This is a genomic window from Dehalococcoidia bacterium (assembly GCA_025060295.1).
GTDB lineage: Bacteria > Chloroflexota > Dehalococcoidia > Lucifugimonadales > HRBIN23 > HRBIN23.
This window is the reverse complement of sequence record JANXCH010000011.1, coordinates 1-114,907: the sequence shown is the minus strand read 5'-3', so window position 1 is coordinate 114,907 and position 114,907 is coordinate 1. Positions and strand designations below refer to the sequence as shown.

General features: G+C 63.7%; 107 protein-coding genes, 3 tRNA genes, 1 rRNA gene and 4 pseudogenes (1 of these 115 cut by a window edge). 53 read left to right on the top strand and 62 right to left on the bottom strand.

Going from position 1 to position 114,907, the window contains the following annotated elements:
• The 4 genes from NZ951_05645 to NZ951_05630 form a co-directional block, all read right to left on the bottom strand.
• Positions 1–871, bottom strand: a 23S ribosomal RNA gene (locus NZ951_05645) (it extends 2,084 nt beyond the left edge of the window).
• Positions 872–1,151: 280 nt separating this feature from the next.
• Positions 1,152–2,834 carry a DUF5671 domain-containing protein gene (locus tag NZ951_05640; protein MCS7207399.1) on the bottom strand — a complete coding sequence of 561 codons (1,683 nt, stop codon included), beginning with the start codon at positions 2,832–2,834 and terminating at the stop codon, positions 1,152–1,154.
• Between the two features lie 10 nt (positions 2,835–2,844).
• Complete coding sequence (locus NZ951_05635) at positions 2,845–3,321, bottom strand: hypothetical protein (protein MCS7207398.1); 477 nt, start codon at positions 3,319–3,321, stop codon at positions 2,845–2,847.
• A 15-nt stretch (positions 3,322–3,336) separates the two neighbouring features.
• A complete protein-coding gene (locus NZ951_05630; protein ID MCS7207397.1) occupies positions 3,337–4,239 on the bottom strand; it encodes an LLM class F420-dependent oxidoreductase in 903 nt (300 codons plus the stop codon).
• Positions 4,240–4,643: 404 nt separating this feature from the next.
• On the opposite strand from NZ951_05630, the gene cimA reads away from it, so the two are divergent.
• The 4 genes and pseudogenes from cimA (at position 4,644) to mutL (ending at position 10,410) form a co-directional block, all read left to right on the top strand.
• Entirely contained in the window at positions 4,644–6,236 is a 1,593-nt protein-coding gene (gene cimA / locus NZ951_05625; GenBank protein ID MCS7207396.1) for a citramalate synthase, read from the top strand.
• A 60-nt stretch (positions 6,237–6,296) separates the two neighbouring features.
• Positions 6,297–8,951: a DNA mismatch repair protein MutS gene (mutS, locus tag NZ951_05620; GenBank protein MCS7207395.1), complete on the top strand. Its 2,655-nt coding sequence runs from the start codon at positions 6,297–6,299 to the stop codon at positions 8,949–8,951.
• A 35-nt stretch (positions 8,952–8,986) separates the two neighbouring features.
• Positions 8,987–9,436: a hypothetical protein gene (locus NZ951_05615; GenBank protein MCS7207394.1), complete on the top strand. Its 450-nt coding sequence runs from the start codon at positions 8,987–8,989 to the stop codon at positions 9,434–9,436.
• A 65-nt stretch (positions 9,437–9,501) separates the two neighbouring features.
• Positions 9,502–10,410 (top strand): annotated as a pseudogene (gene mutL / locus NZ951_05610) (DNA mismatch repair endonuclease MutL).
• Between the two features lie 76 nt (positions 10,411–10,486).
• On the opposite strand, the pseudogene NZ951_05605 reads toward mutL, so the two are convergent.
• Positions 10,487–10,594 (bottom strand): annotated as a pseudogene (locus NZ951_05605) (energy transducer TonB).
• Here NZ951_05605 and NZ951_05600 point away from each other — a divergent pair.
• Positions 10,561–11,172, top strand: a complete 612-nt coding sequence (locus NZ951_05600) for a hypothetical protein (protein MCS7207393.1) — start codon at positions 10,561–10,563, stop codon at positions 11,170–11,172. The pseudogene NZ951_05605 and the gene NZ951_05600 overlap by 34 nt on opposite strands.
• Positions 11,173–11,177: 5 nt before the next feature.
• On the opposite strand, the gene NZ951_05595 is transcribed toward NZ951_05600, so the two are convergent.
• The 6 genes from NZ951_05595 to NZ951_05570 are packed head-to-tail and all read right to left on the bottom strand — an operon-like array spanning position 11,178 to position 18,197.
• Entirely contained in the window at positions 11,178–11,966 is a 789-nt protein-coding gene (locus NZ951_05595) for an SDR family oxidoreductase (GenBank protein MCS7207392.1), read from the bottom strand.
• 52 nt (positions 11,967–12,018) lie between these two features.
• On the bottom strand, positions 12,019–13,167 hold the full coding sequence (gene dgoD / locus NZ951_05590) for a galactonate dehydratase (GenBank protein MCS7207391.1): 1,149 nt from the start codon (positions 13,165–13,167) through the stop codon (positions 12,019–12,021).
• A gap of 52 nt (positions 13,168–13,219) precedes the next feature.
• Positions 13,220–14,512 carry an MFS transporter gene (locus NZ951_05585; GenBank protein ID MCS7207390.1) on the bottom strand — a complete coding sequence of 431 codons (1,293 nt, stop codon included), beginning with the start codon at positions 14,510–14,512 and terminating at the stop codon, positions 13,220–13,222.
• A 21-nt stretch (positions 14,513–14,533) separates the two neighbouring features.
• Entirely contained in the window at positions 14,534–15,430 is an 897-nt protein-coding gene (locus NZ951_05580) for an ABC transporter permease (GenBank protein MCS7207389.1), read from the bottom strand.
• 9 nt (positions 15,431–15,439) lie between these two features.
• On the bottom strand, positions 15,440–16,378 hold the full coding sequence (locus tag NZ951_05575) for an ABC transporter permease (protein ID MCS7207388.1): 939 nt from the start codon (positions 16,376–16,378) through the stop codon (positions 15,440–15,442).
• A gap of 7 nt (positions 16,379–16,385) precedes the next feature.
• The gene (locus NZ951_05570) at positions 16,386–18,197 is read right to left on the bottom strand and encodes an ABC transporter substrate-binding protein (protein ID MCS7207387.1); all 1,812 of its coding nucleotides are present in this window, start codon (positions 18,195–18,197) and stop codon (positions 16,386–16,388) included.
• Between the two features lie 224 nt (positions 18,198–18,421).
• Here NZ951_05570 and NZ951_05565 point away from each other — a divergent pair, with 224 nt between their 5' ends.
• From NZ951_05565 to NZ951_05510, 12 genes and pseudogenes are all read left to right on the top strand, one after another.
• On the top strand, positions 18,422–19,411 hold the full coding sequence (locus NZ951_05565) for an ABC transporter ATP-binding protein (protein MCS7207386.1): 990 nt from the start codon (positions 18,422–18,424) through the stop codon (positions 19,409–19,411).
• On the top strand, positions 19,408–20,400 hold the full coding sequence (locus NZ951_05560; protein ID MCS7207385.1) for a dipeptide ABC transporter ATP-binding protein: 993 nt from the start codon (positions 19,408–19,410) through the stop codon (positions 20,398–20,400). The genes NZ951_05565 and NZ951_05560 overlap by 4 nt, the downstream gene beginning before the upstream one ends.
• 105 nt (positions 20,401–20,505) lie before the next feature.
• The gene (locus tag NZ951_05555) at positions 20,506–21,675 is read left to right on the top strand and encodes a mandelate racemase/muconate lactonizing enzyme family protein (protein ID MCS7207384.1); all 1,170 of its coding nucleotides are present in this window, start codon (positions 20,506–20,508) and stop codon (positions 21,673–21,675) included.
• Between the two features lie 235 nt (positions 21,676–21,910).
• Positions 21,911–22,009: pseudogene (locus NZ951_05550) on the top strand (LLM class F420-dependent oxidoreductase).
• 146 nt (positions 22,010–22,155) lie between these two features.
• Positions 22,156–22,380, top strand: a complete 225-nt coding sequence (locus tag NZ951_05545; protein ID MCS7207383.1) for a hypothetical protein — start codon at positions 22,156–22,158, stop codon at positions 22,378–22,380.
• Positions 22,381–22,561: 181 nt separating this feature from the next.
• Positions 22,562–24,178, top strand: a complete 1,617-nt coding sequence (gene ilvD, locus NZ951_05540) for a dihydroxy-acid dehydratase (protein ID MCS7207382.1) — start codon at positions 22,562–22,564, stop codon at positions 24,176–24,178.
• 50 nt (positions 24,179–24,228) lie between these two features.
• A complete protein-coding gene (locus NZ951_05535; protein ID MCS7207381.1) occupies positions 24,229–25,371 on the top strand; it encodes a mandelate racemase/muconate lactonizing enzyme family protein in 1,143 nt (380 codons plus the stop codon).
• A 19-nt stretch (positions 25,372–25,390) separates the two neighbouring features.
• Entirely contained in the window at positions 25,391–26,245 is an 855-nt protein-coding gene (locus NZ951_05530) for an aldolase/citrate lyase family protein (GenBank protein ID MCS7207380.1), read from the top strand.
• An 86-nt stretch (positions 26,246–26,331) separates the two neighbouring features.
• Positions 26,332–27,432, top strand: coding sequence for an inositol-3-phosphate synthase (locus tag NZ951_05525; GenBank protein ID MCS7207379.1), 1,101 nt, complete (start codon positions 26,332–26,334; stop codon positions 27,430–27,432).
• Between the two features lie 19 nt (positions 27,433–27,451).
• Positions 27,452–28,597 (top strand): glycosyltransferase family 4 protein, encoded by a 1,146-nt coding sequence (locus NZ951_05520; protein MCS7207378.1) that lies wholly within the window; start codon positions 27,452–27,454, stop codon positions 28,595–28,597.
• Positions 28,594–29,217, top strand: coding sequence for a CDP-alcohol phosphatidyltransferase family protein (locus NZ951_05515; GenBank protein ID MCS7207377.1), 624 nt, complete (start codon positions 28,594–28,596; stop codon positions 29,215–29,217). Before NZ951_05520 ends, NZ951_05515 begins: the two co-directional genes overlap by 4 nt.
• Positions 29,214–29,879 (top strand): alpha/beta fold hydrolase, encoded by a 666-nt coding sequence (locus NZ951_05510; protein MCS7207376.1) that lies wholly within the window; start codon positions 29,214–29,216, stop codon positions 29,877–29,879. The genes NZ951_05515 and NZ951_05510 overlap by 4 nt, the downstream gene beginning before the upstream one ends.
• A gap of 3 nt (positions 29,880–29,882) precedes the next feature.
• Here the strand turns inward: NZ951_05510 and NZ951_05505 are convergent, their stop codons facing one another.
• The 5 genes from NZ951_05505 to NZ951_05485 form a co-directional block, all read right to left on the bottom strand.
• Positions 29,883–30,173: a hypothetical protein gene (locus NZ951_05505; GenBank protein ID MCS7207375.1), complete on the bottom strand. Its 291-nt coding sequence runs from the start codon at positions 30,171–30,173 to the stop codon at positions 29,883–29,885.
• A 1-nt stretch (position 30,174) separates the two neighbouring features.
• Positions 30,175–30,735: a Uma2 family endonuclease gene (locus NZ951_05500; protein ID MCS7207374.1), complete on the bottom strand. Its 561-nt coding sequence runs from the start codon at positions 30,733–30,735 to the stop codon at positions 30,175–30,177.
• Positions 30,736–30,743: 8 nt separating this feature from the next.
• Positions 30,744–32,129: an RtcB family protein gene (locus NZ951_05495; protein ID MCS7207373.1), complete on the bottom strand. Its 1,386-nt coding sequence runs from the start codon at positions 32,127–32,129 to the stop codon at positions 30,744–30,746.
• 129 nt (positions 32,130–32,258) lie between these two features.
• Complete coding sequence (locus NZ951_05490; protein MCS7207372.1) at positions 32,259–33,521, bottom strand: insulinase family protein; 1,263 nt, start codon at positions 33,519–33,521, stop codon at positions 32,259–32,261.
• Between the two features lie 76 nt (positions 33,522–33,597).
• The gene (locus tag NZ951_05485; protein MCS7207371.1) at positions 33,598–34,743 is read right to left on the bottom strand and encodes a glycerate kinase; all 1,146 of its coding nucleotides are present in this window, start codon (positions 34,741–34,743) and stop codon (positions 33,598–33,600) included.
• A gap of 258 nt (positions 34,744–35,001) precedes the next feature.
• On the opposite strand from NZ951_05485, the gene NZ951_05480 reads away from it, so the two are divergent.
• The 8 genes from NZ951_05480 to rho all read left to right on the top strand — a co-directional run bounded on the left by NZ951_05480 (position 35,002) and on the right by rho (position 43,182).
• On the top strand, positions 35,002–35,808 hold the full coding sequence (locus NZ951_05480) for an electron transfer flavoprotein subunit beta/FixA family protein (GenBank protein MCS7207370.1): 807 nt from the start codon (positions 35,002–35,004) through the stop codon (positions 35,806–35,808).
• A gap of 12 nt (positions 35,809–35,820) precedes the next feature.
• Positions 35,821–36,804 (top strand): electron transfer flavoprotein subunit alpha/FixB family protein, encoded by a 984-nt coding sequence (locus tag NZ951_05475; protein ID MCS7207369.1) that lies wholly within the window; start codon positions 35,821–35,823, stop codon positions 36,802–36,804.
• A gap of 45 nt (positions 36,805–36,849) precedes the next feature.
• Complete coding sequence (locus tag NZ951_05470; protein ID MCS7207368.1) at positions 36,850–37,281, top strand: hypothetical protein; 432 nt, start codon at positions 36,850–36,852, stop codon at positions 37,279–37,281.
• A gap of 20 nt (positions 37,282–37,301) precedes the next feature.
• Entirely contained in the window at positions 37,302–37,808 is a 507-nt protein-coding gene (locus NZ951_05465; protein ID MCS7207367.1) for a CopD family protein, read from the top strand.
• Between the two features lie 169 nt (positions 37,809–37,977).
• Positions 37,978–39,372, top strand: a complete 1,395-nt coding sequence (dnaA, locus tag NZ951_05460) for a chromosomal replication initiator protein DnaA (GenBank protein MCS7207366.1) — start codon at positions 37,978–37,980, stop codon at positions 39,370–39,372.
• Positions 39,373–39,558: 186 nt separating this feature from the next.
• The gene (locus NZ951_05455) at positions 39,559–41,199 is read left to right on the top strand and encodes a CTP synthase (GenBank protein MCS7207365.1); all 1,641 of its coding nucleotides are present in this window, start codon (positions 39,559–39,561) and stop codon (positions 41,197–41,199) included.
• 18 nt (positions 41,200–41,217) lie between these two features.
• Positions 41,218–41,889, top strand: coding sequence for a fructose-6-phosphate aldolase (gene fsa / locus NZ951_05450; GenBank protein MCS7207364.1), 672 nt, complete (start codon positions 41,218–41,220; stop codon positions 41,887–41,889).
• A 30-nt stretch (positions 41,890–41,919) separates the two neighbouring features.
• On the top strand, positions 41,920–43,182 hold the full coding sequence (gene rho / locus NZ951_05445) for a transcription termination factor Rho (GenBank protein MCS7207363.1): 1,263 nt from the start codon (positions 41,920–41,922) through the stop codon (positions 43,180–43,182).
• Positions 43,183–43,187: 5 nt separating this feature from the next.
• On the opposite strand, the gene NZ951_05440 is transcribed toward rho, so the two are convergent.
• The 9 genes from NZ951_05440 to sufC form a co-directional block, all read right to left on the bottom strand.
• On the bottom strand, positions 43,188–44,309 hold the full coding sequence (locus NZ951_05440; GenBank protein MCS7207362.1) for a hypothetical protein: 1,122 nt from the start codon (positions 44,307–44,309) through the stop codon (positions 43,188–43,190).
• Between the two features lie 57 nt (positions 44,310–44,366).
• A complete protein-coding gene (locus tag NZ951_05435) occupies positions 44,367–44,963 on the bottom strand; it encodes a hypothetical protein (protein ID MCS7207361.1) in 597 nt (198 codons plus the stop codon).
• 135 nt (positions 44,964–45,098) lie between these two features.
• On the bottom strand, positions 45,099–46,982 hold the full coding sequence (locus tag NZ951_05430) for an immune inhibitor A (GenBank protein ID MCS7207360.1): 1,884 nt from the start codon (positions 46,980–46,982) through the stop codon (positions 45,099–45,101).
• Positions 46,983–47,070: 88 nt separating this feature from the next.
• Positions 47,071–47,547 carry an SUF system NifU family Fe-S cluster assembly protein gene (locus tag NZ951_05425; GenBank protein ID MCS7207359.1) on the bottom strand — a complete coding sequence of 159 codons (477 nt, stop codon included), beginning with the start codon at positions 47,545–47,547 and terminating at the stop codon, positions 47,071–47,073.
• A 6-nt stretch (positions 47,548–47,553) separates the two neighbouring features.
• Positions 47,554–48,795 carry a cysteine desulfurase gene (locus tag NZ951_05420; GenBank protein MCS7207358.1) on the bottom strand — a complete coding sequence of 414 codons (1,242 nt, stop codon included), beginning with the start codon at positions 48,793–48,795 and terminating at the stop codon, positions 47,554–47,556.
• Between the two features lie 12 nt (positions 48,796–48,807).
• Positions 48,808–49,125 carry a non-heme iron oxygenase ferredoxin subunit gene (locus tag NZ951_05415; protein ID MCS7207357.1) on the bottom strand — a complete coding sequence of 106 codons (318 nt, stop codon included), beginning with the start codon at positions 49,123–49,125 and terminating at the stop codon, positions 48,808–48,810.
• Positions 49,126–49,128: 3 nt separating this feature from the next.
• Positions 49,129–50,475 carry a Fe-S cluster assembly protein SufD gene (sufD, locus tag NZ951_05410; GenBank protein MCS7207356.1) on the bottom strand — a complete coding sequence of 449 codons (1,347 nt, stop codon included), beginning with the start codon at positions 50,473–50,475 and terminating at the stop codon, positions 49,129–49,131.
• A 23-nt stretch (positions 50,476–50,498) separates the two neighbouring features.
• Positions 50,499–51,902 (bottom strand): Fe-S cluster assembly protein SufB, encoded by a 1,404-nt coding sequence (gene sufB / locus NZ951_05405; GenBank protein ID MCS7207355.1) that lies wholly within the window; start codon positions 51,900–51,902, stop codon positions 50,499–50,501.
• Positions 51,903–51,915: 13 nt separating this feature from the next.
• On the bottom strand, positions 51,916–52,677 hold the full coding sequence (sufC, locus tag NZ951_05400; protein MCS7207354.1) for a Fe-S cluster assembly ATPase SufC: 762 nt from the start codon (positions 52,675–52,677) through the stop codon (positions 51,916–51,918).
• Between the two features lie 165 nt (positions 52,678–52,842).
• Here sufC and NZ951_05395 point away from each other — a divergent pair, with 165 nt between their 5' ends.
• Positions 52,843–54,171 carry an amidohydrolase gene (locus tag NZ951_05395; GenBank protein MCS7207353.1) on the top strand — a complete coding sequence of 443 codons (1,329 nt, stop codon included), beginning with the start codon at positions 52,843–52,845 and terminating at the stop codon, positions 54,169–54,171.
• A gap of 9 nt (positions 54,172–54,180) precedes the next feature.
• A complete protein-coding gene (locus tag NZ951_05390) occupies positions 54,181–55,530 on the top strand; it encodes an amidohydrolase (GenBank protein ID MCS7207352.1) in 1,350 nt (449 codons plus the stop codon).
• A gap of 3 nt (positions 55,531–55,533) precedes the next feature.
• Here the strand turns inward: NZ951_05390 and NZ951_05385 are convergent, their stop codons facing one another.
• The gene (locus tag NZ951_05385) at positions 55,534–56,952 is read right to left on the bottom strand and encodes an amidase (protein MCS7207351.1); all 1,419 of its coding nucleotides are present in this window, start codon (positions 56,950–56,952) and stop codon (positions 55,534–55,536) included.
• A gap of 147 nt (positions 56,953–57,099) precedes the next feature.
• Between NZ951_05385 and NZ951_05380 the strand changes: the two genes are divergently transcribed.
• The 4 genes from NZ951_05380 to fabL are packed head-to-tail and all read left to right on the top strand — an operon-like array spanning position 57,100 to position 60,482.
• A complete protein-coding gene (locus NZ951_05380; GenBank protein MCS7207350.1) occupies positions 57,100–57,957 on the top strand; it encodes an enoyl-CoA hydratase-related protein in 858 nt (285 codons plus the stop codon).
• Positions 57,957–58,955: a phosphate acyltransferase PlsX gene (gene plsX, locus NZ951_05375; GenBank protein MCS7207349.1), complete on the top strand. Its 999-nt coding sequence runs from the start codon at positions 57,957–57,959 to the stop codon at positions 58,953–58,955. The genes NZ951_05380 and plsX overlap by 1 nt, the downstream gene beginning before the upstream one ends.
• Positions 58,956–58,959: 4 nt before the next feature.
• The gene (gene fabG, locus NZ951_05370) at positions 58,960–59,712 is read left to right on the top strand and encodes a 3-oxoacyl-[acyl-carrier-protein] reductase (GenBank protein MCS7207348.1); all 753 of its coding nucleotides are present in this window, start codon (positions 58,960–58,962) and stop codon (positions 59,710–59,712) included.
• 26 nt (positions 59,713–59,738) lie between these two features.
• Positions 59,739–60,482, top strand: a complete 744-nt coding sequence (gene fabL / locus NZ951_05365) for an enoyl-[acyl-carrier-protein] reductase FabL (GenBank protein ID MCS7207347.1) — start codon at positions 59,739–59,741, stop codon at positions 60,480–60,482.
• Here the strand turns inward: fabL and NZ951_05360 are convergent.
• Complete coding sequence (locus tag NZ951_05360; protein MCS7207346.1) at positions 60,479–61,114, bottom strand: hypothetical protein; 636 nt, start codon at positions 61,112–61,114, stop codon at positions 60,479–60,481. The two genes, fabL and NZ951_05360, sit on opposite strands and share 4 nt — an antisense overlap.
• 147 nt (positions 61,115–61,261) lie before the next feature.
• Here NZ951_05360 and glmU point away from each other — a divergent pair.
• From glmU to tpx, 4 genes and pseudogenes are all read left to right on the top strand, one after another.
• Positions 61,262–62,518 (top strand): annotated as a pseudogene (gene glmU / locus NZ951_05355) (bifunctional UDP-N-acetylglucosamine diphosphorylase/glucosamine-1-phosphate N-acetyltransferase GlmU).
• Positions 62,485–62,667, top strand: coding sequence for a hypothetical protein (locus NZ951_05350; GenBank protein MCS7207345.1), 183 nt, complete (start codon positions 62,485–62,487; stop codon positions 62,665–62,667). Before glmU ends, NZ951_05350 begins: the two are co-directional and overlap by 34 nt.
• Positions 62,668–62,689: 22 nt before the next feature.
• Positions 62,690–63,850 carry a DUF362 domain-containing protein gene (locus tag NZ951_05345; GenBank protein ID MCS7207344.1) on the top strand — a complete coding sequence of 387 codons (1,161 nt, stop codon included), beginning with the start codon at positions 62,690–62,692 and terminating at the stop codon, positions 63,848–63,850.
• A gap of 121 nt (positions 63,851–63,971) precedes the next feature.
• Entirely contained in the window at positions 63,972–64,496 is a 525-nt protein-coding gene (gene tpx / locus NZ951_05340; GenBank protein ID MCS7207343.1) for a thiol peroxidase, read from the top strand.
• Positions 64,497–64,593: 97 nt separating this feature from the next.
• Here tpx and NZ951_05335 read toward each other — a convergent pair whose 3' ends face one another.
• Positions 64,594–64,908: a hypothetical protein gene (locus NZ951_05335; protein ID MCS7207342.1), complete on the bottom strand. Its 315-nt coding sequence runs from the start codon at positions 64,906–64,908 to the stop codon at positions 64,594–64,596.
• Positions 64,909–64,918: 10 nt separating this feature from the next.
• Positions 64,919–65,695, bottom strand: a complete 777-nt coding sequence (locus NZ951_05330) for an enoyl-ACP reductase (GenBank protein ID MCS7207341.1) — start codon at positions 65,693–65,695, stop codon at positions 64,919–64,921.
• Between the two features lie 84 nt (positions 65,696–65,779).
• On the opposite strand from NZ951_05330, the gene NZ951_05325 reads away from it, so the two are divergent.
• Both NZ951_05325 and NZ951_05320 read left to right on the top strand, forming a co-directional pair.
• Positions 65,780–66,913, top strand: a complete 1,134-nt coding sequence (locus NZ951_05325) for a pyridoxal-phosphate dependent enzyme (protein ID MCS7207340.1) — start codon at positions 65,780–65,782, stop codon at positions 66,911–66,913.
• Positions 66,914–66,915: 2 nt separating this feature from the next.
• On the top strand, positions 66,916–67,374 hold the full coding sequence (locus NZ951_05320) for a pyridoxamine 5'-phosphate oxidase family protein (protein MCS7207339.1): 459 nt from the start codon (positions 66,916–66,918) through the stop codon (positions 67,372–67,374).
• Here the strand turns inward: NZ951_05320 and NZ951_05315 are convergent.
• Positions 67,371–67,640: a hypothetical protein gene (locus tag NZ951_05315; GenBank protein MCS7207338.1), complete on the bottom strand. Its 270-nt coding sequence runs from the start codon at positions 67,638–67,640 to the stop codon at positions 67,371–67,373. The two genes, NZ951_05320 and NZ951_05315, sit on opposite strands and share 4 nt — an antisense overlap.
• A 245-nt stretch (positions 67,641–67,885) precedes the next feature.
• On the opposite strand from NZ951_05315, the gene NZ951_05310 reads away from it, so the two are divergent.
• The 16 genes from NZ951_05310 (at position 67,886) to dnaJ (ending at position 80,301) form a co-directional block, all read left to right on the top strand.
• The gene (locus NZ951_05310; GenBank protein ID MCS7207337.1) at positions 67,886–68,305 is read left to right on the top strand and encodes an S-adenosylmethionine decarboxylase; all 420 of its coding nucleotides are present in this window, start codon (positions 67,886–67,888) and stop codon (positions 68,303–68,305) included.
• A 12-nt stretch (positions 68,306–68,317) separates the two neighbouring features.
• A complete protein-coding gene (speB, locus tag NZ951_05305) occupies positions 68,318–69,217 on the top strand; it encodes an agmatinase (GenBank protein ID MCS7207336.1) in 900 nt (299 codons plus the stop codon).
• 10 nt (positions 69,218–69,227) lie between these two features.
• Positions 69,228–70,364, top strand: a complete 1,137-nt coding sequence (locus NZ951_05300; protein MCS7207335.1) for a site-2 protease family protein — start codon at positions 69,228–69,230, stop codon at positions 70,362–70,364.
• Between the two features lie 68 nt (positions 70,365–70,432).
• Positions 70,433–71,626: a cysteine desulfurase NifS gene (nifS, locus tag NZ951_05295; protein MCS7207334.1), complete on the top strand. Its 1,194-nt coding sequence runs from the start codon at positions 70,433–70,435 to the stop codon at positions 71,624–71,626.
• A 5-nt stretch (positions 71,627–71,631) separates the two neighbouring features.
• On the top strand, positions 71,632–72,186 hold the full coding sequence (locus NZ951_05290) for a hypothetical protein (protein MCS7207333.1): 555 nt from the start codon (positions 71,632–71,634) through the stop codon (positions 72,184–72,186).
• Positions 72,187–72,251: 65 nt separating this feature from the next.
• Complete coding sequence (locus NZ951_05285) at positions 72,252–72,812, top strand: Uma2 family endonuclease (protein MCS7207332.1); 561 nt, start codon at positions 72,252–72,254, stop codon at positions 72,810–72,812.
• A gap of 41 nt (positions 72,813–72,853) precedes the next feature.
• Positions 72,854–73,795 (top strand): ABC transporter ATP-binding protein, encoded by a 942-nt coding sequence (locus tag NZ951_05280; protein ID MCS7207331.1) that lies wholly within the window; start codon positions 72,854–72,856, stop codon positions 73,793–73,795.
• A 3-nt stretch (positions 73,796–73,798) separates the two neighbouring features.
• A complete protein-coding gene (locus NZ951_05275; protein MCS7207330.1) occupies positions 73,799–74,512 on the top strand; it encodes an ABC transporter permease in 714 nt (237 codons plus the stop codon).
• 1 nt (position 74,513) lies between these two features.
• Positions 74,514–76,181 carry a GldG family protein gene (locus NZ951_05270; protein MCS7207329.1) on the top strand — a complete coding sequence of 556 codons (1,668 nt, stop codon included), beginning with the start codon at positions 74,514–74,516 and terminating at the stop codon, positions 76,179–76,181.
• Between the two features lie 6 nt (positions 76,182–76,187).
• Positions 76,188–77,153 (top strand): DUF4340 domain-containing protein, encoded by a 966-nt coding sequence (locus NZ951_05265; protein ID MCS7207328.1) that lies wholly within the window; start codon positions 76,188–76,190, stop codon positions 77,151–77,153.
• 96 nt (positions 77,154–77,249) lie between these two features.
• Positions 77,250–77,325, top strand: a tRNA-Ala gene (locus NZ951_05260).
• Positions 77,326–77,327: 2 nt separating this feature from the next.
• Positions 77,328–77,400, top strand: a tRNA-Arg gene (locus NZ951_05255).
• Between the two features lie 16 nt (positions 77,401–77,416).
• Positions 77,417–77,493, top strand: a tRNA-Trp gene (locus NZ951_05250).
• 88 nt (positions 77,494–77,581) lie between these two features.
• On the top strand, positions 77,582–78,619 hold the full coding sequence (gene hrcA, locus NZ951_05245; protein MCS7207327.1) for a heat-inducible transcriptional repressor HrcA: 1,038 nt from the start codon (positions 77,582–77,584) through the stop codon (positions 78,617–78,619).
• A 29-nt stretch (positions 78,620–78,648) separates the two neighbouring features.
• Positions 78,649–79,188 carry a nucleotide exchange factor GrpE gene (locus tag NZ951_05240; GenBank protein MCS7207326.1) on the top strand — a complete coding sequence of 180 codons (540 nt, stop codon included), beginning with the start codon at positions 78,649–78,651 and terminating at the stop codon, positions 79,186–79,188.
• A 42-nt stretch (positions 79,189–79,230) separates the two neighbouring features.
• Positions 79,231–80,301 (top strand): molecular chaperone DnaJ, encoded by a 1,071-nt coding sequence (gene dnaJ / locus NZ951_05235; GenBank protein MCS7207325.1) that lies wholly within the window; start codon positions 79,231–79,233, stop codon positions 80,299–80,301.
• A 12-nt stretch (positions 80,302–80,313) separates the two neighbouring features.
• Here dnaJ and NZ951_05230 read toward each other — a convergent pair whose 3' ends face one another.
• From NZ951_05230 to NZ951_05075, 32 genes are all read right to left on the bottom strand, one after another.
• Positions 80,314–80,874, bottom strand: coding sequence for a Uma2 family endonuclease (locus NZ951_05230; GenBank protein MCS7207324.1), 561 nt, complete (start codon positions 80,872–80,874; stop codon positions 80,314–80,316).
• Between the two features lie 19 nt (positions 80,875–80,893).
• Positions 80,894–81,454, bottom strand: coding sequence for a Uma2 family endonuclease (locus NZ951_05225; protein ID MCS7207323.1), 561 nt, complete (start codon positions 81,452–81,454; stop codon positions 80,894–80,896).
• A gap of 19 nt (positions 81,455–81,473) precedes the next feature.
• On the bottom strand, positions 81,474–82,397 hold the full coding sequence (locus NZ951_05220; protein MCS7207322.1) for an NAD-dependent epimerase/dehydratase family protein: 924 nt from the start codon (positions 82,395–82,397) through the stop codon (positions 81,474–81,476).
• Positions 82,398–82,404: 7 nt separating this feature from the next.
• Entirely contained in the window at positions 82,405–83,394 is a 990-nt protein-coding gene (locus NZ951_05215) for an NAD-dependent epimerase/dehydratase family protein (protein MCS7207321.1), read from the bottom strand.
• Positions 83,395–83,575: 181 nt separating this feature from the next.
• Positions 83,576–85,195, bottom strand: a complete 1,620-nt coding sequence (locus NZ951_05210; protein ID MCS7207320.1) for a polysaccharide biosynthesis tyrosine autokinase — start codon at positions 85,193–85,195, stop codon at positions 83,576–83,578.
• Positions 85,196–85,287: 92 nt separating this feature from the next.
• Positions 85,288–86,742, bottom strand: a complete 1,455-nt coding sequence (locus tag NZ951_05205) for a polysaccharide biosynthesis protein (GenBank protein ID MCS7207319.1) — start codon at positions 86,740–86,742, stop codon at positions 85,288–85,290.
• A complete protein-coding gene (locus NZ951_05200; protein MCS7207318.1) occupies positions 86,739–87,806 on the bottom strand; it encodes a glycosyltransferase family 2 protein in 1,068 nt (355 codons plus the stop codon). Before NZ951_05200 ends, NZ951_05205 begins: the two co-directional genes overlap by 4 nt.
• A gap of 41 nt (positions 87,807–87,847) precedes the next feature.
• The gene (locus tag NZ951_05195; protein ID MCS7207317.1) at positions 87,848–88,654 is read right to left on the bottom strand and encodes a class I SAM-dependent methyltransferase; all 807 of its coding nucleotides are present in this window, start codon (positions 88,652–88,654) and stop codon (positions 87,848–87,850) included.
• Positions 88,617–89,735 (bottom strand): DegT/DnrJ/EryC1/StrS family aminotransferase, encoded by a 1,119-nt coding sequence (locus NZ951_05190; protein ID MCS7207316.1) that lies wholly within the window; start codon positions 89,733–89,735, stop codon positions 88,617–88,619. The genes NZ951_05195 and NZ951_05190 overlap by 38 nt, the downstream gene beginning before the upstream one ends.
• A gap of 10 nt (positions 89,736–89,745) precedes the next feature.
• Positions 89,746–90,732 carry an alpha-ketoacid dehydrogenase subunit beta gene (locus NZ951_05185; protein MCS7207315.1) on the bottom strand — a complete coding sequence of 329 codons (987 nt, stop codon included), beginning with the start codon at positions 90,730–90,732 and terminating at the stop codon, positions 89,746–89,748.
• 1 nt (position 90,733) lies between these two features.
• Positions 90,734–91,723 carry a thiamine pyrophosphate-dependent dehydrogenase E1 component subunit alpha gene (locus NZ951_05180; protein MCS7207314.1) on the bottom strand — a complete coding sequence of 330 codons (990 nt, stop codon included), beginning with the start codon at positions 91,721–91,723 and terminating at the stop codon, positions 90,734–90,736.
• 2 nt (positions 91,724–91,725) lie between these two features.
• Positions 91,726–92,340, bottom strand: coding sequence for a sugar transferase (locus NZ951_05175; GenBank protein ID MCS7207313.1), 615 nt, complete (start codon positions 92,338–92,340; stop codon positions 91,726–91,728).
• Complete coding sequence (locus NZ951_05170; GenBank protein ID MCS7207312.1) at positions 92,333–93,655, bottom strand: hypothetical protein; 1,323 nt, start codon at positions 93,653–93,655, stop codon at positions 92,333–92,335. The genes NZ951_05175 and NZ951_05170 overlap by 8 nt, the downstream gene beginning before the upstream one ends.
• Positions 93,656–95,376: 1,721 nt before the next feature.
• Complete coding sequence (locus NZ951_05165; GenBank protein ID MCS7207311.1) at positions 95,377–96,642, bottom strand: glycosyltransferase family 4 protein; 1,266 nt, start codon at positions 96,640–96,642, stop codon at positions 95,377–95,379.
• A 13-nt stretch (positions 96,643–96,655) separates the two neighbouring features.
• Positions 96,656–97,678: an FkbM family methyltransferase gene (locus tag NZ951_05160; protein ID MCS7207310.1), complete on the bottom strand. Its 1,023-nt coding sequence runs from the start codon at positions 97,676–97,678 to the stop codon at positions 96,656–96,658.
• Positions 97,656–98,792, bottom strand: coding sequence for a glycosyltransferase family 4 protein (locus tag NZ951_05155; GenBank protein MCS7207309.1), 1,137 nt, complete (start codon positions 98,790–98,792; stop codon positions 97,656–97,658). Before NZ951_05155 ends, NZ951_05160 begins: the two co-directional genes overlap by 23 nt.
• Positions 98,789–99,793 (bottom strand): glycosyltransferase, encoded by a 1,005-nt coding sequence (locus NZ951_05150; GenBank protein MCS7207308.1) that lies wholly within the window; start codon positions 99,791–99,793, stop codon positions 98,789–98,791. The genes NZ951_05155 and NZ951_05150 overlap by 4 nt, the downstream gene beginning before the upstream one ends.
• Before the next feature lie 33 nt (positions 99,794–99,826).
• Positions 99,827–100,075 carry a hypothetical protein gene (locus NZ951_05145; protein MCS7207307.1) on the bottom strand — a complete coding sequence of 83 codons (249 nt, stop codon included), beginning with the start codon at positions 100,073–100,075 and terminating at the stop codon, positions 99,827–99,829.
• Positions 100,076–100,132: 57 nt separating this feature from the next.
• Entirely contained in the window at positions 100,133–101,005 is an 873-nt protein-coding gene (locus NZ951_05140; protein ID MCS7207306.1) for a glycosyltransferase, read from the bottom strand.
• A gap of 422 nt (positions 101,006–101,427) precedes the next feature.
• On the bottom strand, positions 101,428–102,339 hold the full coding sequence (locus tag NZ951_05135) for a hypothetical protein (GenBank protein MCS7207305.1): 912 nt from the start codon (positions 102,337–102,339) through the stop codon (positions 101,428–101,430).
• Positions 102,340–102,522: 183 nt separating this feature from the next.
• Positions 102,523–104,070, bottom strand: coding sequence for a flippase (locus NZ951_05130; GenBank protein ID MCS7207304.1), 1,548 nt, complete (start codon positions 104,068–104,070; stop codon positions 102,523–102,525).
• Positions 104,067–104,885 (bottom strand): class I SAM-dependent methyltransferase, encoded by an 819-nt coding sequence (locus tag NZ951_05125; protein MCS7207303.1) that lies wholly within the window; start codon positions 104,883–104,885, stop codon positions 104,067–104,069. Before NZ951_05125 ends, NZ951_05130 begins: the two co-directional genes overlap by 4 nt.
• A gap of 7 nt (positions 104,886–104,892) precedes the next feature.
• Entirely contained in the window at positions 104,893–106,257 is a 1,365-nt protein-coding gene (locus tag NZ951_05120; protein ID MCS7207302.1) for a nucleotide sugar dehydrogenase, read from the bottom strand.
• Positions 106,258–106,281: 24 nt separating this feature from the next.
• Positions 106,282–107,370 carry a glycosyltransferase gene (locus NZ951_05115; GenBank protein MCS7207301.1) on the bottom strand — a complete coding sequence of 363 codons (1,089 nt, stop codon included), beginning with the start codon at positions 107,368–107,370 and terminating at the stop codon, positions 106,282–106,284.
• On the bottom strand, positions 107,367–108,353 hold the full coding sequence (locus NZ951_05110; protein ID MCS7207300.1) for a glycosyltransferase: 987 nt from the start codon (positions 108,351–108,353) through the stop codon (positions 107,367–107,369). Before NZ951_05110 ends, NZ951_05115 begins: the two co-directional genes overlap by 4 nt.
• Positions 108,346–109,350: an NAD-dependent epimerase/dehydratase family protein gene (locus tag NZ951_05105; protein ID MCS7207299.1), complete on the bottom strand. Its 1,005-nt coding sequence runs from the start codon at positions 109,348–109,350 to the stop codon at positions 108,346–108,348. Before NZ951_05105 ends, NZ951_05110 begins: the two co-directional genes overlap by 8 nt.
• Before the next feature lie 99 nt (positions 109,351–109,449).
• Positions 109,450–110,805: a UDP-glucose/GDP-mannose dehydrogenase family protein gene (locus tag NZ951_05100; GenBank protein ID MCS7207298.1), complete on the bottom strand. Its 1,356-nt coding sequence runs from the start codon at positions 110,803–110,805 to the stop codon at positions 109,450–109,452.
• 23 nt (positions 110,806–110,828) lie between these two features.
• On the bottom strand, positions 110,829–111,653 hold the full coding sequence (locus tag NZ951_05095; protein ID MCS7207297.1) for an FkbM family methyltransferase: 825 nt from the start codon (positions 111,651–111,653) through the stop codon (positions 110,829–110,831).
• A 24-nt stretch (positions 111,654–111,677) separates the two neighbouring features.
• Positions 111,678–112,247 (bottom strand): HAD family hydrolase, encoded by a 570-nt coding sequence (locus tag NZ951_05090; GenBank protein MCS7207296.1) that lies wholly within the window; start codon positions 112,245–112,247, stop codon positions 111,678–111,680.
• On the bottom strand, positions 112,234–112,824 hold the full coding sequence (locus NZ951_05085) for an SIS domain-containing protein (GenBank protein MCS7207295.1): 591 nt from the start codon (positions 112,822–112,824) through the stop codon (positions 112,234–112,236). The genes NZ951_05090 and NZ951_05085 overlap by 14 nt, the downstream gene beginning before the upstream one ends.
• 8 nt (positions 112,825–112,832) lie before the next feature.
• Entirely contained in the window at positions 112,833–113,822 is a 990-nt protein-coding gene (locus NZ951_05080; protein ID MCS7207294.1) for a GHMP kinase, read from the bottom strand.
• On the bottom strand, positions 113,819–114,907 hold a 1,089-nt coding region (locus NZ951_05075; GenBank protein MCS7207293.1), incomplete at its 5' end, for an NAD-dependent epimerase/dehydratase family protein. The genes NZ951_05075 and NZ951_05080, both read right to left, overlap by 4 nt.

The following is a 114,907-nucleotide window of genomic DNA, read 5'->3' as shown; positions in this document are numbered from 1 at the left end:
GTTGGCATATCACCTCTACCCACGGCTCATCCCAGGCATTTGCCCGTGCCACGGGTTCGGGCCTCCACCCCGGGTTAGCGGGGCTTCACCCTGGCCATGGGTAGCTCACCTGGCTTCGTGTCTCTTCCCTGGGACTGGTCGCCCTGTTCGGACTCGGTTTCCCTGCGGCTCCAGGTCTCCAGACCCTTAGCCTCGCCCCAGAGAAGAACTCCCCGGATCATTCTTCAACAGGCACGCCGTCAGGGGCCGTGCGGCCCCCTCCGACTGTCTGTAGGCCCACGGTTTCAGGTCTCTTTCACTCCCCGCCAGGGGTGCTTTTCACCTTTCCCTCACGGTACTGGTCCACTATCGGTCGCCAAGGGTAGTTAGCCTTGGAGGGTGGTCCCCCCAGATTCCCACAGGGTTCCTCGTGCCCCGTGGTACTCAGGCAGGTGCCCAGAGCCCTCCCCCTTTCGCCTACGGGGCTTTCACCCTCTGTGGCGTCCCGTTCCAGGGACTTCGGCTAGAGGGAGGGTTGGTAACTCTGTGGGGAGCCTGGGGCCTCCCCTGGCACCGCCTCCAACCCCCAGAGGGCATAGGCCCCCAGGCCACTGAGCCCTCTGGGTTTAGGCTCACCCCCGTTCGCTCGCCACTACTAGGGGGCTCGCGATTGCTTTCTCTTCCTCGGGGTACTGAGATGTTTCACTTCCCCCGCTTGCCCTCCCCGGTCGCCCGGGGATGACGGGAACTCGGCGTCCCCGTCGGGTTGCCCCATTCGGGTATCCCCGGCTTAGCCCGCTCGACGGCTCACCGAGGCTTTTCGCAGTCTTGCCACGCCCTTCATCGGCCCTTGGCGCCTAGGCATCCACCGTGGGCCCGTAGCACCTTTCCCCACTGCAGGGCCCAGACTCCACGCCTGTGCCCTGTGGTGATGCTTGGCGCTCCTCTTCCCTTGTTAAGGTGCTCTGATGCAGAGGCGGCGGCCACACACCGCGTGGGCCGCCGCCCCTGGTGGTGTGGCCTGCCTTTTGGGTTTCAGGTCCTCTGCATCCGTTGGTGACTCTCCTGGAGTGCCCCCTCGGGGACTCCAGCCACTCATGACTATAGGCGCATCCCCCCGGGGTTGTCAAGGGGGGTACGGGGGTGTTTTGGGGGAAAGAGGGGTGTTCTCCCTAGGGGCGTGGGTAGATGCGGATGGTGCCGCCCAGGGCCAGTACCAGCACCCGCGGGGCAGGGGTGGTGCGGATGCGCTCCACCAGGGCGTCCAGCGCCTCCGGGGTTAGGGTGGGGGGTTCCTCCCCCTCCGTCTCCACAACCCAAAGCACCTCCAGGCGGGTGCCCAGGGCTTGTTCCAGGGCGGTGTGCAGGGGACGCCCCTTTTCCCCCACCACCAGGGTTATCGTCTTGCGTACCAGGGGCCTTTGGGCTTCTGCCCGCTGGTCCTCCCGCAAGACCTGCCAATGGTAGGCCAGCAGGGGCAGGGTGGTGAGGAGTATCCCCAGGGGCCAGCGCCCTGCCTCTAGGAACCCCCACGCGACCCGTCCCGCGAGGATATCCCGTAGGAGGAGGGAAAGGAAGGCGACAGCGTTGGTCAACGCCAGAACCGCCAAAACCCCCAGCACCCCATACAGGAAGATGCGCCGCGCCAGGGCCGAGCGCTCGGGAGCTCCTGCGGTGTGGGCGCGGCGGTGCAGGCGTGTCCACTGGGAGGCCCACAACGGCCCCCCCACGGCCAGAAGGGCCAGGGCCACGGCCAGCAGGCCCCGCCCAGGGTCCGGCCCCACCAGGGGGGCGGGCCCGCCCAGCGTCGCCAGCCCCAACAGCAGGCTCCACAGGGCGACCATCCCGCCCATCAAGGTCGCTAGCCCCAGGGCTGATAGGCCATAGCCCAAGACCCGCCGGGCGCTTTCGCCTTGCCCCGCCTGTTCCAATTCCCTCTGCATCACACCCCCGTGGTACGCCAGCAGGGCCAGGGCAATCCCCAGAGCCGGAAGGACACGGGGTATACTGCGGAAGTGCTCTATGGTGCCTGCGGGGGATGCCCCCAGCACCCACGCCAGCACCAGGGAGAGGACAAAGGCAGTAACGCCTACCGCCGGGACTGCACCCCCCAGCAACGCCCAAAGGGAGAGATAGACCCGCCGCAGGAGGGATGGGGTATCGTGCTTGGCCATCCCCAGCCCGTGGAAGGCCCACCACGCTCCCCCCGCCAGGACCAGCGCCACGGCGCGGTGCATCCCCGCGTCCCACAAGGGGCCGGGGCGGGCCAGGTAGGGCATGGCCAATAGGGCATCGTAGGCGCGGGTGAGGAGCGCTGCCAAAGCGAAGATGCTCCCGCCCACCAGAGCCCCCAAGCCGTAGGAACTGGTGAGGTAGATGTACCAGCGGCGGATGGTGCGTGCGCCGGCGGAGGGTTGCCCTTCGGCCCGCTCCACGCCCCAGTGGTAGAACCACACCGCACCCCAGACGAGATAGGCGGGGAGCAGAAGCACTGCATCACCATCGCCCCTGAAAGCCCGCACCAGCACGGTAACGGTCTGGCTGAACAGGATGGCCGCTGCCAGACCCAAGGCCCCGTAGAGGGCCAGTTTGCGCACCACCGCTCCCGCCTCGTCGGGGGTGCGGCGGACGGAGCGCTGGATGATGCCCCAATGCACCGCCCACAGGGGCACGCTCACCACCAGCATGGCCAGGGCGACACTGGCCTGCTCCCGGGTGGCACGGCCCGGCGCCACCAGGATATCGCCGAGGGCCAGTTGCAGGAGCATCCCCAGCAGGGAGGTGGCACCGCTGGCAGATACCATCAGGGCGATGAAGGCGACGCTATAGAAGTAGAGGCGACGGGCGTTGCTCACAAGTCCCTCACTAGGGGCATTGCCCCTCGGGCCACAGGGGCCAGGGAAAGACGGCGAACTTCCAACTGCCGTCCGCCTGGCGCTTCAGACGGAACTGGTGCTCGCTGGTCCAGTCCTGGGGCGTCAGTTGAAAGGGGCGGGGGGGCGCCGGTTGGGAGAAAACCACCCGCACCACCACTGTCCCTTCGTCCCTGTAGTCCACTCCCCGTAGGAGCACGGCCGACTGCTCCAAGGTATAGCGGGCAAAGGCCACCTGGCTTTGCCACGCATCCAGGGTGCATCGAGCCTGCAGGTCAGGGGCGAGGTAGGTATAGGCCTCGGCCCACTGCTCCTGGGCCAGGGCCTGCAGGTAGCGCTGGGTAACCCCTTCGGGAGTGGTAGGGGGATACAGAGGAGGCTCCCGCCGTGTGAGGAGAACTGCTAGGACGGCGATACCCACCAGGAGGCCTCCGCCTATCCCCAAGGCGATGAGCACCCCGCGCGCCACGCCCGGCTCCTGCCTCTAGCGGAAGTGGGGCATCACTTCGCGGGCGAAGCGTTCTATGGTGCGCAGGATGGTGTCCACCGTCTCGTGGGCCACAGCGGGGACGCTATAGAAGGTATCCAGCATAAAGCCGTCCACGCCCGCTTTCTGAAACTCCTCAATCCCCCGGCGGATGGAGTCGGGGGGGCCGATGAGGGGGAACTGGGGGCTGGGGGTGTCGGTGAACTTGAGGGGGTGGCGCACCACGATGGGGAAGTGGTCCAAGCGCCGCCCCCTCTGCTCGGCCAGGCGCTGGAGGATAGGGCGGGCGGCGAGAATGTCTTGGGGGGAGGGGCGGGTGGGATGCCAGCCATCGCCCAACTCTATGGCGCGGCGCAGGGCACGCCGGCTGTTGCCGCCGATCCAGATAGGGGGGTGGGGCTTCTGGACGGGCTTGGGCTCGGCGCGGGTGTTGCTGAAGCGCCAGAACTTGCCCTCAAAGTGGGGCTCGTCCTGCGTCCACAACACCTTGTAGATGCGCAGGGTCTCGTCGCTGATCTCCCCCCGCTGGTCAAAGGGGATGCCCAGAAACTCAAACTCCTCTTTGCACCACCCCGCTGCCGCCCCCACGATGAGCCGACCGCCGGAGAGCACATCCACCGTGGCCAGCGCCCGCGCCATGAAGATGGGATTGCGATGGGCCAGGATGACCACGCTGGTGCCGAGGCGAATGCGCTGGGTGATGGCCGCCAGATAGCCCAGCACGGGCACCATCTCCAGCATCTCGGCCCCGAAGCGCTGGTGGTACTGCTTGGGCAGCAGGATGTGGTCGGTTACCCAAAGGCTGTGGTAGCCCAAGGCCTCCGCCTCGCGGGCGACCCTCTGCAGGGCCTCCACCGAGGCCACTTGCCGAAAGTGGGGTGCTGCCAATCCGAAGAACATGCCCGCCTCCTGGCACGGGTGTGGGGATGCCCTTCCCCCACTATGGGGGGTGTGGGGCAGGTTGTCAACTGCGGGGGGTTGACACAAGGGTGCAGAGGAAGTACTCTGGAGAACAAAGGCGACGACGGAGCCACATCTCGCCCTGCGGGTGTGCCCAGCGAGTCCCGTGTGGTGGAAGGGGATGCGCACCGGGGGCGTGGATATCCCTCCCGAGCCGCCGCCCGAACAGGCTTTCGGCCCCAGTAGGCGCGGACGGAGCGCCCACCGTTACCCGGGCGGGGGTGTGATAGCACCCCGGTGAGGTGCCCCTGGCAACCCCAGGGGAAGAAGGGTGGTACCGCGGGAAAGAACGCCCGTCCCTTCGGGGACGGGCTTTGTGTTTTGTGTGCAGGTAAGGAGGTGCTATGTATCAGGTCGCCCTGTACGATACGACATTACGAGACGGCGCCCAGCAGGAGGGCATCGCCCTGTCGGTGGAGGATAAATTGCGCATCACCCAGCGCCTGGATGCCTTCGGCATCCCGTACATTGAGGGGGGGTGGCCCGGCTCCAACCCCAAAGACGCCGAGTACTTTGCACGGGTGCGCCACCTGCCCTTGAAGCAGGCCACGGTGGTGGCCTTCGGCTCCACCCGTAAGGCCCACACACCTGTGGAGCAGGACGCCAACATCCGCGCCTTGCTGGAAGCCCAAACCGCCGTGGTTACTCTGGTGGGCAAGACGTGGGATTTGCATGTAACCCGTGTGCTGGAGACCTCCCTGGAGGAGAACCTGGCGATGATTCGGGACTCCATTGTCTACCTGCGGAGCAAGGGGCGGCGGGTCTTTTTTGATGCCGAGCACTTCTTTGACGGGTGGAAGGCCAATCGGCAGTATGCCCTGCGGTGCATCCAGGTGGCGGCCGAGGCGGGGGCGGCCTGCGTGGTGCTGTGCGACACCAACGGGGGGAGCCTTCCCCATGAGGTCGCCTCCGTTGTGCAGGCGGTGCGGCGGGAGGTGCCCGTGCCCCTGGGCATCCACACCCACAACGACGGGGAACTGGCGGTGGCGAATGCCCTGGCGGCGGTGCAGGCGGGGGTGGTGCAGGTGCAGGGCACCATCAATGGCTATGGGGAGCGGTGCGGCAACGCCAACCTGGTCTCCCTCATTCCAGCTTTGCACCTGAAGTTAGGCATACCGGTGGTGCCCGATGAATCCCTTCCCCAGTTGACGGCGTTAGCCCGCTGGGTGAGCGAGGTGGTGAACCGCCCCCTTGCCCCCACTCAGCCCTATGTGGGCAGTAGCGCCTTTGTGCACAAAGGGGGCCTGCACGCCTCGGGGGTGATGAAGGTAGAGGAGAGTTATCAGCACATTCCGCCCGAGGCGGTGGGCAACACCAAGCGCATCATCGTCTCCGAGTTGGCGGGGCGGGGGAATGTGCTCTACAAGATGCGGGAGGTGGGCCTGCCCGCCGAGGAGGCCCTGGCGCGCCGCATCTTGGAGGTGGTGAAGGAGCGGGAGGCGCGGGGTTTCCAATACGAGGAGGCGGAGGCGTCCTTTGAACTGCTGGTGCGCAGGGAACAGCCCGGCTATCGCCCCCCCTTTGAGTTGGTGGACTTTCTGGTGGTGGTGGAGAAGCGCCGGCGCACCCCCGAGAACGGGGGCGACCTGCTGGCCGAGGCGACGGTGAAGGTGCGGGTGAACGGGCAGGTGCTCCATACAGCCGCCGAGGGCAACGGCCCCGTCAACGCCCTGGACAACGCCGTCCGCAAGGCGTTGCAAACCTTCTACCCCCAATTGGAGGGGGTGCGGTTGGTGGACTACAAGGTGCGGGTGGTGGATCAGGGGTCGGGCACAGGGGCGTCGGTGCGGGTGCTGATGGAGTCCACCGACGGCCAGCGCACCTGGCGCACGGTGGGGGCATCCACCAATATCATTGAGGCGTCCTGGCTGGCCCTGCAGGACAGCCTGGAGTGGTGGATAGTGCACCGGGGCCTTACGCCCATCCCGCACAAGTAAACGGGTTCTGGGTGTCGGGAGCCCACACCCCCGCTATAATGGGCACAGGTGAGGGAAGCGGTGGGCACCCCGGAGAAGGCCGTCCCCATCTGGCGTCAGTATCAGCGCATCAAGCGCGCCTACCCCGATTGCATCGTCCTCTTTCGCCTGGGGGACTTCTACGAGACCTTCGGGGAGGACGCCTATACCACCTCCCGCGAACTGGAAATAACCCTCACCGCCCGCGAGATGGGGAAGGGGCATCGGGTGCCTATGGCGGGCATCCCCTACCATGCTTTGGAGGGTTACCTGGCCCGCCTCATCAAAAAGGGCTTCAAGGTCGCCATCTGTGAGCAACTGGGCGACCCCGCCACAGCCAAGGGCCTGGTGGAGCGGGAGGTGGTGCGGGTGGTAACCCCCGGGACGGTGCTGGAGCCCGCCCTGCTGGACCAGAAGGCGAATAACTACCTGTGCGCCCTGGTGCTGGAGGGGGACGCGGCCGGTCTGGCCTATGCGGACATTAGCACGGGGGAGTTTGCCGTAACCCAGTGCCCCTGGCCCCAGGCGTTGCTGGAACTGGAGCGTCTGGCGCCGGCCGAACTCCTTCTGCCCGAGGGTGCCCCGCCCCCGCCTGGGGGCAACGCCACCACGCCCCTGCCCGCCCCCGCCTTTGACCTGGAGGAGGCCACCGAGCGCCTGAAGGCCCACCTGGGGGTGCACACCCTGGAGGCCTTCGGATGTGCCCACCTCCCCCTGGCTATACGGGCGGCGGGGGCGGTGCTGTTTCACCTGGCCCGTGCCCAGAAGGGCTTCTTGGGCCTTATCACCTCCCTGCGCACCTATACCACCGAGCGCTATATGCCTCTGGATGCCCGCACCCGCCGCCACCTGGAGGTGTTCCAGGGGGGGCGCACAGGCACGGGGCCGTCTCTCCTGGGGGTGTTGGACTATACCCGCACGCCTATGGGGGGAAGGCTCCTGCGCAAGTGGCTGGCCCAGCCCCTGTTAGATATCCAGGAACTGGAGGAGCGCTTGGATCGGGTGGCATGGCTGGTGCAGCACCCCCTGGAGCGGGAGGGCCTGCGGGGGGTGCTGAAGGAGGTAGCGGACATAGAACGTCTGCTCAATCGGGTGCGGGCGGGGATGGCCACCCCTCGGGAGGTGGTGGCTCTACGCCGGGGGCTGGAGGCCCTCCCCCGCCTGGTGGAGGTGTTGCAGAAGGCTCCTCCCTTCGCCTCCCTGTGCGCCCGCATCCACCTCTGCCCCGAGGCGGTAGACCTCATCGCCCGCGCTGTTGAGGAGGAGGCATCCACCCCCGTGGGCGAGGGAGGCGTCATCAAGGAGGGCTTTTCCAAGGATCTGGACGAGGTGCGCTATGCCGCCCGCAACGCCCGGGAGGTGCTGGCGGGCCTGGAGCAGAAGGAGCGGGAACGCACGGGCATCGCCTCCTTGAAGGTGGGGTTCAACAAGGTGTTCGGCTACTACATTGAGGTGAGCAAGCCCAACCTGGCCAAAGTCCCGCCCCATTACATTCGCCGCCAGACGCTGACTGATGCGGAGCGCTTCATCACCCCCGAGCTGAAGGAGTATGAGGCGCTGATTCTCAACGCCCAGGAGCGTATCGCCGAGCTGGAGTCCTTCCTGTTTCGGCAGGTGTGTCGGCAGGTGGGGGAGATGGCCCCCCGCATCCTGGAGACGGCCCAGGCGGTGGCCGAGGTGGATGTGCTGGCGTCCTTTGCCGAGGCGGCCCAGCGGCATGGGTATGTGCGCCCCATCCTGGATGAAGCGCCCGTGATTCACATCAAAGGGGGACGGCACCCGGTGGTGGAGCAGGTGTTGCCCCCGGGGGCCTTCGTTCCCAACGACACCCTCCTGGACACGCGCCAAAACCAGATTCTGCTCCTGACCGGCCCCAACATGAGCGGGAAGTCCACCTACATTCGCCAGGTGGCATTGATGGTGCTGATGGCCCAGGTGGGGAGTTTCGTGCCCGCCCAGGAGGCGCGCATCGGGCTGGTGGACCGCCTCTTTACCCGCATTGGCCTGCAGGATGATTTGGCCGAAGGGCAATCCACCTTTATGGTGGAGATGGTGGAAACGGCCCACATCCTGCATCACGCCACGGCTCGCTCCCTGGTGCTCCTGGACGAGGTGGGGCGGGGCACCAGCACCTATGACGGCCTGGCCATCGCCCAGGCGGTGTTGGAGTATCTGCACAACCATCCCCGTTTGGGGTGTCGCACCCTGTTCGCCACCCACTACCACGAACTCACAGCCCTGGAGGGGGTTTTGCCCCGCTTGCGCAACTATACAGTGCAGGTGCAGGAGGAGGGGGGGAAGGTGGTGTTCCTGCACCGCATCGTGCCGGGCAAGGCCGACCGCAGTTATGGGGTGCATGTGGCCCAGTTGGCGGGGATGCCCCGAGGGGTGGTGCAGAGGGCTTGGGAGGTGCTCCGCAGCTTGGAGGAGAAGCGGTCTGCCCTTGCCACCCCCACGTTGGAGCGCCCCGCGCGCCGGGACGGCACCGCCCAGCAACTTTCCCTGTTCGCCGGGGTTGGGGACTCCCTGCTCCAGGAGGTGTTGGCGCTGGACCTGCACAACATCACCCCCTTAGAGGCGTTGACCTTTCTGTATCACCTGCAGAGCAAGGCGCGCGCCCTGTTCCCCGCGGCGCCACCGGCGGGACGCCCTCCCCCCCTGGGGACGCCGGGAAGGAAAGGTTGGGAGAGGGGGTAGCCCTAGCACAGACCCTGCAGGACACCTTTGGGAGGATGCCGATGCGCTCCCTCAACCTCTTTTTTGATATGGACTACACCATCCTGGCCATGGATGGCACCTTGCGCCCTTTGGTGAAGGAGGTGTTCCAACGGCTGCGGGAGGACGGGCATACCCTCCACATCTGGTCGGGGATGGGGGTGCGATGGGGGGAGGTGCGCAGTGTGGGGCTGGCCTCCTATGTGGTAGGGGTGTATGAGAAGCCGTTGCAGAACTATCGGGCTGCGGTGGAGCGTCTTGTGGCTCAGGGGGTCATTCCACGCATGCCCGATGTGGTGGTGGACGATTACCCGGAAATCGTGTCGGCGTTGGGGGGGATTGTGGTGCGCCCGTACTTTTGGCCCAAGCCCGACGACCGGGAGATGGAGCGGGTCTACCGCATTATCCGCGACATCGCCCTCTACGGGCACAGTAGCGACGACGCCTATCGCCGCCCCACCGTGTAGGAGCATCTGTGCCTATCCGTGTTCTAGACCCCGAGGTGGCTGCCCGCATTGCAGCGGGGGAGGTGGTGGAACGTCCCGCCTCGGTGGTGAAGGAGTTGGTGGAGAATGCTCTGGACGCGGGGGCGACGCAGGTGGTGGTGGAGGTGGTGGGTGGGGGGATGGAGCGCATCCGCGTCTCCGACGATGGGGTGGGCATCCCCCAGGCCGATGTGCCCCTGCTCTTTCAGCGCCACGCCACCAGTAAACTGGCGTCGGCGAAGGATCTGGAGGCCATCGCTACCCTGGGCTTTCGGGGGGAGGCGCTGTATAGTATCGCCCAAGTCTCCTGGGTGAGTCTGTTGACGCGCCATCGGGACGAGGAGCAGGGGACGCTGGTGGAGGTGCGGGAGGGGGCGGTGCTCCGTCGGGAGCCCGCCGGGGCCCGCGTGGGGACGACCCTAACGGTGCGGGGTCTGTTCCGCAACGTGCCGGCGCGGCGCAAGTTTTTGCGTTCCCCGTCGGCTGAAGCGGCCCGCTGTCAGCAGGTGGTGTGTGCCTATGTGCTGGCCTTTCCCCAGGTGCGCTTCACTCTGCAGGTGGACGGGCGCACGGTGCTCACGGCGCCGGGGAATGGCAACCTGCGGGACGCCGTGGGGGCTGTCTATGGCTCCCAGGTGGCCCAGGCGTTGGTGGAGGTTCAGGGGGAGGCCCCCGAGCGGGGGTGGAAGATATGGGGTCTGGTGAGCCCGCCGGATCTGCACCGCTCCCATCGGGGGAACATCAGCATCATTGTGAATCGTCGCCCCGTGCAGGCGCGCGCCCTGGCCTTCGCCGTGGAGGAGGCCTATACGGGCCTTCTGCCCCAGGAGAGGCATCCCCTGGCCGTGGTGCACCTGACCCTTCCCTCCGAGCAGGTGGATGCCAATGTCCACCCCAGTAAGGCTGAGGTGCGCATCGCTGCCGAGGGGGAAGTGGCGGGGCTACTCCAACGAACTGTGCGGGAGGCGGTGGTGGCTCGTAGTGCTGTCCCCCAGGTTGCGGTCCCCTTACTGCGGCCCGAGGTTGGCCCTGCCCCGCCTCTGGGTGGGCGGGGGGGAGGGGGCACGGTGCGGGGGCGCGGGGAGGCGCCTGCGCCCACAGCGGGGGTGGCGTCGCCCCCTGCGCCGGCGTTGCGGGTGGCTTTGCCCGCGTTGCGCCCCCTGGGGCAGATGGGGGCGTGCTACATCGTGGCCGAGGGGGCCGAGGGGCTGTACCTGATAGACCAGCACGCCGCTCATGAGCGGGTGCTCTTTGAACGGGTGTGGGAGCGTCTGCGCCGCCGCGAGCCGTGGACGCAGGGCCTTTTAGAGCCCGTGGTGGTGGAGCTTTCGCCTCCCCAAGCCCAGGCCCTGGCCGACGGGCAGGACGCCATCGCCCAGGCGGGCTGGCAGGTGGAGCCTTTCGGTGAGCGGGCGGTGCTGGTGCGGGGGATGCCCGCGCCTTTGGTGGGCAAACCCCCCCGCCCGGCTTTCTTGGACTTTCTGGATGCCCTGCTGGGGGACGACCTCCCCCAGGGGATGGGGATGGAGGCGCGGGTGGCGGCTGTGGTGGCCTGCCACAGCGCCGTCACGGCGGGGATGCTCCTCTCGCCCCAGGAGATGGCCTCCCTGTTGGAGGACCTGGGGCGGGCAGAGGATCCCTACACCTGCCCTCACGGGCGACCCACCCTGGTGCTCCTGTCCCGGGCGTATGTGGAGAAGGAGTTCCGCCGCCGGTAGGGGTGTTAGACGACGGGGCTGGTGCCCCCGTCTATGTTGATGGCCACGCCTGTGATGTAACTGGCGCGCTCGGACGCCAGGAAGACAATGACATCGGCAGCTTCCTCGGTCTCGCCCACACGTCCCAGAGGCACGCTCTTGCCCATCTCGGCGTAAAACTGCTCTAGCGTCAGGGTGGGGTTTTGCTCTTTGGCCTTCTGATAGCGCCGTTCGTGCTGAGCGCTTTTGACGAGGCCGATGCAGACGGTGTTGACCAATATGTTGTAGGGGGCGAACTCTTTGGAGAGGGCCTTGGTGAGGGCGATGCCGGCGGCGCGGCTGACGGAGGTGGGGACGGAGCGGGCGACGGGGGCGCGCCCACCGATGTTGGTGACATTGATAATCCGCCCCCACCGCTGGGCCTTCATGGTGGGCAGGACGGCACGGGTGAAGCGGATGGCTGGCCACACCTTCAAAGCGAAGTCGGCCTCCCACCCTTCATCGGAGACGGATTCAAAGGGGTGGGCGGCGGAGGTGCCGGCGTTGTTGATGAGAATGTCTATCCTTCCCCAGTGGGCTAGCACCGTATCCACGACCCGCTGCACATCCTCTGGGCGCGTTACATCAGCGGGGATGGCCAAAACTTCGCCCCCCTGGGCGCGGATGGCCTGGGCGGCCTGCTCCAAGGGGCCGGGGCGTCGGGCGCAGATGGCCACCTTGGCCCCCTCCTGCGCCAGGCGCAGGGCGGTTGCTTTCCCTATGCCTTCGCTCCCTCCGGTTACAATGGCAACCCGTCCTTTCAGGCCGAGATCCATATGCTCCTCCTGTAGGCGTGGGGGAGTGAGTCTCTCCTCTGCAGAGCGACGGCTAGAAGTACGGTCCGCCCCAGGGGGCGGGCAGGGGGTGGGACACAGGCGGATACTTGCGAATCACCTCCTCGCGGATGTCGGCCCCCAGGCCGGGGCCGTTGGGGATGCGGAGGGAGCCCTTTTCGTAGGTGATGGGGACGGTGAGGATTTCGTTATACAAATCCAGATAGGGGTAGAAGAACTCCTGGAAGATGCAGTTAGGGATGGTGGCGTCCAGGTGGAGGCTGGCCAAGGTGGAGATGGGGCCGTTGGGGTTATGGGGCTGGACGGCGACGTAGTAGGCCTCGGCCATAGCGGCGATTTTCTTGGTCTCCAGGATGCCCCCGGCGTGGCAGACATCAGGCTGAATGATGCGGGCGGCGTGCTTCTCCAGGAGGGTGCGGAACTCCCAGCGGGTGAACAGGCGCTCGCCGGTGGCCACGGGGATACGGATGGCGGCGGCCACTGCGGCCAGGGCGTCCACATTGTCGGGGGGGATGGGCTCCTCGTAGAAGAAGGGGTCAAAGGCCTCCAGTTTGTGGGCCATGCGGATGGCGCTCCACACATTGAAGCGCCCGTGGCACTCAATCAGCAGGTCTACTTTGGGGCCGACGGCCTCCCGCACGGCGCGGACACTGGCGATGGCGAACTCCTCGTCCTCCTTGCCGATGACCTGGCCGGCGTTGCCGAAGGGGTCCCATTTGAGGGCGGTGAAGCCTTTGGCCACCATCTCCTGGGCGCGGCGGGCGATGGTATCGGGGGTATCGGGGCCGAAGTAGACCCCCCGATGGAAGGCCCAGGCGTTGGCGTAGGCGCGCACTGTATCCCGCACCTTGCCCCCGAGGAGTTCGTACACGGGCACCCCCAAAGCCTTCCCCTTGATATCCCACAGAGCCTGCTCCACCCCGCTCAGGGCGGTGAGGACAATCACACCCCCGTGCCAAAAGGTCTTCTTGTAAATGGTCGTCCAGATGTATTCAATCTGGAAGGGATCTTGGCCGATCAGGAAGTCCCGGAAGGACTCCAGGGTGCGGATGACGGCGGCATCAAAGCGCTCTAAGGTGGCTTCCCCCACACCGGTCAACCCGCTGTCGGTGTAGATTTTCACGAATGTCCAGTTGGCGTGGCCACCCTGCATAGGGAACACGCGCAGGTCGGTGATTTTCATGGCGTCCCCTCCCAGGGGTTCGGGGGCATTATCCCCTGTGGGCGGGGAGTCGTCAAGGGCGGGGAGGGGGCGCCACCTGAGGCGGAGTGGGGGGGCGAGCTCCCACCAGCAGGAGAGCCGCTGTCAAGCCTGTGCCCGCGTATAGCAGGAAGGCCGTCTGGTAACTGCCGGTGGCGTCGAAGATCGCCCCGGCCAAAAGGGCTCCCACAGCCTGTCCCCCTGCCACGAAAGGCTCGGCAAGACCTCGGATGCTTCCCAGGAAGCGGCGCCCGAAGTAGTTGGCGTAGGCGACGGAGGGGAGGACCAGCATGCCTCCCAGCCCAAAGCCGAACAGGGCCGTTACCCCGAAGGCTTCTGCCACTGTGTTCACCTGGGCGAAGAGGACGGAGGCGAGGGCGATAGTGCCTGCCGTCGCCACATAGAGCCAGCGCACCGGGAGGCGCTCCGACAGGAAGCCCCACACCAGGCTCCCCCCGCCCGTGCAAGCGGCGTTGACGGCGATGGCGAAGGCGGCCATGCTCGCCGCCAGGCCCTTATCCCGCAGGTAGGCCCCCTGGTGGATGTTCACCCCGGCGTGGACGCAGAAGAGCAGGCCCCCCGCCAGAGCCAAAAGCCATAGGGCTGGGGTGCGCAGGGCTTGGGCCGTGGTGAAGGAGGTGTCGGGGGGAGCGGGGGGAAAGGGCTTGGGGCCTCCAGGGGTGGGGGGCGTGGAACCATCGGGGGCAAGGCCCATCTCCTCGGGCTTGCCCACCAATAGCAGGGCCACGGGGAGCACCGCCACGCCCCACACCAGCAGGCCCAGCCCTACCCAGGCCTGCCGCCACGCCTCGCCCCCGCCCAGCGCCATAAGGCCCTGGGCGATGAGGGGGAACAGGCCCATACCCAAGGCGTGGGCCAGGAACAGGAAGGCGTTGGCCCTCCCCCGCAGGCGGATGAACCACTGGGAGACGGCCACCGACGCCCCAATCTGGATAGGGCTAGAGAAGAGGACGCGTCCGACAGCGTAGGCCAGGTAGAAGACCAGGGGGGTGCTGGCCCAGCCAAGGGCCAGGGTGGACAACCCCAGAACCACCACACTCCCCAGGAGCACCCGGCGGGGGCCGTAGCGGTCCACGGCCCAGCCGGAGAGGGGCGAGGCGGCGGTGGCCAGGATGCCCCCCAGGCTGGCCGCTCCAGCGATGAGGGTGCGGCTCCAGCCGAGGTCAGCGGCCATGGGGTACACAAAGACGGCCAGCGTCAGGCTGGCCGCCGCATTGCGCACGAACATGGTAGAGCCGGCCGCCCCCACCACTACCCAGCCATAGAACACGGGGAGACGCCGACCGACGGCGCGGGCTACCTGCACCCTTGCCCTCGGGGAATACCGTTACAGTTGGCGCAGGCGCGGGTCAAAGCGGTCGCGCATCCAGTCGCCCAAGAAGTTGAGGCTCATGACCACCAGGAAGATGGCCAGGCCGGGGAAGAAAGAGACCCACCAAGCGCTGTGCACATAGTCGCGCCCGTCAGCCACCATGACACCCCAGGCAGGTGTAGGCGGGGGGATGCCCGCACCCAGGAAACTGAGGATGGCCTCAAAGAGGATCAGTTGCCCCACCCGCAGGGTGGCGATGACGATCACGGTGTTCAAGACGCCGGGGAGGATGTGGGTAACCATAATGCGCAAAGTAGAGGCTCCCGCCACCTTGGCCAGAGCCACATAGTCCTTTGTCTTGAGCACCATGACCTCCGCCCGCACATTGCGGACGAAGGGTGCCCACGCCAAAAGGGCCAAAAGACCGATCATCACTCCGAAACTCTGCCCGAAAACGATGACGATGGCCAACGCCAAGACGATCAGGGGTAAGGACAGCCAGATGTCCACAAAACGGCTGATGATTTCGTCCAACAGGCCCCCGAAATACCCGGCGATGATGCCCAAGGTCGTCCCCACCAGCAGGCCTGTGGCCAAGGAGATGCCCACCACCATCAGGGAGACCCGCGCTCCGAACATCAGACGGCTGAGGATATCCCGTCCGACGGGGTCGGTGCCCAGCAGATGTTCGGAGGTGCCCTTCGCCGTCCAGGCGGGGGGGATGTTGCGCTTGACCAGGCTAGCCTTGACCGGATCGTGCGGGGCCAAAACGGGGGCGAAAATGGCTGTAAAGACCATTGTGGTGAGGATGACCAGGGGGATAACCGGCCAACGGGTAAGGGCGGAGAAGGCTTTGCCCGGCAGGGCCAGCACCAGGCGGTTGCGGGGAACAGCGACAGTTACATTGGCCATGGCATCCCCCTAACTGATGCGGATACGGGGGTCAATGACGGCATAGGCCAAGTCGGTGAGGAAGTTGAGCACCAGGTACCCGGCCGTGAACACCAGCACGCATGCGGTAATCTGGGGGAAGTCGTCGTTGAGCACGGACTCATAGGCCAGGCGGCCCACCCCGGGCCAGGAGAACACCGTCTCCACCACGACGGCGCCCGCCAGGAAGCCCGCCAAAATAATGGCCGAGAGGGTCAGCGGGGGGATGAGGGCGTTGCGGAAGGCGTGTTTCCAGATGACCATCCACTCGCTGACCCCCTTGGCCCGGGCCAACTTGATGAACTCGGCGTCCAGCACCTCCAGCATGGCCGAGCGGGTGAGGCGCAAATAGCCCGCCGCCGCCAGCCACCCCAAAGTTATGGAGGGCATGATGTAGTTGCGGATGGCGATGCCCTCCCCCATGGTGCCGGTGGGGAGCAGGCGCAGTTGGACGGAGAAGAGGAGAATGGCCATCAGGCCCACCCAGAAGGGGGGGGCCGCCTGGCCCATCATGGCGAAGGCGCGTGCGATATAGTCCCAGACGGTGCCCCGCTTGACGGCCGAGAGCACCCCCAGGGGCACTCCCACAAAGGTGGCGAACAGCCACGCCGCTAGGGCTAACCGCAGGGTGTTGGGAATCCGCTCCGCTATCTTTTCGGCCACAGGCCGGCGGTCCATAAGCGACTCCCCCAAATCCCCTCGCATGGTGTCCCCTAACCAGAGGAGATACTGGACGATGAGGGGCTTGTCCAAGTGGAGGCGCCGTCCCAACTCCTCCCACATGGCGGGGGAGAGGCCGTACCCGCCGGCCTGGGCATACAGGTAGCGCGGGTCGCGTCCGCCGGCTCGGGACATGAAGAACACCAGCATGGTGGCCCCGATGAGGGCCAGGATCATAAAGATGAACCGGCGGACGAGGAAGCGAACCATCCCTCTCCTAGCGGGCGGGCACCACGCTCTCCAAGTTGTTCAGGCCCCCCAGGTTGCCGTTGGCGTTGGGCAGGATGTCCCAGGAGGCGATGCGGCGCGGGTTATAGATAAGCAAGAGGGGAGCCTCGATGGTGCCGGGCATCAGCATCCAGTGGTAGGAGTAGTCGTGGAACTGGTCCACAATTTGCTTCTGCTTGAGGGGATCTATCTCAGCGGCAGCCTTGAGGTAGAACTCGGTCATCTTGGGAATCTCCATGCCCACGCCGAACCCACCCGAACTGATGGCGCTGTTGGTGAAGCCCTTGGCCCAGCGATAGGGGAAGGCGGACTTGCCATCGTCGCCTGGGAAGATGATGGGCTTGGAGGTGGTGCGCTGCACCAGGCCTGGGCGGTAGACCGTGTAGGCCACCTTCTCAATGTCGGTCTTGATGCCCAACTCGGTCAGCCAGACGCTAGCGATGGCCTCACACAGTTCGCTCCAGATAGCGGGGGTAAAGCAGTGCATCTCCATGTTGACGCCAGCGGGCCAGCCCCCGGCCTCCCGCAGCAGCTGGCGGGCGCGGGCGGGGTCGTAGGGCACCTTCCATTTCTCTTGGAACTCCTTGTGGGCCACGGACACATAGCCGATGTGCACGGGCCGGCCCAAGCCCTGCAGGATGGCCTGATTCAGCGCCTCACGGTCAATGGTCAAAGCCAGTGCCCAACGGATTTTGCGGGCCTGCTCGGCGCGGGCGGGGTCATCGTCGGGGTTGGGGGAGACCCAGGGCTTGGTCAAGTCCAGTTTGCGGTTGAGGGGCTCGCCCGTGATGGGGTGGCGCTTCTCCCAATAGTTGCCGGTGAAGTAGATAACCATCTGGTCGTAGTTGCCTGTTTCGGCAGTCTTCAGACCTGCCCGCACCAGGTCGGGCACATCCTTCAGGGCTGCCTGGACGATATCCGCCTCACCCGTCAGGGCCATGGCGCGGCGGGTGGCCGTCTCGGGCACCTCCAGGATGCGCACGGTCTTGAAGCGGGCCGTCTGCCGCCAGTGGCGATCCACCGCCTCCATAAAGATGCCCTTGTTCTGGGTGTATTCCACCATCTGGAAGGGGCCGGTGCCGATGAACACGGTGCGCATCCGCTCGGGGCCCAGTTCGTCAAACACCTTCTTGCTGGTCACACCAGCGGTCTGCCAGAAGAGGCTGAAGCGGTGGCGAAGGCCGCGGCTGTCAAAGGTCTCATACCAGAGGCGGACGGTGTACTTGTCCAGGGGCTCCATCTTTTTGATGAGGGGGTAGAAGTCGCCGGCCTGGCCGTGGATGCTTTCGGGGGTGGTGCGGGAGTTGGCGTCGTTGAAGGAGAAGGCCACATCCTCGGCGGTCATCTCCCCATAGCCTCTGTGGAACTGGATTCCCGGGCGCAGTTTGAAGTCCAGCCAGCGCGGGGGCACCTGGGTATCCATAGTCCAGGATTCGGCCAGGATGGGCACTTCGGGCTTCTCGCCGGCGATGTCGCCCGAGGCGGGGCGGAAGAGGGTCTCCATCACACTGGCGAGGTAGACGTTCTCGGCGCACCCGGCGGTGCAGAAGCGGGGAGTCCCAGCGGGCACATTCACCGTGGCGACGGCGACGGTAAGGGTGCCGGTGGGGGTGATGACGGGGGGTGGGGTGGGCGTGGGCGGGATGGGTGTGGGGGTGGGGGTAACGGCGACGGCGGGGGCGGGGGCGGGTGCCCGTGTAGGGGTGGGGGTGGGCGCTGCCGCCGGCCGACACGCCCCCACCAGGAAGAGGGCCAACCCCAGCACGCCGATGAGGATGAGCGACCACCGTGTCCTCTGCATGGCCTTCCCTCCCTATACACTTTTTCCCTATCTACTGGGGTGGTTCCGATACACTCCCCTGCAAGCCCTCCACTATGGGGGCATAAGATCCCCTGCTGTAGGCTGGAAAGGTGGCCGTATTATAGAAAGGCGTTGGGGCGTTTGTCAAGAGTTTTGCAACGATTTTCGCAAAGGGGCTTGACAGGACACCCTAAGGCTTCTAGAATAGGGCCACAACGAGGCCCATGGTGCAGGGAAAGGCGTTCCAGGACGTGGTTCTGCGGGTGCGGGACCTGCGCACCTACTTCTACACCCGCTGGGGTGTGGTGAAGGCGGTGGATGGGGTCAGTTTTGACCTGCACCGGGGGGAGACTTTGGGCATCGTGGGGGAGTCGGGGAGCGGGAAGTCGGTTACTGTCCTCTCCATCATGCGCCTGGTGCCCTCGCCCCCGGGGAGGATTGTAGGGGGAGAGGTGCTGTTGGACGGGGAGAACCTGCTCACCCTCCCCGAGAGGGAGATGCAGAAGGTGCGGGGGAAGCGCATCGCCCTCATCCTGCAGGACCCCATGACCTCTCTGAACCCTGTGCTCTCCATCGGCGACCAGGTGATGGAGGCGATTCGCATCCACCAGAAGTTGCCCAACAAGCGGAGCCTGGTGGAGCGGGCGGTGCAGGTGCTCAAGCAGGTGCGCATCCCCGCTGCCGAGGTGCGCATGCGCGATTACCCCCACCAACTGAGCGGGGGGATGCGCCAGCGGGTGGTGGGGGCCATCGCCATCTCCTGCGAGCCCACGGTGCTGATCGCCGACGAGCCGACCACCTCCCTGGATGCCACCATCCAGGCCCAATACCTGCGCCTGCTGAAGGAAATCCAGCAGGAGACGGGCCTGTCCATCATCTTCATCACCCATGACTTCGGGATCGTGGCCAAGATGTGCGACACGGTGGCGGTGATGTATGCGGGGCGCATCGTGGAGAAAGGGGATGTGCGCCGCATCTTCAACAGCCCCGCCCATCCCTATACCAAGGCTCTGCTGGCCTCCGTCCCCAAGATGGAGGAGGATGTGGAGCGCCTGTACTCTATTCCCGGCCAGCCTCCCGTGTTACACAATTTGCCGCCGGGGTGTCCCTTTGCCCCCCGCTGTGTCTATGTGCAGGAGCGCTGTCGGCGGGAGTATCCGCCGAGGGTGGAAGTAGCCCCGGGGCACACTGCAGCGTGTTGGACACTGGTATGAATGGGTCGCCGTCTGACGGACAGGTGCTCTTGGAAGCCCGGGAGGTGAAGAAGTACTTCCCGGTGGGGCGGGGGCTGTTCCGCAAGCCCGCCCTGTTGAAGGCGGTGGACGGTGTCTCCTTTGTGATTCGCCAGGGGGAGACGTTGGGACTGGTTGGGGAATCGGGATGCGGGAAGACCACCACCGCCAAGATGGTGCTGATGCTGGAGACGCCCACGGCAGGTACCATCCTCTTTGAGGGCCAGGATGTGGTACGCATGGATGGTGCCCAGAGGAAGCGGTATCGCCAGTCGGTGCAGGCCGTGTTCCAGGACCCGTGGGCGTCCCTGAACCCCCGCATGCGGGTGGGGAAGATCGTCGCCGAGCCTCTGGACATCAACCTGAAACTGTCGCCCCAGGAGACGCGGGAGCGGGTGGCCCAGTTGTTGGAGAATGTGGGGCTGAACCCTCACCACGCCACCCTGTATCCCCACGAGTTCAGCGGGGGCCAGCGCCAACGCATCGCCATCGCCCGCGCCTTGGCCCTGAACCCCAAACTCATCGTTCTGGACGAGCCGGTGTCGGCACTGGATGTGTCCATCCGCGCCCAGATTATGAATCTTTTGAAAGACCTGCAGAAACAGTTCAACCTGAGTTATCTGCTCATTGCTCACCACCTGGCTACGGTGCGCTATATGTGCCATCGGGTGGCGGTGATGTACCTGGGGCGCATCGTGGAGTCGGCTCCCAGCGGGGAGTTGTTTGATAACCCCCTGCACCCCTACACTAAAGCCCTCCTCTCCGCCGCCCTCCCCTCCCATCCCGATATCCACCGGGAGGAGATCATCCTGACGGGGGAGGTGCCCTCTCCCCTCAACATTCCCAGGGGGTGCCGGTTCCATCCGAGGTGTCCCTTCGCCATGCCCCACTGTTCCCAGGTGGAGCCTCCGACCCTGGAGGTGCGCCCCGGGCATCAGGTGGCCTGCCACCTGTATGGCTCGGCCAGTTGACCCCTCCGGTCCCTGACCGCTCATCGGCGGGCCTTCGGCGTCCCCTGCCCCTCTTGGGGGGCGTAGGATATACTAGGCAAGACCCCGGCTGTGAAAGGAGGCGCCGTGAAGATTACGCGGGTGAGCGTGTTCCACGTGGACGGAGGATGGCGTCCCTGGACTTTTGTGAAGGTGGAGACGGACGCGGGGATTGTGGGGTATGGGGAGTGTAGCGATAACCGCTTGCCCCACAGCATCGCTGGGGCGGTGCGAGACCTGGAGCCACTGGTGCTGGGGCGGGATCCGCACCATGTGGAGATGATCACCCACGATATGTATCGCGCCGCCCGCCACGCCCCCGGGGGTGTGGTGCAGAAGGCCATCGCCGGCATAGACCTGGCCCTGTGGGACATCAAGGGGAAGGCGCTGGGGGTGCCGGTGTATTCCCTGTTCGGGGGGCCGACGCGCGACCGGGTGCGGGTGTATTGGTCGCACTGCGGGACGACCCGCGCCCGCCACGCTCACCTGGTGGGGAAGCCCCCCATCCGCACGATGGAGGACATCGCCCGCTTGGGGCGGGAGGTGGTGGAGCGGGGCTTTACGGCCCTGAAGACCAACATCATCATCCCCGGTGACCCGGCCGAGGTGTGGATGCCCGGCTTCGGCGGCCCCCCAGGCACCAGCGACCGGGTGGTGGAGCCGTGGCTCCTGCGCCACATCCAGACCCTCATCGGCACCTTCCGCCAGGCCGTCGGCCCCGATGTGGACATCAACTTGGACCTGAACTTCAACTTCACCCCGGAGAGTTGTATCCGCATCGCCAAGGCCTTGGAGCCCTATAACCTGCTGTGGCTGGAGATCGATAACTACAACCCCGAGGCCCTTCTGCAGATCAAAATGTCCACCGCCACCCGCATCACCTCGGGGGAGAACCTCTACGGCATCCGCGGCTACCGACGCTTTTGTGAACTGCAGTGCGTGGACCACCTGATGATTGATGTGCCCTGGAATGGCTTCGGGGAGTCCCGCAAAATCGCTACTATGGCCGAGGCCTACGATATCAACATCTCCCCCCACAACTACTATAGCCACCTCTCGTCCCACATCAGTGCTCACCTGTGCGCCACCCTCACCAATGTGCGGATTATGGAGATAGACATAGACGATGTGCCCTGGAAGGACGACCTGTGCACCCCACCCGAGTTTGAGAAAGGGTATATGAAGGTCTCCACCAAGCCGGGATGGGGTGTGGAGTTCAACGAGAAGGTGGCTCTCAAACACGCCTGGAATAAGTAGTGCTGGAGGGAGGATGGCAGGCAAGGATATCACCTTTGGGGTCGCCCTGCAGATGGAAACGGTGGTGGATATGGCACGGGAGGCGGAGGCTTGAGGCTATGACCGGGTGAGCATCGGCGAGCAGGTGATGGATGGGCGTCCCCGCCCTGGCGGCCGCCGGTGGGGCAACCCGCCGCATTCGTCTGTTGACGGGCATTGTCCTTATCCCCCTCTAGCATCCCGTTTTGCTGGCCATCCCGTCCAGGAGCCCCATTCCCCCATCTGGGTGGCCGGACGGGAGGAGCCCGCCATGCGCCGCGCCGCCCGCTACGGGGACGGCTGGTATCCCTTCCTGTATACCCTGCGCCGATTGCAGTCCAGCGGGGAGAAAAAAATTCGTTAGTTTGCCGCCCAGGAGGGGTGCGACCTCTCCCACTTCCGCTGGGGGGTGCTCCAGCCCATCGCCATCGCTCAGGATACGGCCGAGGCCCTGCATCTGGGGTGGCCACAGTAGGCCGGCGCTACGCCACGGAGCGTATGAGCGCCCAGGATGTGGCCCAGGCCCTGTGCATCACGGGCACGCCCCAGGATTGCATCCGAGAGGTGGAGGCGCGCCTGGCCCTGGGGGTAACGGATGTGGTGTTCCAGTTCCAGGGGACGCCCCCGCAAGCCTGGGAGCAGATGCGTTTAGTCGCCCAGCAGGTGCTCCCCCACTTCCGAGGGTAGGTGGTTGTCGTCGACCAAGACGCAGTCCCTTCACTGGGGCACACCTTGCGTCCCCAGGAGGGGACAGGCTATCTTGTCCCCAAAAAGGGCCACGAGGAGGCGCACCGTGAGCCAACCCACTCCCCTCAAACAGCGCAGTCGTGTGGTGGTGGAAGGCCCTGAGCGGGCACCCCACCGCGCCATGTTCCTGGCCATGGGCCTGACCCCCGAGGATCTGCAGCGTCCCTTCATCGGCATCTCCAATACCGCCAGCGAGGTTACCCCCTGCAACTACCACCTGGACCGCCTGGCCCCCAAGGTGCGGGAGGGTATCCGCGCCGCAGGCGGGACGCCCATTGAGTTCGGCACCATCTGCATCAGCGACGCCATCGCCATGGGCCACCAGGGGATGAAGGCGTCTCTGGTGAGCCGGGAGGTCATCGCCGATTCCATTGAACTGGTCTGCTTCGCCCACGGTCTGGACGGGCTGGTAACCATGGCGGGGTGCGATAAGACCATCCCCGGCTCCATGATGGGCATGGCCCGTCTGAACATCCCCAGCGTGTTCCTCTATGGGGGCACTATCCTACCTGGCCACTGGCGGGGAAAGGCTATCACTATTCAGGATGTTTACGAGGCGGTGGGGCAGTTTCAGGCGGGGGCCATCACCCGCGAGGACCTGGCGGAGATAGAGGCGTGTGCCTGCCCCGGCCCGGGCTCCTGCGGGGGGATGTTCACCGCCAACACGATGGCCAGTGTCAGCGAGGCGTTGGGTTTGGCTCCCCCTGGCTCGGCGTCCATCCCGGCGGTGGACGCCCGGCGTTTGCAGGCGTCCTTCCAGGCGGGGATGTTGGTGATGCGCTTGCTGGAGCAGGGCATCCGCCCTCGGGATATCCTGACCCGCAAGGCTTTTGAGAACGCCATTACGGTGGTGGAGGCGATGGGGGGATCCACCAACGCCGTTTTGCACCTGCTGGCCATCGCTGCCGAGGCGGGGGTGCCCCTGTCGCTAGACGACTTTGACCGCATCAGCCGACGCACGCCCCTTATCTGCGATATGAAGCCCGCCGGCCGCTTTACGATGGCGGATCTGGACGCCGTGGGGGGTGTGCCGTTGGTGATGCGGGCGCTGTGGGAGGGGGGCCTCCTGCACGGGGATCCCATTACCGTTACGGGGAAGACGGTGGCCGAGAACCTGGCTCCGTATCGGTTCAATCCCAACCAGGCGGTGGTGCGCCCGGTAAGCAACCCCCTTGGTCCCACGGGGTCGTTGGTGGTGCTGAAGGGGAGCCTGGCCCCCGAGGGGGCAATTATCAAGACCACCGGCGTGCGCACCACCACCTTCCGCGGGCCGGCGCGGGTCTTTGACCGGGAGGAGGACTGCTTCAAGGCGGTGCAGGAGCGCCGCATCCGTCCTGGCGATGCGGTGATCATCCGCTACGAAGGGCCGAAGGGTGGCCCAGGGATGCGGGAGATGTTGGCGGTTACAGCTGCGCTGGTGGGGCAGGGCATTGGCGACCAAGTGATTCTCATCACCGACGGGCGCTTCTCGGGGGCGACGCGGGGGCCCATGATTGGGCATGTGGCCCCCGAGGCGGCGGTGGGGGGCCCCATCGCCCTGGTGCAGGAGGGCGACCCCATCGTCCTGGACATCCCCAATCGGCGGCTGGAGGTGGAGGTGCCCAAAGAGGAACTGGACCGCCGCCGTGCCCAGTGGCGCCCTCGCCCCGTTCCCTTTGGGGGGGCATTGGCCAAGTATGCCCAGGCGGTAGGCTCGGCGGCCCAGGGGGCTGTTACTAACCCCGCCCCCGGCCGATAGACGGAAGTTGTGTAGGCCCAGCCCCGAAGCCTTCTGGGAGGGTAGTAGGCATGAAGATCACGGCGGTGAAGTCCTTCCCGGTGCGCGCCCAGCGCCACTTCTTCTTCGTGAAAGTGGAGACGGACGAGGGCATCTACGGAGTGGGGGAGGCAGGGGTGCCCTATTGGGCAGGCTCCCTAGAGCAGGCGGTGCGTCGTCTGACGGAGGAGTTGCTCCTGGGGGAGGACCCCTTCAGCACCGAGCGCCTGTGGCAACGGATGTTCCGCGCGGGCTTCTTCCCCGCCGATAAGGTGGTCTGTGCCGCCCTGAGCGCCATAGACATCGCCCTGTGGGATATCAAGGGGAAAGCGCTGGGCCTGCCCGTGTATAAACTCTTGGGCGGGCCGGTGCGGGATAAGGTGGTGTGCTATCCCCACAACGCCGAGACGGATACGGAGAGCCTGCTGGCCAGTTGCCGGCGCACGGTGGCGGAGGGGTGGAAGTTCGTGCGGTGGGGGCTCCCCCACTACCCCGATGGGGTGTTGGAGCCGTCGGCCTCGGTGCGCATGGCGGTGCAGCAGGTGGCCGCCGTGCGGGAAACGGTGGGGGACGAGATTGAGATCTGCCTGGATGTGCACACGCGCCTGGATACGGCCTATGCCATTCGCCTGTGTCGGGAGTTGGAGCCCTTCCGTCCCTTCTTCGTGGAGGATCCCCTGCGCTCGGAGAACCCCGCCAGTTACCGCACCCTGGCGCGCCACGTGGCAGTGCCCATCGCCGCCGGGGAGCAATGGGCGGGCAAGTGGGCTTTTCGGGAGGTCATTGAGGAGGAACTGATTCAGTATGCCCGCATTGACCTGTGCATCGTGGGGGGCATTACGGAGGCCCTTAAGGTTACCCACTGGTGCGAGACCCATTACATAGACATCGTGCCGCACAATCCCCTGGGGCCGGTGAGTTCGGCGGCGGCGGCCCACCTGTGCCTGGCGTCCACCAATGTGGGGGTGTTGGAGTTGCCCGTGAAGCCGGGCACATTTTTGCCCGATGTGTTCCCCGTGCAAATCCCCTGGGAGGATGGGTATGTGCTGAAGCCGGAGCGGCCGGGCTTGGGGCTGGAGTTCAACGAGGAGGCGTGCCTGGCCTACGCCCGCGCCTATACGCCGGGCTATCCGCCGCGCCTGCGGCGGCGGGATGGGGCCTTCACCAACTGGTAGAGCAGAGGGGTAAAGCACTATGGGGCGCGTGAATAGGGCTATTGACCTTTTGGAGAAGGGGCTTCCCGTGTTTACCACGGGGACGAAGGAGTTGACCTATGCCAACGGGAAGCGGATGGCCCAGACCTGGGCCGATTACCTGACGGTGGATTTGGAGCACGCCACCTTTGACCTGGCGGGATTGGACGCCTTTATGCGGGGGCTGGTGGACGGGGGGCCAACCCCCACCGGCCACCGCACGCCGGCGGTCATCGTGGTGGTGCCCGCCACGGGGGCCAGTGTGGAGGAGGTGCGCGCCAACGCCTGGATGTTCAAGCAGGTGCTGGCGCGCGGGGTGCACGGAATTCTGCTGGCGCACGCCGAATCGCCCGAGGCGGTGCGGGCGTTTGTGGAGGCGTGTCGGTATCCGTTCCATACGGCTGGGGTGGGGCGACGGGGCAACGGGGGGCAGGAAACGGCGGCGGCTGTGTGGGGCGTATCGGTGGAGGAGTATCTGGAGCGGGCGGAGCCGTGGCCGTTGGCCCCCCAGGGGGAGGTGCTCCTGGGGGTGAAGATAGAGACGCGCCGCGCCCTGCCCCAGGCGGAGGCCATCGCCCAGGTGCCGGGGCTGGCCTTTGCCGAGTGGGGGCCGGGGGATATGGGGATGTCCTTCGGCTACCGGGACCGCCACGACCCGCCCTACCCACCGGAGATGGTGGAGGCCCGCAATCGGGTATTTGCCGCCTGTCGGAGTGCGGGGTTGGCCTTTCTGGAGGCGGCGACGCCGGAGACGGTGGAGGAAAAGATACGGGAGGGGGTGCGCATCCTGGCATGCCGTTCCCCTGAGACGGCCGAACGGGGGCGGGAGGTGGGGCGCTCCCTGATGAGGGGGTAAACGCCCTTGTTTTGCCCCGTTGCGCGGGTGCCTTACAATAGCAGGTGTAGCCCCGTGCGCACGATATCCACCATTGAGGGGGGAGCATGGGCACCATCAATGTGGCTATCATTGGGGTGGGCAACTGCGCCTCTTCCCTGGTGCAGGGGGTGTACCACTACCGTAACGCTCCACCCCACGCTTTCATCCCCGGGCTGATGCACCCTGTGCTGGGGGGCTACGCCATAGGGGACATCCGCTTCGTGGCGGCCTTTGATATTGACCGCAACAAGGTGGGGAAGGACCTGGCAGAGGCCATTTTTACCCCGCCCAATAACACCATCAAGTTCGCCGATGTGCCCCCGACGGGTGTCATTGTGGAGCGGGGGATGACCCACGATGGTATCGGCAAGTATGTGGCGCCCCTGGTGCAGAAGGCCCCGGGCTCTACGGCCGATATTGTGAACATCTTGCGGGAACGGGAGTGCCATGTGGTGGTGAACTACCTGCCCGTGGGGTCGGAGGAGGCGACCAAGTGGTATGTGGAGCAGGTGTTGCAGGCGGGGTGCGCCTTTGTGAACTGCATCCCGGTGTTCATTGGGCGGGAGCGCTATTGGCAGAAGCGCTTCCGCGACCGAGGTCTGCCCATCATTGGGGACGACATTAAGTCCCAGGTGGGGGCGACCATTGTGCATCGGGCGCTCACCCATCTGTTCCGCCAGCGGGGGGTGAGGCTGGAGCGCACCTACCAGTTGAACTTCGGGGGCAATACCGACTTCCTGAATATGTTGGAGCGGGAGCGGTTGCAGTCGAAGAAGATTTCCAAGACCAACGCTGTAACCTCCCTTCTGGACTATGAGATCGGGCCGGACAATATCCACATTGGCCCCAGCGATTATGTGCCGTGGTTGCAGGACCGCAAGTTCTGCTACATCCGCATGGAGGGGAGCGGGTTTGGGGGTGTGCCTATTACCATAGAGTTGAAACTGGAGGTGTGGGATAGTCCTAACTCGGCGGGGGTAGTTATAGACGCTATCCGCTGTGCCAAACTGGCGTTGGATCGGGGCATTAGCGGGGCTCTGGTGGGGCCGTCGGCCTACTTTATGAAGTCGCCGCCCCTGCAGTTTCCGGACGATGTAGCTCAGGAGTTGGTGGAGGACTTCATCGCAGGGCGGGAGAACGGGAGGGCGCCGGTCGCCTTGCCGTAGTAGACGGGTGGGGGGCGTTGTGCGCATCGCCCTGGTATCGCCGTACGATTTCGCTTACCCTGGGGGTGTGAACGACCATATCGCCTCCCTTGCCCGACAGTTGCGGGGGATGGGGCACCGGGTGCACATTTTGGCTCCGTCCTCGCGCCCGGCACAGGAGTTGGGTATTCCGTATTTGATGCGTCTGGGGTATCCCTTGCGCATCCCCAGCGGGGGCTCCACGGCGCGCATCACCCTGTCGGTGTGGCTGGCGGAGCGGGTGCGCGACCTTCTGCAGCGCAACCGCTATGACATTGTGCACCTGCACGAGCCCTTTACGCCTTTTCTGCCGTTATGCGTGTTGAGTTTCTCGGATACGGTGAACATCGGCACTTTCCACGCGTATCATGGGCGGAGTCGTTTTTACCCCTGGGCGCGCCCGTTTCTGCGGGCGTGGGTGCGCCGGTTGCACGGGCGCACGGCGGTCTCGGAGCCGGCGCGCCGGTTCATCGCCCGCTACTTTCCGGGGGAGTATCGGATTATCCCGAACGGGGTGGATGTGGGGCACTTTGCGGGGGCGATGCCTCTGCCGGAGTTCTGTGACGGGAAGGTGAATATCCTGTTTGTCGGGCGGTTGGAGAAGCGGAAGGGGTTGCGGTATCTGGTGGGGGCGTTTGCGCGCCTGAAGTGGCGCATGCCCCACCTGCGCCTGATCGTGGTAGGGCCGGGCAACCCCGATCGGGAGAGCCTCCAGCGTCTTGCGGCGTGTGGGCTAACGGATGTGGTGTTTGTGGGGGGTGTGCCCTATAGCAACTTGCCCCGCTATTACGCCTCGGCGCAGGTGTTCTGCGCCCCTGCCATTGGGAAGGAGAGTTTCGGGATTGTGCTGTTGGAGGCCATGGCGGCGGGGGTGCCCATTGTGGCATCGGCGATAGAGGGGTATCAGTTTGTGGTGCGGGACGGGAGGGAGGCGGTGCTGGTGCCTCCCCAGGACGAGGAGGCATTGGCGCGGGCTCTGCAGCGCGTTCTGGAGGATGGGGCTTTGCGGGAGCACCTCGTAACGGAGGGGTATCGGCGGGTGCAGGAGTTCCGCTGGGAGCGCGTGGCCCAGCAGGTGGTGGACTATTACCAGGAGGTGCGGGAGCGAGTGTGGATGGGGGGTGCACGGGAGAGGGTGTTGGTATGAGGGGGAGGGGGGGCGGTCTGTCGGCGCAGGCCCTGCGGGAGCGGGTGCGGGTGTGGTGGGGGGCATGGGTGGAGGAGCCCATGCTGCGGGGCCTGAGCGCAGTGGGGGTCAGTCCGAATGCGTTGACCCTAGTGGGCTTGGTGTTGACGGCTCCGGTGGCGTATCTGGCGGCGACGGGGCGGTGGATGTGGGCGGGGGGTGCTTTGCTGGTGGCGGGGCTGATGGACATGCTGGATGGAGCCCTGGCCCGCCGCACGGGACGGGCAACGCCCTTCGGGGCCTTTCTGGATTCCCTGGTGGACCGGGTGCAGGAGGCGGGGGTGTTGCTGGGGATTCTGGTGTTTTACGGGCGGCAGGGGGAGATGGCTGGAAGCCTTTTGGCCTTTTTGGCGCTGTGGGGGTCGTTTCTGGTGAGTTACACCCGCGCCCGCGCCGAAGGGCTGGGGGTGCCCAGCCCGCGTATCGGAATTATGACCCGCCCTGAACGGGTGCTTCTCCTGGTGGTGGGGTTGCTGACGGGGTGGGTGGTGCCGGCGCTCGGGGTGGTGGCGGGTTTGGGGTTCCTCACGGCCGTGCACCGCACCTATGAGGTGTGGCGTTATTTGCGGAGAAGAGGATGACCCGCCCCCAGCCCGTTCCCTTTCCCATCACCACCAGCGAGGGTCTGCGCCTGGAGGGGGTGCTCCACAAGGCGGAGGGGAAGGGGCCATGGCCGGGGGTGGTGGTGTGCCATCCCCATCCCTTATATGGAGGGGATATGGATCACCCGTTGGTGGTGGCGGTGGCGCAGGCGTTGCACACGCGTGGCTTTTGCGTTGTGCGCTTCAACTTTCGGGGTACAGGGGCCAGCGAGGGGGTGCACAGCCACGGGGTGAAGGAGGTGGAGGACGCCGCGGAGGCTCTCCTTGCCCTGGGGATGGTGCCAGGGGTGGACAACGGGCGTTTGGGGATTGTGGGATATTCCTTTGGGGCGGGGATTGCTTTGGAGGTGGCGTCCCAGCCGGGGATGGTGCAGGCGGTGGGGGCGGTGGCCCCCCCGGCCTCTGCCTTGAACCATCCCGCCGCCGCCCATACGCCGGTACCCAAACTGTTCATCTGCGGCGACCAGGATCATATCGTCCCTGCGGAACAGTTCCAGTTCCTGGTGCGGCGGTGGGCGGAGCCGAAAGAGGTCCACCTGCTGGAGGGAGTGGACCACTTCTTCCGCGGTGCGGAGCGGCAGGTGGCCCTGCTGGTGGCGGACTTTTTCGCCCGCTGGTTGGGGCATGGGCGCTTGGGGTAGGGGTCAGGGGGAGGTGGTCTGGGGAGCGGAGGCGGTCGGGGCGGGCGCCTGATCTTCTAGGGGCAGTTCGCGGTAATACAGACCCCACTTCTGCATCAGGGCGTCCACGGCGGGGTTCTCCAGGCGCACCAACTCCCGCAGGAAGCCCGCCAGGGCGTGGGCGTGGAGCAGGTCGGCGGAGCACACCCACGAGGCTTTACTCCGCACGGCATAGAGCATCCCGTGCTGGTGGGGACATCCTATCTCCACTCGCACGCCCTCGTGTCCCTGTTTGATCACGATTCCGTAGGCCACACTATCCTCCTTCGGCGAACACGTCGCTGACGGTGAGGGTGAGGTCTGGGAAGAGGGGGGAGACGAGCCGCTCTCCCTGGCGGAACAGGCCCACAAGGCGGAAGCCCTCTTCGCCGAGGGTGAGCACCTCCACAGTGCGGGTGTCGGGGTCCACCAGCCAGTATTCGCGGACGCCGTGGCGGGCGTAGAGGGAGCGCTTGTAGCCCCTGTCCACCTCGGCGGAGGAGGGGGAGAGGATTTCTACCACCAGGTCTGGGGGGCCGAAGCATCCTTCGGGGCGGATGAAGGGGGCACGCTGGGGGGAGATGAACACGAGGTCGGGCTGCACCACATCGGTGGGGGACAGCACCACATCGTAGGGGGCTGCCCGCAGGTGCCCCAAACGCCGCTGGCGAATATACGCCCCTAAAGCCAAGGATAGGTTCATGGAGATGGCTTGGTGGAAATCGCTGGGGGCAGGCACCATGACCAGGTCTCCCTCCCGCAGTTCGTAGCGCTTGCCGGGGGGCGTGGTGCGATAGTCGTGGTAGGTGAACTTGAGGCGTGGGGAGGGTTGGGCCATGCTTCCCCCTATCCCTTGGTAACCCCGATGGGGCGCATGCGGGCCACTTTGTAAGCCAGGCCAGCCTGATGGCACACCTCTACCACATCGGCTACATCTTTGTAGGCCAATGAGGCCTCCTCCGCCAGGGACGCCCAGGAGTCGGCGCGGACGATGATACCCCGCTGGCGCAGTTCGGCCTGGATATCGTGGCCCTTGAGGAGGCGCTTGGCGGCGGCACGGCTCTCGCGCCGTCCTGCGCCGTGGCAAGTGGTGCCGAAACTCACCTCCATCGCCCGAGGGGCACCCACACACAGGAAGGAGTAGCGCCCCATATCGCCGGGGATGATTACGGGCTGGCCCACCTCCCGGTAGCGCGCCGGCACATGGGGATGCCCGGGCGGGAAGGAGCGGGTGGCACCCTTACGGTGCACACACAGACGCATCCGCTTGCCGTTGACGGTGTGCTCCTCTATCTTGGCGATGTTGTGGGCCACATCGTATACCTGGCGCATCCCCAAGGCCTCCCAGGATTTGCCGAACACGGCCTCAAAGGATTCCCGCACCCAGTGGGCAATGACTTGGCGGTTGGCCCAGGCGAAGTTGGCAGCACACCGCATGGCGGCCAGGTAGTCCTTGCCTTCGGGGGACGAAAGGGGGGCGCAGGCTAGTTGGCGGTCGGGCAGGGAGATACGGTAAGTGCGCATGGCCTTGTCCATGACCTTCAGGTAGTCCTCGCACACCTGGTGGCCGAAGCCTCGGGAGCCGCAGTGGAAGAGGACTGTAATCTGGCCCACCCGCTCAATACCGAACACGCGGGCCACCTGAGGGTTGTAGATTTCATCCACCACCTCCACTTCAAGGAAGTGGTTGCCCGAGCCCAGGGTGCCCAGTTGGTCGGCGCCCCGCTCCCGGGGGCGGGGGCCCACAGCGGAGGGGTCGGCACCGGCGATACACCCCCCCTCTTCACTGACCTCCAGGTCGTCGGGGTGGCCGTAGCCGTGCTCCACAGCCCAGCGTGCACCTTTCACCAGCACCTCGTCTATCTCGGGGCCCCGTAGGCGTAGTTTCCCCGCAGCCCCCACACCGGTGGGGACACGGGCATAGAGGGTGTCCACCAGGCGCTCTAGCACGGGGCGCACCTCGGCCTCGGTGAGGTCGGTGCGCAAGAACCGCACCCCGCAGTTGATGTCAAAGCCGACCCCGCCTGGCGAGATGACCCCCTCCCCCTCCACCTGGGTCGCCGCCACCCCGCCAATGGCAAAACCATAGCCCCAGTGGATGTCGGGCATGGCCAGGGAGGCGTACACGATGCCCGGCAAGCACGCCACATTGGCCACCTGCTCCAGGGACTGGTCCTGGGCGATATCGTCCAGCATCTTTTCATCGGCGAACACAATGCCCGGCACCCGCATGCCCTCCTTGTAGGAGGTGGGCAGTTCCCAGCGGTAGGCGTCCAGTCTGCGGAGGATGCGTTTCCAGTCGGCCATAGGCACTTCCTTGCATGCCCCCCCGCCCAGGCGGGGGAACAGGAGTGTGGTTGCTTATCCTTGCAGGATGCGCAGAAAGCGGCGTTCGCTGCGGTAGGGTCCCACGATGGCCAAGGTGAGGTGCTGGGGGTGAACGAGGTGCTGGGCTACCCGTTGCAGATCCTCGGGGGTAACGGCCTCCACCTTCTGCACCACCTCCTCAGGCGTCAGGATGCGTCCCAGCAGGGTCTCCTGGGCACCCGCCCAAAAGGCCACGGCACGGGTATCCTCCATGCGCAAAAGGATACGCCCCTTCACCAGTTCCTTGGCCTTGTGCAGTTCCTCAAGGGAGACCCCCTCCCGCAGGCGCACTAGTTCATCCACTACCACTTGAGTGGCATCGGCACCGTGAGAGGGCTCCACCCCTAGGGAGATGGTCCAGGTGCCGCAGTCCTGGTAGTGGGCCACGGTGCTGGAGACATCGTACACCAGCCCCCGCCGCTCCCGCAGTTCCAGGAACAGGCGACTGCTGGTGCCTTCCCCCAGCACCACGCTGAGCAGGTCCAGGGCATAGCGGTCGGGGTGTCCCACAGGGTAGGCGGGTATGCCCAGGGCCAGATGGGCCTGCTCGGTGGGACGCCGCTCCAGGCGCACCTGGGGCCCCCGGGGGGTGTCCTGGATAGGCAGGAACGAACTGGGCGTTCCCTGGGGCCAGTTCTCCACCAGGGAGGTCACCGCTTCCACCACCTCCGGCCCTTCTACCGCCCCCGCCACCACACACACGGCGTTGGTGGCGACATAGTGGTGGGCGACGGTGTCCAGCAAAGCCTGACGGGTAAGGGAGGCGACGGACTCGGGAGTTCCCCCCACATCCCGCCCCATCGGGTGGTTGGGCCACATGGCGGCGTCCAGGAGCAGGTGGACCAACTCGTTGGGATGGTCTTTGGTGGCGGCCAGTTCCTCCAGAATGACCCGGCGCTCTTTCTCTATCTCCTCGGGGGCGAACCGGCTGTGTAGGAGCATATCGGCCAGCAGGTCCAAGGCGTGGGAGAAGTGGGGGCGGGCGACCTTGGCCCAGTAGATAGTGGTCTCCCGGTCGGTGCTCCCGTTCATGATCCCGCCCACGCCCTCTATGGCCTCAGAGATGTGGCGGGCGGTGGGACGGCGCTGGGTGCCCTTGAACAGCATATGCTCGGCAAAGTGGAAGGCCCCGCCCAGTTCATCGGGTTCGTAGCGGGATCCCGCACCGATGAAGAAGGCGACCGTAACGGAGCGGGTGTGGGGCATGGGGCAGGTGATGATGCGGAGCCCGTTGCCCAAAACGTGTTTCTGGAACACAGCTGGCTTCTCATCCCCCCTCGTATCTCATTCTAAAGAAGGGGGGCTGGCTTCGCAAGGACGGGTGGCGTTGGGGTCAGAAGGGGAGGCGCCGGCCCACAGCCAGTAGGCGAGCCGTCCGCTCGGCGGCATCGGCCAACAGGTCCTCAGCGCGGCGCATGGCCTCCTCCAGGGCGAGGGGGCCGGGAGCGATGGGCACAACGGCGTCGATGCCCATGCGGTAGGCATCCTGGTAGCCTTTGCCTAGCCCGCCGACGAGGGCGATGACGGGGATGCCTCGGGCCTTGGCCCTTTTGGCGACGGCGGCGGGGGCCTTGTTGAAGGCGGTCTGGAAGTCCATTTGCCCTTCGCCCACCAGCACCAGGTGGGCCCCCTCCAGGCGTTCCTGGAGGCGCACCGCTTCGAGGATGATGTCTGCGCCCCAGGCGAGGTGTGCATCTAAGAAGGCCACCAGCCCTGCTCCCATACCCCCGGCTGCCCCTGCCCCGGGGAGGTGAGCCACCTCCTTCCCCAAGTCGCGGCGCACCACCTGGGCCAAGCGCTCCAGGGCCGTGTCCAAAAGGGCGACCATCTCGGGGGTGGCCCCCTTCTGGGGGCCGTAAACGGCCGACGCCCCCTGGGGGCCACATAGGGGGTTGGTGACATCCACGGCCACAGTGATCTGGCTTTGGGCGATACGGGGGTCGCGGCGGGAGGGGTCAAGGCGCGCCAGATGCAGAAGGGCCTCCCCGCCCCAGGGGAGGTCGCGTCCCTCCCCGTCCAGCAGGCGGATGCCCAGGGCTTGGGCCATGCCGGCCCCGCCGTCGTTGGTGGCACTGCCCCCGAGGCCCACCAGGAAACGGCGAAAGCCCTTGTCCAAAGCGGCGCGGAAAAGTTCCCCCACGCCATAGGTGGTCGTGATGCGGGGGTCGCGCCGTTCGGGGGGCACCAGCACCAGCCCACACGCCTGGGCCGTCTCCAGCACCGCCGTCTGGCCATCCCCCAGCACACCCCACTGAGCAACCACTTTCTGGCCCAAGGGGCCGGTTACCTCGGTTTGCTCGTAGCGGCCCCCGGTGGCGGAGACCAGGGCCTCTAGCGTCCCGTCGCCCCCATCGGCCACGGGGACCAGGATGCACTCGTCGTGCGGGAAGACGCGATGCCACCCGCGCGCAAGGGCGGCAGCCGCCACCGATGCCCGTACACTCCCCTTGAAGGCTTGGGGGGCGATGACCACACGCATGGCGCTGTCCCTATCCTACCACCGGGAGGGGTGAGCGCAAAGGGAGGACGGCGCAGGGAGGCCCGGTATGGGCATGGGGCACAGTGGGGATGGTGCCTGCTGTATGCTCGTGCCCCGTCAAGAAGGGGAAGAGGAGCCTCTGGGGCTTCTGCGGGGGCGGACGGCCATTGACACCCCTGTTGCGCTTGTGATACACTGCACAGAGCACATGACCCCCGCACCTTACCTTAGGGGAACGCCCAACCGAAGGAGGCGGCTGTGCCCCTCACCATCGTGGTAACCGCCAAGCAGGTTCTGGATCCCGAGACCCCCGCCTCTGCCCTCCAGATTGATACCGCCCGCAAGCGTATGGTGGCCCCGCCCAATGTCCCTCCGGTCGTCAACGGTTTTGACGAGAACGCGGTGGAGGCTGCCCTGCGCATCAAGGACGCCCTGGGTGCGCCCAATGTGAAGATCACTGTTCTCTCGGTGGGGAAGTCCTTTGCCCTGGATGTCATCAAGAAGCCCCTGTCCATGGGTGCCGATGACCTGGTGTTGGTGCAGGACGACGGGTGTGATGGCCTGGACGCCTTCCAGACGGCCCGGGTGCTGGCGGCTGCCATCAAGCAGATGGGGCCCGTAGACTTGGTGCTGTGTGGTCGGCAGGCGTCCGACTGGGACCAGGCCCAGGTGCCCTTAGCCCTTGCGGAGTTCCTGGGCTTGCCCTGTGTGCACATCACCAAGAAGGTGGAGGTGAAGGACAAGACGGTGGTGGTGGAGCGGGTGCTCCCCGACGGCACCGAGGTGGTTCAGGTGCCCTTACCCGCCCTTATCACCGTGAGCAACGAACTGGGGCAGCCCCGTTACCCCACCTTGCGGGGCATTATGGCCTCCACCCGCAAACAGCCCATTATCCGCAAACTGAGCGATCTGGGCCTCAACCCCGCTGACCTAAAACCGAAGGTCGAACTGTTGGACCTGTATATCCCGGTGCGCCAGAAGAAGTGCGAGTTTATAAGTGGGGACAACGACGAGGAGAAGGGGCGGAACCTAGCGCGGCGCTTGCGGGAAGCCAAACTGATTTAGCAGAGGTGTGGCATGGCCGGTGTGCTTGTATTCGCCGAGGTGGGGGAGGGTGGCCTGGCCCCTATCGCGAAGGAGCTGCTAGCAGCGGGGCGTCCTCTGGCCCAGGCCCTGGGGGAGCCGCTGGTGGCCTTCATCGCTGCCGAGAAGGCGGGGCCATTGGCCCAGGAGGCGGGGGCCTTCGGGGCGCAGCAGGTCTATGTGGCGGAGCATGCCTTTCTGAAGGACGCCCACCCGGATTACCACCTGCTGGCCCTGGAGCAGGCAGTCAAGCGGATTACCCCTTCGGCAGTGCTTCTGGGGAAGACCCCGCTCGGCGTTACGGTGGGGCCGCGCCTGGCCTTTCGGCTGGGGGTAGGTGTCGCCCAGGATGTGGTCTCCTTGAAGGTAGAGGGGGGAGCCCTCATCGCGGAGCGCCCCGTATATGGGGGCAATGCGATGGCCCGCGTCGCCCTGCGCCAGAAGCCTTTTGTGGCTACCGTGCGCCCCAAAGCCTTTGAGCCATTGGCCCCTCAGGCCAACCCCTCGGTGGCTGTGCAGTCTATCCCTGTCAGTTTGGACGCCTCCAGTGTGAAGGTGAAGGTGTTGGAGCGCAAGAAGGTGGAGGCCACGGGCATCCGGCTGGAGGATGCCCGCGTTGTAGTCGCCGGGGGGCGTGGTTTGGGAGGTCCTGAGCCGTTCCAGCAGTTGGAGGAGCTGGCGCGCCTTTTGGGTGGGGCGGTGGGGGCGTCCCGGGCGGTGTGCGATGCGGGCTGGCTCCCCTACCAGTATCAGATTGGCCTCACTGGCAAGACCATCACAGCCGATCTGTACATCGCTGTGGCCATCTCTGGGGCTAGTCAGCATATGGCGGGCATCTCCACGGTGAAGAACATCGTGGCCATCAATAAGGATGGGGATGCCCCCATCTTCCAGGAGGCGCGCTTCGGTGTGGTCGGGGACTGGAAGAAGGTGCTCCCGGCCTTCATTGACGAGGTGCGCAAACTGCTCCAACGGTAGACAGAGGCATGGGTGTGGCCTGCCACGGGGAGGTGTCGCATGGATATGGAGTTCACCATCGATCTGCAGCAGGTGCGGTCGGGGCTGGAGCAGGCGGAGGTGCTGTCCCTCTTCTTCCCCCTACTGCGCAAGACGCTGGTGGTGGATTTCCGCTGCACGGTTGATGAAGCCCCCCTGGTGCGCCTGGCCCCCATGGCGCGCTCTTTGCCGGAGCGGATGCGCAGTGTGCGGCGGATGCGTCCCCACTGGCCGCGCCCGCGCAAACTGCTGGCGATACCCTGGCCTCGCTATGTGGATAGCCTGTTTCGCTTGCAGGTAGCGGATGTGTTGCTGGAGCGGGTGGCGGCCTGCGGGCACCCGGAGGCGGTGAGGCAGTGCCGTGAGGCTCTGGAGGAACTGCGCCGTCTGGAGCGCCGGGAACTGGCAGCCGTCGTCCAGGGGGAAAACTACCATACCATCTGGGCGCGCAAGGCGTAGCCCTCTTCTCGGGTGCCCCTGTGGAGATTGTCCTGGGTCTGTTGCACCTGCTGGGGACGGCGGTATGGTTTGGGGGTGTCCTGTTTCTCGGCCTGGTGTTGGTGCCGGTGAGCCGTGCCTTTGGGGAGACGGGGCAAAACCTGGTGCGCTCCGTGGGACGGCGCTTCGTCTGGATCGTCTGGCCGGCCATTGGTGTGGCGGTGGCATCGGGGGTGGAGTTCGGCATCCGCTACGGATATTGGGAGGCGCTGTTCAGGGGGAACTGGGGGGCCTATCCTTTGGGGGGCGTGTTCGTGCTGAAGGTGGTGCTGGTGGGGCTGGCTTTGGTTCTGGAGGGGCTGCACGATTGGGTGATTCCCGCCCTAGCCACCCGCCGGGAGCGGAGCGCCTCTGCCACGACGCCTCCTCACCCCGCCCTGCTGGCCCAGGCAACGGCCTTGCGACGCATGTCTTCCCGGGTGGCTATGCTCAATGGGGGGGTGGTTTTGGCGGTGGTGGTGCTGGGGGTGTGGCTGAGTCGGGGGTAAAAAGGGGCCACAAGGGGAAGGGTTTTTTCCCCGCAAAAGGGCGTCTGGGCCCTTGCGCAGTGTCTGGCCTGTGGTCTAGGCTTATACAAGATGTTCCCCACCTACGGCTTTAGGGCCGTTGTCCTTTGGGCGATACCCACTCTGCCTCTAGCGAGCAAGGTGTTGAGGTATGGTTTCTGCGCGTATGCCCAGCCCCCAGGAAGTTTGGGAGCGGGTGTTGGGTTTGTTGCAGGTAGAGGTGGCACGGGGGACGTACGAGGCCTTCCTGCGGGAGACGGTGGGATTAGCCTGGGAGGGGGGGCGCTTCCTTGTGGGGACGCCCAGCCCCTTCGCCCGCGCCTACTTGGAGCAACGGGCATACGGCCTGGTGCGGGAGGCCCTGGAGCGCATCGTGGGGCAGGCGGTAGAGGTGGAGTTCCGGGTGGTGGCCAAGGGGACGGGCGAGGTGGTCTCTCCGCCCACCCCAGCCCCTCCACCGCCTCCGCCGTCGGCGGAGACGGAGGCCTCGGGCGAGTGCTTGGGGATGCCCCTCAACCCCCGCTACACCTTTGCTGCTTTTATCGTGGGGGAGTGCAACCGCTATGCCCACGCGGCGGCCGTGGCCGCTGCTGAGCACCCGGGGCGGAAGTATAACCCCATTTTTATTTACTCGGATGTGGGGCTGGGGAAGACGCATCTGCTCCACGCCATTGGCCATCGGTGCCTGGAGCGGGGGATGCGCGTCCTGTATACCAGCGCTGAGCAGTTCACCAGCGAGTTTATCCGCTCCATCCGGGAGGGGACGGCCGAGGCCTTCCGTCTGCGCTTCCGCAATGGGGGCATCTTGCTGATGGACGATGTGCACTTCCTTATCGGCAAGGAGCAGACGCAAGAGGCCTTCTTCCATATCTTCAATGAACTGCACAACGCGGGGAAACAGATCGTCTTGACCTGCGATCGTCCGCCCAAGGCCCTGCGCCCCCTGGAGGACCGTTTGCGCTCCCGCTTTGAGTGGGGTCTGGTGGCCGACATCCAGCCCCCGGAGCTGGAGACACGCCTGGCCATTTTGCGGGCGAAGGCCGACGCTTTAGGGATGGCGGTGCCTGCCCCGGTGCTGACCTTTTTGGGCAAGCGCATCTACCGCTCCATCCGGGAACTGGAGGGGGTGCTGAACAGGCTGAAGGCTTTGGCCGAGGTAACGGGGCGGCCCATTACTTTGGAACTGGCCCAGCAGGCCCTGGACCTCCCTGGCACTGGCCCCGAGCGCCGCCCCCTGGACCCCGAGGAGGTGGTGAGTGTGGTGGCCCAGCACTTTGGGCTGGAGCCGATGGCCCTGAAAGGCCCTCGCCGCGACAAGGTCACCGCTACCGCCCGCCACATCGCCATGTTCCTCCTGCGGGAAGAGGCCCAACGGCCCCTCACGGAAATCGGACGCCTCTTGGGGGGCAAGGACCACACCACTGTGCTCCACGCCTGCGAGAAGGTGCGCCTGCAGATGGACACCGACCCCCAGGTGCGCCACGCCCTTCTGGTGGTGCGGGAGCGCCTGCAGCGCATGGCCACCTCCTCTGGGGAGGGGCGGTGATGGGGAGAGCGCGAGGGTGGGGACACCCCGTTATCCCCGTAACCTGCCGGCACCGGGCCATTGACAGGGGGGAGGGCTATGGCTATGCTAGGGATGTAGGCCTGTCCTGCTCCCGCACACCACGGCACCCTTCCGCTGTATCTGCCCTCTGCACCCGTAGATGGTGAGGATGTTGGGCGAGACTGCATGAGCGCCACGACCAGGTACATCTTTGTAACGGGCGGGGTGGTGAGTTCCATCGGGAAGGGGATTAGCACCGCTTCGCTAGGGCGTCTGTTGAAAAGCCGGGGCCTGCGCGTCTCCGTCCAAAAACTAGACCCGTACCTGAATGTAGACCCCGGCACTATGTCCCCCTATCAGCACGGGGAGGTGTTCGTGACCAAGGACGGGTGCGAGACGGATATGGACCTGGGCCACTACGAGCGTTTCATTGACATTGAACTGACCCGCTCGTCCAATGTTACGGCTGGCCACATCTACTCCTATGTCATCGCCAAGGAGCGCCGAGGGGATTATTTGGGGGGCACCATTCAAACCGTTCCCCATGTAACCAACGCCATTAAGGAGCACATGCATCGGGTGGCCCAGGAGAGCGGGGCAGAGGTGGTCATCGTGGAGGTGGGGGGCACTGTGGGGGACATAGAGGGTCTCCCCTTCTTGGAGGCGGTGCGCCAGATGCGCAAAGATGTGGGGCGGGATAACTGCTTTTTCATCCATGTAACCTTGCTCCCGTACATCTCCACAACGGGCGAACTGAAGACCAAGCCCACCCAGCACAGCGTGAAGGAACTGCGCTCCATAGGTATTCAGCCCGATGCCATCCTCTGCCGGAGCGACTATCCCGTCAGCACCAGCATCCGGGAGAAGATCTCCCTGTTTTGCGATGTGGATGTGCGGGCGGTGATCCCCTTGCTAACGGTGCCTACGGTGTACGAGGTGCCCTTGCTCCTGGAGGAGGCGGGGATGGGGGATCTGTTGGCCCAGGCCCTGGGCCTGCCCCATCGCAATGGCGATTTGGCCGAGTGGCGGGTGATGGTGGAGCGGATGAAGGCACCCAAGGAGCCCGTGGCTGTGGCGGTGGTGGGCAAGTACGCCGATCTGCCTGATGCTTACATCTCGGTGCGGGAGGCCCTCAAGCATGCGGGCTTGGCCCTCAATCGGGATGTGCGCATCTCGTGGGTGCCTTCGGAGGAGGTGGAACGGCACGGCCCCGAGCCTTTCCTCTCCCATGTGCAAGGCATCGTGGTGCCGGGGGGCTTCGGCCCCCGCGGTGTGGAGGGGATGATCGCCGCCGCCCGCTACGCCCGGGAGAATGGGGTGCCCTACCTGGGCCTGTGTCTGGGGATGCAACTGATGGTGATAGAGGTGGCTCGCCATGTGCTGGGGCTGCGGGGAGCCAACTCTACCGAGTTCGACCCCACAACCCCCCACCCGGTCATTGACCTGATGCCGGAACAGCGCACGATCACGGAGAAGGGGGGGACGATGCGCCTGGGCAACTACCCCTGCCGTTTGGAGCGGGGGAGTAAGGCGTACCAGGCCTATCACGCCGACCTGATACACGAGCGCCATCGCCATCGCTACGAACTGAACAACGCCTACCGAGAGGTGCTGGAGCAGGGAGGCCTGCGCTTCAGCGGGGTCTCCCCCGATGGGTACCTGGTGGAGATCGCAGAGGTGGTTGACCACCCCTTTATGCTGGGCACCCAGTTCCATCCCGAGTTCCGCTCCCGGCCCAATCGGCCGCATCCGTTGTTCGTGGCCTTCTTGGCGACGGCTGTGCAAACTCTACGGCCCGGCACACAGCGCCCCCTACCGTTGGAGTAGGGGCACGGGAGGGTGTGCATGGAGTTGTTCCTGGACACGGCCAATCTGGAGGAGATACGCCAGGCGGTGGCTTTGGGGGTGGTGAGCGGGGTTACCACCAACCCCTCCCTGGCGGCTAAGGAGGGCATCGGCGACCTGGAGGCTTATAAGACAGCGGTGCTGGAGATGGTGCGCCTCGTGCGGGGGCCCATCTCGGTGGAGGTTACCCACTCCGATGCCCAGGGGATGGTGGCCCAGGCGCGGGAGATCGCCTCCTGGCATCCCCAGGTGGTGGTGAAACTGCCCAGCACAGTGGCGGGCTTTCAGGCTATGGCCGTGGTGTGCCGGGAGGGCATCCGGGTGAACCAGACCCTCTGCTTCTCCGTCAACCAGGCCCTTTTGGGGGCGCGCCTGGGGGTGGCCTTCATTAGCCCCTTCGTGGGGCGCCTGGATGACGAGGGGCACACGGGGATGGCACTGGTGGCCGACATCGTGCAGATGGTGCGGCGCTACGGCTACCCCAGCAAGGTGCTGGCCGCCAGCATTCGCCATCCCTTGCATGTGGTTGAGGCGCTGCGGGCGGGGGCGGACATCGCCACCGTCCCCTTCAAGGTGTTGATGCAGATGACCCATCACCCCCTCACCGATGTGGGAATGCAGCGCTTCGCCCAGGATTGGGAGAAGGCTGGTCTCTCCCGCGCGGCACGGTAGAACAGTGGGTGGACACGGAGAGGACAACCCATGGACCTGGCAGAACTGGAATCCAAAACCGCCGAGGAACTGCTGGAGCTGGCCAAGCAGTTGGGCATAGAAGATGGGGCCCTGAAGCGGGAGGACCTCATCTACAAAATCCTGGAGTCGGTGGCCCACCAGCAGGGGTATGTGCTGGCCACCGGTCTTCTGGAGATTACCCCCGACGGCTACGGCTTCCTGCGCCAGCAGGGGACACGCCCCAGCCCGGGGGATGTGTATGTCTCCCAGAGCCAGATACGCCGGTTCGGCCTGCGCACGGGGGATATGGTTACGGGGCAGGCCCGCCCCCCCAAAGAGGGGGAGCGCTACTTCGGCCTCATCCGTGTGGAGGCAGTCAACGGGGTGGACCCCGATTTCACCCGCAACCGCCCCCATTTTGATAACCTGACGCCTGTCTTCCCCAACGAGCAGATCCGCCTGGAGACCACACCCCAGAACCTCTCCGGTCGTCTGATAGACCTCATCGCTCCTATCGGGCGCGGGCAACGGGGACTTATCGTGTCGCCCCCCAAGGCGGGGAAAACCTTCCTGCTCAAGCACATCGCCCAGGGCACCACCATCAATCATCCCGATATTCACTTGATGGTGGTGCTGGTCGGGGAGCGCCCCGAAGAGGTTACCGATATGCGGCGCTCTGTCAAGGGGGAAATTTTTTCCAGCACCTTTGACGAGCCGGTAGAGGACCACTGCCGCACCGCCGAACTGGCCCTGGAACGGGCCAAGCGCTTGGTGGAGATGGGCAAGCATGTGATGATTTTGCTGGATAGCTTGACCCGTCTGGTGCGGGCGTATAACCTGGCCCTCCCCAGCACGGGGCGCACTCTGTCAGGGGGTGTGGACCCGGCCGCCCTGTACCCGCCTAAGCGCTTCTTTGGTGCAGCCCGCAACATTGAGAACGGGGGGAGCCTGACCATCATCGCCACCTGTCTGATAGACACCGGCTCCCGTATGGACGAGGTGATTTACGAGGAGTTCAAGGGCACGGGGAACAGCGAAATCCACCTGGACAGGCGTCTGGCGGAGAAGCGCGTGTTCCCCGCTGTGGACATTATGCGCTCGGGCACCCGCCGCGACGAACTCCTGCTGGAGGAGAGTGTTTTGCAAGCGGTTGTGCGCCTCCGCCGCATGCTGGCTATGGCCATCAGTAATGGGATGGACCCCCTGGAGGCGACGGAGCGCTTGCTGGAGCGCCTGGGGCGCACCCGCAACAACGCCGAGTTCCTGGCCTCTCTGGCCAAGGGGAGCCTGTAGCGCCCCTAACTACCCCCGTCCACGCGGAAAAACAGGGGCAACGGAAGGGTCTGGCTATCGCCCGCCACCTCGCCCACCCGCACCTGCCCCGCGCCTGTGAAGCCCTCTGGGACACGGAAGGCCAGAATCCACTCCTGCTCCCTATTCCCCGGGGCGAAAAGGCTTGCCCTCTCCATGCGTTCAAAGACCAGGGGGTTCTGAGGATCCCAATACACATCCTCCACAAACATCTCCCGCGTCAGGGTTCCCGCCTGTTGGCCCCGCAGGAGGGGTATGATGCTGGCATCAGGGGTTTCCAGAGCCGTGCTGACGGTGCATCCCTCGGCCCGCGGGCAGAGCACCCGCAGGTGCACCAGCAGCCAAGTTCCCGGTTCCGTCCAGATGGAGACCAGGGCGGGATGGTGTGCGGGGAGAGGCTTGCGCACTACACTGCTGCGCACCAGGGTGGCCTGGAGGCCGTGCGCCGTGCGCAAGGTAACCCCCGGCGGGGCGGGGGCATCAGGGACGCGCCCCACAAGGGTACTGGGAATGGAGCCGAGGGGCACCAGCACCTCTCCGCTCACCGTGGAGAGGGGAACGGGGAGGAGGGCACTCCCTCCCCGACTCCAGTGCACCAGCACGAGGTAGACGGGGACGGCTCCCTGGGGTAAGGCGAACCGACAGCGACCACTGCTCTCCCAGCCTGCGGGTTCGCGGCCGTCGGTTTCACAGAAACCTGTGCCGTCGGGGGGCAGGAGCAGGAAGGTGATGTCGTCGCTGTGGGGGCGTTCTAATGCCAACAGGCGCACGCCCGTGCCCGCCTCTTGCCGCGTCGCCAGGAAGAGGGGGTTGAAGGTCTGCGTGGGGGCGGTGTCAGCCTCGGAGCCTCGGCGCACCGTCCACTCCACCTCCACAGCGCCTTCGGTCACCCGCACCCGTTGGGGGGTAACCTGATACGACCCCAAGGGGACGGTCTGCCCCGCCTGGGCGCGGGCGAGGTCCAGAACACTGACCAGTGGGCGGCGCTCGGGAGAGGGGGGAGGAACCGGGGGGATAACGGGTGTGGGGGTGGGCTTCGGGGCACACCCCCACAGCAGGAGAAGGCCGAGGAGCACAAGGCCTACACCCCAACTCCGCACGTCGGGCATACCCTTATCCGTGCCTTATTGGATGAGGGGTTCGGGGTGCTCACGCCCCCCAAGACGCTAGCAGGTCCAGGCGAACAGGTTCCAGCCCCGCCGCAAGGTGTACGTTACGCCCCGACATTCCAGGGTGGTGTCCTCGGTGAGGAACAGGAAGTAGGCGCGGTTGCGCTCCAACTGCTGGAGGGTGCTCCCGCCAGGGTTGCCAAAGTCAAAGAAGCGGGGGTTGCGGGGGTCTTCGTAACTCCATGCCCGCTGCAGGGCGCGCTGGAGGCCCCTCCACGCCTCCTGAGGGGGTGGGGGTGGGGGGAAGGCGGTCAGGTTGAAGCCCGAACGCAAGGAGCCAGGCTCCCAGGTGGCTGTCTGGTCGGCGGTGAGGGTGCCCACCCGGAAGCGAATGGGTGCTCCCGTGGGGAAACTATCCCCAGGGGCGAGGCCGATTGTCAAGGTGTACGAGCCGCCGTAGACAGTGGTGGAGGCTGCCTCCCGCCATGTGCCGCCCACCTGCACCTCGGCCACCACCCGTGTCCCCTCGGGGGCCGGCCGGCCGTCAAGGACGACGGTGCCCGCGAACCGCATCACCTGAGGTTGGGCGAACACGGTGCTCCCACCCAGCAGAACCAGAGCCGTAACGACAGCCATCGCCAGTACGCGCAGCATGGTCTCCTCCTGTTATCTAGCCCTTTATCCTACAACGGTTGCGAGGGCGGCGTAAAGGGGTGTGGGGGGCGGTTTTGGGTGCTCTGTAGCGGGGAATTGGGGGAGGGTCTGTGGAAAACGGGCAGAGGGTGGGCATCAGGGTGCCTGTGCGGTCTCCCAGGTTATCTGGAAGGGTGCGGGGCGACGGGCTAGGGGGGTAAGGTTAAGCACCACTAGCACCGCTCGGCGGGCATTGGGCGGGATGCGCACCGTCCACCGTCCGCGCCCTGCTGCATCCACCGGCAAGTCGTGCACCATTGGCCCCCCCTCGGGGCGCTCCACCACCAAACGGGCCCGCCACACCGTCGGCACGTGTGGTGCCCGGCGAATCCACCCCTCGGTCAGCCAGTCTCGGTCGTGCTCGGCATCGTCCTGCCAGCCGATTTCGGGGATAGAGAAGTCGTCCAGGCAGAGGCCCCCCAGGTTGACCGCCTCATCGGTGACGTACTCAAAGCGCAGGAGCACCCGCCGGCCGGCGAAGGGGGTGAGGTCGACCTCCTCCTCCCGCCAACCGTTGCTGGAGCCGGTCCAGCCGGGTCCGAAGGCGACGCCGAGGGGATCGTGGGCGGTGGCGAATTTCCCCTTTAGGGCGTCCCACGACCGGCCCCCGTCGGCCGAGACAGCGGCATAAGCGTAATCCCACCACTCCTCCAGGTCATACCAGATGCGGAAGCGGAGGGTGGCGCGCTCCACCCCTGTGAGGTCTAGGGTGCGGGTGAGGCGGGTGTTGATGTTGTCGCCCCGGTTGCTGAACCAGCAGGCCTCTCCGCTGGGGACGGGGAGGTCTGCCAGAGGGGTGCTGGCCTCCCCGGAAAAGGTGAGGGTGCCTCCCGCAGTGGGAGGAAGGTTTACATAAGAGGCGGCGAAGGGTGGGAGGATGTCCTGTATCCTTTGCCCAGGCTCCAAGCCCTTGGGTGCCGACAGGCGGGGTGCGCCCTCCTTGTAGAAGAGGGGGCCGTCGCCGTTGCCCAAGAGGTTGGCCACCGCCCAGTCCTGGAAGACCTCGGGGAAGGTCTTGCCAGCACCAATACGCCGCAGGAAGGCCTCTACCCCTGCGATGCCATCGGCGGGTTCGTGCACCAGGAGGGGGATGTGTGCTCTGCCTCCATAGTGTTGGAAGAGGTAACGCATAAAGAGGTGGGCGGCACCGTAGTGGGGGCCCGAGGCGTAGGGGTCATCGGCCCATTCGGTGAGGGAGGTGGAGGGGCGGCGGGCGAACTCCTGCACCAAGGTGGGACGGTAGCCTGCCAGTTCGCTGGCCAGTTCCGCGAGGCCTTCGTTCACCCAGGTCTCCTCGGTGGGGTCGGCGGCGTGGTGGAAGGCGTGTTGCAACTCGTGGGCCAGCACCTGATCAAACAGGGACGAGCCCAGACGCAGGAACTGGCTGTTCAGGTAGAGCATGCGCCGTTGGTTGGAGTAGGGGTGCACCACGAGGGGGTATTCGTCGGCCCCGCTGTAGTAGCCGGCGGCCCCGCGCAAGGGGCCATAGAGGATGGTGAGGCGGGGGTCGCCGTTGATGCCCGGGGGCCACTGGCCGCCCACGGCTGTGCCCACCTGGGGGACGATGCGCTCCTCAAAGGTGCGGATGGTCTGTTGCAGGGCATCGTCGCTTATGGGAACCCCGTCGGCTATATACCAGTAGGCGTGGGGGCTGATGGCGCGCAGGGTCGCGGTGATGGTGTAGGGGACTTTGGCCTCCAGGTCTATGGCCCAGAAGGTCTCTTGCATCCCTACGGCGGGGGCGATGGCGGGTGGGGCAACGGTGCGGGGGATGCCCACGCCTTTGGTGCGGTAGCGTTGGGTCAGGTCATAGAGGTCGCGGTCGGGGGGAGTGGGAAAGAGAGGGGGTGCGGGGGTTGGGGTAGGGGCAGGGGGTGGAGAAGAAGTTGGGGTAGGCGTGGGCGGTGGGGCGGTGCACGCCCCTGCGACGCCCCAGGTCAGGAGGATAAGGATAAGAATCCCGAGGATTGTCGGGCGCACGTGGCCTCCGAGGCACAGGGTAGCATAGGGAGGGTGTTGTCTGGATTGTTCGTGCCTATCCTGATCCCGATGGGGAGGGGGATAGTGGTTAGCCCCTCCGCTTCTGCCAGTCGGCGATACCCTCTTCCAAAGTCGTCCAGGCCAGGAGGGCGCACTTGATGCGCACGGGGAACTTGCTTACTCCCCGCAGGGCCTCCAGGTCGCCCAACTCCTCCAGCTCCTGGGGGGAGAGGGCTTTTCCGTGGAGCATGTCCCGCACCCGCCGGGAGAGGCGCAGGGCATCGGCCAGGGTCTTGCCCTTGAGCAGTTCCCCCATCATAGACGCCGACGCTTGGGAGATGGAGCACCCCCGTCCCACAATCCCCACCTGGGCGATGCGCTCCCCCTCCAGGGCCATCTGGACGGATACCTCGTCCCCGCAGTAGGGGTTCTGCCCCTCGCTGGCGATGTCGGGGCGGGGCAGGGGGGTGCGGTTGCGGGGGCTACGGTAGTGGTCCAGAATCACCTCGCGGTAGAGGTCGTCCAGTTCGTCCAGGGGGAAGGCGGTGGAAAAGTCCTGGGTCATGGGCGTCTAGCGAGGCGTCCGCACTCGTCCGAAGAAGCGCAAGGCCTGGCGCAGGGCATCGATGAGGATGTCCACTTCCTCCTCGGTGTTGTAGAGGTAGAAACTGGCGCGGGCGGTGGCGACCACGCCTAGGGAGCGCACCAAGGGCATGGCGCAGTGGTGCCCGGCGCGGATGGCGATGCCGAAGCGGTCCAGGAAGGTGCCCAGGTCGTGGGGATGGATGTGGGGATGGCAGAAGGAGATGACCCCACCCCTCTGCTCAGCGGAGGGGGGGCCGAACACCTGGAACTCCTCCAGCTCGGCGAAACGGCGCAGGGCATAGCGGGTGAGGGCGATTTCGTGCTGGCGGATGTGCTCCATCCCCAGCCCTTTCAGGTAGTCAATGGCCACTCCGAAGGCGATGGCGTCGGCGATGTTGGGGGTGCCCGCCTCATACTTGAAGGGCGGGGCCTTCCAGGTGGCTCGCTCGTAGGTAACCTCCCGCACCATCTCCCCGCCCAGCAGGAACGGCTCCATCGCCTCCAGAAGCGGGAGTTTGCCGTAGAGCACCCCGATGCCCGTTGGCCCCAGCATCTTGTGGGCGGAGAAGGCCAAGAAGTCGCAGTCTATGGCCTGCACGTCGACGGGCATGTGGGGGACGCTCTGGGCACCATCCACCAGCACGACGGCCCCCACACTGTGGGCCAGGCGGGCCACCTCGGCCACGGGCACGATGCTCCCTAGCACGTTGGACATGTGGGTGATAGCCACCAGGCGCACCCGCGGGGAGAGCATGCGCTGGAAGGCGTCCATGTCCAGCAGGCCCTGGGGGGTAAGGGGGATAATGCGCAAGGTGGCACCTGTCTGGGCACAAACCTTCTGCCAGGGCACCAGGTTGGAGTGGTGCTCCATAGCGCTGGTGAGCACCTCGTCGCCGGGCTTCAGGGTGGGGAGTGCCCAGGCGGTGGCTACCAGGTTGATGGCCTCGGTGGTGTTGCGTGTCCAGAGGATGCACTCCAAGGAGGGGGCGTGGATGAAGTCGGCCACCTTTTGGCGGGCCTCCTCAAAGCGCTGGGTGGCCTCCTCGCCCAGGGTGTGGACGGCGCGGTGCACATTGGCGTTGTAGCCTTCGTAGTAGGCCACCAGGGCCTGAATCACCTGACGGGGTTTCTGGGAGGTGGCGGCGTTGTCCAGGTAGACCAGGGGCCGACCGTGCACCGTGCGTTGGAGCACAGGGAAGTCGCGGCGGATGGCGTGGAGGTCGAGCATCGTCCCTCCTTGTCAGGTGGGGAGGGCGACTTCAATCGTCTCCCCCTGGACGCGGGTTTTGTAGGTGCGGATGGGGCGCACGGCAGGAAGAGCCAGCACCGTCCCGGTGCGCACATCAAAACGGGCACCGTGCCGCGGGCACTCCACGGCGTAGCCTACCAGTTCCCCCTCCCCTAGGGGGCCGCCGTCGTGGGTGCAGAGGTTTTGCACGGCGTAGAACTGCCCGTTCACGTTGCACAGGGCCAGGGATTCGCCCCCGGCGCGCACCACCCGCACGGTGCCGGGAGGCACATCGCGCACCGAGGCGACGGCAACCCAGCGCTCGGGCATGGGCTACCTCCCGTTGGAAGCAGAGGGGCTGGCGAGTTTCTGGTGGATAAGCGCCCAGATGCGCTGGCGCAGCCAGGGGGTGGGCACCCGCTGGGCCAGGGGGTCAAAGAAGCCCTCTACCAGGATGCGGTGGGCCTCGGCCAGGGGGATGCCCCGGCTGCGCAAGTAGAACAGGTGCTCCTCGTCCACGGGGCCAACAGAGGCGGCGTGGGAGCACCGCAGGTCATCGGCCTCAATCTCCAGGACGGGGACGGAATCGGCCTTGGGGTGCCCGCCCAGGAGCAGGTTCTTGTTGGTCTGGAAGGCGTCGGTCTTGATGGCTCCCTTGCGCACCTTCACCGTGCCGTAGTAGATGGCGCGGGCGGTGTCCTTGAGGGCTGCTTTGTAGAGCAGGTCGCTGGTGGTATGGGGGGAGTGGTGGTCCTGCAGGGTTACCTGGTCGAAGACCTGGGCCTGGTCGCCGAACAGAATGCCCAGCAGGTCGGAACGGCTTCCCTGCCCCTGCAGGTGGTTCTCCAGCACCGTCTTCACGAAACGGCTGCCGAAGTGAATCTGGTAGGTGAGGAGGGAGGCATCCCGCCCCACCAGACGGCTCCGCTGGAAGGCCAGGTAAACGGCCTCTGGCCCCAAGGATTGGACGCCCGTGTAGCGCACCTGGGCGGAGCTGTCCAAAAGGAGTTCCACAAGGGGGATGGCCAGCACCGGCTCTTGGCCGTCCTGGATGTAGTCCTCCACGATGGTGGCGGAGGCCCCCTCCTCGGCCACGATGAGGGTGCGGGGGAACAGGGCGCTGTGGGGCCGGCGGAGGATGTGGACGAGGTGGATGGGGCGTTCCACCTGGGCGTGGCGGGGCAGGTAGACCACCGCGCCCCCGTTGCAGAAGGCGGAGGCCAGGGCGGTGAAGCGGTTCTCGGAGGGGGCGATGGCCTTGCCGAGCCAGGCCTGCACCAGGTCGGGGCGTTGGCGCAGGGCGTCCTGGAGGGGGAGCGCAACGACTCCCGCCTGCTCCGCCTCGGGGGCGAGCAGGTGGCGCAGGGTCAGGCCATCCGCCTGCACCAGCAAGGCCCCATACTCCTGGGGACGACGCAGAAGGGCGCGGGCAAACCCCAGGCGGGGGCGGGAGGGCGCCCCCCCATCAGGGGAAAAGGACTCGTAGGGCAGGGAGGTTACATCCGTCCGGCGCCACCATTCGTGGTGGGGAGGGGGGAAAGGGGTCTGGAGGTAAGTATGGAGGGCGTCCAGGCGGGCCTGAGCGGCCCACGAAGGCTCCCCCCACCGGGCCGAGAGGCGATGCACCGCCTCCTCGGTGAAGGGGGAGGCGCGGCGTGCGGTCAGGACGGCATCGCTCATGGAGGTCTACTCCTGACACGGGGCTAACCGACGGCCCCTGACAGTTGCAGTTCAATGAGGCGGTTCATCTCCACAGCGTATTCCATGGGCAGGGTCTTGGTGAAGGGTTCAATGAAGCCGTTTACCACCATAGCCATAGCCTCGTTTTCGGTGAGGCCCCGGCTCATGAGGTAGAAGAGCTGATCCTCGCCGATTTTGGCCACGGTGGCCTCGTGGCCGATGGAGACATCCTCCTCTGCCACCTCGATGTAGGGGTAGGTGTCGGAGCGGGAGTAGGGGTCCAAGATGAGGGCGTCGCACCGCACCATGGACTTGGCCCCTTTGGCCCCCTCGTAGATCTTCAAGAGGCCGCGGTAAGAGGTGCGCCCGCCCCCTTTGGAGATGGACTTGCTGATGATGGTGGAGGAGGTGTAGGGGGCCACGTGGATGGCTTTGCCCCCGGCGTCCTGGTGCTGGCCGGGGCCGGCGAAGGCCACCGAGAGGATGTCGCCCCGCGCCCCTTTGCCCATCAGGAACACGGAGGGGTATTTCATGGTTACTTTGGAGCCCAGGTTGGCGTCAATCCACTCCACGATGGCGTCCTCGTGGGCGACGGCCCGCTTGGTAACCAGGTTGTAGACGTTTAGTGACCAGTTCTGGATGGTGGTGTAGCGCAGGCGCGCCCCCCGCATGGCGATGAGTTCCACCACGGCGCTGTGGAGGGAGTCTTTGGAGTAGACGGGGGCAGTGCACCCCTCCACATAGTGGACGAAGGAGCCTTCATCGGCGATGATGAGGGTGCGCTCAAACTGCCCCATGGCCTCGGCGTTGATGCGGAAGTAGGCCTGCAGGGGGATTTCCACACGGACGCCCGGGGGCACATAAATGAAGGAGCCGCCGCTCCACACGGCGCTGTTGAGGGCGGCGAACTTGTTGTCGGCGGGGGGGATGACGGTGCCGAAGAAGCGGCGCACCAGGTCGGGATACTCCCGCACCGCCGTGTCGGTATCTACGAAGATGACGCCTTTCTTCTGCAGGTCCTCCCGCAGGGAGTGGTAGACCACCTCGGACTCGTACTGGGCGCTGACGCCGGCCAGGAACTTGCGCTCGGCCTCGGGGATGCCCAGGCGGTCAAAGGTCTTCTTGATGTATTCGGGGACCTCGTCCCAGGTGGTGCCGGGGCGGTCGGCGGGCCGAGCGTAGTAGTGAATCTGGTCGAAGTTGATTTCGGACAGGTCGGCCCCCCAGGTGGGCATGGGCTTCTGGAGGAAAATCTCCAAGGAGCGCAGGCGGAACTCCCGCATCCACTGGGGTTCGCCCTTGATGTCGGAGATTTCCTCCACCACCCGGCGGGAGAGGCCGGGCTTGGCCTTGTACACATATTTTTCGGGGTCGCGGAAGCCGTACTTGTAGGGTCCCAGGTCAATCTGTGGGCGGGTTGTGGTCATGGTGCACTCCTTTCTATGCTTGGGAGGGGACCTGTTGGAGAACGCCTTCGTAGCCCTTGGCCTCGAGTTCCTCGGCCAACTCGGGCCCACCCGAGCGAACGATACGCCCATCCACCAGGATGTGGACGATGTGGGGGCGCACGTAGCGCAGGATGCGCTGGTAGTGGGTGATCATCAAGATGGCGTTGGCGGGGGAGGCGAAGGCGTTGATGCCCTCGGCCACCACTTTCAGGGCATCAATGTCCAGCCCCGAGTCCGTCTCATCCAGGACGGCCACCGTGGGCTGGAGGACGGTCATCTGCAGGATTTCGGCCCGCTTCTTCTCGCCCCCCGAGAAGCCCTCGTTGACATAGCGCTGGAGGAAGGCCTCGTCCATCTTGAGGAGGGCGGCCTGCTCCCGCATGCGGCGGCGGAAGGGCACCACTGGGAGGTCCTCGCCCCGAATAGCCTTGCCGGCGGTGCGCAGAAGGTTGAACAGGGTGACGCCCGGGATGGCTACGGGGTACTGGAAGGCCAGGAACAGCCCCTTGCGGGCACGCTCATCGGGTGTGGCGGAGGTGATGTCCTCCCCCTTCAAGAGGATGCGCCCCGCCGTGACCTGATACTTAGGGTGGCCCATAATGGCGTAGGCCAGGGTGCTCTTGCCCGAGCCGTTCGGCCCCATCAGGGCGTGAATCTGGCCCGGGTACAGGGCCAAGTCCACACCCTTGAGGATTTCCTTGGTATCCACAGCGACGCGGAGGCCTTCAATCTGGAGGAGGGGTTGGGTCGTCATGCTCCTTGTCCCTTTGTTATATTTGGCGATAGCCTAAGTCAACATTACCACGCTCCCCTATGCGTGTCAAGGCGGGGCGCCTAAGGGGATGGTGGGCAACGCCCTGCCACCTTGCCCCAGGGTGCGCCGATTGCTACAATCCCCCTGAATATGGGGAGGGCCTATATGCCGAGCCGCGACGACCTGAAGCGCATCGCCGCCGAGGCCATTGACGGCGCCGCCGACCGCCTCATCACCCTCGCCCAGGACATCGGCGACCACCCGGAGCCTGGCTTTAAGGAGCATCGCACTGCCCGCCAGGTGGAGGCCTTCATGCGCTCCGTGGGCCTGGCGCCCAAGACGGGCATCGCCCTGACCGGACTGAAGGCGGTGGTAACAGGGGGTTCCCCCGGGCCGACGGTGGCCGTGATGGGGGAACTGGACTCCCTTATCGTGCCCCAGCACCCCAAGGCTGATCCCCAAACGGGTGCCGCCCACGCCTGTGGGCACCACGCCCAACTGGGGATGCTGATGGGGGTGGCGGTGGGGCTTCTGGCCCCGGGGGTACTCCCAGCCCTGGCGGGACGGGTGGCCTTTATCGCCGTCCCCGCCGAGGAGTACATTGAGATTGAGTGGCGCAACGAGTTGCGCAAGCAAGGGAAGGTGGAGTTTCTGGGGGGCAAGCCCGAGTTCATCCGTCTAGGGGAGCTGGACGATGTGGATATGGCCATGATGACCCATACCACCTCGAGCCCCGAGGAGGGGCGGTTGAGCATGAGCGGGACCAACAACGGCATCGTGGCCAAGTTCATCCAGTTCCACGGGCGCGCTGCCCACGCCGGCGGGGCACCCCATATGGGCATCAACGCCCTCAATGCTGCCATGATCGCCCTCGCGGCTATCCACGCCAACCGGGAGACCTTCAAGGACGAGGATACGGTGCGTATCCACCCCATCATCACCAAAGGGGGCGTGGCGGTGAGTTCCGTCCCCGCCGATGTGCGTATGGAGACCTTCGTGCGCGCCCGCACGATGGAGGCGGTGCTGGACGCCAATGCTAAGGTGGACCGCTGTTTGCGGGCGGGTGCCCTGGCCGTGGGCGGGAAGGTTACTATCACCACGATGCCCGGCTATCTGCCCCTCATTACCGACCCGCACCTGGCGGAGGTCTACCGCGCCAATGCGGTAGCCCTGGTGGGGGAGGGGAACTACCGTCACCTGGGCCACCGCACCGGCTCCACCGATATGGGGGATGTGAGCCATCTGATGCCGGTGATTCACCCCTACGCCGGGGGCGCCACAGGCATCGGGCACGGGGCCGATTACCTGGTGCAGGACTACCACAACGCCGTCATCACCGCCGCCAAGGCCATGTGTTGGACGGTCATCGACCTGCTGGCGGATGGGGCTGTCAAGGGGCGGGAGATCAAGGCCCGCCATAAGCCCCGCATGACAAAGGCCGAATACCTGCGGTTCATGCGCTCCCTGTTTTCAGAGCGGACCTACGAGAACTAGGACAAAGCCATGCCCGCTCTGACAGTGGACGACCTGAAGGCCCGCATCCTACGGCGCATTGACCACCACCGAGAGGCCATCATCGGCTTGGCCCAAAGCGTGCTCCGGGAGCCGGAGCCGGGCTATACCGAGGTGAAGACGGCGCGCAAGGTCTCGGACGCCCTCTCCCGTCTGGGCATCCCCCATCGCACGGGCATCGCCCTAACGGGCATAAAGGGGTACCTGCAGGGTGGGGCGGGGCCAGGCCCGACGGTGGCGTTGATGGGGGAACTGGACTCGTTGCGTGTCCCGGACCATCCGTATGCGGACCCTCACACGGGGGCGGCCCACGCCTGCGGGCACCACGCCCAGCTGGGGATGGTGCTGGGGGCGCTCATCGGCCTCTCCGACCCGGAGGTGCTCTCGGCGCTGGCGGGGCGCATTGCTGTGGTGATCGTCCCTGCCGAGGAGTTCATTGACGCCGAGTTCCGCTATCGCCTGCGCCAGGAGGGGAAGATAGGCTTTCTGGGGGGCAAGCAGGAGTTTATCCGCCTGGGGGAACTGGACGATGTGGATATGGCCATGCTGGTGCACACCACTTCGGCACCGGAGGACGGCAAACTGGCCGTAGGGGGCACCAGCAACGGGCACATCGTCAAGTTGGTAACCTTTTTGGGGCGGGCAGCCCACGCAGGGGCATACCCCTGGAACGGGATCAACGCCCTCAACGCTGCCGACATTGCCCTTTTGGCCCTGCACGCCCAGCGGGAGACCCTCAAAGACGAAGACCATGTGCGCTGCCACGGGATTATGACGGCAGGGGGCGTGGCGGTGAGTTCTGTTCCCGCCGAGGTGCGCCTGGAGTGGCGGGTGCGGGCGGGCACCCACGACGCTCTGGAGGACGCCAACACCAAAGCCCAACGCTGTTTCAAGGCGGGTGCGCTGGCTGTAGGGGCCACGGTGCGCATTACCTCCATCGCCGGCTACTTGCCCCTCCTCAACGACCCCATCCTGCAGGGGGTCTTTTTGACCAACGCCCAGCGGGTCGTGGGGAAGGAGGGGGTGGTGGTGCACCCGCCCGACCGCAACCGGGGCGGGTCAACGGACTTGGGGGATGTGAGCCACCTCCTGCCCGTCATCCACCCCTATGCGGGGGGCGCGCGCGGCACTGGCCACGGCAACGATTACCTGGTGCACGACTATGAGGCGGCGGTGGTCAATCCCGCCAAGGCGATGGCCCTGACGGTCATAGACCTGCTGGCCAACGGGGCGATCAAGGCCAAAGAGATAAAGGCGCAGTTCCGCCCTCGGCTGAGCAAGGCCGAGTACCTGCGCATCCAGGAGTCCCGCATGGGGGAGGAGGTCTATAGGGGCGAGTAGGGCCTAGGCCAACGGGGGGCGCCTCCCCTGCCAGGGGCGGGCTTGCTCCAAGGCGTAGGCGGCGCGAAGCACCAGGGTGTCCTCGTTCCGACGGCCGATGATGTGCAGGCCAATGGGCAGACCCTCCCGCGAGAACCCGCAGGGGACACTGGCGGCGGGTTGCCCCGTCATGTTGCACAAAGCGGTGAAGGGGTAGAAGCCGAAGATGGGGTCAACCTCCTGCCCTGCGATACGGGTGGGGCGCTGGCCGTGGGGGAAGGCGGGGACGGCCACGGTGGGCGTCAACAAGAGGTCGTAGCGCTCAAGGATGTCGTCCATCTGTTGGGCCATCTGCTCCATCTGGCGCAGGGCGGTAAGGTACTGGGGGATAGTAACCTGGCTGCCGTGGGCGATGCGGGTGCGGGTCTCGGGGGCGAGCAGGGCGCCCTGCTCCGCCAGAAGGTGGCCGTAGGCGGCGAACCACATGGCGTGGTATAAGGGCAGGAAGTAGGGGAAGGGATGCTCCAGGCGCAGGGGCGGTTCGTCCACCACTGCACCCAGATCCCCGAACACCTGCGCGGCGCTCCGACAGACCTGCTCCACTTCGGGGTCAACGGCAGCATAGCCCAAGGTGGCACTCCAAGCGATGCGCAGGCCCCGCACCCCGCCTTCCAAGCCTCCCAGAAAGTCAGGCACTGCACCCCGTAGGGCATACACATCCCGCGCATCGTACCCGGACAGGGCCTGCATCAGCAGGGCGGCGTCCTTGACTGTCCAGGTGAGGGGGCCGATGTGGGAGTAGAGGTTGGAGACGGGGCGTCCGATGCCCCCGGTGCGGGGGATGCGCCCCCGCGAGGGCTTGAAGCCGAACACGCCACACATGGCAGCGGGGATGCGGATGGAGCCTCCCCCATCGCTCCCGATGGCCAGGGGGCCAAGCCCCGCAGCCACGGCTGACGCTGCTCCCCCGCTGGAGCCCCCCGCCGTGCGGGAGGGGTCCCAGGGGTTGCCACACGGCCCTCCCAGGCGGTTGATGGTCTCGGCCCCCAGCCCCAACTCGGAGGTGTTGGTCTTGCCCAGGATAATGCCCCCCGCCCGCTTCACCCGCTCCACCACCACGGCGTCCTGCGTCGGGATGTAGGTCTGAAAGGCCAGGGAGCCGAAGGTGGTGCGGATGCCCTGGGTGGGTATCAGGTCTTTGACCGAGACGGGCAGGCCGTGCAAGAGGCCCAGGGCCTCTCCCCGCATGACCTTCTCCTCGGCCTGGCGGGCCTGGGCCAGGGCCTCCTGGGCGGTTACTGTCAGGTAGGCGTTCAGGCGGGGGTTGAGGCGCTCTATCCTTTGCAGGAAGAAGCGGGTTACCTCCACCGGGGAGATTTGACGGGCCAGAATCATCTCCCGCAGGCGCCACGCCGGGGTGTAGGCCAAGTCCGGGGTGTGCATGGGGGCCCCCCTTGGGGTGTTTTTTCTGCATTATAGGGGGCTTTGCCCTGGGGGGCGGGGACACCCTATACTAGTGGCAACGGCAAGGTAACCAGGGATGGTGTCCAGGAGGCGAGTTGCTCCCCAGAAGGGGGAATGGAGGTGCCTATGGCTTACCAGTTCATCCTGTATGAGAAGCGGGGGGCCATCGCCTATGTTACCCTCAACCGCCCGGAGAAACTGAACGCCTTGAGCCTGCGCCTGCAGGAGGAACTGGTGGACGCCATGCAGAAGGCGGAGGACGACCCGGAGGTGCGTGTGGTGGTGCTGAAGGCCAACGGGCGGGCCTTCTCGGCGGGGTATGATATTGCCCCCGCCTCTCCCGAGCGGGCGGAGGACCCCTACGCCAACATCCGCACCGACATTCAGCGCATGCACCGCATCGTGGAGCGGTGGCGGCAAATTTGGGAACTGTCCAAGCCCGTCATCGCCCAGGTGCACGGGTATTGCCTGGCGGGGGGCACGGATCTGGCTTTGCACTGCGACATAATCATCGCAGCGGAGGACGCCATCTTCGGCTTTCCCCCGGTGCGCTCCATGGGGTCGCCCCCCACCCATATGTGGACATACCTGGTTGGTCCCCAGTGGGCCAAGTATCTGCTTCTGACGGGCAACCCCATTGACGGCAAGACGGCCGAGCGCATCGGTTTGGTGTGGAAGGCGGTGCCCGCCCACCGCCTGGAGGAGGAGGTGAACGCGTTGGCGTCGACGATAGCCAAAATCCCGTGGGAACTGCTGGCGGCTAATAAGGCCATCTGTAACCGTGCGCTGGAGCTGATGGGGCGGACCCTGTTGCAATACCTGGCGGCGGAGACGGACGCCATCGGCCACCAGGCCCCCATTGTGCGGGAGTTCCATCGCCTGGCGCAGGAGAAGGGCCTGAAGGCGGCCTTGGAGTGGCGGGACGCTCCCTTCCAGGACTATCGGGGTCAGCGCCCCCCAAGCCCCGAGCAAAGGAGTGGATAATGACCCGTTCCCTTGTGCCCATCGCCTTGGACGCTATGGGAGGTGATTACGGCCCCCCGGAGACGGTGGCGGGGGCGGTGGAGGCGGTGCGGCAGGGAGGGGTGGCGGTGCTCCTGGTGGGGGAGGCGTCTGTTCTGGAGGCGGAACTGGCCCGACGGAATGTGGGGGGGTTGCCCCTGCAGGTGGTGCCTGCCCAGGGGGTCATTCAGGAGGGGGAGCCCCCTGCCCAGGCCTTGCGCCAGAAGCCGCGGGCGTCGGTGGCCGTGTGTGCCGGCTTGGTGAAGCAGGGGATAGCCCAGGGGTTTGTGAGCATGGGGTCAACGGGGGCGGCGATGGCGGCAGCGACTTTGGCCCTGGGCCTGCTGGAGGGGGTGGAGCGCCCCGCCTTGGGGGGGCCTATCCTGGGCTTTGCTCCCCGCACCCTTATCCTCGACCTGGGGAGCCATGTGGACTGCCGCCCCCAGATGTTGGTAACCTTTGGGGGCTTGGGGGTTGCCTTCGCCCGGCGCTTCATGGGGGTGGAGAATCCCCGCATCGCTCTGCTGAGCGTGGGGGCAGAGGAGGGGAAGGGCAACCGCCAGGTGAAGGAGGCCTACGACCTGTTCAAGGCCAGCGGTCTGCCCTTCATCGGCAATATTGAGGGGCACGACCTGCCTCTCGGCAAAGCGGAGGTGGTGGTGTGCGACGGGTTTGTGGGGAACATCGTGATGAAACTGGCGGAGGGGCTGGGGGAGGCCATCGCGGGCTGGCTGCGCCAGCGCCTGCCCCAGCAGGAGGCCCTCGCCCAAGAGGTGTACGCCTTGCTGAATGTGGTGGAGCACCACGGGGGAGGGCCGCTGTTCGGGGTGCGGGGGGTGGCGGTGGTAGGGCACGGGCGCTCCCGCGCCCCTGCCATCGCCCGCGCCATCCACACGGCCAAGCGGGCGGTGGAGGTGGGCCTGGTGGAGGGGATGGAGCAGGAGTTGGCCCGCCTCGCCTCCGCTGTCCGCCCGAGGTAGCCCGATGGAGCGTGTGCTGGACGGCAAGGTGGCTTTGGTTACAGGGGGGTCGCGGGGGATTGGGCGCGCTATCGCCCTGCGCCTGGCTCACATGGGGGCTAAGGTGGCTATCACCTACCTCTCCCATACCCAGGCGGCGCAGGAGACGGTGGACGCCATCGCCCGTGTGGGGAGCGAGGGGATGTGCCTCCAGGGGGATGTGGCCTCCACCGCCGATGTGGAGGCCTGTTTCCAGAAAGTAACCAGCACCTGGGGCGGGGTGGACATTCTGGTCAACAATGCGGGCATTATCCACGACAGCCTGCTGGTGCGGATGGATGAGGAGGCGTGGGACCGGGTGCTAGCGGTGGATTTGCGGGGGGCGTATCTGTGCACCCGTTTGGCGCTGAAGGGGATGCTCCGCAAGCGGTGGGGGCGCATCCTGAATATCGGCTCGGTGGTGGGCATCCGTGGCAACCCTGGCCAGGCGAACTACGCCGCCGCTAAAGCGGGCCTTATCGGCCTTACCCTATCGGTGGCCAAAGAGGTGGCCTCGCGAGGCATTACGGTGAACTACATCGCCCCTGGCTATATTACCACGGATATCGTGGAAGGCCTTTCGGCGGATCTGAAGGAGCGCATTCTGCAGAGAATTCCCGTGGGGCGCTTCGGGCGGGCAGAGGAGGTGGCGGCGCTGGCGGGCTTCCTGTGCACCGAGGAGGCCTCCTACATCACGGGCCAGGTCATCGCCGTGGACGGAGGCCTGGTCATCTCGTGAGTGGGGCGGGTGTGGGCACGGGGTTTCTGCAGGGCAAGGTGGCCCTGGTTACGGGTGGGTCGCGGGGGATTGGGCGGGCCATCGCCCTGGCCCTCGGGGGGCAGGGTGCACAGGTGGTGTTCAACTACTTCCGCGGGCACGAGGCGGCCCGCCAGACCGAGGGGTTGCTGACCGAGCGGGGTATCCCGTGCCTGCGGGTGCGTGCCCACCTGGGCGACCCCCAACAGGTCAAGGCCCTGGTGCAGGCCGTGCGGGAGCGCTTCGGGCGGTTGGACATCTTGGTGAATAACGCCGCCACGGGGGTCAATCGCCCAGCGATGGACCTGGAGGAGAAGCATTGGGAGTGGGTTTTGGGGGTGAATGCCCGCGCGCCGTGGCTGTTGGTGAAGGAGGCCCTGCCCCTTATGCCCCCGGGGGCGTGTGTGGTGAACATCACCAGCCTGGGGTCGCAACGGGTTTTGCCCCACTACTTCAGCGTGGGGGTGTCCAAGGCGGCGTTGGAGGCCATCACCCGCTACCTTGCGGTGGAACTGGCCCCGCGGGGGATACGCGTCAACGCCGTGGCTGGGGGATTGGTGGAGACGGAGGCGTTGGAGCACTTCCCCCATCGGGAGGCCATGCGCCGATGGGCCTTGGAGCGCACCCCGGCGGGGCGCATGCTCACGCCCGAGGATATTGCGGGGGTGGTGCTGTTCCTGTGCTCGCCGGCGGCGGAGATGGTGCGGGGGCAGGTGCTGGTGGTGGATGGGGGCTATTCCCTAGTGGGCTAGGGGCCGCTCACCAGGACAGCGGCGAAGGCGGGGTCGTCGCGCAGGAGGGCGTGGAGGCGATCTAGGGATTGTTGGGGGGTGGCGGAGAGCACCACCTCCAGGCCCTGTAAGGTGGTGAGGCGACGCAAATGGCTCTGGCAGACGAGGAGGGCTTGGGCTGGGGGGAAGGTGAAGCGGCGGAGGGAAACGGCCAGGGGCGTTTTGCCTTGGCCGATGGGGCTGGCTGCGGTCTGGGGGAGGAGGTGGAGGGTTTGGCCCTCCTTCAGGCAGACTAGCCCCGGCCCTGCCCACGCCAGGGTTACCTCGTCCCCCCGTAGTGCGCCCACCACGATTCCCAATCCGGTTTGGGCGTTGGGGGGGTGGGCCTCCTGGGCCTGGGCAAGGGAGAGGTGGCAGGCTTGTACGGCCTGCTCCAAGCCCTTGGTGAGGGAGGAGCGGCTCCGCGCCAGGTGGCGTTGGATTTCCTCTAACGCCCAGGCGCAGAGGGCCTCCTGGGCCCCCGCAGTGGCTTCGCACACCCCGAAGAAGGACATTCCCTTCCACGCCCCCCGCCCCGGGAACACCACACCGTAGGGCGAGCGCTCCTCCTTGCGCCCTGAGCGGAGGAAGAGGGTATGCACCGAAAGGGACACGTCTGCCTCGTCGGAACGCTACAGGGTAGTGTAAAGGCCTGGATACAGCGCGTCAATACGCACCGTATCCCGAAAAAGGCCTGCCCTATCCTCGTGGGCTAGAATGAAGGGAGAAGCGAGGCGTGGCACGCCCGCGGGAGGTGCCCCATGTCCCAGTGGGGAGCCGTCATCTTGGCCGCTGGACAAGGCAAGCGCATGCGCTCGTCCATACCCAAAGTGCTCCATCTCTTGTGTGGGAGGCCTATGCTGGCCCATGTGGTGGCGGCTGTGCGGGGGGCGGGCATCAACTCCATGGTGGGGGTAGTGCCCCCCCAGTATGAGGCCATCGCCCAGGCGATGGGAGAGGGGGTGGAGTGGGTGGTGCAGGGGGAGCCGCGGGGCACAGGCCACGCCCTTGCCTGCGCCCGTCCTGTGGTCGAAGGGCGCTTCCCCTTCCTGCTCGTCCTGTATGGGGATACACCTTTGGTGCGCCCCGAGACCCTGCAACGGATGATGGCCCACCACCTGGCCACACACGCCGCCCTCACCCTCCTCACCGCCAGTCCACCTCCTGTGGGGGGGTTGGGGCGCGTCGTCCGCGCCCCTCGCAGTCGGCAGGTGGTGCGCATCGTGGAGGAGAAGGAGGCCTCCCCAGCCCAACGGCGGATTCGGGAGGTGAATGGGGGTGTTTATGCCCTGACAACGGCTTTGATGCTGCCCTTGCTGGAGCATTTGCGCCCCCACTTGGGGGGTGAATTGTACCTGACGGACATGGTGGAGGTGGCCAGCGCCCAGGGCTTGCGGGTGGAGGCGGTGCGCACCGATGAGCCGCAGGAGATTCTGGGCGTCAACGACCGGGAGGCTTTGGCCCAGGCGGAAAGCATTCTGCGTTATCGGCTCTGCCGGCGGTGGATGCAGGCGGGGGTGAGCATCGTGGACCCGGCCACCACCTACTTGGATGTTACGGTGGAGATAGGCCAGGACACGGTGATTTACCCCGGCACCCACCTGCAGGGGGCAACGCGCATCGGACGGGGGTGTCGCATCGGCCCCTATGCGGTGTTGCGCGACACGGTGGTGGGGGATGGGTGTGTGGTGGTGGCGTCTTTCCTGGAGGGGGCGACTTTGGAGGAGGGGGCGGATGTGGGGCCCTTCAGCCACCTGCGCCCAGGCACTTACCTGGAGAAGGGGGTACATATCGGCAACTTCGTGGAGGTGAAGAACAGCCGTCTGGGGCAGGGGGTGAAGAGTGGGCACTTCAGTTACCTGGGCGACGCCACCATCGGTCCCGAAACCAACATCGGCGCCGGCACCATTACCTGCAACTTTGACGGTGTCCGCAAACACCCTACTCACATCGGGGCACGGGCGTTCATCGGCTCCGATACGCTATTGGTGGCTCCCGTGTCGGTGGGGGATGGGGCGGCCACGGGGGCAGGCTCGGTGGTGACCAAGGATATCCCGGCGGGGGTGCTGGCGGCGGGGATGCCAGCCCGCCCCATCCGACGGGTGGATGTCCAGGAGGGGGGGATGCAAGGGCAGGAGGGTCGCCCCTGATAGGCGGTATGGTATGATGTCCTGCAGGAGGGGGTTGGTATGACCCTATCGGCACCCGCAGTGTTGTCGACCTCGCAGGCTCCCTCGGCACGCCCCAAGGTGGCGGTGGTGTTCACCCGTCCCGAGACGGTGCTGGAGGATGTGGGGCGGGCGATGCATCTGGCCGATTACCGCCAGGCCTTGCCGGCGGGCGTCCCCGTTCTGCTGAAAATCAACATCTCCTGGCAACACTGGTATCCGGCGTGCTCCACGACGCCCTGGCAACTGGAGGGTGTCATTTGCACCCTTCTGGCCGACGGTTACCGCGACCTCATCCCCGCCCAAAACGGGACGGTGGTGGTGGACTCCTTCGTGGGGGAGGTGCGCAACGGCCACAAGGGGGTGCTGGACGCCTATGGCCTGAAGAGTGTGCATCTGGATGTCCCGCCCCAGCGCTGGATACCCTATACCCCCAAGCGCAAACTGCTGGTGCTGGATAAGATTTTCCCCGAGGGACTGACCATTCCCGACATCTTCCCCGGCAAGAGCATCATCCACCTGCCCACCGTCAAGACCCATGTGTTCACGACCATAACGGGGGCGATGAAGAACGCCTTTGGGGGGCTTCTTAACCGCAAGCGCCACTGGACCCACTCGGTGATTCACGAGACGCTGGTGGATCTGCTGGTGATTCAAAAGGAGATACACGCGGGTCTGTTTGCGGTGATGGACGGGACCTTTGCGGGGGACGGCCCCGGCCCCCGGGCCATGCGCTGGCATGTGAAGAATGTGCTTCTGGCATCGGCTGACCAGGTGGCCATTGACGCTGTGGCGGCGCGCCTGATGGGGTTTGATCCCCTCTCCATCACGTTCATTCGCCTGGCCCACGAGGCGGGTTTGGGTGTGGGCGACCCGCGCCAGATTGAGGTGGTGGGGGCGGATATCAGCGGGGTGAACTTCCGCTTCCGCGCCACCGAGGAGACCTTCGCCAGCCGTGGTCAGAAACTGATCTACTGGGGGCCTCTGAAGCCGTTGGAACACTGGCTTCTGCGCACGCCCATTGTGCCGTGGGCCTATTTCGCCTCCAACGCCTACTATAACGGCTTCTGGCGGACTTTTATCGGCCGTCGGCGGGTGCAGAAGGCGCTGCGCACCCCTTGGGGGCAGTTGTTCCAGCGCTATGTGCGGGAGGGGGCGCTGAGGGGGCCCCAAGCGCCCTGATACCTGTGGGTGCTTGTAACGCAGGGGCACGCCCACGCACAGGGGAGGGCGAAGGGCAGTTCAACACGGCAGACACAACAGGGCACGCCCCCCCAAGGGGGCGTCCAAAGGAGGAGTGCACATGCCTGTGGAGCGTCCTGGTGCGGTGAAGGCCCGGGGCAACCCGGTTACCCTCATCGGGCCCGAGATCAAAGTGGGGCAGAAAGCCCCCGATTTCACCGCTGTGGGGCAGGGTTTCAAGCCCGTCTCCCTCAAGGACTTTCAGGGGAAGGTAAAGGTGCTTTTGTCGGTGCCCTCGTTGGACACCCAGGTGTGCGCGACCGAGACCAAAAAGTTCAACGAGATGGCGGGCACCCTGCCCGGTGATGTGCAGATCGCCGTCATCAGCATGGATTTGCCCTTCGCTCAGAGCCGATGGTGTGGGGCCAACGGGGTGGATAAGGTGCTCACTGCCTCGGACTTTCGCGACCGCTCCTTTGGGGAGGCCTACGGGGTGCGGATTAAGGAGACGGGCCTCTTGGCACGGGCGGTGTTCGTGGTGGATAAGGACGATGTGGTGCGCTATGTGGAGTATGTGCCGGACATTGTTCAGGAGCCCAACTACGAGGCGGTGAGGCAGGCGGTGCTGAAGATAGCCGGACGGTAGGGGAGAGATCCGCTGCCGGGCGCCCTTTGACGGGGGCGGTGGTAGCCTTTCCTGGACGAGAGGGCAGTGTGTGCCGGTGCCTGGGGGTGTGCAGCCCTTAGGCGCGCTCCCCGTGGTTGGTGTCCTCGCCCATATCGGGGAGGGTGAGCACGCCCAGATCACGCCCCTGGTGGAGGTGGAGCACAACCTCCTCCCGCTCGATGCCCACGGCGTCCAGCAGTTCCTCCTCTATCACCTGCACCAGTTCCTGGATAGCGTCTTGGGTGAGGCGCTCGTGGACGAACAGGCTGGCGTGCACCACGCTGGGGGCGAAGTGGATGTCCAGGCGTCCGACCTCCTCGTCGTCTTCAAAGACGGTGTAGCATTCGGAGGAGGGGGTCCGGCACTCACGCTCAAAGAAGAAAGCCCCCACGGCTGCTCTCCTATAGGCCCATGATATGATAGCCGGCGTCCACAGGCAGGATCACCCCTGTGATGCCGCTGGCCCAATCGCTGAGGAGGAACAGGGCGGCTTTGCCCACCTCCTGATGGGTGATGTTGCGTTTGAGGGGGCTCCGCTGGGCGTGGATGTGCTTCATGTCCACGAAGCCCGCAATGCCTCGCGCTGCCAAGGTGTCCAGGGGGCCGGCGGAGAGGGCATTGACGCGGATGTTGTGGGGCCCCAGTTCATAGGCTAGTTGACGCACCTCGTGCTCTAGGGCGGCTTTGGCGGTGCCCATGATGTTGTAGCCGGGGAACACCCGCTGAGACGCCTGGAAGGTGAGGGTGAGGATGCTCCCGCCCTGGCGCATGAGGGGCACCGCCTCCCGTACCAGGAGCAGGAAGGAGTAGGCGCTCACCTCGAGGGCGATGCGGAAGCCCTCCCGCCCCGTTTTCAGGAAGGATCCGCTGATGTCCTCCCGCTGGGCATAGGCGATGCTGTGCACCAGCATGTGTAATGTGCCGAAGGCCTCGGCCAGGCGGGCGAAGGCGGAGGCCACCTCCCCCTCGTTTTGCACATCGCACTGGAGGAGCAGAGGAGTCTGGCGCAGGGTGGGGGCCAGACGCTCCACCCGCTCGCGCAAGCGCTCGTTCTGATAGGCGATGGCCAGGCGCGCCCCCGCACCGTCTAGGGCTTGGGCGATGTGCCAGGCGATGCTCCACTCGTTGGCGACGCCGAATACGGCGGCGGTCTTGCCCGACAGGTCAATGGTGAACACGGCCCCTCCTTCTGGGCATAGGGGTGGAGGCGCGTGCCGCTTCCATGCGCTACCATAAAGGAAATCCCTTCGAGGGGCAAGGGCGTGTGGAATCTGCATCTGGTGTGTCACGCCTGTGGGCAGGAGTTCCCCGCCACCCACCGGGCGCCCATGTGCACTGTCTGCGGCGGCCCTTTGGATGCGGTGTATCACACCTCTCCCCGCGCCGACGCGGGAAAGGGGTTGGGCGTCTGGCAGTGGGGGGACGCCTTCCCGCTGGCTACGGGTCTGCCACAGGTCTCGCTGGGCGAGGGGAATACCCCTGTGGTGCCGTTGGAGCGGGTGGGGGCGGTAGCGGGTTGTCCGCGCCTCTGGGCCAAACTGGAATACCTCAACCCCACGGGCTCGTTCAAGGATCGGGGGAGCGCTGTGCTGCTCTCGGTATTGAAGGCATGGGGTGTTACCCGTGTGGTGGAGGACTCTTCGGGCAATGCGGGGGCGTCCCTGAGCGCCTACGCAGCGCGGGCGGGTGTGCAGGCCGTCGTCTATGTGCCCGATACGGCGCCCCGCCCCAAGGTGCAGCAGATACGGGTGTATGGGGCAGAGGTGCGGGTGGTGCCTGGGGGAAGACAGGCCGCCACGCAGGCTGCCCAGGACGCGTGGAAGCGGGGTGAGGGTGTCTACGCCGCCCACCACCTGTCCCCCTACTTTCTGGAGGGGATGAAGAGTTTTGCCCTGGAGGTGTTCGCCCAGATGGGGGGCGATGTGCCGGAGCATATGGTGTTTCCCGTGGGCAACGGCTCCCTGTTGATCGGCACCTGGCTGGGTTTGTTGGTGCTCAAGCAGGAAAGGCGTCTGGTCCGTGTGCCGCGTCTGCATGCGGTGCAGGCGCAGCGGGTGTGCCCCCTTGTGGCGGCGTGGCAGGAACGGGAGTGGACACCGCGCCCCGGCACCCGCACCATCGCCGGGGGCATCGCCGTGAGCCATCCGCCTCGCAAAGCCCAAGTGCTTCAGGCGCTGTGGGAGACGGGGGGACAGGCGGTGGCTGTGGCCGAGAAGGATATTCTGGCGTGGCAGGCCCTGCTGGCGGAGCGGGAGGGGGTTTTCTGCGAGCCGACGGCGGCTGCCGCCTTTGCAGGGCTGGCCGTTTTGTGTGCCCAGGGCACGATCCGGCCGGAGGAGCGGGCGCTGGTGCCGGTAACGGGCTTTGGCCTGAAGGACCGCTGGTTGCGGAGATGAGGATGGACGCTCAGTGGTGGGATGCCCTTTTGCGCCAGAGTTTGGAGCGTGCGACGCCCTTTACCCGGGAGGTGTTTGGGGCACGCTCCCTCACAGGACAGGAGGTGGTGGCCTTCCTGCAAAGGGCACGTATCGCCGTGGTAGGCACCACCAATGCGGCGGGTGCACCCCATTTGAGCCTGACGGGGCTGACGGTGTGGCAGGGGCGGGTGTTCGTGGGGTTTTCGCCCCAGGCGGCGGCCTTCCGCCACCTGCAGAGGTCGCCCCGGGTGGCCCTGGTGGCTCACCAGGGGTGGCGGCGGGTGCTTATCCTGGAGGGGGAGGCGCGCATCCTGCCCGACGGGGAGGAGGCGCAGCAGGTCCGCCAGGCCGAACAGGCCCGCCACGGGTGGGCGTCCCCTGTGATAGTGGAGGTGCTTCCCCGAAAGGCTTTCAGTTGGAAGGGGGAGGAGGCTTCCTAGCGGGAGATGACCAGGGCGGGGCCGGTAGGGGTGTCCTCCACATCCAACACGGCCCCCTCCAGGTGCTGAGCCAGTAGAGGCTCAATGAGGAGGACGGCCTCCTCCTCGTGGGTAACCACCTGGTCGTTTTCCCTCTCCACATCCAGGGTGAGGCGGAAGTTGCCCTGGGGGTCGGTGATAAGGCGCAGGCACTGGTTAGCCTCCCGTTCCAGGTTGTCCAGCACCTGCTTGAGTTCCCGGCTGGCCCGTTCCGTTACCGTCAGCATGGCTCCTCCTGGGCGTGTGGCGCTCTGGGCAGGACATCCCGCCGCCGCAATGTCCCGCGTTCCTCTGGGGGAACGGGAGCCGGGGCATTCCTTCCCGCGTGGGGATGGCACACGCGCCACTTCCATGATACCTGAGCTGGGCGTCTGTGCCCACGGGGGGAGGGTAGGGAGTTGCCTGGGTTGCCGAAAAGGAAAGGGCTGGGGTATGCTGGAAGGGATTGCATCCACTCTGCGGAGGAGACGGGGTGCATGTAGCGATTGACGGGTATACCGCCGACACTGCTTGCCTGGCCAGCACCGAGGCTGTCTACCGTTTTCTGGATACCTGCCCCGAGGCTATTGGGATGACCAAAATTACTCGGCCGGTGGTGATTACCTATCGGGGGCCGGTGCCCGAGGATTGGGGGCTATCGGGCTTTGTGATTATCGCCGAGAGCCATATTAGTGTGCACACCTTTCCCGACCGTTTTTTCGTGCATATAGACATCTTCTCCTGTAAGCCCTTTGACTACGGCAAGGCTCAGGCGCTGGTGCAGGAGACTTTCCGACTGGGGACGGTGAAGACGTGGGTGTTGGAGCGGGGGTTGGAGCACTATAGCGCCGAGGAGGCGCGGCGGGTTCTGGATATGGAGCGTTCTCGCTTGACCCTCCACCCCGCTCCCTAGGAGGCGCTGGTCGTGGCATCCCTTATCCGTGGGCCGTCGGTTCCCTGGAACTTCCTGGGGCTTCCCCCGGAGCAGGCCGACGTGGAGCGGGCGTACTTTGTGGTGGTGCCTGTGCCCTATGATAGTACCACCTCCTATAAGGCTGGGGCGCGGGAAGGCCCGTCGGCTCTTATTGCTGCCTCTCGCTCCCTGGAGGACTATGACCCTGCCCTGGGATGGGAGCCGTGTTCCCTGGGCATTGCAACCCTGCCCGAGGTGGAGCCCCATGTGGGCGATCCCGCTGCGACTATTGAGCGGGTGGCCGAGACGGTGGATGCCCTTGTGGGGAAGGGGAAAATGCCTGTGCTCCTGGGGGGCGAGCATTCCATCACCCTGGGGGGTGTGCAGGGGGCGCTGCGCCATTATCCGCACTTGTCGGTGCTGTATTTGGACGCCCATGCCGACCTGCGGGATACCTATATGGGCACGCCCTATAGCCACGCCTGCACGGCACGGCGCATCGCCGAGGTGGCACGGGTGGTGGAGGTGGGGGTGCGCTCTATGAGCGCGGAGGAGGCCCGCTTCGCCCGCGCCCAAGGGATTCCCCTCTTCCCGTGGACGCCCACCTTCCGTGCCCAGGATGCCTTGGCGTGGGTCTTGCCACGGCTGGGGCCGGATGTATACATTAGCGTGGATTTGGATGTGTTGGACCCGGCGGTAATGCCTGCGGTAGGGACGCCCGAGCCGGGGGGCCTGTCGTGGGGGGATTTGCTGGTGCTGTTGGAGGGGGTGGCTCGGGCGCGCCGTATCGTCGCCTTTGATGTGGTGGAGTTGTGCCCGCGGGAGGGGCCTGCGGCGTGTGCGGTGGTGGCGGCGGCGTTGGTGTATAAACTGATGGGGTTGGTGGCGCTGCGTTACACCCCTGGACGGTGAGGAGCGGGATATGGGTGGGTTGCGTATCGGGCGCATCTTGGGCATCCCCATTGAGGTGCATGTCAGTTGGCTGTTCATCTTTGTGTTGGTCGTGGTGTCGTTGTCCCAGGTGTTTGGGGCGCGGGTGCTGTTTGGGGTGCGCCTGCCCTCGTTCTCCTTGCCGGAGCGGTGGGTGTTGGCGGTGATAACGGCGGGGCTGTTTTTCGCTTCGGTGCTGGCCCACGAGTTGGCCCACAGCATCGTGGCCCTGCGGCGGGGCATACCTGTGAAGGGGATCACTTTGTTTGTGTTCGGGGGGGTCTCCCAGATTGCGCGGGAGGCGGCGACGCCGGGGGTGGAACTGGTGATGGCGGCGGTGGGCCCCTTCGTGAGCCTTGTGCTGGGGGGTGTGTTCTGGGGGTTGGCGGTGTTCTTCGCCGAGCGGCAGGCCCACCTGTTTGCTATAACGTCCTACTTGGCCTTTGCCAATGTGCTTTTGGGCGTGTTCAACATGATTCCCGGTTTCCCGCTGGACGGGGGGCGGGTGATGCGGGCCATACTATGGGCGGTAACGCGCAGTTACCAGAGGGCGACCGGTATTGCCGCTGGGGTGGGGCAGGGGATAGGGGTGCTGTTCATCCTGGGGGGCATTGTGCAGGCCCTGTTTGTGCCTGCGGCGTTCCTGTCGGGTGTCTGGATAGCCCTTATCGGGTGGTTTTTGCAGGGGGCTGCGGCATCTAGTTATCGGCAACTGCGTCTGCGGGAGGGGTTGAAGGGGTTCACGGCCCGCGACCTGATGGCCCCAGAATGCCCGCGGGTGGCCCCCTCCACTTCGGTGCAGGCGGTGGTGGATGAGTATCTGCTGGGGCGTGGGGTACGATGCCTGTTGGTGAGCGACGACCAGCGCACTTATGGGCTGGTTACGGTGCATCAGGTGCGCCAGGTGCCCCGGGAGCGGTGGGCGTATACCCCCGTGCGGGAGGCGATGACCCCGCTAGAGCGTGTGGTCACGGTGTCACCCCAGGAGGACGCCTACCGCGTCCTGGAGGTGTTGGACGAGGCGGGGGTCAATCAGGTTCCTGTGGTGCAGAACGGGCAGGTGGTGGGGCTCATTAGCCGCGAGCAGGTGATTCACTTTTTGCGGGTGCGGGAGGAGTTGGGGGTCTAGGGGGCGAGGGCCTCACCTTCTGCCCAGACAGGCGTTATCATAGGAAGGTGGAGGCAGGAGGGGCATCTATGGAGCGCGGTTCCCTCATCTATCTGGACCATGCCGCCACGACCCCGGTGCGTCCGGAGGTGTTGGAGGCGATGCTCCCCTACTTTACCCAGCGCTTCGGTAACCCGTCCAGTATCCATAGCTTGGGCCAGGAGGCCCGCAAAGCCCTGGAGGACGCCCGGGAAAGGGTGGCGCAGGTGCTGGGGTGCCGGCCCACGGAGGTGGTGTTCACCAGTGGGGGAACCGAGTCCGATAACGCGGCGATCAAAGGGGTAGCCCTGGCCCTGCGTCAGACGGGGGATACGATTGTGACGTCGGCCGTGGAGCACCACGCCGTTCTGCACACCTGCCATCAGTTGGAGCAGTTGGGCTTCCGCACCACGCTGGTGCCTGTGGACCGCTATGGGATGGTGGACCCCGACGCTGTGGGACGGGCTATCACCGAGCGGACCATCTTGGTGAGTATTATGTACGCCAATAATGAGGTGGGGACGGTGATGCCTATCGCCGACATCGCGCGGGTGGTGCGGGAGCGGAGCAAGGCTTTGGGACGTCCGATCCCCTTCCATAGCGATGCGGTGCAGGCGGCGGGCTTTTTGGACATCACTGTCCACGCGCTGGGGGTGGATCTGCTGTCCTTGTCTGCCCACAAGTTCCACGGTCCCAAGGGTGTGGGGGTGCTGTATGTGCGGCGCAACACTCCCTTTGAGCCTCTGCTCATGGGTGGGGGACAGGAGCGGGAGCGGCGGTCGGGCACCGAGAATGTGCCGGGCATTGTGGGTCTGGCCACTGCCCTGGCACTGGCAGAGGAGGAGCGCCCCACAGTGGTGCCCCGCTTGGTCCGTCTGCGGGACCAGTTTATCGCTGGTGTGCGGGAGCGGGTGCCAGGGGCTATCCTGAACGGGCACCCCACGCAACGCCTGCCCAACAACGCCCACTTCTGCTTCCCTGGGGTGGAAGGGGAGCCTATCCTGTTGGGTTTGGATATGGAGGGTATCTGCGCCTCCAGTGGGAGCGCCTGTTCCACCGGCTCGTTGGAGCCGTCCCATGTGCTGACGGCTATGGGGGTTCCCCCGGATATCGCTCGCTCCAGCGTGCGCTTTACCCTCGGGCGGGATACCACGCAGGCGGAGATAGAGCGGGTGCTGGAGGTGCTTCCCGCCCTGGTGCAACGCCTACGGGCTTTGCCCAGTATGGCCTCCACCCGACGGTGAGGCAGATGGCAGGTGAACCGATCGGTATGAAGGGGATGGGGTGGTATCGCCTGGGTGTGGTGTTTTTGGTGCTCCTGCTGGCCGCGCTGGTGTGGGGGTGTGTCCAGCGGGTGGATCAGGGGAAGTGGGGATGGGGGCGTATCCTGGTCATCAACGCCAAACAGCCCCGCACGGTGTCCCAGGTAGGCTTCCAGCACGAGGGCAAGCACTGGGCTATCACCCCCTCCAAGCCCGACCACACCCTAGCAGCCGTGTTCGTTACCATCCGCAATGAGAAGTCCACTCTGGTCAGCCTGATGGTGGACGATAAGGCGGCTTACCTGGAGGACCCGCGGGGCAATCGCTGGACGCCCCTGGACTTTACTCAGGCGCGGCGGGAGGTGAGCGAGCCCGTCCAGCCGGAGGGGGCGTATTTGCCCTTCCTGTGGGGGAAATTGGATATCCCCCAGGGCTACCAGGTGCAGGGGTGGATGCTCTTTGAGGTGCCCAAGAACGCCGACCTGTACCTGTTCGGGTGGGAGCAGGCCGACCCGGTGCGCATCCGCTTCAAAGGCCCGTGAGGGGTGGCTGGTCTCCTCCTTCTTCCCTTGTCCCTATCCGATAGAATAGACCGTGAGGGGAGCAGATGACTACTGTCGGGGCACGGCGTTTGTTCACGGTGGAGGAATACCACCGCATGGCGGAGACGGGCATCCTAGGCGAGGATGACCGGGTGGAACTGCTGGAAGGGGAGATACGCACGATGGCCCCTATCGGGATACGTCACGCTTCTACGGTGCTGCGGCTGATTCGCATTCTTTCGGAGAAGGTCGGCCCGCACGCCTTCGTCAATGCCCAGAACCCGGTGCGTTTGGGCCCCTACTCGGAGCCCCAGCCCGATATCACCCTCCTGGTGCCCCGCCCCGACTACTACGCTTCCGCCCACCCTGGCCCCCAGGATGTGCTTCTTCTGATAGAGGTGGCCGATACCTCGGCCGACTACGAGCGCCAGGTGAAGGTGCCCCTCTACGCCCGTGCAGGGGTGCGGGAGGTGTGGCTGGTGGACCTGGCGGCGGGATGCGTAGAAGTGTATAGGGAGCCTGCGGGGCAAGGGTATGGGCGGGTGGAGCGGGTGGGCAGGGGGGAGAGGCTTACGCCCCTCGCCCTCCCCGGCCTAGAGGTACCGGTGGAGGCCATTCTGGGATAGCCTGCGCAAGGGAGGAGAGGGTGTCCACTGGAACGGACCAGGTGATGGTGGAGGTCAAAGACCTCACCAAATACTATGGCAACTTTATGGCCATTGAGGGGGTCTCTTTTACGGTGCGGAAGGGGGATATCCTGGGCTTTTTGGGCCCCAACGGCTCGGGGAAGACCACCACGATGCGCATTGCGACGGGCTACATCCCCCCCACCAGCGGGACGGTGCGCATCGCCGGCTACGACATCCAGAGCCAGTCTCTGGAGGCGCGCCGGCGCATTGGCTATCTGCCCGAGACTGTCCCCCTCTATACCGATATGACGGTGGAGGACTATTTGGAGTTCATGGGCACCATCCGGGGGATGCCCAAGAAGCGTCTGCGCCAGCGGATTAACGAGGTGATTGACATCGTCAAAATCCACGAGTATCGGAGCACCCACATCGCCAAACTGTCCAAGGGGTATCGCCAGCGCACGGGCCTGGCCCAGGCCATCCTGCACGAGCCGGAGGTGCTCATTCTGGACGAGCCCACTATCGGCATTGACCCCATTCAGGTGGTGGAGACGCGCAGCCTTATCCGGGAGTTGGGGAAGGAGCACACCATTATTTTGAGCACCCATATCTTGCCTGAGGTAAGTATGGTGTGCAACCGGGTGGTGATCATCCACGAGGGGCGGGTGGTGGCCGAGGATACCCCCGCCAACCTGGCAGAACGCTTGAAGGGCACGGAGCGTATAGAGCTGGAGGTGCGGGGGCCAGCTAAGGAGGTGATGCCTCTGCTGCGGGGGATGCGGGGGGTGATGGATGTGCGCCGCATTGGGGAGGGGGAACCCGCAACCTATATCGTGGAGTCGCGTCGGGGGGCAGACCTGCGGGAGCAAATTGCCCAGGCCATCGTGAGTAAGGGCTGGGGCCTGCTGAAGTTGAACCCCGCCAGCATCTCCCTGGAGGAGATTTTCCTGCGTCTCACAGTCCAGGAGGAGGAGGCGTAAGGCGTGCGCAACACTGTGGCCATCGCCTGGAAGGAGACCAAGTCCTACTTTGGCTCGCCCATGGCCTACGTGGTCGGGGCGGTGTTCCTGGCTTTGACGGGGTATTTCTTCGTGTCGTCCATCAGTCGGCCCTTCGCTGAGGCCACCATTCGGGGCTGGCTTCTGCCGGCCACTTTCTTCTTCGTGTTCTGGGCACCGGCGTTGACCATGCGCCTGTTCGCCGAGGAGCAGAAGCTGGGGACGCTGGAACTGCTCTTGACGGCCCCTGTCCGCGACTGGGAGGTGGTGCTGGGGAAGTTCCTGGCCAGCCTAGGTATCCTGGTGGGCACCCTCGCCCTGACTTTGTATTATGTGCTCCTGCTGTTCTGGTTCGGCGATCCCGATGTGGGGCCGCTTCTGTCGGGCTATTTGGGAATTCTTCTGTATGGGAGCGCCTGTCTGGCCATTGGTCTGTTCGCCTCCTCCCTTACCAGTAACCAGATCGTGGCTGCCATTGTGGGGTCGGGGGTTCTGCTCCTGATGACCCTGGCTGACCAGGCGGCGCAAATTGTGGGGGGCATTGCCTCCCGGGTGTTGGAGCAGATCAGCCTCACCGCCCATTTTGACGACTTCGCGCGTGGGGTGATTGACACCCATAATGTGGTGTATTACCTGCTGGTAACGGTTTTCGTGCTCTTTCTGACGGAGCGCAACCTGGATTCCCGTCGGTGGAGGTAGTATGGCCCGCACAACGGCACGGCCGAAAGCACCCCCCGGCCCTGCCCCCAGCCTGGTTCGGCGGGTGTTGGGGTGGCTCGCAAGTATTGCGTCCCTGTTGGGAGCCTTGGGGGGTGGGCTTGTGGTGGGGGGGGGAGCGCTTTACATTTGGGTGCCGGATCTGCGCCCCTTTGCGCTTGGGGTGGTGCTGGCGGGGGTGGGGTTGCTGGTGCTGGGGGCGGTGGCTGCCTTTCCGGCCGTGAAGAGCGCCGTTACGGGGCGGCGGGGGCGTCTGACCCTCAACGCCCTGGTGCTCTTTGCGCTGGTTACGACCATCCTGGCCCTGCTGGGGTTCATCAGTTTCCGTAATGCCCAGCGGGTGGATACAACCGCTACCAAGCAGTTCACCCTGGCCCCCCAAACCATTAAGGTGTTGCGAGAGTTGCCGGAGCCTGTGCGGGCGGTGGCCTTCTTTGTCCCTACTCGCGCCGACCAGGCGCGGGACCGCCAGCGGGCGGACGACCTGCTCTTTGAGTTCGCTCGTCGGTCGGATAAGAAGTTCACCTATCAGTTCGTGGACCCGGAGGCGGAGCCGTCCAAAGCGCGCCAGATGGGGGTGAACCAATATCCGGCGGTGGTGTTTGAGGCCCAGGAGAGCAAGCGGCGCCATACGGTGCTCATTCCCCCTGTCACGGAGCAGGACTTCACTAGTGCCTTGCTCATCGTGACGGGCACCCAGCAGAAGGTGGTCTACTTCTTGACGGGACATAACGAGCGGGACATCACCGATGTGCAGGAGAACAGTCAGGGCTTTGGGTTCGCTGCACGGGGGCTGATTAACGATAACTACCGCATCCAACCCCTCAATCTGTCCCAGGCGGGGCGGGTGCCCGAGGACGCCGCCGTGCTGGTGGTCGCCGGCCCCAAGCGCGACCTGCTAGAGACCGAGCGGGACATCTTGCTGAACTGGCTGAAGGGTGGGGGGCGTGCCCTGTTCCTGCTGGATCCCGATACACCCCAGACCTTCAAGGATCTCCTGCGCAGGTGGGGTGTGGTGCTGGGGGAGGGCACGGTGGTGGACCAGGGCAGTTCGGTAACGGGAGACCCCCGCACGCCGGTGGTGCAGAGGGTGCAATACCTGGACCATACCATTACCAACCCCCTGGACGTCACCTTTTACCCCTTGGCCACGCCCGTGGACATTTTGGCGGATTATAAGCGGGATCCCCGCAAGAAGCCCCCCTGGGTGGACTACACGCCTTTGGTGTCCACTTCGCCCCGCTCGTGGGTCACCACGGATAAGGAGCGTAACGAGTTCTTGGAGGGGAAGGATACCCCCGGTCCCGTTGTGCTGGGGTTGGTGGTGGAGGCCTTGGCCCCCGTGGACGAGGAGCCCCAGCGCCCTTCCCCCAGGGAGGAACAGCCCATGACGAGTATTGTGGTGGTGGGGGATTCGGACTTCGCCACCAATAAGTACTATTACGCCTATACCAACAGCGACCTGTTCCTGAATGCGGTGAACTGGCTGGCTAAGGATTATGCCCTCATCTCCATTCGTCCCAAGCCCGTTGCCTTCCGGGAATTGGTGATGACGCGGCGGGAGTTCAACTTTATTCGCTACTCGTCGTGGTTCCTTTTGCCGGCGGCGGTGGCCTTTTTGGCCCTGATCGTGTGGTGGAGGCACAGGTAAGCGGGTATGAACATCCGCATCATCTCTCTGCTTTTGGTGTTCCTGGTGGTGGTGGCGGGCTATTTCTACTTTGCCCAAGTGCAACGCCCCCCGAAACGGGAGCCGGAGCCCCCCTGGTTTTATGCCATCAATATGGACGACATGCTCGCCATTACCCTTACCCAAGGGGGGCAGAGGCAACGCTTCGTGCAGAAGGAGGGGAACTGGTGGCTGGAGGAGCCGGAGCCTCTGCCGGTGGATCCCTCCCGCTGGGCGGGCATCACGCTGCTGTTGAGTGGCCCTCAGTCGCGCCGTCTGTTGGCCGAGCAGGTGGATGACCCTGCCCGTTACGGGTTGGACAAGCCCTCCCTGGTGATTCAGGTCGAGGCGAGCGGGGGGCGCACCTTTGAGATTGTGCTGGGGGAGAAGACCCCCGATGGCACCGCCCACTACGCTCAGTTGAAGGGCTCCCCGCAACTGTTCTTGGTGGACGCCTCGTGGGGGGATGTGCTGGGACGCCTGGTTACCGACCCGCCCTATCCCGAGTGGTATTATCGGGTGGTGCCGGAGCGGGTGGTGCGCCTGTTGGTGCAACAGGGTGAGGCGAAGGTGGCCTTCCGCAAGTTTCGGGGGCAATGGGCCTTTGATGACCCGCAGGATACCCCTATAGACCCTCCCCGCTGGCAGGAGGTGACACCGCTTCTGGGGGGCCCCCCCTCCCTGCGGGTGTTGGAGCGGGGGGTGAAAGACTTCGCGGCCTATGGGGTGGACAACCCCCAGGTGACGGTGAGTGTGGAGTATGAACTGCCCTTCCAGACGGAGCGTCCCCGCCGCGTAATTACTCTGGAGATAGGCAATCTCCTGGGTGATGGCAGCGGCTACTACGCCCGTCCCAATCGGAGCGATACTTTGGTGTTTGTGGACAAGGGGTGGGTGGAGGTCTTCCAGCGCCTGCTGACCGAGCCCCCAAAGGCGACGGCACGGGCGTCGTAGGGGGCATCGCCTGCGTGGGGCCGAGGGCAAGGCGCAGTGTTCTCACAGGGTGGTTGACAGGGGGAAGGGGAGGGGGTATGATAGGCATGGCCCCGTGGGGATATAGCTCAACTGGGAGAGCACGGCGTTCGCATCGCCGGGGTTGGGGGTTCGAGCCCCCCTATCTCCACCAATGCCCCTGTAGCTCAGAGGATAGAGCGCCGCCGTCCTAAGGCGGGCGTCGGGGGTTCGAGTCCCTCCAGGGGCGGGGACAACGGGGGTGCAGGAGCGTAGCTCAGCCCGGGAGAGCGCCGGTCTCCAAAACCGGTGGTCGGGGGTTCAAATCCCTCCGCTCCTGCCAATGGTGGCTGTGCAGCGTGTGGCCCTCGCCTTGACATGCCCTTCTCCCAGTGTTAGAGTGCCCTCAGAAGGGGGTGTGGGATAGGGCTATGTCTGCGGTGTTTACTCCTCGCCGTCGGGCGGTGCTGAAGGCCATTGTGCAGACCTATATTGCCGTAGGCCAGCCGGTGCCTTCGGAGGCCATCGTGCGTCAGCACGGCTTGGGGGTCAGCCCGGCGACGGTGCGCAACGAGATGGCGGTGTTGGAGGAGGAGGGGTATATCCGTCGCCCCCATCCCTCGGCAGGGGGTGTGCCGTCTCCCCGAGGCTACCGCTACTATGTGGAGTATCTCGCAGAGCCGGCGGAGTTGTCCGAGAGTGTCAAGACCCGCCTGCGCAAGCGTTTCACCGCCGCTGACAGGGATGTGGAGGTGTGGGCGCGCTTGGCGGCCGAGAGTTTGGCCGATTTGTTGCGCGGCTTGGCGGTGAGCATCCTCCCGCGGGTGAAGCCGGTGCGTTTACGCCATCTGGACCTGGTAGCGCTGGAGGACTTGGTGGCCCTGCTGGTGGTGGTGCTGGAGGATGCCGAGGTTCGCAAGGAACTGTTCCCCCTGGAGCAGCCCGTTGCCCCCCACACTTTGGAGCAGGTGGCGTCACGCCTGACAGCCCTGATAAGCGGACGGGGACGCCAGGAAATTGCCCTGCTTGTGGGACGCCTCTCCCCCTTTGAGCGCCGAGTTATCCGTGCAGTTTTGCGCATTCTGAAGCGGGCCGAGGCCGACGACGCGGTGGAATGGGCCACGGAGGGGTTGGCGTACCTGTTAAGCCATCCCGATGTGGCCAGCCTGTCCCAGGTGCGGAGCCTGGTAAGGATGGTGGAGGGGGGGCGCTTAACCCAGACTATCCTTTCTCTGGCGCCGGAGAGGGGGATGCGGCTGGTCATCGGCGACGAGAACCCCGAGGATGCCCTCCATCCCTTCAGCGTGGTGGTGGCCCCGTATGGGACGCCCTCCGCATCCCAGGGTTACCTGGCCCTGGTGGCTCCTATGCGTCTGGCCTATCCCCAGGCAGTGGCCGGGGTGGGCTACATCGCCACCCTTTTGACCGAGTTGGTGGCCTCCCTGCACCCCAAGCCCTCGTGGAGTTGACGGTTGCATCCGTTGCCCGGAGGGATGGTGTGGAGAACCCCACTCCGAGTGGTGCTCCCCAGGCCCTGGAGCAGGAGGTGGCCGAGCTGCGTGCGCGGACGGAGCGCCTGCTGGCCAACTGGCAGCGGGCCGAAGCTGACCTGGCCAACTACCGCCGCCAGGTGGAGCAGGAGCGGCGGGAACTGCTTAAGTTTGCGTCTGCGGGTATCGTTTTGGATCTCCTGGCGGTGGTGGACGACTTGGAGCGGGCATTGGGCGCCCTTCCCCCCGCCTTGCGCGCTTTCACCTGGATAGAGGGGATATATCTGATCTACCGACGCCTGGTGGCGGTGCTCCAGGCGCACGGGGTGGCAGAGGTGGAGGCGGAGGGGAAGCCTTTTGACCCCTCGTGCCATCAGGCCCTGCGGGAGGTGGAGGGGGAGCCGGGGAAGGTGGTCCAGGTGGTCCAGCGGGGGTATCGCCTGCACGGGCGCCTGTTGCGCCCGGCTCTGGTGCTGGTGGGGGCAGGGAAGCCGCCCCCGCCCCATGCCTCTGCGGGGGAGCCACCACCCCCGCCACAGGGGGGATAAACCCCTCGCCCCGAAGGGCTATAATAACCCCTGGGAAGACCTATGGCCACCACCAAGCGGGATTACTACGAGGTGCTGGGTGTGCCCCGGGACGCTACGGAGGAGGATATCCGTAAGGCGTTCCGCCGGCTAGCCCTGGAGTGGCACCCCGACCGCAATAAAGACCCCCAGGCCGCCGAGCGCTTCAAGGAGATCAACGAGGCCTATCAGGTGCTCAGTGACCCCCAGCAGAGGGCCCTCTATGACCGCTACGGGCATATGGGATTAGAGGGGACGATGGCCCGGGGGTTTGAAGGTGTGGATATTACGGGGGGCTTGGGGGATATCTTTGAGGCCTTCTTCGGGGGGCTGGGGGTGCGGGAGCGGGCGGGGCCGGCGCGGGGGGCAGACCTGTCCGCTCACCTGACCCTGTCCTTTGCGGAGGCGGCTTTCGGTGCGGAGAAAGAGGTGAGCGTAACCCGTCTTGAGGTGTGTTCGGCGTGTCAGGGGAGTCGGTGTGCCCCGGGCACGCGCCCAGCCCCGTGTGCCAACTGTCGGGGGACGGGCCAGGTGCGCCGTTCCTATGCCAGTATCTTTGGACAGTTTGTGCAGGTGGTCACCTGTGGCACCTGCGGGGGGGAAGGGAAGGTTATCCCCTCCCCGTGTGGGGAGTGTCGTGGGCAGGGGGTGGTGCGGCAGAAGCGCACCCTGCGGGTGCGCATCCCCGCCGGGGTGGAGAACGGGATGCAGGTGCGTTTGGCCGGGGAGGGCAACGCGGGCAGGAACGGGGGACGGGCAGGGGATCTCTACATAACGGTCGAGGTGGAGCCGCATCCTCTGTTCCGACGGGAGGGGAACGACCTGGCTGTGGAGGTGGGGATCACGATCCCTCAGGCGGTATTGGGGGGTGTTGTGGAGGTGCCTCTGCTGGACGGGGGTAAGGAAAAAGTTACCATTCCGCCGGGCACCGCCCACGGGACTACGCTACGCATCAAGGGGAAAGGGGTGCCCGATGTGCACGGCGGACGGCGCGGCGACCTGGTGGTGCATATCCAGGTGCAGATTCCCAAGAAGGTAAGCCCCAGGGCGAAGCGCTTGTTGGAGGACTTGGACAAGGCGCTGCGCGAGGGGTAGCAGGCGGGGGGATCAGCCGAGGATGTCCTCTATGGCGAGGGAGATCTGGGGGAGTAGGAGGGGGGAGAGGGTCTGGCCGCGACGGAGGGTGCAAGTCTCCTGGTAGCCCTGGGGGGAGGGGGAGCGGTAGACCTCTACGGTGTCGCTGGCGAGGTTGACGAGCCACACTTCGGGGATGCCGGCACGGGCGTAGAGGGGGAGTTTGACCTCCCTGTCGTAGGGGAGGGAGGCGTCGGCTACCTCCACCAGGAGGAGGACATCGGGGGGCTGGGGGTGGGCGGAGGCGTAGAAGTCGGGGCGGGGGCGAAGCAGAACCAGGTCGGGCTGGGGCTCGGAGTAGGCTCCCAGGTCAATAGGGTCCTGCACACCCACGATGGCCTGTGTGCCCACATGACGCGTCAGCAGGGCGTTGAGGCGTTTGACTGCTGCGGCGTGGCGGCTGCCGATAGGGGCCATCACTATGATCTCCCCGTCCAGGAGTTCTACCCGGTCGTCCTCGCCCAGGATACCCGCTTGGGCGAGGCGATGGTATTCCTCTACGGTGAAGCGCCGCCGTTTGACCTGGACCGCCACGGCATACCCCCCTGTCGCCTTACCCCAGGATGTCCTCTACGGCTACGGAGACCTGGGGGAGGAGATGCGGGGAGAGGCGCTGGCCGCGGGGGAGGGTGTGGGCGTCCTCGTAGCCCTGGGGGGAGGGGGAGCGGTAGACCTCTACGGTGTCGCTGGCGAGGTTGACGAGCCACACTTCGGGGATGCCGGCACGGGCGTAGAGGGGGAGTTTGACCTCCCGGTCGTAGGGGAGGGAGGCGTCGGCTACCTCCACCAGGAGGAGGACATCGGGGGGCTGGGGGTGGGCGGAGGCGTAGAAGTCGGGGCGGGGGCGCAGGAGGGCGATGTCGGGCTGGGGTTCCGAGTAGAGGCTGAGGCGCACGGGGTTTTGGACGGCGACCACAGCCTGCCGCCTCACCAGAGCCGAGAAGAGGGCGTTGAGGCGATTCACTGCTGCGGCGTGGCGGCTGCTGATAGGGGCCATCACCAGGATCTCCCCGTCCAGGAGTTCTACGCGGTCGTCCTCGCCCAGGATACCCGCTTGGGCGAGGCGATGGTATTCGTCCACGGTGAAACGCAGCCGTTGGACCTGAACCGCCACAGCACACCACCTGTCCCTATTATAGACGCCCCGTGCGGAAGAAGTGGACGGTACGCTCCAGGCCCTGTTCCAGGTCGGTTTGGGGTGTCCAGCCTAGACCGTTTTGGGCCTTGCGCACATCCAGCCGGATTTTGTAGACCTCCCCAGGGCGTGGGGGGGCATAGCGCGGGGGGCGCTGATAGCCGGTGAGGCGCGCCAGATGCTGGAAGAGGGCGTTGACGCTGGTGCCCGTGCCCGTGCCGATGTTATACACCTCGCTCACCCTTTGGCGTAAGGCCAGGATGTTGGATTCCACCACATCTTCCACATACACGAAGTCCCGCTCCTGGGTGCCGTCGCCGTAGATGACCACCTCCTGTCCGTCCAGCATGCGTCGAGAGAAGATGGCCACCACGCCCGCTTCGCCGTAGGGGTCCTGGCGGGGACCATAGACATTACTGTAGCGCAGGGCGGTATAGGTGAAGCCGGTGAGGGCACGGAATAAGGGGAGGTAGACCTCTACCGCATACTTGCTGGCTCCGTAGGCGGAAAGGGGGACAATCGGGTGGGTCTCGGGACAGGGGAGGTACTGGGGCTCGCCATAAACGGCGCCGCCAGTGGAACTGTAGATGAAACGCTCCACACCGAAGCGCCGACACAGGGCGAGGAGGTTCAGGGAGCCGAGGATGTTAGCCGACGCATCCTCCACAGGGTCCTCCAGGGATCTCACTACACTCACCTGGGCAGCTAGGTGGAAGACTACTTGGGGGCGATGGGCCTGGAAGACCTCCTCAAGGCGGGGGGAGCGGATGTCGAGGGGATAAAAAGAGGCGTCGGGATGCACATATTCCCGACGCCCTGTGGAGAGGTTGTCCACCACAGCCACCTGGAAGCCTTCCCGCACGAGGCGGTCCACCAGGTGGGAGCCGATGAAACCTGCGCCCCCGGTTACCAGGGCACGCATGGCAGGATTAGGCGCGGACAGGTAAGGTGGGAATGCGTCCGGCCTTACGCAGGTGATCTTCTATCCAGCGGTAGGTGTGCTCCAGCCCCACCTCCAGGGGGATGGACGGTTCCCACCCCAGGACCTGGCGCAAGCGGGTGTTATCGCTGTTGCGTCCGCGCACGCCTTGGGGCTTGGAGAGGTCGTAGCGCTTACGCAGGCGCTTGCCGGCGATGGCGCAGACGATATCCACCAATTCGTCTATGGTTACTAGGCGGTCGGTGCCCAAATTCAGGGGATGGGGATAATCGGAGCGCATGATACGGTAGATGCCCTCCACGCAGTCGTCCACATACATGAAGGAACGGGTCTGCTTGCCGTCGCCCCACACCTCAATTTCCCCGCCATCGGGGGCAAGGGCGACCTTGCGGCAGATGGCAGCGGGGGCCTTTTCCCGTCCTCCTTCATAAGTGCCCAAGGGGCCGTAGACATTGTGGAAGCGGACGATGCGTGTCTGGAGACCAAAGTCCTCGCGATAGTATTGGCACAGTTTTTCGGCGAACAGTTTCTCCCACCCGTAGCCCTCTTCAGGGTCGGCGGGATATGCATCCTCCTCCTTGAGGGGCGTAACGTCGGGGGTTTTTTGCAAATATTGGGGATACACGCAGGCGGAACTGGAGAAGAGGAAGCGGGAGACGCCGTTGAGCCGGCTGGCTTCCAGCATATGGGCGTTGATGAGGGTGTTGTTGCGGGCCACTTCGGCGTGGTAGGCAGTAATGTAGCCTATGCCCCCCATATCGGCAGCCAGGTGATAGACCTCCTCTATGCCTCGGGTGGCGATGAGGCAACTATCCCAGCGGCGCAGGTCTAAGATTTCGAACTGGTGCGCAGGGGAGGGTTCGAACTCCGGGGGTTTGATGTCTACGGCGCGCACCCAGTAGCCCTTACTCACTAAGAGTTTGACCAGGTGGTGCCCGATGAAACCGCCGGCGCCGGTTACCAGGACACGCGTTGGCACAATCGCACCTCCTGACCCTTGTCAATGGTTTGCATCAGGATGAAGGGGGGAACGGTGCAAGGAGAGCATACAAACGCTCCCATGGGAAAGACGCGGAGAAGGGCTGCGAGATGGACTGGGGTGTGTGCCCGGTAGGGCGGCGTGGGGCGCTGTAGTGGAGATTAGCCTCAAAGCAACGCCTTTAAGAGGTGCGCCGGGAGGAGCGATGTTTCCGCCCCATGCCCAGGGCCTTTTGCAGGCGGGCGAACACGCCCTTGGGGCGTGGGGAAAGGCCATCCCCATCCGTCCCGTAGCCGTAGTAGCCGTAGTGGTAGTAATAGTAGTAGCCGTAGCGGTAGCCATAGCCGTAGTAGCGGAAGCGGGGGACCGAGAAACCGTTGAGGATGGCCCCGAGCACGGGTGTCCCCGTCTGGCGGATGGCCCGATAGGCTTGGAGCAGGGCCTCCCGCACGGTAACACGGGGGTTAGCCACCAGTAGGACGCCGTCGGCGAAGCGGGCCAGGCGCAGGGCATCGGAGACGGGGATGACAGGGGGGGCATCTATCAGCACCATGTCGGCCAGGCTCTCCAGGGCCTGAAAGACCTGCTGGGCGCGGGGCAGGGAGAGGAGTTCGGCGGGGTTGGGGGGCGTAGGCCCCGCGGGAAGGAGGCGGAGGCGTTCTATCCCCGTCTCCTGCACGAGGGAGGCGGGAGCCAGGTTTGCATCGGCCAGGAGATTGGAGAGACCCCGTTCGTTAGAGATGCCGAACCAGCGGTGCAGGTCGGTGTGGCGTAGGTCGGCGTCCACAAGGAGCACCCGCAGGCCGGCCTGGGCAAAGGCCACCGCCAGGTTAACGGCGGTGGTGCTCTTCCCCTCGTTGGCGGTGGGGCTGGTGATGAGGAGGGTCTTGGCGTTGGGGTGCGCGGCCAGGGCGAACTGGGTGTTGGCCTGCACCTGGCGGTAGGACTCGGCCAGGGTGGACTTGGGGCGGTCGCGCCCCCAAATGGGGCGGGAGCCGTACTCTTTTTCTTTCCAGAGAAAGACAGTGCCTAATACGGGGACACCCAAAAGGGCCTCAACCTCTTCGGGGGTGCGCACCTTGTTGTTGAGGGCTTCCATAGCGAAGGCTCCGACGATACCCAGAAGGGCTCCTAAGAGCACGGCGAGGCTTGTGAGGCGTCCCGTGGCGGGGGCCACAGGTCGACGGGGGGGGAGGGCCGGCTCAATCACCATAAGGGTGCCCATGGCCAGCAGTTGCGCCTGGGCCAAAGAGGAGGGGTCGCCTACCCCTTGCGACTGGGCGGCTGCCTGAAGGCGGGCGATGTGGGCGAGGCGATCCTCCTGGGTCTTGGTGATGAACACATCGGCCAGGATGTTGGCGAGGCGGGCTGCCTCCTGGGGGTTGGAATCCCGCACGGAGATGCGCAAGATTTGGCTGCCCGGGCGGGCGCTGACCCGCACCTTGCCGGCTAGGGCGTCCGGGCCATAGGGGAGTTGGGCCTGCTCCACTACCCGTTGCAGCACGGGACGGGTGGTTACCAGGTCGCGGTAGACGCCCGCCAACTGGGCGCTCGTAACCAGGTCGCCAGAGGTTACTAGGGGAGAGGGGGAGGCCTGCTGCACCAGAACCAGGGAGGTGGCCTGATAGATGGGGGTCTGACGGGAGAGGAAGAGGAAGGTAAGCACGCCCGCCAGAACGGGTGGGATAAGGATGACCCACCACCAGTTGATGACGACGGTGATGATGCGCCGGAGGAGGGACCGCACCTCCTCTTCGGGGGATGCTTCACGGGGGAGCACTTGGGGTGTGGGCTCGGTCATGGGTTGCTCCTTAAAAACACTTTACTATACCACACGGGGCTGCAGTGTGCCAGCGTCCCTTGCCCAAAGGAGGGTCTGTAACACAGGCGCAATCAAGGGGTGGCAACTTGTGGGGATGCAGGCTGGTAGGATGGCACCAGCTGTTTCAGGGCGTCCTGAATGGCAGGGTAGTCCCGTTCGCGTGCTGTCTGGAAAAGCGCTTCCAGGAGATGCGCGAAGTGGGGCGGGGGTTGAGGGGAAGAGACACGCAAGATTTTCGGATGGGGGGAGGGGCTGACCCGTTCCTCGGCCGACCACAGCTCCTCGTGCAGTTTCTCTCCGGGACGGGGGCCGATGAAGACGATTTCTATGTCTATTCCCGGTTCCAGCCCCGATAGGCGAATGAGGTCGTGGGCCAGATCCACGATGCGGACAGGCTCACCCATATCCAGCACATACAGGGCGCCGTTCTCTGCCAAGCCTCCCGCCTGCACCACCAGTTGGGCAGCCTCGGAGGTGGTCATAAAGTAGCGGGTCATCTGCGGGTGGGTGATGGTAACGGGGCCTCCACGACGAATCTGTTTCTGAAAGTGGGGCACCACGCTCCCCCGACTGCCCAGCACATTCCCAAAGCGCACGGAGACGAAGGCCTGTCCCTCCTGGGCGCGACGAGATAGCCAGGCGACGACCATCTCGGCTACCCGTTTGGTGGCTCCCATAACCGAGGTGGGGTTGACGGCCTTATCGGTGGAGATGTTGACGAAGCGCTCCACGCCATAGCGCAGGGCCAACTCGGCGACGATGTGTGTGCCCCGCACATTGTTGAACACGGCCTCATCGGGGTTGTGCTCCATCAGGGGCACATGCTTGTGGGCCGCGGCGTGGAACACCACCGCCGGACGATAGACGCGGAACAGGTGCTCCATGCGTTCCTGGTCGCGCACATCGGCCACCAAGAGGCGATTGGGGAGGTGAGGCCAACGGAAGGAGATCTCCTCCTCCAGGGTGAACAGGCTGTTTTCGCCGTGTCCCACCAGGAGCACTTGCCGCGGCTGGAAGGGCACAATTTCCCGCAGGATTTGACTGCCGATGGATCCTCCTGCCCCGGTAATGAGCACGACCCGTCCCTGCAGGTAGCTCGCAATGGTTGCCAAGTCCAGATGCACCGGCTCGCGGCGCAGCAGGTCCTCCAGTTCCACATTGCGGATGGGGGAAACCTCTACGCGTCCCGTCAGGATATCGTAGGTGCCGGGGAGGATGCGATAGCCCAATCCCACGCCTTGGGCCAGGTGCACAATGGTGCGCACGACCCGCCCGGGTGCCGAGGGCATGGCGATGAGCACCTCGTCGGCTGCCACCTGACGGGCAACGGTGGGGAGGGCGTCTATTGGCCCCAGCACCGGCAGGCCGGCGATGGTCTGGTTCTGCTTGAGGGGGTCGTCGTCCAGAAAGCCGACGGGCACCAGGCCGCCTTCGGGGTGGCGGAGCATCTCCCGCGCGGCGCGGGACCCGGCCTCCCCCGCCCCGGCGATGAGCACACGGCGTTTGGAGACGTTGGGGGACGTCATCTTTCGCTTTGTCGGCGCCCCAGCCAGGTGCGCCAAAACTCCACAGAGGCCACCGCCCGCCCCAGGCCGGCGATGGAGCCTAAAGCATAGCCGGCGTGCCGTATGGCGAAGGCCAGGGGCAGGGCCACTACATAGCCCGCCCGCTTCTCCCGCAGGGCGGTGCGCACGGCGACGGTCAGGGAGATGGCGGCATACCCCCCCAGCATAAGGGCGGGGAGCACGCCCAGAAGAGGACGCCACACCCCCAAGGCTACCAGCCCCAGGAACAGGGTCAAGAGGCCGATGGGGGCATAGTGGCGGGGGCGTAAGGCAGTCCCGAACCGCAAGGGGTAGGTGGCCCAGAAGCCGTCGGAGAGGTTATGCCGCAAAAACTTCCCCAAGGTGGTGTCGGAACGGTAGTAGCCCACCGCCGCAGGCACTAACAGGATTTTCCCACCCTGGCGCAGGAGCCGTCGGTTGAAGTCAATGTCGGAACTGCGGGTCAAATCTTCGCGGAAGAGGCCAATGCGCTCAAAGACCTCCCGTCGGTAGCACCCGAAGGCGGCGGTGTCGGCCCAGCGGGGTCCGGGGGAGCCGACACGGAAGAAGCTGTTCAGGCTTCCGAAGGGGTGCATCAGGGCGCGGGCGATGGCATGGGCCGTGAGGGTGTTGGCCCCAGGGGTGTGAACGAGGCGTCCCCCGGCGTTATCTGCACCATACTCCAGGAGGGCCTCCACACACCGGCGAATGTAGTCGGGGGCATAGGTGGAGTGGGCGTCCATCTTCATGATCACCTCGCCCCGGGCGGAGCGAATGCCGATGTTCATGGCGGAGGGAATGATGCGTTTGGGGTTGTCCAGCAAGCGGATGAAGGGGTAACGACGGGCGTAGTCCTGCACGATGGCGCGGGTGCGGTCGGTGCTCTGCCCGTCCACCACCAGCACCTCTAGGCGCTCCTTGGGGTAGTCGTTGGCGACGATAGAGTCCAGACAGTCGGCGATATGACGCTCCTCGTTGCGGCAAGGGATGATGGCGGAGACGTAAGGGAGGCTCTTCAGTGGGGTAGTTGGCTGGGGGTGACTCATGGATTCAGTAGCAGTGGCCACCGGCATTGCGTGGGTATTGTTTACGATAAACGCGCGAGGGCGTAAAGCACCTTGTAGTGCGGAGTGGGCCCCACAGGCGCAAGGGGGACCAGGTCGGCTACAGGGGCATCTTTGTCCGAGACCTCGTTGGGGAAGGGCACCAACTTGCCATAAACGATGCGTTTGAGGATCTCCCGCGCCTTCAGGGAGCCAGGGATGAGGTTGACGGTGGAGGCCGCTTTGCGGGCCAGGTTGATAAGGCCTTCCCGTTTCCCTTCAGCGGCGGGAAAAGCTCCGAACACCTGGACGGCAAAGCCGTGTGCCTGCAGGAGGTCAACCAGTTCACGTGCCGAATAGTAGCGGACGCTCAAGGGACTGGGGACGAAGCCGGGGCGCTCCCGATTGGCGGAGCACACTAGAAGCATACCTCCAGGGCGCAGGACACGTCGCGTCTCTTTGAGGAAGGCGTCGGGGCGCGCCAGGTAGTAGATGGCTTCGTAGAGGATGACCAGGTCAAAACTGGCGTCGCGAAAGGGGAGGGCGTGGGCGTCCAATTGCACCAGGGGCACACGGCCTTTGTAATAGGCCTGAGCCTGTCGGAGGAGGGGGCGAGTGAAGTCGCCCCCCACCAGGCGCTTGGCTACCTTGCCCAGCCATCCCAGCCCCATCCCCGCCCCGCAGGCCACCTCCAATACCTCTTTGCCCTGGGCGTGGCGCGCCGCCACGGCGTAGCGGGTTACGAGCATGGAAAGGGCCTCCGGCGTGCTCCTAAGGCCGGGGCGCTCGGTAACGGGGGTGTAGTCGGCGGGCTTAGCGCCCGTAGAAGGCGCGGATGCTTTGGGCGACATACTCCACCTGTTGGTCGGTCAGTTCGGGGTGCATGGGGAGCATCAGCACGCGCCGGAACACGGCGTCGGTCTTGGGGAGGGCGTAGTGGGAAAGGCCCAAGGCCTTGAAGTGGTGCACCGCTTTCCCTCCCCAGGGGAGCATCACCTCTATCCCCTGGGCCTTGAGGTGCTCCACCAGGGCATCGCGCCGCTCAGCCTCTATCTCGTAGTTCTGGAATACATCAAAGAAGGGTCCCTCCTCCACAGGGGGCGGGGGCAGGTGCACCTGGGGGAGATCAGCCAAACGCTGGTGATACAGGCGGGCCAGTTCCCGCCGGCGGCGAATCCACTCGGGAACCCACTTCAACTTGAGGTCTAGGATGGCGGCGTGGAGGTTGTCCAGTCGGCTATTGAAGGAGAAGAGGGCCACATCCCCATCCTCGGTGCGCCCGTGGTTGCGGAGCCAGCGCACCTTCTGGGCGATCTGGGGGTCGTTGGTTACGACGGCGCCGGCGTCGCCAAAGGCCCCCAGGATTTTTGCGGGGTAGAAACTGAAGCATCCGGCGATGCCAAAGGAGCCGGCCTTGCGTCCCTTATAGGATGCTCCCAAAGCTTGGGCGGCGTCTTCAATGACCAGTAGATTGTGGCGCTGGGCGATGGCCATCAGGGCGTCCATCGCACACAGGCGCCCGTTGAGGTGGACGGGGATAATGGCCTTAGTGCGGGGGGTAATAGCCCGCTCCACCTTGCCCACATCCATGTTGTGGTCGTCGCCGATGTCCACCAGGACGGGGGTAGCGCCGGCGTGGTGGATGGCAGCGGCCGTGGCCACAAAGGTGTGGGAGACGGTGATAACCTCGTCGCCTGGACCGATGCCCGCAGCCCGTAGGGAGAGATGAAGGGCATCGGTGCCGCTGTTGACGCCAATGGCGTAGCGGGTGCCCACGAACTGAGCCAGGTGCGCCTCAAAAGCCTCCACGTGCTTGCGGAGGATAAGGTCGCCCCCCGCCAGCACCTGACGGATGGTCTCCATAATCTCGCCCTCCATCTTGCGGAAGGCGGTGGGGTAGTCAATGTAGGGCACTTTCCAGGGCGTGGGCATGCCAGCCTCCTTAGCGGTGTGCGTTCCCGCAGGCGCGGGTTACGGTGTCTACGATGTGGGCTGCGCGGGGGTAGTAGGCCTCCTCCAAGGTCCGGGAGGTGGGGGCGGGGAGGTCAGGGAGGGCCAGGCGCAGGGGCGGCGCTTTCAGGACAGCCCAGGCCTCCTCGGCCACTGTGGCCACAATCTCTGCCGAGACACCCCCCGTGCGCCACCCGCTGTCGGCCACTACCAGGCGTCCCGTCTTGCGCACGGAGGCGAGCACCAACTCCTTATCCCAGGGTTTGACGGAGCGCAGGTCAATGAGTTCTACAGAGATACCCTGCTGTTCCAGGAGGGGCAAGGCCTTTTGCGCCTCCACAACCATATAGGAGAGGGCGACCAGGGTGACATCCTGTCCTTCGTGGCGAATAATGCCCTTTCCGATGGGGACGGTATATGGCTCCTCGGGGACGGGCCCTCGCTCTTTATAGAGCCAGCGGTCGTCAATGTAGACGATGGGGTTGCCATCCTGCACGCTAGCCATGAGGAGGCCTTTGGCGTCGTAGGGTGTGGCGGGCATGAGCACCTTCAGGCCGGGAATGTGGGCGAAGAGGGCCTGCAGGGCTTGGGAATGCTGGGCACCCTGCTCGCCCCCGCGGTTGATGATGGCGCGAATGACCAGGGGCACACCCGCCTGGCCCCCGAACACATAGCACCAGTTGGCGGCCTGGTTGATGATCTGTTCCACCCCTTTGAGGAGGAAGTCCATGCGGGGGTGAATGAGGATGGTGGGCATGCCGGCCAGGGCGGCACCGATAGCGATACCGTTGGTGCCCTGCTCGGAGACAGGGGGGTCGATGATACGGCGGGTGCCGAACTGCTTATCCAGGTCGCGCATGCTGTCGCCCACATACCAGGGGTTGGTTACCCCCTGCCCGATCACCAACAGGCGGGGGTTGGTGGCCAGCATCTGGGCGAAGGCTTCGCGAATGGCTTCGGCGTAGGTGAGGGTGCGCATGTCAGGGGGTTTTCCTGTCTGTGAAGAGGTGGGCGGGCAGTTCCACCGGGTCCGGGAAGGGGCTGTGGCGTGCGAAGGCCACGGCGTCTTCCACCTCGTGCACGGCTTGGGCGTAGATGGTGTCCCGTTCCTGGGGGGTCAGGAGGCCCTGCTGCAGCAGGGCGGTCTCCAGGCGATGGATAGGGCAGCGGGCCATCCACGCCTCCACCTCCTTTTGGGGGCGGATGTTTTTGTCCAAATCCCAGTGGGGGCCCACGTGTCCCCGCCAGCGGTAGGTGTTGCACACCAACAGGGTGGGGCCCAGGCCCGCGCGGGCGCGCTGGACGGCCTCGTGGGCGGCAGTATAGACGGCCACCACATCGTTGCCGTCCACGGCGACGCCAGGGATGGCGTGGGCGAGGGCGTGGCGGGTGAGGTCTTGGGTAGGCTGGCGGGCGTGCAAGGGCATATGGGTGGAGTAGAAGTTGTTCTCGCAGACGAACAGCACGGGGAGTTTCCAAAGGGCGGCGAAGTTCAGGGATTCGTGGAATTCGCCCTCCTCGGTGGCGCCGTCGCCGAAGAAGGAGACCGCCACCCGTCCCTGCTCCAAGAGGGTAGAGGCCAAAGCGGAGCCGACGGCTATAGGGATGGTGGCGGCGACCATGGGCACTGACCCTAAAAAGCCCACTTCCCGGGCGATAAGGTGCATCGAGCCGCCCCGTCCGTAGGCGCATCCTGTTTTCTTGCCGAACATTTCGGCCATCAGGGCGCGCATGGAGCCGCCCTTTGCCAGGAAGTGGCCGTGGGAGCGATGGGTGCCCAGGATGTAGTCCGAGCGGTCCAGGGCGGCGCACACTCCGGTGGCGATGGCCTCCTGGCCGATGTACAGGTGCGTGGGACAGCGAATCTCCCCCCGGAGGAGCAGGTCGGCGGTGCGCTCCTCAAAGATGCGGATGCGCACCATGGTGCGCAACAGGTGCACCAGAAGGAAGGGAGGGAAAGTGGTTCCCACGGCTACCGCTTCAGGGGTTTGGTGGCCACCGACCACACGGTCAGGGCGAGGATTTTCAGGTCTGTCCACAGGGAACGCTCTCGCACATATTTGAGTTGGAGGCGTATCTTTTCGGGGCGAATCTTCTCCTGGTAGGCCTTTTCGGGGTCAGGCTCCTTGGCCAGGATGGCCCCCTCGTCGATGTCCCACAGGGAGGCCCAGTCGGTCATGCCGGGCTTGACGGAGAGGATGGCGCGCTCTTCGGGGGTGAACATCTCCACATACTGGGGCACTTCGGGGCGTGGGCCTACAAGGCTCATCTCGCCTTTGAGGACATTGAGGAGTTGGGGGAGTTCGTCCAGTTTGGTTTTGCGCAGGAATTTGCCGACGCGGGTGATGCGGGGGTCGGTGTCGGCGACGGAGGGGCCGCCCAGGCGTTCGGCGTTGACGACCATACTGCGGAACTTAAAGATGCGGAAGGGGCGTCCGTGCTGGCCGATGCGCAGGCCGCGGTAGAAGACGGGGCCCGGGGAGTCCAGTTTGATGGCGATGGCGATGAGAAGGAAGAGGGGGGCGGTAAGGGTCAGGCCAGCCAGGGCGACGAAGAGGTCTAGGAGGCGTTTGGTGAAGTTATACATGGGACGGTGTCGGGGCTGGGGTGGGGATTTCTTGGGGCTGTGTCCGGAGAACCTTGCCTTGCTCTCTTTCCCAGCGGCGTTTGGCCCACCAGAGGGCGAGGGCGAGGATGAGGTAGGCTTGAGTAAGAGCGTTGTAGACGAATGGGCCAATGTTAAGAAGAAAGTAAAACGTTACAGCCACTACTATGGCAAATGCAGCTGCATTTCCTTCATGCAAGCGACGGTAGGCCCATCCGGCTATTAAACCTAACAACAACATCAGAACTAAAGCACCGCCAAAGCCGAAGTCGAGGATAGGATACTTGAAAAGAGTTGCCGTGTTGGCGGATATACCTGGCGCTATCTCTATATTCTCATAGCGGGCGGGAAGGTCCGAGTAGGTACCCCATCGGCCCTGCAAGAGGCGGATAGGACCGTCGAAAAAGTACCGTCCCCAGGTGAGCGATGGCGGGTTGGCCCAGCCCTCGTCAAACCACACGGTGAAAGTGAAGGCCCAGCTTTGGGCTTGGGTGTGCAGGGCGGGCCAGGCCTTGAACACTGCGCCCTGAATCCCTTCTACGCGCCACACGGTAGCCAGGAGCTCCACCCTTCCCTGGGCGTAGGGATACTCCGTCCGACCATAGCGCTGGCGGGTGGCAAAGGTAGCCCCAAGGAAAGTGATGCCCGCAAGCGCCAGAAGAAGAGCAGTGCGAGCGAGGGAAATTCCTATACCTCTTTTTCCGACCATCGCCTGCATATACACAAATCCGAGGAACCAATAGAGGTTATTGATGACGTTAGCTGTGCGGGAACTACTCAAAGTGGCGAGAGCGAGCCCCAGGAGAAGGGGCAAGAGCGCTACTATTCGCTGGCGCAAGGTGGTAGCGGAGGCGAATAAGCATCCGCCCACTATCATGCTTGCTGCAGGAGTGCCGTGAAGCAAACGGAAGGGGAGAGAACGCTCGGCAACTGTGGGCGGGAGGACGAACAAAAGCAACACAATGAACACAACAGCCAAACCCATCAAGATCCATAGGATGGGCTCAAGAGAAGAAAAAGCTTGTGGCGGAACAGCAGGCGAGTCCCCGCGACGTTTCCGCACCAATAGAAGAGCCAATCCGCATCCTATACAGAAGGTCAAGATGTTTATACCGATCCACCACAATCCGCCGGTGGGCATCCACTGGTAATCGGGGACCAAGGCAGAGACGGTAACGAAGACGGCCCATGCCAGAGCCGCCAGGGCTCCGGGTGCCAGCCAACTGCCGAAGGCGAAACGGGCCCCGAAGGCCAAGACCCACATAAACACAACAGGGGGTATCAAGTGGCTACTCACCTTGCCTCCTGTACACAACAAGGACAATGGTACCTTGACCTTGGCTTAAAAGTTCCCACAGTCTCGGCCGTGGTCGTCCTAACTTTAAAACTCCTGTCTCCGAATAATGGAGGGCGGTTCCTGGGGGAAAAATCTCATCGATCGCAGTACCCTCTTTAAGGACGAGGTAGTCGGGCTTCCAATCTGCCAGTGCTCTCTTATATTCCTCCCAACGTATAGTCTCATCCGGTTGCGACAAGATGAGCCCGAATCGAAAGAGACGAAAGTCACACCCCATTCCCAATATCGCGAAGTACACAAGGGGGTCGCCGGCAACGGTGCATGGTGGTGTGAGATGACTCTTTAAAGCCCTTTGCAGGTAGGCATCGGATCGGCTTTCCCGTTGGAGGAGCGCCGTGCTGAGGCGTCCGAGAGGCGCAATCAAGAGAGCGGTAGCAACACAACAGATCAGTATGAACGAAAGAAGCGGCTTTGTCAACGATATTCTCCGCAGGATATAAACTATCAGACTTGCTGCCGAGATGGCGAATAATGGAAGGACATAAACAGCGGGAACAGGCGGGAGGAGAAGGGGAAGACATGGCAAAAACATGACGGGGAGTATGAGCCCAGAAGGACTGCGCAGCGACAGAGGGGAGAAAGCAAATATAAGGCCTCCGATGATAACGGGGTAGGCTACAAAGAAAATGCGGAGATTTTCTGATAAAGTATCACCGAAATACCAACGGCTTTGTGTCAGCGGGGTTGCCCCAAAAGCGTGAGGGATGAACTGGACGCGGAAGGCCTCGGGAGCGGATATGATATAGGCAAGCCATCCTATTGCTGGAAGAATTGCCCCGGAGAGGAAACAGGCTCCCATTTGCAATCGTCTGCGCAGTTCCCCAAACTCTTGCATAGCAAGAACGGACAGTCCTACGCCCATCGCCGGAAACACCGCCCGAGGCCCAGTTAACACTGCCAGGCCCCCCAGAACACCAGATGCGCCCACAAGGAGGTGCTGCCGAGGGAAGTGGGAGCCGGTTTTTCTGGCGTGAAGGAGAACGAGCAGACTTCCCATCACGAAAGTCATGGCCAGGACATCAGTGCGCGCCAAGCGTGATGCTAATGTCCACAAGGAGTCTCCCCAAAGCAAGGCGCCGGCCACAAGACCCACAAGGGCAGAGCCTGTCAGACGGCGGCTTGCCCAGTAGACCGTGGCTATGGACAGGGCACCGAGAATGACGCTGGGTATGCGCGACTGCCAAATGCCAAAGCCGAATAACTTATATATTGCTGTCAGCATGAGGGGATACACGGGGGGATAAATAAAAAAGTGCGTGTCCAAGTACATTGTGCCTGACAGAGCAGGGGCAGCGAAGCGTCCGAAAAAGGCCAGTTCTCGAGCGGCGCTGGTGTTTGGTGTCTCATCCCAGTACACCATAGGTGAGGAATCCAATCCTATGAGGTGAAGGGCCAAGAAGGACAAAGCGAGCACCCAAGGCACGGCCGGATGCCCTGCCCAGAGCTCGAGGCGCTCGATCAATCTATGCGACATGCGGGGCGTTCCTGTATATGTCATTGCTATCAAGTCTCGGATTAGGCTGTTGCGATGAAGAAACTATCAAGTGCGACGGCGGAACAAGTCTTTTGGATGCACAAATCAGCATTACAAGGTTCGATAAGGATAGCATACACATTACACCGAAGCGCAAACATACGCAACCCTCCGGTGATCACATCACCTAACGGCCAGAGTAGAACCGCAAAACGAGCCTTTCCAGTGAAGTGCCGCGAATAAGATTGCGGGCCGTGCGTCGCAGACTGCCGTATCCTATAGAGCGGAGGAAATCGTCAAAGCGTCTGCGAGGGCTGGGGGCGTTTTCCCCCGTCCACGCGCGGCGGGCTATCGCTTCCCAGTCAGCCGCCAAAAGGTTATAGTCGGCGAAGGGGCGTGCCCAAGAGGGTGCTGCGGCGGCCATCGTGTCTCGTAAGGGCTTGTTGCGCAAAAGGGTGATGATCGCCTCGGCCAGGGCTTTGGGGTCAGCGCGATTCACTAACAGCCCCGTTCTGCCGTCCGCCACCACTTCGGGGAGGGCTCCCCGTTTGGCTCCCACAACGGGGGCTCCGGCAGATTGGGCTTCCACAGCGGCGCGGCTGAAAGTGTCGAAGGAGCCCCGCCAGTTACAATTCACCACCGCGACAGTCGCCCCTTTCATTTCACTATAGATTTGCGGCAGAGAGAGCGTTCCCAAAAGGGATATTCCCCACCTCTGGCGGCGTTCTGGTGTTCCCAGCAACTCGCTGAACTCCTCTTCCACATCCCGATCCAGGACCCCTGCGGGCCCCAGGGGTGCGTGCGGGTCGTGCATGCGTGCGGAACCACATATACGCAGACGGGCATCGGGGCATCCTTTGCGCACAAAGGGCCAGGCGCGCAGCAAGTTGTGCACTCCTTTCGTGCGACGAGGAACGGGACAGAAAAGGACAACATTGTGGCCGTTGGTGCGCGCCGGGGCCTTTTCCATCAAATCTAAATCTACCCCGCTATAGGTCATCTCCACAGCTTGAAAACCCGGATAGATGCGATAGCGCTCCCGATCGTAATGGCTAAGACAAACTATGCGGGCGATGTTCCCCTTTTGCAGTTCTTTCAGCCAACGCGTGTCGAAGGGGTTGTTGGCCCATACGACGATGGGACAGGGCGGGTTTTGGCGAATGACGCGCCATAAAGCCCTGTCGGGGAAGTGATTGAGCACCACCACGGAGGGGGCAGCGGGAGAACAGCCCTGACAAAGGGTGTGCACATGCTCCAGGCCCGCTATGGCGCGCACACCACCCAGGACGCCGTTGTGCACATTCCCGATAAGGTAGACTTCGTTCCCCCGCGACGCAAGCCAAAAGAGGATACGCAAGTGCGCCACGGAGCCGGCGAAACCGTGTGTGCCGTTCCAGAGGGCCTCTAAGGTGAATGGCCCGTGCGGCTGGTGATGCACAAAAATGAACTTCATAGAGATAGTTCCCTTATATACGACCCGAGTTTGGCCGGCAAAAAATCATGTTTTCTAGCGTATCATTTTTCGAAATAAGATTCTCAAGAAATTGTAAGTCGACTTTTTCAACATTGCCAAAGGGATTAAGACGGTAGGGCTGGAAACCCAACGCGACCAGGCTCTGAACAGCAAGTTTAGTAAAATGCTCAAAGGGTTGACCACCGTGCACCTCCATCGCAATGATAGGTGCATTTTCTCTGAGGTATTTTTGCCCACCCTCTATGACGAGTTGTTCAGCACCTTCCACATCCATCTTGATTATAGTCGGCGAACGGTGTTTTTGGACATATTCATCAAGAGTAGTCAGTTGAACCGGAATTTGAGCGCGGCGAAGCCGGCGCTTCACGGCTAATTCTTGCCTCAGAGAGCCAGCACCGCTATGATTTGAAGGCATGAATAACATCCCTTGGCCACTTTTATTCGTCAAGGCACAATTGTTGAGAATCACATGGGGATAGTGACAGTTGCGCTTGAGCCAATAGAAAACGCGTTCGTTAGGTTCGAAAGCGTGGATCTCACCTTCTGTGATCAACTCAGCTGCCAAAAAAGTGTAAAAACCGTAACTGGCGCCGATGTCGTAAAATACATCCCTGGGCGTGAGCATTTTTATAAAAAACCTGGTAAGGCCTAACTCGGGTCCATCGGGAGCATAACACCCCCAACACACCGTGAGCGCCCAAAGAAAAACTGCGTCCAGATCCTTGTTGGGGAGATACAGTTTGGATCCCCAAAAAGTTTTTCCTTTCAATACCCTTGAGGGCCAGGCCCACCGCAGGGGAGGGGATGTAGCAGCGATCTCCAGATAGCGTAAGCGATAATTGATCAGCCTATTGAGGCGCGACTTGATCCTCAAGAATCCCCTGTCGGATGAATTCAGGCGTGCAGTAACAAGTTCAATAGCGGGGTCGGACACTGCTTTATGGAGCATACTGAGTAATTGCAGCCGATGCGACTCTGTGCTCTTCACATCGTTATACTTTTCGTGCGACAGCATCCTCGAGCACCTTCAACATTTTTTGTGCCTGCGCCTCCGGGGTGAACTCCTGGAGTGCCCGCTCCCGCCCCCGCTGCCCCAAGCGTTCCCGCAGGGCAGGGTTGTCCAGCAGAAGCGTGAGGGCGCGGATGATCTCCCCCGGGTTGTGGGCATCCACCAGCAGACCCGTTTCCCCGTCCCGCACCACATCGGCCACGCCCCCACTGCGCCCGGCGATGACCGGCTTCCCGCACAGCCCCGCCTCCACAAAGGAGATGCCGAACCCCTCCACATCTCCCTTGTCCTCCAGGGATGGGGAAATGTAAATTTCAGCCCGTTGGTAGAGTTGCCACACCTCCTCCCGAGGGATGAAGCCGATAAAGCGCACCTGCTCTTCTAGGCCGTACTGGCTGACGAGGCGCTGCAGTTCGGCTCGATATTCGCCATCGCCCGTGATGACATACACCAGGTCTGGATAGCGGTCTTTGAGGGCACGGAGAGCCTCCAGCACTTGGGCGTGGCCTTTGCGCTTCACCAGGCGGGCGACAGTCAGAAGGACGCGTTTGCCCCGGAGATTGAACTTTTCGTCCACGAGACGGCTATCAGGTTCCGGGGGGTTTGTAGACACAATAGGGGGGTGCACGACATACACGTGTTCGGCAGGAATTCCCAAACTGACCACAAGTCTGTGTGTGAAGGTGCTGTTGGCCGCTACCGCTATGGCGTTGCGGAACACCCGGAGCATAAGGGGGTGCAAAGGCCCGCGCCGGTGGCGAAGGATTTCGGTGCCGTGGGCCATCACGAGGTAGGGGATACCCCGTAGACGACGGATGATCAGAGCAGCCACGCCGTCGTGGGTCCATGACAGGGCCAGAAGCCGATGAGGATGCCATCGTCGGCAGATGCCCAGGGAGGCCAGGGTGAGGGGCAAAATCTTCACTCCCTTTTTGTCCCAGCGGGGGGCGGTGCGTGTGAGGGGAAACCCTTCCGCATCCGTGTGGCCCCGAGGGGGAGCAGTGGTGAGGACCCATACCTCTACGCCGATCTGGTGCAGCCCCCGAGCCAGGCCGTAGGCTGCCATAGCCCCGCCGCCGGGCTTGGGGGGGAAGTCGTTGGAGATGAACAGCACCCTCACCCCAAGGCCTCCAAAACGGCACGCATGCGGTCGGTGTGGGTATAGGGCGAACGCAGGCAGCGTTCCCGGCCTGCCCGAGCGATGCGCAGGCGTTCCTCCTCGTGGGTGAGGTAGTAGCGCGCCTTCTCCACTAGTTCTTCAGCAGAGGAAAAAAACACGGCCTCTTTGTCCTCTGCGAAGTAGCGCAGGTGGTCTTCGGTGCGTTCGGCCAATAGGAAAGCCCCCACGGCGGGGATTTCAAAGGTGCGGGAGGCCGACTGGTTGTGGTTCCACTTGGAGAGCAGTCCTAAGCAGATTTTGGACGCCCCCAGCACCTTGACATACTCCTCGCCATAAACGGGTGGGCCGAGAACGCCCCGGGGGAAGGAGTGAGCCCGTCGCCATCCCGGGCCCCACACGCGCACCGCAACCCCCGCTTGATGCAGGGCGGAGAGCATCTTTTCGTAGTGGGGCTCCCAATGTCCCACGAACACCACATCGGAGCCATACCGTTGGCGCTCCTCCGATGTGAGATTGGGCGGACGGTGCAAAGAGGGGTCGTAGCCGAATTCGGTGATAACAATTTTTTGTGCCCCCCGCTTTTCCAGCTCGGGGATGACCAGGCGATTGGTGATCACATGAGCGTGATAGAAGGGGACGGCAGGGAAGAAATGCCGATAGAGGTAGCGGCGATAGCCGAAAAACTCGCTGGTGTAGTGGACTACTTTTGCCCCTGTTGCTCTCAAAGCGCGGATGGTCTTCGGCCAGAGGGAGATACCCATATCCACATAGATGAGTTCTGGTTTTGTCTCGCGGGCCAGGCGTAAGAGGTCTCGGTTGTAGGCCCAAATACCTGGTCCAATGAGTGCGTGGTTTTGGGCTTTGCGCAGGAGCGGATGCCCCTTGTCAAAATAGATCGCCTGGTCTAGACCGACAACCTGATGGCCCAAATCCAGGAGGGCGCGGCGCCGGGCTTCCGTCAAACTGCCCGGACGGAAGGGACCGGTATAGAGGATGCGCATGCGTCTAGGCCAAACAAGGAAAAGTATCAGCCTTCAGTGGTTGATGAAAAGTGAAAAGGCGCTAGAACGCTGACATTTCCATATGGGCGTGTAACCGGTCAGTTCCAGTCCCAGGCGCACCCGCAGTGGGCGCAAGACCCGTAGAGTAAAGCGCAAGGGGGCGTAGATGGGGCTGAGCCACGGGTAAAACATGGGCAGGTTGTAGATGCGCCGCCATATGCCGGGGCTGGTATGAAGCGGCAAAAGACACAGGAAAAGTTTACTGCACAGACGCGGCCACATATTGCGTGGAAAATATTGTCACTTTCCAGATGTGTTAATTATTTTTTCCGACGAATTTTATAAAAGTCCCGCGAGGCTAAAAGCTCTTTCGAAGCGGGCTTCATAAGTATGGTCCCGCCGGGCACGGGCGTGCCCTGCACGGCGGATTTTGTCCGCTTCGTCAGGGTGGGCTAATAGCCAACGAATTTTCCTGGCACAATCGGCAGGGTCATCAAAAACCAGGATTTCTTTACCCACATCATAAACGCGATGGATATAGGGGTTATTAAGGGTCAGATAAAGGCCACCGGACATGGGCACTTCAAAATCGCGGGTTTTGATCTGACGAATAAGGAGGGACTGTCCAGTGGCTGAAAAACCGAGGTTGATGCGGCTCTGGGAGAAAACTCTGGGGAGATCAGACCAGGGTAATGGGCCATTCTCCCAGCCTGATCCGAAAGTGGTGACGTGAACTCCCTCTTTTCGCAAATGCTGAATGAACCATCGGCGCCAAGCGAATGCGTGTCCAACGAAAGAGACATCATAAATGAAAGGTGCATCGAAAGGGCGGAATATCTCTGGGTCTGCGGCCCCGGGGGAAAACATCGCCAAGCCTCCATACAGAAGGTATCTAGGAACGATATCCGGATTAGACGTCAGAATGAGGTCGACTGCTGAAGTACAATCGACAGGATAAAAATTTTTTGTATATGAACCGGGACGTGGCCAATGGAAAATATCGTCGAAGTTGATCAAAAAAGTTATGATGTTAGGGCACCTTTGAGTGAGTTCACGCAAAACGGTCGGGCTGACAGCATAAGCGACCACAGCGTCAATAGGCTGAGAAACAATTGCTTCCTGGAAAGTTTCCAAAACGGCGCGACGCATACGGGAGAAACTGGACGTCCAATTCAGGTCGTTATCGTTCAATCCTGCACGCTGCCAATCCACACTCGTGACGCGACCGAACCTCCGTAAGGTGTTTATCGTTGTGTGCTTAAATGAGGGATCAGGGGTTATCAGAAAGATATGCAAGTCTCCTTTTCTTTTAGGAGTGACACGCCCCCCCCGAGCGGCAACACGTTGGGCAACGGCCTCCTGCAGGGCTGAGTCTGAAAGCTCCACAATTCCTTTGCGCTTACATTCGGCTTGGTACGCCGCAGAAACTTTCTTTTCTCGCCAATCTGCTAGAATACCGTTCAAGCGTACATAAGCTCTGTGAAGGTGATGCCAGCGCCTAACGGTATCTCGGACTGTGAGCTTGATTCGATAAAAAGATCCCAACAATCGTTCTACCTCAAGCAGGATGAGCAAGTGTTTTGAAGCTCAATTTTTTTCCAAAGTAGCAAGAGTTTCCGAGTAATGGTCTTTCCTCACAGGAGTGTTGATAACGTCAGTCTCAAACGTAGGCGCAAGGGGCGCGAGGTACGCAGGGCAAAGTACAAGGGTCCGTAGACGGGTCGAAGCCACGGGTAAAACACGGGCAAAGTGTAGAAACGCCGCCAAAGGTACTTCAGACCTATCGCGGGACGAATACCTTGCTGTGTAAGAATATGTGTTGCATCTAGTGTGATAAACTCCACATACATCTTTTTGGTCAATTCAAGGTTTTTTTGGGCTTCGGGGCCCTCCCATACCCATTTGGCCCCAAGTTCGTAGGGATGATCCTGATGGAACGCCGGCACAAGAGCACCGCCATCTACTACAGGGATTTTTAACAAGCGGGCACGCCATATGATCCATCCTAAACGCCAAACACGCCCGACCGCCATAGGGGGAATGTTGTGCTCCAAACCCTTTGGGAAAACAATGAAATCTACAGCATCCAGGTCTGGTCCAAATTTTTTAGCCATTGCAAGAAGATCAGCGTCCCATCCGGGTTGAGAAAAGTCTATAAAACTGTGCACTTGCACGGGCAGGCGTGGGCCAGTGAAAACAAATGGTTTTCTCAGGGAACTGAGAGTATGAATCGCGTTCATGAAATCCTGGGTGAAGATCATATCGGCGTTAGAAAAACAGAGAATAGAATGTGTTGCCAATCGCTCTGCTTGTCGGAACAAATCATCCCCTAAAGGCGTCCCGTACTCATTGCGTTCTACTTGAGGAATATGACGGATACCCAACTCTTGCGCGATCTCCGTTGTTCCCTCTTCATCGCCGAAGAGGAGAATTTCTGGACGCGGGCGGAGAAGTGTCCAACTGCGCAGGGCATTGGTCTGAATGATTTTCCGGTGGCCCCGGAAGGGGGCGCAGGTGGTGAACATGGTGAGCATGGTGAAGAGCATCCTCCTTCTTACTCACTTTTCACCACGGTGAGTTTTTGTAGGGCGGACGCGCCACACGAACCGCCTCGGGATCTCTGAGATCGCACCAAGAAAGGCATACGGTTTTTCGTAGAAGGCGGCACGTGTCCCATCTGAGCGTGGACATTTTTCACCCGATCAAGCACGAACTTCAGACCCCCTTTTCTACAAAGTGGATATCTTGGAAGAGTTATCACGGAAGAAAGGTGTTATTTGCTTCACGGCTTGTCGTTCTTCAGTGTTTAACACTACAAACAATACCAGAAACGCAAAGATGCTTAGGAGTCCGATAGAGAGAACCATTTTTAGGAGGATCCAAGAAGCAGGTAAAAGGAGATGAATAACACCTATCCCAAAAGCTAGTCCTACCAGGAGCACACCGGCCATCACGCCTCGGTTTGCCAGTAGCAGCGTAGGAGCAAGGCCCAAAGCCCACCAGGCTGTGAGAGAGAATAGAACAGCATCCGCTATGTTGCGCAGGGTCCACGCCAAGGCCATTCCGACAATGCCCATTTGTCGCGTTAATAATACTGCCAATCCTACATAAACAGGTGCTTCCAATAAGAAAATCCTCGCCACTAAGTCAGGCCTGCCTGCTCCCTGTAACGCAATGGAAGGTACCACTGCAAGGGTATTGAGGAACATCCCTATGGCCAATACTTGGAGCACCCGTGTGCTTTCGTGCGCAAAATCTGCTCCCAGCCATAAGGTCAACCCTTCCCGGGCGAACACAATGATAAGTAAAGCGATGGGCCCCATTATCACCATCAGCACCTTGAAAGCAGAGGCATAAAGCCTCTCCATGCGTTTCTTGTCCACACTTCCCAGGGCGCTGAAGGCAGGGAAAAGGGTCACGTAAAGGGCCGAGGCAATGGAAGACGATTGCCAGATGAGGCTGTGTGGGGGCGCATAGTATGCCACGGCGGAGGTAGAAAGCACTGTCCCAATGATTATTCGATCGCTTCCTGCCACCAGGGAGGCCAGGATGCTGACCCCCATCATCCATCCCCCAAACCCCAACAGGCGGCGCAGCGCTGCCTGGCTGACCCGCGGCACACCGCGCACCTCCGGGCGCACCCGCAGGGCCACGGCCCCCGTAACCAGAACTCCTATAAGGCCCGCTCCCACTGCTAGAGCGCCAACCCCGGCCAGGGACCAGCCGAGCCACACCCCCAGCAGAGGGAGCACCATTCCCAGGATGCGCACCGGCACCCCAATGGCATTAGAAAGGTCAAACCTGTGGCTCCCCTCCAACAGGCCTCCCACGGCCCTGGCGCAGAGGTGCAGAGGAGCAGACAGGGCGAAGACCAGTAGCAATGCCCGCGCCTCAGGCACCAGCTCTGAGGGAATGCGCAGGACGCGGGTCGTGAGAAAGGGCACCGCTGCGGCAAAGGCCACACCTGCCACAACGCCCAAAGCGACACTGGCCAGTAAAGCCGTCCAAAATAGGTAAGCAATCTCTTCCCTCTCGCCTCGGGCCAACGCCTCGGAGACAAACTTAGTAGTGGCCTTCCCCAGCCCTATGTCAAAGATCAAAAAGTAAGCGAAGATACTACCTGCCAGTGTCCACAGTCCGTAGCGCTCTGTTCCCAGTCCGTGGACAAATAAGGGCACCACCGCCAGCCCCACCAGGGGCGGCACAGCGCCCCCCACAATGGTGATCAGGGTGTTGCGCGCAAGGGTAACCCGCCCCGGGAGGACAGCAGTCGTCATAGCCAGCCGGGCTTCGCCACGATAAGGATATGCCAACCTAGTCGGTGTTCCAGCCAGCGGAACCAAGGCGTGGGAAGTAAGCGAAAATACCAGACCCACTCATATTGATAGCGGATATATTTGTCAATCTTGTAGGGGAAAATATGCTTCTTATGCATCTCCACAATGCGGAAATCTTTGAAGAGGCGACGCACATCTCGAAACGAATAAGTATAGGTAACAGGAGACCCCTCCTGGGCCTCTGAGTAGCGGCGCACCAGTTGCCGTGTCCGCCAGAACGCTCCGCGTCCATACTTCATAACAATCCAAAACACCTTCCACGACCACTTGGCGTAGAGCATCACCCGTACCTCTGTGTGAGGTGCGCAATATTTCTTGATCTCCTCTATTACTCGCTCCGGATGGGGGGTATGATGAATCACCCCGAAGGAGTAGATGAGATCATACGGCTCCACGGGCACAAAGGAGGAGAGCTCCTCGGCATTCCCGCAGAAAAAGCGTCCCGACAGGCCGTAGACGGCGAAACCCTGGCGGGCGATGTCCAAACTGCGGGGGGAGAGATCCACAGCGGTGATGTCTGCCCCCGCTCGGGCGAAGTTGACGGCATCTGTCCCGATTCCACACCCGATTTCCAGCACTTTTTTTCCTTTCCATCGCCAAAACTGGGCGAAGCCAGGGATATGGGGTTCCACGAAATACCTGCGGGCCTCCACCTCGTCAAAGTATTCGCGTGTCCCCACCGGCTTATTGGAGTGGCGAATGTTACAGGGTCGCCTGTCCCAGAACGCCCGAACCTGCTGCAAAAGGTCCACCATAAGTCACCTACTGCTCTGCGGGCGATTTCCACAGCCGCGCCAAGTGTTCCCGGGCTAGGGGCTCGGCATTTCCTATCCCCAGAGGGGCGTAGGTAGCGCTGGGGTTGGAGAAGCGTTCACGCATCAGACGCCACGCATCCACCACGATGGGATGAGGGGAGTTGTTCTCCAACGGTAGGGCCCGGAAAGCGGGGTCTGGGTTGGCGATAAGCACAACATGGGCATGGCGCACCGCCTCGGCGACCGACGGTGCATAGACAACCTGCTCCCCCAGCAGTTTACGCGCCTCCTCCATTGCCAGGGGATCGTAGACCACAACCCGAACCCCGGCTTGAGCCAGGTGCTGGGCAATGTTCAATCCCTGGGACTCTTCTACGATAGGCGTGTCGGGTTTATAGGCGAGCCCCAGGACGGCTACAGTCCCTCCGGGCGGTGTCAAAGCTAACACACGCTGCACAACGCGTTCTGCGACGGTGCGATTGAAGGCGTCAGTGGTCTCTGCTAGGCTAGCATTCACACCCACATAAGACGCTAAGAAGGCTAGGGCACGGTTGTCGCGGGGCAAGCAGGGGCCGCCATATCCCAGAGCACCTTTCATGTAACTGGGCCCGCTGATACGTCTATCAAGGCTGATGGTGCGCGTAACAGTGTCCACATCTGCTCCAGGAAGGCGCTCACAAAGGGCCGCAAGCATGTTGCAGAAACTGATTTTGAGAGTTCCGAAAGTGTTGAAAGCAATCTTCGCTAGTTCAGCGTTGATCCAATTCGTCCGCACGATCGGCGGTTGGTTGAGTAACACTTGTCGGTAGAGGCTCTCTAAGGTATCGCCGGCTTTGGTGTCGGACTCTCCGATGAGGACAAAATCGGGGCGGAGGAAATCGCGCAGGACAGTTCCCAGAGCGACGAACTCCGGGCTGTAGCACAGGCCGAAGTCCTGTCCACACCGCTTCCCCGAGGCGCCTTCCAACACAGGCAAAATGCCGAACTCAGTGGAGCCGGGCAGCACGGTACTGCTGACGACTACCAGGTGGTACTCCCGTTTCTGGCGCAGAACCTGGCCCACGGCCTCTGCCGCTTGGCGGACATAGCGTAAAGAGAACCGCCCGTCAGGCTCACTGGGTGTGGGGACAAGGATAAAGGTAATATCGGAATGCTGAATGGCATCCTGATAATCTTGCGTGGCGCGCAGGCGGCCGTCGGCGTGGGCGATGGCCTCGTTCACACCGGGCTCTAGCACAGGCGACCGACCGGCGTTGATGGCCTCCACCACTTGGGGGTTCACATCCACGCCGATGGTGGGGAACCCGCGGGAGGCGAAAGCGGCGGCGATGGGGGCCCCCAGTTTGCCCAAGCCGATGACGGAGAGGCGCATCACCAGTTCCTCCTTTCCAGGATGCTACCAAGCCAGCACTGCTCGACGGAGAAAAGACTTGAGGCCCATGCCTAGAAAATAGAAACGCTTAATGGGAGTAGAACGATAGGTTGCCGCTAAGCGGAGCAGGGCATCAATATGACCGAACCGCTCATAAAAGGAGGCGTATAAGCTGAGGATATCGCTTTGACGCATTCTGCGGATAGGGGCACCGAACAACGGGCCTTTCTGAACAGTTTCCAACAATGCCTGGACGCGGTGCACTAATGTATGGTTCTTATGCACCTCTTCATACCCTGCACGGGCAATCCGCTCCCGTTCCTCGTCGTGGCTCAAATAGTAATCAATCTTCTCCAACAACTCTCGTTCTGTATCAAAACCCACATAATGTACGCCTTCCTGGAATAGAACCTCCTGGCCGTTGGCGGCGCGCTTGGTGAGGAGCAGGGCTCCGCAAGCCATGGCCTCGAAGAAGCGGGGGTTGAGATCATTGCCCACAGGAATATTGAAAACGATTTTAGCGCGGGAATACACCTGAGCGATTTCTTCATAAGGGTAATAGCGCATTTCATTAACACGATACTGTCGAGAAAGAATTTTGATAAGCCGCCGCCGACTGGCCATATACATTTTCCCTATCATAGCCACATCCAAATCGCGTGACACATGAAGATCGCGCACGATCTCCGTATTGCAGGTCCAGGGATGCCACACCACGGCACCGGGCGGGTGGTCGCGGAAAAAAGGCAGATAGTTGCGTTGACGCAGGAATACTAGGTCAAAAAAGCGCGCCTGGAGAAGACGACTTTTGAGATTACGGTGCACATCGCTGATAATGGCTGCTGTGGGGATAGGAGAGGTCTCTAAGCCGCGTGGGATGAGGCCGAACGGCTCAATCCAGAGGAAGAGATCGGCACCTGGATAATCGTTAAGAATTTCCTGGAGTGTAATATCTGGGGGATACCCCCGAGAAAACTGCCCTGGCGGTGCGGAATACCAGCGGTTGGCCACATTGACAACATAAACCTGATGGCCCAAGCGTTGAAGGACACGGGCATAATGCCGACCCTCATTCAGTTCGTGCTCGCTAGGGTAGCTGAGAAGGATTTTCATAGTCGTGGGGCACTGGCCATTTTCCACCAACCAGGATGATACCAGTCAGGTCGCCACCGAGGTGTGCCGAAAAGATAACCTAAACGCTTCAAGAAAAAATCATCGGCATCGCGCCATATGGCTAACCCTTCGCGGACGCGCTGCCATTGACGATATTTAACAAGATAAGCCATGCTACGAAACATATATCGGCGACGTAGGCGAGGATAAGCGCTCACATAGGGAGCGACGAGATCAGGGTGTGTTTCGTGATAGAATCGGAGGTGTTTTGTGTAAATACCGAGGGACCAAAACACATGGCGCCAGTGCACGTGCCTATAGGGATGGTGCGGTTCCCTAGGATAAATAGTAATGAGGGGTTCGGGGACATAAGCTATATTCTCCGCGTCCCGAGCCAAGCGGAGCCACATATCTACATCGCTGATGAACCCGAATGTGGAGTCAAATGGGCCTGCTTTGACCAAAGCGGTTCTTCGCATCATCACAGTGGCGAATACCGCACAGGTAACGGTCTTGAAGTAGTGTGTGGCTATCTCTGTCCCGCGCACAAAGTTGCCCGAGGTCATGCGATATACACGCCTGGAGCCATCCGGATGGATGGTGTCGTAGTCGTTGAAGACAAAAGGGGCGTCGGGGAATGCATCGAGAGCCGATTTCCATTTGGCGAGGAGATCCTGGCGGTAAATGTTGTCATCGTGGACGATGGCGATGTACATCCCCCGTGCCTGCTGGACAACAGAGTTAAGGTTTCCTGGCATGCCCAGGTTTTTCGCGTTGCGCACATAGCGCACACGGCCATCGCGTCGACTGTATTCTGAGCCAACTTCTTGAGTATGGTCGCTGGAGCAATCGTCACTGATAATTAGTTCGAAATCGGAAAAATCTTGTGCTAGTAAACTGTCCAACACTGCAGGGAGTCGGTGGGCACGATTGTAGGTTGTGAGGCAGACACTGACAGGAGGGGCACTAGAGGTGTCAGGCATAAAGTTGGTGCACCCACACTTTGGGCGTGCGCTCGGTGATGATCTCCAGGCCTAAGTGATAACGGAAGGGGCGCGGACCTTTGGCGCGCACCCACTCCACCATCTGGGCCACACCCTGACGGAGCGGCACACGGGGGGTATATCCCAAAAGGCGGCGGGCCTTCATGGCGCTACAGGTGGCCTCCCGCACCTCCTGGGGGCGCTCCGGAACATATATGGGATCCAACTCAAATCCCACCGCCTCGGCCACGATCTCCGCCAGGTGATTGATGGTTACAAATTCATCATCGGGACCTATATTGATCACCTCGCCTACCACATTGTCTTGAAAAGCCATGCGGATAAGGGGATCGATGACATCGGAAATGTAAGAAAAACAGCGCCGCTGATTGCCATCGCCGAAAATATAGGGCTGTTTGCCCTGCAGCATGCGGTTGATAAATATCGCAACCACATTCCGATAGGGGTCATCATATTTTTGGCGGGGGCCATAGATGTTGTGGGGGACGGCGATGACATATTCAAACTTATGCACTTCGGCCATCAGTTTGACCAGGTCCTCTCCAGCCACCTTACTGATGCCGTAAGGGTCCACAGGACGGGTGGGCATGTCCTCCGTGAAGGGGATGGGGTTGTCCCCGTAGCGCGCCATGCTGGAACAGTAAATGAACCGGCGCACACCGGCCTGCACCGCTGCCGACAGGGTGGAGGCGGTGGCAAGGTAGACATGTTTCGCCACAAGGGCGGGGCTGAACACGCTGAGCCCTTCGTGAGGCGTGGCGGCGCAGTGGTACACCACTTCGGCCCCCTGCATCGCCTTGCTCAGGGCCTGCCAATCGTTGCAGTCAATGGGATGGAACTCCACCCCTTGGGGGAGGTTGTCCATCTCGCCGCCAATGAGATTGTCGTTGCCGGCGACGCTGTGGCCTTGGGCGATCAGGGCTTCCGCCAAATTGCTGCCCAGGAATCCAGCGATACCCGTGATGAAGATTTTCATGTGCGTCTCCACTATGCGAAGTTTATTCCTTATTCTCCCGCTGGGAATTGCACTATGGAGATGGATATTTGTATGAAGATGGGGATAAGTTTGTTTAGCCTATGGGCGGCCCACAGAGAAGTACCCGAAGCCCAACGCACGCATCGCCTGGGGGTCGAACAGGTTGCGTCCATCTCCCAAAATGGGCACCCGCATCAGGCGACGCACGCTCGCCATGTCTACTTGCAAAAACTCCGGCCACTCGGTGAGCACGAGGAGGGCATCGGCTTCGCGCACGGCCTCGTAGGGGGAGGGGGAATAGTCGATCTCCCCGTGCTCACCACCAAGCATGCGGCGTGCTGTGGGGAGGGCTTGGGGATCATAGAGCCGTAGGCGCGCCCCCTCCGCAAGAAGGCGCTTGATGATGGTTATACTGGGCGCTTCGCGCATGTCATCGGTCCCTGGCTTGAAGGCGAGGCCCCAAATGGCCACGGTCTTCCCCTTGAGGTTCCACAAGGCCTGGCGCAGTTTCTGCACAAAACGCAGGGGGCGCTCCTCGTTGATGCGGTCCACCTCCCGCAAAAGACCCATATCTACACCCAGCGATTCCCCAACGCGCACGAAGGTCTTTAAGTCTTTGGGAAGGCAAGACCCCCCATAGCCAATGCCCGCCCGCAGGAAGTGGGGTCCGATACGGGGGTCTAATCCCAAGCCCCGCGCCACCTGGTCCACATTCGCCCCTACCGCCTCACATACATCTGCCATCAGGTTGATAAAGGAGATCTTCATGCTCAGGAAGGCATTGGAGGCGTGTTTGATGAGTTCGGCGGTGTTGGTATCGGTTACGATAAGTGGGGCAGGGCCGTGGGGTCTATCCGGGCGCAGGAAAGGTTGGTATACTGTAAGGAGGATGTCACGGGCCTGCGCAGAGTCCACGCCCAAAACGATGCGGCTGGGGTTGAGGAAGTCGCGCAGGGCTGTTCCCTCCTGGAGGAACTCCGGGTTGACGGCCACGTCAAAGGCGTGTTGGCCATTACTATACCAGCGCAAAGTCTTCTCTATCTGTTTGGCGGTACCTACCGGTGTGGTGCTCTTCTCTACGATGAGTTTGTAACCGTTCATATGGTGAGCGATGGTGCGCGCCACCGCCTCTACCTGGGAGAGGTCAGGCAACCCCTCATGGGAAAGGGGTGTGCCCACGCACACGAAAAGCACGCGGGCCTGTTGCACCGCTTCCCCGGTGTCGGCTGTGATGTGCAACCGTCCGGAACGCAGGTGGGTCTGTAGGGCCTCTTGCAGGCCGGGCTCGTAAAAGGGCACCTGACCACGCGCGATCATCTCTGCTTTGGCGCGGTCGTCATCGGCGCCGATGACCGTCCACCCCACCTCGGCCAGCCCCACGGCGGTGGGAAGGCCTACGTGCCCTAGCCCGAGAACACCTATGGGCTCGACTTTCACGGATCCAGACTGGGTCATACTTCTTCACTCTCAGAGTGGTTTTACGGTTTGTGAGCGAACCAATAGGATCCGGATATAGGTTCCACACGATAACCGGTGGAGTTCAAAAGATCGTGCACCATTCGTCGATTGTGCGGCATGACTTCAATAATGAGGCGGGGAGACGCTTGCGTGAGCACGTGCGAGGAACCGCGTAAGACATGCACCTCAGCCCCTTCTGTGTCTATTTTGATAAGGCGGACATCCGTCGCCCGATAGAGTTCTACCAGTGCATCAAGAGGGGTAGTTTTGACGACGATCGGTTTTCCCCCTAAGGGTGCTATGAAAGAGTTGAAGCCCGGTTGGAAGGGAGAGCGAAAAAACTGTTGCTCTCCCTCCTGATCAGAGCAGGCGACATTGATACACTCCACGTTTTTTAAACCGTTCAGAATCACATTTTTGCGCAGGACTTGGAAGGTAGAGGGATCAGGTTCTATTGCCAACACTCGTCCGCGCTGGCCTAGTTTTCTGGCGACCTGGACAGTATATCCGCCAATATGTGCTCCCACATCGATGAATATACCTTCCTCAATGCCAAAATATCGCTGAAGGTAGGGTTCATGTTCGGGAACGACGCAAACGAAATCGTTGGTAAAACGTCTACATATAAATTGCCCGTGCGGAGTCCGCAGGCATATATTGCTTAACAACAAGTAATCAGGTAGAAGCCTCCCTACACCATAATATCCAAAAAAGCGTCGTAAAAAGTGCAAAGGGATATGCGATGCGCGCGCTATGACCATAAGCATTTTGTCGCGGGGGGTGGCGCAATAATACACGAGCCGTTTGCTTTGCTGCATATATCGAATAAAACGCCAGCGAAGCATCTTCATTCCAGTCCGTACGGAGCTCTACTTTACATTCCCTTTGCTAATGCAGTGACCATCTCCATACACATACCCCACCACCGTCCCCCACTCCTCGGCCTGATAATCAGCGGGCGGGTCGCCTCTCACAGGATGGAACGGATCAGGGCACTGTGTAAGCAGCACCGTGCGGCATCCCACGCTCTTTCCGGCGGCGATATCGGTGTCTGCATTCCCCACAAGGAACGACTGCTTCAGATCTAGGTTCAGCTGTTGTGCCGCCTGCAGCAGCAGACCCGGCTGGGGCTTGCGGCAGGTGCACCCCTCCCACGGGGCGTGGGGGCAGTAGAACGCCCCGTCCAGGCGCACCCCATAGGCCAGCAGGCGCTCCTCCAACCGCCGGTGCACCGCCTGCAGTTCCTCAGGGCGCACCAGCCCGCGCCCTATGCCCGATTGATTGCTCACCACCACCAGGGCGAACCCTTTGCGTTGCAGAATCGCCAGCGCCTCCCCCGCCCCGGGGAGCAAGCGCACCTGCTCCGGGTCCCGCAAATACGGGATATCCTCGATGAGCGTGCCGTCCCGATCGAGGAAAACGGCCCTACGCCCCCCCATGCTCATGTCCCCTTTCGGTTGCTATGCGTCGCCGCAACGCCAGAACCACCCAATGGAATGCCAAACAGTGCAGGGATTCCACGGCTCCCATCTCATAGCAGGGGACGTGGAGTTTCACCTGGGCGATCTGGTGCAAACGTCCCCCGTCAAAGCCGGTGATGCCCACTGTGGTGAGGCCGTGGGAATTGGCCCACTCCACCGCTCGCAGGATGTTCTTGCTGTTGCCCGACCCGCTAAAGGCCACCAGCACATCCCCCGGGCGTGCATAGGTCTTCACCTGCTCCTCAAACACTACCTCATACCCGATATCGTTGGAGAGGGCGGTCATAAAAGAGACGTTATCGGTCAAGGCCAGGGCGCGGATGCGCTTAGTAACGCCCATGTGAGGGAGAGTGCCTTTGGCCAAGTCTTGGGCGAAGTGGGAGGCGTTGGAGGCGCTCCCCCCGTTGCCGATGATGAACACCGTGCGCCCCTCCTGGTAGGCGCGGTACATCAGGTCAATAAGGGGCTCCACCTGCCCTACAAGGGTGTCCACCAGTCCCTTGACCGCCTCCAGATAGGCGCGCACGTCGTGCACAGGGGGGTTCATCGCCAGGTATACCGCCGGTAGTTGAAGATGACCTTGCTCCCGTCCCGCTCTACCATAAATGGCATGGGGCGATAGCCGTCCAATGCTCGCAGGACGGCCTGGTGGTGCTGCGGGGGGCAATACAGAAGCAGGAAGCCCCCACCCCCAGCCCCCGTGATTTTGCCCCCTAGCGCGCCAGCCTGGCGCGCCCGTTCATACATGTCGTCAATCAGACTGTTGGAGATGCCCGGGGCCAACTGCTTCTTGAGACGCCAGTTCTCGTCCAGCGCCCAGCCGATGCGGTCCCAGTTCCCCTCCAGAAGGGCGGTGCGCACTTCCAAGGCCAGGGCCTTGATGGCATCCAGATAGTCCAGATTGGCCTCCGTGCGGGCTTTCTGGACGGACAGAATATTCGACGCCTGACGGGTTACGCCGGTATACACGAGGAGCAGATGGGCCGACAGGCGGCGCAGATCCCGCTCGGTCAAGGGGAGGCGCTCCACCTCCACTTGTCCATCCGACCGGAAGCGCAGGGCGCACACACCGCCAAAAGCGGCGATGTACTGGTCCTGCTTGCCGATGGGCTTCCCGCACCGCTCAATCTCCACCTGGCAGGCCTCCTCCGCCAACTGGTGCGGGCCGACTTGCTCGCCCCGATAGATGTGAAAGGCGTTCAACAGCCCCACTGTCAGGCTACTGGACGAGCCCAAGCCCGACCCTTCCGAGGGCACATCGGCCAGGGTCGTCACCTCCACCCCGTCTTTTACGCCCGTTATGAGCATGGCCTCCCGCACCAGTTCGTGGCGGATATCCTCCACCCGGTCCACGATCTCCTTGCGGGAGTAGTTGATGTAAATCTTATCGTCGTAGCGCTCGTTGACGATGACGAACACATACTTATCAATGGCGGCGTTGACCACGAACCCCTCCCGACGCTGGTAGTAGTCGGGGAGGTCGGTGCCCCCGCCCGCCAGGCTGATGCGTAGAGGCGTCTGCACGATGATCACGCCCGCACCGCCACTGTGCGCAAGACGCCCTGGGCGCGCATCTGGGCCTGGGCGTAGTCCAGCAAGTCAGCCGAGCACTCCTGGCTGGTCAGCCAGGCGATGTAGGCACGGATGCTGTCCTGGGGGGTGTAGCGGGGCTCCCAGCCCAGCGCCCGCAGGCGGGAGATGTCCGACACGATGTGGCGGGTGTCTCCAAAACGGAACACCCCGGGCACCTCAATCTCGCCTCCTTTGCCAAAAGCCGCTACCACCATCTGGGCGAACTCCAATACCGTGTAGGGACGGCCCCCGCCCACATTGTAGACCTGATAGTCGGTGCGGGGATCCTCCAGAGCCAACATGGTGGCGTCCACCGCGTCGTGGATATTGACATAATCCCGCACCTGCCTCCCGTCCTCGTAAACCACCAAGGGCCTGCCCAAGAACAGGGAGAGGCAAAAGATGCGGCACACCCCCGAATAGGCGTTGGCGAAGGACTGGCGTGGCCCCTGCACGATGGAGTAGCGCAGGGCTGTCGTAGGGATACCGTACCTCTTGCCCAGGTTCAGGGCGACCATCTCCTGGGCATATTTGGACATGGCGTAGGCGTTCTGGGGGTTGACCACGCTTTCGTCGGTCGGCTCCCAGTGCATGGGGCGCTGGCAGTGGGGACAATGCACCTCCCAGTCGCCGGCCTCCAGTTGGGCCAGGGGGCGCATGCCGGGATACACCACCCCGTGCTCCCCACAGCGGTAGCGCCCCTCGCCGTAGACCGCCTGGGACGAGGCCACTACCACCTTGCGGATGGGCAGTTTCCGCCCCACGATGATCTCGTACAGCAGGGCGGTGCCGGCGGTGTTGACGCGGAAGAAGGTGCTGAAGTCGGGCATGTAGTCCTGATAGGCGGCCAGGTGGATAACGGCGTCCACGTCCTCCAGGGCGCGCTCCCAATCGGTGCGGGAGGTTACATCCCCCTGGATGAACTCGGCATCAGGGGAGAGCCAGAGGGGTTTGCCGCGGGGGTGCACACGGGGATGGAGGTTGTCCAACACCCGCACGGTGTAGCCCCGCTGCAGGAGGCGGTCCACCGTGTGGGAGCCGATGAA

What these genes read in the sequence shown, in the direction of transcription:
- NZ951_05510 (MCS7207376.1), top strand. Translation starts at nt 29,214, where the DNA reads ATGACCCGCCCCCAGCCCGTTCCCTTTCCCATCACCACCAGCGAGGGT.
- plsX (MCS7207349.1), top strand. Translation starts at nt 57,957, where the DNA reads ATGACCCGTTCCCTTGTGCCCATCGCCTTGGACGCTATGGGAGGTGAT.
- NZ951_05615 (MCS7207394.1), top strand. Translation starts at nt 8,987, where the DNA reads ATGCCGATGCGCTCCCTCAACCTCTTTTTTGATATGGACTACACCATC.
- NZ951_05530 (MCS7207380.1), top strand. Translation starts at nt 25,391, where the DNA reads ATGGGGCGCGTGAATAGGGCTATTGACCTTTTGGAGAAGGGGCTTCCC.
- NZ951_05380 (MCS7207350.1), top strand. Translation starts at nt 57,100, where the DNA reads ATGGCTTACCAGTTCATCCTGTATGAGAAGCGGGGGGCCATCGCCTAT.
- NZ951_05195 (MCS7207317.1), bottom strand. Translation starts at nt 88,654, where the DNA reads ATGTCGCCCAAAGCATCCGCGCCTTCTACGGGCGCTAAGCCCGCCGAC.
- NZ951_05110 (MCS7207300.1), bottom strand. Translation starts at nt 108,353, where the DNA reads ATGCCTGACACCTCTAGTGCCCCTCCTGTCAGTGTCTGCCTCACAACC.
- ilvD (MCS7207382.1), top strand. Translation starts at nt 22,562, where the DNA reads ATGTTCCTGGCCATGGGCCTGACCCCCGAGGATCTGCAGCGTCCCTTC.
- NZ951_05300 (MCS7207335.1), top strand. Translation starts at nt 69,228, where the DNA reads ATGGGTGGGTTGCGTATCGGGCGCATCTTGGGCATCCCCATTGAGGTG.
- NZ951_05120 (MCS7207302.1), bottom strand. Translation starts at nt 106,257, where the DNA reads ATGCGCCTCTCCGTCATCGGCTTGGGCAAACTGGGGGCCCCCATCGCC.
- NZ951_05565 (MCS7207386.1), top strand. Translation starts at nt 18,422, where the DNA reads ATGGTGCAGGGAAAGGCGTTCCAGGACGTGGTTCTGCGGGTGCGGGAC.
- sufB (MCS7207355.1), bottom strand. Translation starts at nt 51,902, where the DNA reads ATGACCACAACCCGCCCACAGATTGACCTGGGACCCTACAAGTACGGC.
- NZ951_05270 (MCS7207329.1), top strand. Translation starts at nt 74,514, where the DNA reads ATGGCCCGCACAACGGCACGGCCGAAAGCACCCCCCGGCCCTGCCCCC.
- NZ951_05190 (MCS7207316.1), bottom strand. Translation starts at nt 89,735, where the DNA reads ATGCCCACGCCCTGGAAAGTGCCCTACATTGACTACCCCACCGCCTTC.
- NZ951_05090 (MCS7207296.1), bottom strand. Translation starts at nt 112,247, where the DNA reads ATGGGGGGGCGTAGGGCCGTTTTCCTCGATCGGGACGGCACGCTCATC.
- NZ951_05390 (MCS7207352.1), top strand. Translation starts at nt 54,181, where the DNA reads ATGCCCGCTCTGACAGTGGACGACCTGAAGGCCCGCATCCTACGGCGC.
- NZ951_05475 (MCS7207369.1), top strand. Translation starts at nt 35,821, where the DNA reads ATGGCCGGTGTGCTTGTATTCGCCGAGGTGGGGGAGGGTGGCCTGGCC.
- rho (MCS7207363.1), top strand. Translation starts at nt 41,920, where the DNA reads ATGGACCTGGCAGAACTGGAATCCAAAACCGCCGAGGAACTGCTGGAG.
- NZ951_05580 (MCS7207389.1), bottom strand. Translation starts at nt 15,430, where the DNA reads ATGGCCAATGTAACTGTCGCTGTTCCCCGCAACCGCCTGGTGCTGGCC.
- NZ951_05500 (MCS7207374.1), bottom strand. Translation starts at nt 30,735, where the DNA reads ATGGCCCAACCCTCCCCACGCCTCAAGTTCACCTACCACGACTATCGC.
- dgoD (MCS7207391.1), bottom strand. Translation starts at nt 13,167, where the DNA reads ATGAAAATCACCGACCTGCGCGTGTTCCCTATGCAGGGTGGCCACGCC.
- NZ951_05290 (MCS7207333.1), top strand. Translation starts at nt 71,632, where the DNA reads ATGGCAGGTGAACCGATCGGTATGAAGGGGATGGGGTGGTATCGCCTG.
- NZ951_05495 (MCS7207373.1), bottom strand. Translation starts at nt 32,129, where the DNA reads ATGCGGGTGCCGGGCATTGTGTTCGCCGATGAAAAGATGCTGGACGAT.
- NZ951_05395 (MCS7207353.1), top strand. Translation starts at nt 52,843, where the DNA reads ATGCCGAGCCGCGACGACCTGAAGCGCATCGCCGCCGAGGCCATTGAC.
- NZ951_05560 (MCS7207385.1), top strand. Translation starts at nt 19,408, where the DNA reads ATGAATGGGTCGCCGTCTGACGGACAGGTGCTCTTGGAAGCCCGGGAG.
- NZ951_05415 (MCS7207357.1), bottom strand. Translation starts at nt 49,125, where the DNA reads ATGCCCGAGCGCTGGGTTGCCGTCGCCTCGGTGCGCGATGTGCCTCCC.
- dnaJ (MCS7207325.1), top strand. Translation starts at nt 79,231, where the DNA reads ATGGCCACCACCAAGCGGGATTACTACGAGGTGCTGGGTGTGCCCCGG.
- NZ951_05285 (MCS7207332.1), top strand. Translation starts at nt 72,252, where the DNA reads ATGACTACTGTCGGGGCACGGCGTTTGTTCACGGTGGAGGAATACCAC.
- sufC (MCS7207354.1), bottom strand. Translation starts at nt 52,677, where the DNA reads ATGACGACCCAACCCCTCCTCCAGATTGAAGGCCTCCGCGTCGCTGTG.
- NZ951_05440 (MCS7207362.1), bottom strand. Translation starts at nt 44,309, where the DNA reads ATGCCCGACGTGCGGAGTTGGGGTGTAGGCCTTGTGCTCCTCGGCCTT.
- NZ951_05150 (MCS7207308.1), bottom strand. Translation starts at nt 99,793, where the DNA reads ATGCGCATCCTCTATACCGGTCCCTTCCGTCCGGGCAGTTTGACGGAA.
- NZ951_05570 (MCS7207387.1), bottom strand. Translation starts at nt 18,197, where the DNA reads ATGCAGAGGACACGGTGGTCGCTCATCCTCATCGGCGTGCTGGGGTTG.
- NZ951_05470 (MCS7207368.1), top strand. Translation starts at nt 36,850, where the DNA reads ATGGAGTTCACCATCGATCTGCAGCAGGTGCGGTCGGGGCTGGAGCAG.
- cimA (MCS7207396.1), top strand. Translation starts at nt 4,644, where the DNA reads ATGTATCAGGTCGCCCTGTACGATACGACATTACGAGACGGCGCCCAG.
- NZ951_05100 (MCS7207298.1), bottom strand. Translation starts at nt 110,805, where the DNA reads ATGACCCAGTCTGGATCCGTGAAAGTCGAGCCCATAGGTGTTCTCGGG.
- NZ951_05125 (MCS7207303.1), bottom strand. Translation starts at nt 104,885, where the DNA reads ATGGTGGACCTTTTGCAGCAGGTTCGGGCGTTCTGGGACAGGCGACCC.
- fsa (MCS7207364.1), top strand. Translation starts at nt 41,218, where the DNA reads ATGGAGTTGTTCCTGGACACGGCCAATCTGGAGGAGATACGCCAGGCG.
- NZ951_05165 (MCS7207311.1), bottom strand. Translation starts at nt 96,642, where the DNA reads ATGAAGTTCATTTTTGTGCATCACCAGCCGCACGGGCCATTCACCTTA.
- NZ951_05515 (MCS7207377.1), top strand. Translation starts at nt 28,594, where the DNA reads ATGAGGGGGAGGGGGGGCGGTCTGTCGGCGCAGGCCCTGCGGGAGCGG.
- NZ951_05345 (MCS7207344.1), top strand. Translation starts at nt 62,690, where the DNA reads ATGACCCTATCGGCACCCGCAGTGTTGTCGACCTCGCAGGCTCCCTCG.
- NZ951_05595 (MCS7207392.1), bottom strand. Translation starts at nt 11,966, where the DNA reads ATGGATCTCGGCCTGAAAGGACGGGTTGCCATTGTAACCGGAGGGAGC.
- NZ951_05220 (MCS7207322.1), bottom strand. Translation starts at nt 82,397, where the DNA reads ATGCGTGCCCTGGTAACCGGGGGCGCAGGTTTCATCGGCTCCCACCTG.
- NZ951_05575 (MCS7207388.1), bottom strand. Translation starts at nt 16,378, where the DNA reads ATGGTTCGCTTCCTCGTCCGCCGGTTCATCTTTATGATCCTGGCCCTC.
- NZ951_05385 (MCS7207351.1), bottom strand. Translation starts at nt 56,952, where the DNA reads ATGCACACCCCGGACTTGGCCTACACCCCGGCGTGGCGCCTGCGGGAG.
- nifS (MCS7207334.1), top strand. Translation starts at nt 70,433, where the DNA reads ATGGAGCGCGGTTCCCTCATCTATCTGGACCATGCCGCCACGACCCCG.
- NZ951_05135 (MCS7207305.1), bottom strand. Translation starts at nt 102,339, where the DNA reads ATGCTCTTCACCATGCTCACCATGTTCACCACCTGCGCCCCCTTCCGG.
- NZ951_05175 (MCS7207313.1), bottom strand. Translation starts at nt 92,340, where the DNA reads ATGTATAACTTCACCAAACGCCTCCTAGACCTCTTCGTCGCCCTGGCT.
- NZ951_05105 (MCS7207299.1), bottom strand. Translation starts at nt 109,350, where the DNA reads ATGAAAATCTTCATCACGGGTATCGCTGGATTCCTGGGCAGCAATTTG.
- NZ951_05185 (MCS7207315.1), bottom strand. Translation starts at nt 90,732, where the DNA reads ATGCGCACCCTCACCTACGCCGAAGCCATTCGCGAAGCCTTCGCCCAG.
- fabG (MCS7207348.1), top strand. Translation starts at nt 58,960, where the DNA reads ATGGAGCGTGTGCTGGACGGCAAGGTGGCTTTGGTTACAGGGGGGTCG.
- NZ951_05525 (MCS7207379.1), top strand. Translation starts at nt 26,332, where the DNA reads ATGGGCACCATCAATGTGGCTATCATTGGGGTGGGCAACTGCGCCTCT.
- NZ951_05630 (MCS7207397.1), bottom strand. Translation starts at nt 4,239, where the DNA reads ATGTTCTTCGGATTGGCAGCACCCCACTTTCGGCAAGTGGCCTCGGTG.
- tpx (MCS7207343.1), top strand. Translation starts at nt 63,972, where the DNA reads ATGCCTGTGGAGCGTCCTGGTGCGGTGAAGGCCCGGGGCAACCCGGTT.
- NZ951_05205 (MCS7207319.1), bottom strand. Translation starts at nt 86,742, where the DNA reads ATGACGTCCCCCAACGTCTCCAAACGCCGTGTGCTCATCGCCGGGGCG.
- NZ951_05420 (MCS7207358.1), bottom strand. Translation starts at nt 48,795, where the DNA reads ATGCTCGACCTCCACGCCATCCGCCGCGACTTCCCTGTGCTCCAACGC.
- NZ951_05160 (MCS7207310.1), bottom strand. Translation starts at nt 97,678, where the DNA reads ATGCTGTCGCACGAAAAGTATAACGATGTGAAGAGCACAGAGTCGCAT.
- NZ951_05200 (MCS7207318.1), bottom strand. Translation starts at nt 87,806, where the DNA reads ATGAGTCACCCCCAGCCAACTACCCCACTGAAGAGCCTCCCTTACGTC.
- sufD (MCS7207356.1), bottom strand. Translation starts at nt 50,475, where the DNA reads ATGAGCGATGCCGTCCTGACCGCACGCCGCGCCTCCCCCTTCACCGAG.
- NZ951_05435 (MCS7207361.1), bottom strand. Translation starts at nt 44,963, where the DNA reads ATGCTGCGCGTACTGGCGATGGCTGTCGTTACGGCTCTGGTTCTGCTG.
- NZ951_05145 (MCS7207307.1), bottom strand. Translation starts at nt 100,075, where the DNA reads ATGTGGCCGCGTCTGTGCAGTAAACTTTTCCTGTGTCTTTTGCCGCTT.
- NZ951_05265 (MCS7207328.1), top strand. Translation starts at nt 76,188, where the DNA reads ATGAACATCCGCATCATCTCTCTGCTTTTGGTGTTCCTGGTGGTGGTG.
- NZ951_05320 (MCS7207339.1), top strand. Translation starts at nt 66,916, where the DNA reads ATGGACGCTCAGTGGTGGGATGCCCTTTTGCGCCAGAGTTTGGAGCGT.
- NZ951_05425 (MCS7207359.1), bottom strand. Translation starts at nt 47,547, where the DNA reads ATGACCCAGGACTTTTCCACCGCCTTCCCCCTGGACGAACTGGACGAC.
- dnaA (MCS7207366.1), top strand. Translation starts at nt 37,978, where the DNA reads ATGGTTTCTGCGCGTATGCCCAGCCCCCAGGAAGTTTGGGAGCGGGTG.
- NZ951_05115 (MCS7207301.1), bottom strand. Translation starts at nt 107,370, where the DNA reads ATGAAAATCCTTCTCAGCTACCCTAGCGAGCACGAACTGAATGAGGGT.
- NZ951_05315 (MCS7207338.1), bottom strand. Translation starts at nt 67,640, where the DNA reads ATGCTGACGGTAACGGAACGGGCCAGCCGGGAACTCAAGCAGGTGCTG.
- NZ951_05130 (MCS7207304.1), bottom strand. Translation starts at nt 104,070, where the DNA reads ATGACGACTGCTGTCCTCCCGGGGCGGGTTACCCTTGCGCGCAACACC.
- NZ951_05485 (MCS7207371.1), bottom strand. Translation starts at nt 34,743, where the DNA reads ATGCGTGTGGTCATCGCCCCCCAAGCCTTCAAGGGGAGTGTACGGGCA.
- hrcA (MCS7207327.1), top strand. Translation starts at nt 77,582, where the DNA reads ATGTCTGCGGTGTTTACTCCTCGCCGTCGGGCGGTGCTGAAGGCCATT.
- NZ951_05210 (MCS7207320.1), bottom strand. Translation starts at nt 85,195, where the DNA reads ATGACCGAGCCCACACCCCAAGTGCTCCCCCGTGAAGCATCCCCCGAA.
- NZ951_05455 (MCS7207365.1), top strand. Translation starts at nt 39,559, where the DNA reads ATGAGCGCCACGACCAGGTACATCTTTGTAACGGGCGGGGTGGTGAGT.
- NZ951_05535 (MCS7207381.1), top strand. Translation starts at nt 24,229, where the DNA reads ATGAAGATCACGGCGGTGAAGTCCTTCCCGGTGCGCGCCCAGCGCCAC.
- NZ951_05095 (MCS7207297.1), bottom strand. Translation starts at nt 111,653, where the DNA reads ATGCTTCGCTGGCGTTTTATTCGATATATGCAGCAAAGCAAACGGCTC.